This window comes from Fibrobacter sp. UBA7003, assembly GCA_002449765.1.
In the GTDB taxonomy this organism is placed as follows: domain Bacteria; phylum Fibrobacterota; class Fibrobacteria; order Fibrobacterales; family Fibrobacteraceae; genus Fibrobacter.
Genome location: DJXN01000012.1, coordinates 171644 through 286986 on the forward strand (window position 1 = coordinate 171644; position 115343 = coordinate 286986).

106 protein-coding genes and 1 tRNA gene (2 of these 107 running past the window's edge) are annotated in these 115343 nt (G+C 53.6%); 30 read left to right on the forward strand and 77 right to left on the reverse strand.

Annotated features, from left to right (window positions below):
- Nucleotides 1–11 carry the 3' end of a hypothetical protein gene (locus B2952_RS08950; protein WP_290728980.1) on the forward strand. 202 nt of this gene lie to the left of the window's left edge, so the window shows 11 of its 213 coding nt (coding positions 203–213); the start codon falls outside the window, past its left edge; its stop codon occupies nt 9–11.
- 12 nt (nt 12–23) lie between these two features.
- On the opposite strand, the gene B2952_RS08955 is transcribed toward B2952_RS08950, so the two are convergent.
- The 5 genes from B2952_RS08955 to B2952_RS08975 all read right to left on the reverse strand — a co-directional run bounded on the left by B2952_RS08955 (nt 24) and on the right by B2952_RS08975 (nt 4761).
- Entirely contained in the window at nt 24–743 is a 720-nt protein-coding gene (locus B2952_RS08955) for an NUDIX domain-containing protein (RefSeq protein ID WP_290728982.1), read from the reverse strand.
- A gap of 1 nt (nt 744) precedes the next feature.
- Nucleotides 745–1842 carry a hypothetical protein gene (locus B2952_RS08960; RefSeq protein WP_290728984.1) on the reverse strand — a complete coding sequence of 366 codons (1098 nt, stop codon included), beginning with the start codon at nt 1840–1842 and terminating at the stop codon, nt 745–747.
- Nucleotides 1842–2759 (reverse strand): M23 family metallopeptidase, encoded by a 918-nt coding sequence (locus tag B2952_RS08965; protein ID WP_173365155.1) that lies wholly within the window; start codon nt 2757–2759, stop codon nt 1842–1844. The genes B2952_RS08960 and B2952_RS08965 overlap by 1 nt, the downstream gene beginning before the upstream one ends.
- An 8-nt stretch (nt 2760–2767) precedes the next feature.
- Nucleotides 2768–3421, reverse strand: coding sequence for an STAS domain-containing protein (locus B2952_RS08970; RefSeq protein WP_173381309.1), 654 nt, complete (start codon nt 3419–3421; stop codon nt 2768–2770).
- Nucleotides 3422–3498: 77 nt separating this feature from the next.
- Nucleotides 3499–4761 (reverse strand): hypothetical protein, encoded by a 1263-nt coding sequence (locus B2952_RS08975; RefSeq protein ID WP_290728987.1) that lies wholly within the window; start codon nt 4759–4761, stop codon nt 3499–3501.
- Between the two features lie 88 nt (nt 4762–4849).
- Here B2952_RS08975 and B2952_RS08980 point away from each other — a divergent pair, with 88 nt between their 5' ends.
- Nucleotides 4850–5782, forward strand: a complete 933-nt coding sequence (locus tag B2952_RS08980) for a tyrosine-type recombinase/integrase (RefSeq protein ID WP_290734371.1) — start codon at nt 4850–4852, stop codon at nt 5780–5782.
- 62 nt (nt 5783–5844) lie between these two features.
- Here B2952_RS08980 and B2952_RS08985 read toward each other — a convergent pair whose 3' ends face one another.
- The 19 genes from B2952_RS08985 to B2952_RS09075 form a co-directional block, all read right to left on the reverse strand.
- The gene (locus B2952_RS08985; protein WP_290734369.1) at nt 5845–6984 is read right to left on the reverse strand and encodes a hypothetical protein; all 1140 of its coding nucleotides are present in this window, start codon (nt 6982–6984) and stop codon (nt 5845–5847) included.
- An 8-nt stretch (nt 6985–6992) separates the two neighbouring features.
- Nucleotides 6993–8162, reverse strand: a complete 1170-nt coding sequence (locus tag B2952_RS08990; protein WP_290734367.1) for a hypothetical protein — start codon at nt 8160–8162, stop codon at nt 6993–6995.
- Nucleotides 8163–8189: 27 nt separating this feature from the next.
- The gene (gene purT / locus B2952_RS08995; protein ID WP_290734365.1) at nt 8190–9374 is read right to left on the reverse strand and encodes a formate-dependent phosphoribosylglycinamide formyltransferase; all 1185 of its coding nucleotides are present in this window, start codon (nt 9372–9374) and stop codon (nt 8190–8192) included.
- Between the two features lie 36 nt (nt 9375–9410).
- Nucleotides 9411–10451, reverse strand: coding sequence for a fibrobacter succinogenes major paralogous domain-containing protein (locus B2952_RS09000; RefSeq protein ID WP_290734363.1), 1041 nt, complete (start codon nt 10449–10451; stop codon nt 9411–9413).
- Between the two features lie 29 nt (nt 10452–10480).
- Entirely contained in the window at nt 10481–12040 is a 1560-nt protein-coding gene (locus B2952_RS09005) for a hypothetical protein (RefSeq protein WP_290734361.1), read from the reverse strand.
- A 167-nt stretch (nt 12041–12207) separates the two neighbouring features.
- Nucleotides 12208–13818: a cell division protein FtsZ gene (gene ftsZ / locus B2952_RS09010; RefSeq protein ID WP_173365141.1), complete on the reverse strand. Its 1611-nt coding sequence runs from the start codon at nt 13816–13818 to the stop codon at nt 12208–12210.
- Nucleotides 13819–13857: 39 nt separating this feature from the next.
- A complete protein-coding gene (gene ftsA / locus B2952_RS09015) occupies nt 13858–15099 on the reverse strand; it encodes a cell division protein FtsA (protein WP_173365140.1) in 1242 nt (413 codons plus the stop codon).
- Nucleotides 15092–15940, reverse strand: coding sequence for a cell division protein FtsQ/DivIB (locus B2952_RS09020; RefSeq protein WP_290734359.1), 849 nt, complete (start codon nt 15938–15940; stop codon nt 15092–15094). The genes ftsA and B2952_RS09020 overlap by 8 nt, the downstream gene beginning before the upstream one ends.
- Nucleotides 15931–17313 carry a UDP-N-acetylmuramate--L-alanine ligase gene (gene murC, locus B2952_RS09025; protein ID WP_290734357.1) on the reverse strand — a complete coding sequence of 461 codons (1383 nt, stop codon included), beginning with the start codon at nt 17311–17313 and terminating at the stop codon, nt 15931–15933. The genes B2952_RS09020 and murC overlap by 10 nt, the downstream gene beginning before the upstream one ends.
- Nucleotides 17313–18383 (reverse strand): undecaprenyldiphospho-muramoylpentapeptide beta-N-acetylglucosaminyltransferase, encoded by a 1071-nt coding sequence (murG, locus tag B2952_RS09030; RefSeq protein ID WP_173365137.1) that lies wholly within the window; start codon nt 18381–18383, stop codon nt 17313–17315. Before murG ends, murC begins: the two co-directional genes overlap by 1 nt.
- Nucleotides 18380–19555: a putative lipid II flippase FtsW gene (gene ftsW, locus B2952_RS09035; RefSeq protein ID WP_173365136.1), complete on the reverse strand. Its 1176-nt coding sequence runs from the start codon at nt 19553–19555 to the stop codon at nt 18380–18382. Before ftsW ends, murG begins: the two co-directional genes overlap by 4 nt.
- A gap of 17 nt (nt 19556–19572) precedes the next feature.
- Nucleotides 19573–20961: a UDP-N-acetylmuramoyl-tripeptide--D-alanyl-D-alanine ligase gene (locus tag B2952_RS09040; RefSeq protein ID WP_173365135.1), complete on the reverse strand. Its 1389-nt coding sequence runs from the start codon at nt 20959–20961 to the stop codon at nt 19573–19575.
- Nucleotides 20955–22379, reverse strand: coding sequence for a UDP-N-acetylmuramoyl-L-alanyl-D-glutamate--2,6-diaminopimelate ligase (locus B2952_RS09045; protein ID WP_290734355.1), 1425 nt, complete (start codon nt 22377–22379; stop codon nt 20955–20957). The genes B2952_RS09040 and B2952_RS09045 overlap by 7 nt, the downstream gene beginning before the upstream one ends.
- Nucleotides 22379–24310 (reverse strand): penicillin-binding transpeptidase domain-containing protein, encoded by a 1932-nt coding sequence (locus tag B2952_RS09050; RefSeq protein ID WP_290723229.1) that lies wholly within the window; start codon nt 24308–24310, stop codon nt 22379–22381. The genes B2952_RS09045 and B2952_RS09050 overlap by 1 nt, the downstream gene beginning before the upstream one ends.
- Nucleotides 24300–24617: a hypothetical protein gene (locus B2952_RS09055; RefSeq protein WP_290734353.1), complete on the reverse strand. Its 318-nt coding sequence runs from the start codon at nt 24615–24617 to the stop codon at nt 24300–24302. The genes B2952_RS09050 and B2952_RS09055 overlap by 11 nt, the downstream gene beginning before the upstream one ends.
- On the reverse strand, nt 24614–25627 hold the full coding sequence (gene rsmH, locus B2952_RS09060) for a 16S rRNA (cytosine(1402)-N(4))-methyltransferase RsmH (protein WP_290734350.1): 1014 nt from the start codon (nt 25625–25627) through the stop codon (nt 24614–24616). The genes B2952_RS09055 and rsmH overlap by 4 nt, the downstream gene beginning before the upstream one ends.
- Nucleotides 25614–26090, reverse strand: coding sequence for a division/cell wall cluster transcriptional repressor MraZ (locus B2952_RS09065; protein WP_173365130.1), 477 nt, complete (start codon nt 26088–26090; stop codon nt 25614–25616). The genes rsmH and B2952_RS09065 overlap by 14 nt, the downstream gene beginning before the upstream one ends.
- Nucleotides 26091–26329: 239 nt before the next feature.
- Nucleotides 26330–27124, reverse strand: a complete 795-nt coding sequence (locus tag B2952_RS09070; RefSeq protein WP_173365129.1) for a fibrobacter succinogenes major paralogous domain-containing protein — start codon at nt 27122–27124, stop codon at nt 26330–26332.
- A 37-nt stretch (nt 27125–27161) separates the two neighbouring features.
- Nucleotides 27162–28025: an NAD(P)/FAD-dependent oxidoreductase gene (locus tag B2952_RS09075; RefSeq protein ID WP_290729009.1), complete on the reverse strand. Its 864-nt coding sequence runs from the start codon at nt 28023–28025 to the stop codon at nt 27162–27164.
- Between the two features lie 120 nt (nt 28026–28145).
- Here B2952_RS09075 and B2952_RS09080 point away from each other — a divergent pair, with 120 nt between their 5' ends.
- Together B2952_RS09080 and B2952_RS09085 are read left to right on the forward strand one after the other, a co-directional pair.
- Nucleotides 28146–29258 (forward strand): glycosyl hydrolase family 8, encoded by a 1113-nt coding sequence (locus B2952_RS09080; protein WP_290734347.1) that lies wholly within the window; start codon nt 28146–28148, stop codon nt 29256–29258.
- Nucleotides 29259–29273: 15 nt separating this feature from the next.
- The gene (locus B2952_RS09085; RefSeq protein WP_290723242.1) at nt 29274–30200 is read left to right on the forward strand and encodes an FISUMP domain-containing protein; all 927 of its coding nucleotides are present in this window, start codon (nt 29274–29276) and stop codon (nt 30198–30200) included.
- A 104-nt stretch (nt 30201–30304) separates the two neighbouring features.
- Here the strand turns inward: B2952_RS09085 and argJ are convergent, their stop codons facing one another.
- Entirely contained in the window at nt 30305–31522 is a 1218-nt protein-coding gene (argJ, locus tag B2952_RS09090; protein WP_072808701.1) for a bifunctional glutamate N-acetyltransferase/amino-acid acetyltransferase ArgJ, read from the reverse strand.
- Between the two features lie 74 nt (nt 31523–31596).
- On the opposite strand from argJ, the gene greA reads away from it, so the two are divergent.
- On the forward strand, nt 31597–32064 hold the full coding sequence (gene greA / locus B2952_RS09095) for a transcription elongation factor GreA (RefSeq protein ID WP_173365124.1): 468 nt from the start codon (nt 31597–31599) through the stop codon (nt 32062–32064).
- Between the two features lie 16 nt (nt 32065–32080).
- Nucleotides 32081–33049, forward strand: a complete 969-nt coding sequence (gene holA / locus B2952_RS09100; protein WP_290729015.1) for a DNA polymerase III subunit delta — start codon at nt 32081–32083, stop codon at nt 33047–33049.
- Nucleotides 33050–33203: 154 nt separating this feature from the next.
- Here holA and pilQ read toward each other — a convergent pair whose 3' ends face one another.
- The 9 genes from pilQ to pyrR form a co-directional block, all read right to left on the reverse strand.
- Nucleotides 33204–34760, reverse strand: a complete 1557-nt coding sequence (pilQ, locus tag B2952_RS09105; RefSeq protein WP_290729017.1) for a type IV pilus secretin PilQ — start codon at nt 34758–34760, stop codon at nt 33204–33206.
- On the reverse strand, nt 34757–36787 hold the full coding sequence (locus B2952_RS09110; RefSeq protein WP_290729019.1) for a hypothetical protein: 2031 nt from the start codon (nt 36785–36787) through the stop codon (nt 34757–34759). Before B2952_RS09110 ends, pilQ begins: the two co-directional genes overlap by 4 nt.
- Nucleotides 36784–37383, reverse strand: a complete 600-nt coding sequence (locus tag B2952_RS09115) for a type 4a pilus biogenesis protein PilO (protein WP_173365121.1) — start codon at nt 37381–37383, stop codon at nt 36784–36786. The genes B2952_RS09110 and B2952_RS09115 overlap by 4 nt, the downstream gene beginning before the upstream one ends.
- A 1-nt stretch (nt 37384) precedes the next feature.
- A complete protein-coding gene (locus tag B2952_RS09120) occupies nt 37385–37996 on the reverse strand; it encodes a PilN domain-containing protein (RefSeq protein WP_173382519.1) in 612 nt (203 codons plus the stop codon).
- On the reverse strand, nt 37996–39144 hold the full coding sequence (pilM, locus tag B2952_RS09125) for a pilus assembly protein PilM (protein ID WP_173365119.1): 1149 nt from the start codon (nt 39142–39144) through the stop codon (nt 37996–37998). Before pilM ends, B2952_RS09120 begins: the two co-directional genes overlap by 1 nt.
- Nucleotides 39145–39265: 121 nt before the next feature.
- Nucleotides 39266–40258 (reverse strand): PilZ domain-containing protein, encoded by a 993-nt coding sequence (locus B2952_RS09130; protein ID WP_290734834.1) that lies wholly within the window; start codon nt 40256–40258, stop codon nt 39266–39268.
- Between the two features lie 3 nt (nt 40259–40261).
- Nucleotides 40262–41509, reverse strand: coding sequence for a dihydroorotase (locus tag B2952_RS09135; protein WP_290729023.1), 1248 nt, complete (start codon nt 41507–41509; stop codon nt 40262–40264).
- The gene (locus B2952_RS09140; RefSeq protein ID WP_173365116.1) at nt 41502–42437 is read right to left on the reverse strand and encodes an aspartate carbamoyltransferase catalytic subunit; all 936 of its coding nucleotides are present in this window, start codon (nt 42435–42437) and stop codon (nt 41502–41504) included. The genes B2952_RS09135 and B2952_RS09140 overlap by 8 nt, the downstream gene beginning before the upstream one ends.
- 1 nt (nt 42438) lies before the next feature.
- Nucleotides 42439–42999 (reverse strand): bifunctional pyr operon transcriptional regulator/uracil phosphoribosyltransferase PyrR, encoded by a 561-nt coding sequence (gene pyrR / locus B2952_RS09145; protein ID WP_290723254.1) that lies wholly within the window; start codon nt 42997–42999, stop codon nt 42439–42441.
- A gap of 106 nt (nt 43000–43105) precedes the next feature.
- Here pyrR and B2952_RS09150 point away from each other — a divergent pair, with 106 nt between their 5' ends.
- The 3 genes from B2952_RS09150 (at nt 43106) to B2952_RS09160 (ending at nt 45898) form a co-directional block, all read left to right on the forward strand.
- The gene (locus B2952_RS09150) at nt 43106–43651 is read left to right on the forward strand and encodes a peptidylprolyl isomerase (protein ID WP_173382523.1); all 546 of its coding nucleotides are present in this window, start codon (nt 43106–43108) and stop codon (nt 43649–43651) included.
- Between the two features lie 88 nt (nt 43652–43739).
- Nucleotides 43740–43812 (forward strand) — tRNA-Ala (locus B2952_RS09155).
- A 91-nt stretch (nt 43813–43903) separates the two neighbouring features.
- Complete coding sequence (locus B2952_RS09160) at nt 43904–45898, forward strand: M23 family metallopeptidase (protein WP_290729024.1); 1995 nt, start codon at nt 43904–43906, stop codon at nt 45896–45898.
- Between the two features lie 19 nt (nt 45899–45917).
- Here B2952_RS09160 and B2952_RS09165 read toward each other — a convergent pair whose 3' ends face one another.
- Nucleotides 45918–46631: a DUF2334 domain-containing protein gene (locus tag B2952_RS09165; RefSeq protein WP_290729027.1), complete on the reverse strand. Its 714-nt coding sequence runs from the start codon at nt 46629–46631 to the stop codon at nt 45918–45920.
- A gap of 35 nt (nt 46632–46666) precedes the next feature.
- Here B2952_RS09165 and B2952_RS09170 point away from each other — a divergent pair, with 35 nt between their 5' ends.
- The 3 genes from B2952_RS09170 to htpG all read left to right on the forward strand — a co-directional run bounded on the left by B2952_RS09170 (nt 46667) and on the right by htpG (nt 50387).
- Nucleotides 46667–47515 (forward strand): undecaprenyl-diphosphate phosphatase, encoded by an 849-nt coding sequence (locus B2952_RS09170; protein ID WP_290734837.1) that lies wholly within the window; start codon nt 46667–46669, stop codon nt 47513–47515.
- Between the two features lie 6 nt (nt 47516–47521).
- Complete coding sequence (locus B2952_RS09175) at nt 47522–48334, forward strand: hypothetical protein (RefSeq protein WP_290734839.1); 813 nt, start codon at nt 47522–47524, stop codon at nt 48332–48334.
- 166 nt (nt 48335–48500) lie between these two features.
- The gene (gene htpG / locus B2952_RS09180) at nt 48501–50387 is read left to right on the forward strand and encodes a molecular chaperone HtpG (protein ID WP_290723265.1); all 1887 of its coding nucleotides are present in this window, start codon (nt 48501–48503) and stop codon (nt 50385–50387) included.
- An 81-nt stretch (nt 50388–50468) separates the two neighbouring features.
- Here the strand turns inward: htpG and B2952_RS09185 are convergent, their stop codons facing one another.
- Entirely contained in the window at nt 50469–50936 is a 468-nt protein-coding gene (locus B2952_RS09185) for a hypothetical protein (protein WP_173366388.1), read from the reverse strand.
- A 109-nt stretch (nt 50937–51045) separates the two neighbouring features.
- Here B2952_RS09185 and B2952_RS09190 point away from each other — a divergent pair, with 109 nt between their 5' ends.
- The 6 genes from B2952_RS09190 to B2952_RS09215 all read left to right on the forward strand — a co-directional run bounded on the left by B2952_RS09190 (nt 51046) and on the right by B2952_RS09215 (nt 54638).
- Nucleotides 51046–51483, forward strand: coding sequence for a Fur family transcriptional regulator (locus tag B2952_RS09190; RefSeq protein ID WP_097035177.1), 438 nt, complete (start codon nt 51046–51048; stop codon nt 51481–51483).
- Nucleotides 51476–51742: a hypothetical protein gene (locus B2952_RS09195; RefSeq protein WP_290734841.1), complete on the forward strand. Its 267-nt coding sequence runs from the start codon at nt 51476–51478 to the stop codon at nt 51740–51742. The genes B2952_RS09190 and B2952_RS09195 overlap by 8 nt, the downstream gene beginning before the upstream one ends.
- An 84-nt stretch (nt 51743–51826) precedes the next feature.
- The gene (locus tag B2952_RS09200; protein ID WP_290734843.1) at nt 51827–52882 is read left to right on the forward strand and encodes a metal ABC transporter substrate-binding protein; all 1056 of its coding nucleotides are present in this window, start codon (nt 51827–51829) and stop codon (nt 52880–52882) included.
- Nucleotide 52883: 1 nt separating this feature from the next.
- Nucleotides 52884–53540: a metal ABC transporter ATP-binding protein gene (locus B2952_RS09205; RefSeq protein ID WP_290723274.1), complete on the forward strand. Its 657-nt coding sequence runs from the start codon at nt 52884–52886 to the stop codon at nt 53538–53540.
- Between the two features lie 50 nt (nt 53541–53590).
- Nucleotides 53591–54436 (forward strand): metal ABC transporter permease, encoded by an 846-nt coding sequence (locus B2952_RS09210; protein ID WP_290734845.1) that lies wholly within the window; start codon nt 53591–53593, stop codon nt 54434–54436.
- A 1-nt stretch (nt 54437) separates the two neighbouring features.
- Entirely contained in the window at nt 54438–54638 is a 201-nt protein-coding gene (locus tag B2952_RS09215; RefSeq protein ID WP_290723278.1) for a hypothetical protein, read from the forward strand.
- Nucleotides 54639–54870: 232 nt separating this feature from the next.
- Here B2952_RS09215 and B2952_RS09220 read toward each other — a convergent pair whose 3' ends face one another.
- The 16 genes from B2952_RS09220 to cysT form a co-directional block, all read right to left on the reverse strand.
- Entirely contained in the window at nt 54871–56355 is a 1485-nt protein-coding gene (locus B2952_RS09220; protein WP_290723281.1) for a DUF1846 domain-containing protein, read from the reverse strand.
- 227 nt (nt 56356–56582) lie between these two features.
- A complete protein-coding gene (locus B2952_RS09225; RefSeq protein WP_290734847.1) occupies nt 56583–58196 on the reverse strand; it encodes a glycosyl hydrolase family 8 in 1614 nt (537 codons plus the stop codon).
- A gap of 205 nt (nt 58197–58401) precedes the next feature.
- Entirely contained in the window at nt 58402–58812 is a 411-nt protein-coding gene (locus tag B2952_RS09230; RefSeq protein WP_290734849.1) for a M67 family metallopeptidase, read from the reverse strand.
- Nucleotides 58813–58821: 9 nt separating this feature from the next.
- Nucleotides 58822–59631, reverse strand: a complete 810-nt coding sequence (locus B2952_RS09235) for a HesA/MoeB/ThiF family protein (RefSeq protein WP_173448892.1) — start codon at nt 59629–59631, stop codon at nt 58822–58824.
- On the reverse strand, nt 59631–59837 hold the full coding sequence (gene thiS, locus B2952_RS09240) for a sulfur carrier protein ThiS (RefSeq protein ID WP_290723286.1): 207 nt from the start codon (nt 59835–59837) through the stop codon (nt 59631–59633). The genes B2952_RS09235 and thiS overlap by 1 nt, the downstream gene beginning before the upstream one ends.
- A 14-nt stretch (nt 59838–59851) precedes the next feature.
- Entirely contained in the window at nt 59852–60097 is a 246-nt protein-coding gene (locus B2952_RS09245) for a sulfurtransferase TusA family protein (RefSeq protein WP_072810168.1), read from the reverse strand.
- 126 nt (nt 60098–60223) lie between these two features.
- Nucleotides 60224–61183 carry a serine O-acetyltransferase gene (locus tag B2952_RS09250; protein WP_072810166.1) on the reverse strand — a complete coding sequence of 320 codons (960 nt, stop codon included), beginning with the start codon at nt 61181–61183 and terminating at the stop codon, nt 60224–60226.
- Between the two features lie 104 nt (nt 61184–61287).
- Nucleotides 61288–63033, reverse strand: coding sequence for a SufS family cysteine desulfurase (locus B2952_RS09255; protein WP_290734851.1), 1746 nt, complete (start codon nt 63031–63033; stop codon nt 61288–61290).
- Nucleotides 63020–63985 carry a family 2A encapsulin nanocompartment shell protein gene (locus tag B2952_RS09260; protein ID WP_073115771.1) on the reverse strand — a complete coding sequence of 322 codons (966 nt, stop codon included), beginning with the start codon at nt 63983–63985 and terminating at the stop codon, nt 63020–63022. Before B2952_RS09260 ends, B2952_RS09255 begins: the two co-directional genes overlap by 14 nt.
- A 90-nt stretch (nt 63986–64075) precedes the next feature.
- On the reverse strand, nt 64076–65554 hold the full coding sequence (gene moeB / locus B2952_RS09265; protein WP_290734854.1) for a molybdopterin-synthase adenylyltransferase MoeB: 1479 nt from the start codon (nt 65552–65554) through the stop codon (nt 64076–64078).
- Nucleotides 65555–65712: 158 nt separating this feature from the next.
- Nucleotides 65713–66090 (reverse strand): M67 family metallopeptidase, encoded by a 378-nt coding sequence (locus tag B2952_RS09270; RefSeq protein ID WP_290734856.1) that lies wholly within the window; start codon nt 66088–66090, stop codon nt 65713–65715.
- Nucleotides 66091–66099: 9 nt separating this feature from the next.
- A complete protein-coding gene (locus B2952_RS09275; RefSeq protein ID WP_290734859.1) occupies nt 66100–66957 on the reverse strand; it encodes a 4Fe-4S binding protein in 858 nt (285 codons plus the stop codon).
- A gap of 49 nt (nt 66958–67006) precedes the next feature.
- A complete protein-coding gene (locus B2952_RS09280; RefSeq protein WP_290734860.1) occupies nt 67007–68233 on the reverse strand; it encodes an O-acetylhomoserine aminocarboxypropyltransferase/cysteine synthase family protein in 1227 nt (408 codons plus the stop codon).
- Nucleotides 68234–68356: 123 nt separating this feature from the next.
- Nucleotides 68357–69415: an ABC transporter ATP-binding protein gene (locus tag B2952_RS09285; RefSeq protein ID WP_290734862.1), complete on the reverse strand. Its 1059-nt coding sequence runs from the start codon at nt 69413–69415 to the stop codon at nt 68357–68359.
- A gap of 87 nt (nt 69416–69502) precedes the next feature.
- Nucleotides 69503–70345: a sulfate ABC transporter permease subunit CysW gene (gene cysW / locus B2952_RS09290; protein WP_097035163.1), complete on the reverse strand. Its 843-nt coding sequence runs from the start codon at nt 70343–70345 to the stop codon at nt 69503–69505.
- Complete coding sequence (cysT, locus tag B2952_RS09295; protein ID WP_290734863.1) at nt 70345–71175, reverse strand: sulfate ABC transporter permease subunit CysT; 831 nt, start codon at nt 71173–71175, stop codon at nt 70345–70347. Before cysT ends, cysW begins: the two co-directional genes overlap by 1 nt.
- Before the next feature lie 143 nt (nt 71176–71318).
- On the opposite strand from cysT, the gene B2952_RS09300 reads away from it, so the two are divergent.
- Nucleotides 71319–71891, forward strand: coding sequence for an HD domain-containing protein (locus B2952_RS09300; protein WP_173382325.1), 573 nt, complete (start codon nt 71319–71321; stop codon nt 71889–71891).
- 235 nt (nt 71892–72126) lie between these two features.
- Here the strand turns inward: B2952_RS09300 and B2952_RS09305 are convergent, their stop codons facing one another.
- The 8 genes from B2952_RS09305 to B2952_RS09340 all read right to left on the reverse strand — a co-directional run bounded on the left by B2952_RS09305 (nt 72127) and on the right by B2952_RS09340 (nt 83958).
- A complete protein-coding gene (locus tag B2952_RS09305; RefSeq protein ID WP_173382324.1) occupies nt 72127–72888 on the reverse strand; it encodes a hypothetical protein in 762 nt (253 codons plus the stop codon).
- 12 nt (nt 72889–72900) lie between these two features.
- The gene (locus B2952_RS09310) at nt 72901–76035 is read right to left on the reverse strand and encodes a type I restriction endonuclease subunit R (RefSeq protein WP_290734866.1); all 3135 of its coding nucleotides are present in this window, start codon (nt 76033–76035) and stop codon (nt 72901–72903) included.
- Nucleotides 76032–77468 carry an AAA family ATPase gene (locus tag B2952_RS09315; RefSeq protein WP_290734868.1) on the reverse strand — a complete coding sequence of 479 codons (1437 nt, stop codon included), beginning with the start codon at nt 77466–77468 and terminating at the stop codon, nt 76032–76034. Before B2952_RS09315 ends, B2952_RS09310 begins: the two co-directional genes overlap by 4 nt.
- A gap of 159 nt (nt 77469–77627) precedes the next feature.
- Entirely contained in the window at nt 77628–78866 is a 1239-nt protein-coding gene (locus B2952_RS09320; protein ID WP_290734870.1) for a restriction endonuclease subunit S, read from the reverse strand.
- The gene (locus B2952_RS09325) at nt 78859–79761 is read right to left on the reverse strand and encodes an AbiJ-NTD4 domain-containing protein (RefSeq protein ID WP_290734871.1); all 903 of its coding nucleotides are present in this window, start codon (nt 79759–79761) and stop codon (nt 78859–78861) included. Before B2952_RS09325 ends, B2952_RS09320 begins: the two co-directional genes overlap by 8 nt.
- A 3-nt stretch (nt 79762–79764) precedes the next feature.
- A complete protein-coding gene (locus B2952_RS09330; protein WP_290734873.1) occupies nt 79765–81864 on the reverse strand; it encodes a type I restriction-modification system subunit M in 2100 nt (699 codons plus the stop codon).
- Nucleotides 81865–81910: 46 nt separating this feature from the next.
- A complete protein-coding gene (locus B2952_RS09335) occupies nt 81911–82675 on the reverse strand; it encodes a DUF2971 domain-containing protein (RefSeq protein ID WP_290734875.1) in 765 nt (254 codons plus the stop codon).
- A gap of 233 nt (nt 82676–82908) precedes the next feature.
- Complete coding sequence (locus B2952_RS09340) at nt 82909–83958, reverse strand: sulfate ABC transporter substrate-binding protein (RefSeq protein WP_290734877.1); 1050 nt, start codon at nt 83956–83958, stop codon at nt 82909–82911.
- A gap of 245 nt (nt 83959–84203) precedes the next feature.
- Here B2952_RS09340 and B2952_RS09345 point away from each other — a divergent pair, with 245 nt between their 5' ends.
- Genes B2952_RS09345 through bioB form a run of 4 tightly spaced genes read left to right on the forward strand, consistent with a single transcriptional unit; the run spans nt 84204 to nt 87916 of the window.
- Nucleotides 84204–84743, forward strand: a complete 540-nt coding sequence (locus B2952_RS09345) for a DUF6803 family protein (RefSeq protein ID WP_290734879.1) — start codon at nt 84204–84206, stop codon at nt 84741–84743.
- Nucleotides 84744–84767: 24 nt separating this feature from the next.
- Nucleotides 84768–85775, forward strand: coding sequence for a DsrE/DsrF/DrsH-like family protein (locus tag B2952_RS09350; protein ID WP_290734881.1), 1008 nt, complete (start codon nt 84768–84770; stop codon nt 85773–85775).
- Nucleotides 85776–85789: 14 nt separating this feature from the next.
- Nucleotides 85790–86962 carry a MalY/PatB family protein gene (locus B2952_RS09355; protein WP_290734883.1) on the forward strand — a complete coding sequence of 391 codons (1173 nt, stop codon included), beginning with the start codon at nt 85790–85792 and terminating at the stop codon, nt 86960–86962.
- 3 nt (nt 86963–86965) lie between these two features.
- Nucleotides 86966–87916 (forward strand): biotin synthase BioB, encoded by a 951-nt coding sequence (gene bioB / locus B2952_RS09360; protein ID WP_290734885.1) that lies wholly within the window; start codon nt 86966–86968, stop codon nt 87914–87916.
- Here bioB and pdxT read toward each other — a convergent pair.
- Nucleotides 87905–88507: a pyridoxal 5'-phosphate synthase glutaminase subunit PdxT gene (gene pdxT, locus B2952_RS09365; protein ID WP_290734887.1), complete on the reverse strand. Its 603-nt coding sequence runs from the start codon at nt 88505–88507 to the stop codon at nt 87905–87907. The two genes, bioB and pdxT, sit on opposite strands and share 12 nt — an antisense overlap.
- Complete coding sequence (gene pdxS, locus B2952_RS09370) at nt 88507–89385, reverse strand: pyridoxal 5'-phosphate synthase lyase subunit PdxS (RefSeq protein WP_072810136.1); 879 nt, start codon at nt 89383–89385, stop codon at nt 88507–88509. The genes pdxT and pdxS overlap by 1 nt, the downstream gene beginning before the upstream one ends.
- Before the next feature lie 139 nt (nt 89386–89524).
- Between pdxS and B2952_RS09375 the strand changes: the two genes are divergently transcribed.
- A complete protein-coding gene (locus tag B2952_RS09375) occupies nt 89525–90949 on the forward strand; it encodes a PLP-dependent aminotransferase family protein (RefSeq protein WP_290734890.1) in 1425 nt (474 codons plus the stop codon).
- 63 nt (nt 90950–91012) lie between these two features.
- Here the strand turns inward: B2952_RS09375 and metE are convergent, their stop codons facing one another.
- Entirely contained in the window at nt 91013–93280 is a 2268-nt protein-coding gene (gene metE, locus B2952_RS09380) for a 5-methyltetrahydropteroyltriglutamate--homocysteine S-methyltransferase (protein ID WP_290734892.1), read from the reverse strand.
- A gap of 157 nt (nt 93281–93437) precedes the next feature.
- Here metE and B2952_RS09385 point away from each other — a divergent pair, with 157 nt between their 5' ends.
- Nucleotides 93438–94343, forward strand: coding sequence for a LysR family transcriptional regulator (locus B2952_RS09385; protein WP_072977627.1), 906 nt, complete (start codon nt 93438–93440; stop codon nt 94341–94343).
- Between the two features lie 51 nt (nt 94344–94394).
- On the opposite strand, the gene B2952_RS09390 is transcribed toward B2952_RS09385, so the two are convergent.
- From B2952_RS09390 to B2952_RS09455, 14 genes are all read right to left on the reverse strand, one after another.
- Nucleotides 94395–95474: a hypothetical protein gene (locus B2952_RS09390; protein ID WP_290734896.1), complete on the reverse strand. Its 1080-nt coding sequence runs from the start codon at nt 95472–95474 to the stop codon at nt 94395–94397.
- A gap of 147 nt (nt 95475–95621) precedes the next feature.
- Complete coding sequence (locus B2952_RS09395) at nt 95622–97307, reverse strand: sulfate adenylyltransferase subunit 1 (RefSeq protein ID WP_290734898.1); 1686 nt, start codon at nt 97305–97307, stop codon at nt 95622–95624.
- A complete protein-coding gene (cysD, locus tag B2952_RS09400; protein ID WP_290734900.1) occupies nt 97307–98206 on the reverse strand; it encodes a sulfate adenylyltransferase subunit CysD in 900 nt (299 codons plus the stop codon). The genes B2952_RS09395 and cysD overlap by 1 nt, the downstream gene beginning before the upstream one ends.
- Before the next feature lie 58 nt (nt 98207–98264).
- The gene (locus tag B2952_RS09405; RefSeq protein WP_290734902.1) at nt 98265–98591 is read right to left on the reverse strand and encodes a 4Fe-4S dicluster domain-containing protein; all 327 of its coding nucleotides are present in this window, start codon (nt 98589–98591) and stop codon (nt 98265–98267) included.
- On the reverse strand, nt 98575–100332 hold the full coding sequence (locus B2952_RS09410; RefSeq protein ID WP_290734904.1) for an adenylyl-sulfate reductase subunit alpha: 1758 nt from the start codon (nt 100330–100332) through the stop codon (nt 98575–98577). Before B2952_RS09410 ends, B2952_RS09405 begins: the two co-directional genes overlap by 17 nt.
- 157 nt (nt 100333–100489) lie before the next feature.
- Nucleotides 100490–101968, reverse strand: coding sequence for a ketol-acid reductoisomerase (gene ilvC / locus B2952_RS09415; RefSeq protein ID WP_072800835.1), 1479 nt, complete (start codon nt 101966–101968; stop codon nt 100490–100492).
- Nucleotides 101969–102421: 453 nt separating this feature from the next.
- Entirely contained in the window at nt 102422–103456 is a 1035-nt protein-coding gene (locus B2952_RS09420; RefSeq protein WP_290781593.1) for a fibrobacter succinogenes major paralogous domain-containing protein, read from the reverse strand.
- 232 nt (nt 103457–103688) lie between these two features.
- A complete protein-coding gene (locus B2952_RS09425; RefSeq protein WP_290734911.1) occupies nt 103689–104780 on the reverse strand; it encodes a fibrobacter succinogenes major paralogous domain-containing protein in 1092 nt (363 codons plus the stop codon).
- A 100-nt stretch (nt 104781–104880) separates the two neighbouring features.
- Nucleotides 104881–105123: a DUF2442 domain-containing protein gene (locus tag B2952_RS09430; RefSeq protein WP_290734913.1), complete on the reverse strand. Its 243-nt coding sequence runs from the start codon at nt 105121–105123 to the stop codon at nt 104881–104883.
- Nucleotides 105120–105437, reverse strand: coding sequence for a type II toxin-antitoxin system RelB/DinJ family antitoxin (locus B2952_RS09435; protein WP_290731886.1), 318 nt, complete (start codon nt 105435–105437; stop codon nt 105120–105122). Before B2952_RS09435 ends, B2952_RS09430 begins: the two co-directional genes overlap by 4 nt.
- 286 nt (nt 105438–105723) lie before the next feature.
- The gene (locus B2952_RS09440) at nt 105724–106320 is read right to left on the reverse strand and encodes an alpha/beta hydrolase (protein ID WP_290734915.1); all 597 of its coding nucleotides are present in this window, start codon (nt 106318–106320) and stop codon (nt 105724–105726) included.
- Between the two features lie 6 nt (nt 106321–106326).
- On the reverse strand, nt 106327–107502 hold the full coding sequence (locus tag B2952_RS09445) for a fibrobacter succinogenes major paralogous domain-containing protein (RefSeq protein WP_290734918.1): 1176 nt from the start codon (nt 107500–107502) through the stop codon (nt 106327–106329).
- Nucleotides 107503–107962: 460 nt separating this feature from the next.
- A complete protein-coding gene (locus B2952_RS09450) occupies nt 107963–108673 on the reverse strand; it encodes an SDR family oxidoreductase (protein ID WP_290734919.1) in 711 nt (236 codons plus the stop codon).
- A gap of 365 nt (nt 108674–109038) precedes the next feature.
- Nucleotides 109039–110028: a guanosine polyphosphate pyrophosphohydrolase gene (locus tag B2952_RS09455; protein WP_290734921.1), complete on the reverse strand. Its 990-nt coding sequence runs from the start codon at nt 110026–110028 to the stop codon at nt 109039–109041.
- Nucleotides 110029–110280: 252 nt separating this feature from the next.
- On the opposite strand from B2952_RS09455, the gene B2952_RS09460 reads away from it, so the two are divergent.
- From B2952_RS09460 to B2952_RS09480, 5 genes are all read left to right on the forward strand, one after another.
- Nucleotides 110281–110568: a hypothetical protein gene (locus B2952_RS09460; protein ID WP_173824164.1), complete on the forward strand. Its 288-nt coding sequence runs from the start codon at nt 110281–110283 to the stop codon at nt 110566–110568.
- A gap of 98 nt (nt 110569–110666) precedes the next feature.
- The gene (locus tag B2952_RS09465; RefSeq protein ID WP_290734925.1) at nt 110667–111593 is read left to right on the forward strand and encodes a DUF4421 family protein; all 927 of its coding nucleotides are present in this window, start codon (nt 110667–110669) and stop codon (nt 111591–111593) included.
- Between the two features lie 67 nt (nt 111594–111660).
- Nucleotides 111661–112767, forward strand: a complete 1107-nt coding sequence (locus B2952_RS09470) for an iron-containing alcohol dehydrogenase family protein (protein ID WP_290734927.1) — start codon at nt 111661–111663, stop codon at nt 112765–112767.
- A 140-nt stretch (nt 112768–112907) separates the two neighbouring features.
- Nucleotides 112908–114821, forward strand: coding sequence for a glycoside hydrolase family 44 protein (locus B2952_RS09475; protein WP_290734929.1), 1914 nt, complete (start codon nt 112908–112910; stop codon nt 114819–114821).
- Nucleotides 114822–114859: 38 nt separating this feature from the next.
- Nucleotides 114860–115343: the 5' portion of a prohibitin family protein gene (locus B2952_RS09480; protein WP_290734931.1), read on the forward strand. 284 nt of this gene lie beyond the right edge of the window; the window shows 484 of its 768 coding nt (coding positions 1–484); its start codon is at nt 114860–114862; the stop codon falls past the right edge of the window.

Genomic DNA, 115343 nt, shown 5'->3' on the forward strand with positions numbered 1-115343 from the left:
GGAACTGGTAGAGGCCCACAACCTCATTTGTGGCTCTGCAGCCAGCGTTCGTACAGGAACAGCGCAATGAGGTTCTTCCCGTCCACGAACTGGCGGGCAGCCTCCTCGTAAGGCAGCACTTCTGTCCGGATCCACTCGATTTCCTCGGTATACTGCTGGTCTTTCCCGTCCATCGCCCTCAGCTGTTCGGGTGTCACGTCACGCTCTATCGCATACAAGCGAATACGTTCGTCCAGGAGTCCACAACTGGCAGCAAAGCCGTCGCTTTTTCCCTGGTACCAGAAATCCATGAGGTCAATGAGTTCCGATTCCTCGGCATCTATCTGCGCTTCTTCCTTGAGTTCGGAGAGGGCCACCTTGCGGTAGTCCCCTGTCCAGTCGAGGATCCCCGCCGGAATTTCGAGCGATGCCTGCTCGCTAATGGCAAAACGCGGTTGCCGCACCAGAAGCAGGTATTTCTTGCCTTCGCAGCGGAGCACCACCAAGATTCCAACCGCGTTGCCGCGGACCAGCACAATCCCGTGCACCGGGCGCCCATCCGGAAGCGTCGCAGTCGCAGTCAGCTTTATAAAGAGCGGCTGGCGTCCTTTCCGCAAGAAATCGACCGAAGAAAAGTGGACCTTGGTCACGACAAATTTCTTTTGTGACGCTTCCAGCCATTCCCTGTAGATGCGGGATTCCAGGACCACCGGGCGGTCCGCTTCGGCAATTTCAGGAGAGAACGAATATTCTATTTCTTGCATGTTACTTTATCTTGCGGGCCTCGGATTTCCACAGGCCATAAAGTGAATCGGCATCGAGAGAATCGGGAAACACGCGGTTGCGTCCGATATCATAAATGAAGACATCGCGAAGCGCAGACGGGCCGCACGCCGTTTCGGATTCATCGGGAACCATGATTTCGCGGGCAAAGTTCACTTTTCGCCCCACGGAGAATGCGTCAAACGCAAAAGAGTTCATCGATGCGCAATCGGGAATTTCTTCGACATAATAGAGGCTCGTATGCCATAGGGTGTCGGTCCGTTCCTGCACATCGCCTATCGAACTGGAATCGTCCACCCAGCGGTTATTCGAGCAATAGGTCGAATCTCCCAGCGCACACGACTTGCGGATGGGAACCAGGGCCGTATCGGACATGTTCCACACCGTCGGGAAAATCGTATCCGCCACGACCGAGCCGCACTTGTCGACAATCAGGCCACATTCGGATTTTATCGGCCGCCAGTAAAAGACACGCGGAGTGAGGCTATCGACAACCTTCAGAATCGAAGGCGAGCCCTTGGTACGCAGCGGCAAGGCCGACACAGAATCAAAAAGGGAATCCACATAGATGGCGAAGGTGTCCCGTTCGAAGCGTCCACGACGCAGGAGGATTGTATCGAGTTCGCGCCCTTCATCGTTGCGGATGCGGAGTACGGATGCGCCGGAGACGTCGTCGGCATCCAGCAGAAGCTTGACGGTCGTATCGGGATGAAGGAACGGGGACGGGCAATCCTCCCCATCGGATTTGATAATTATCTTCGGAGAAATCACCAAGGAGCCGCCGTCGTTCGAAGCATCGAGCTCAATGCGCTTGAGAGCGCAGTTGGAATAACTCCAGAGGCTATCGAGATTGATAAAAAGCGTATCAGAGACGAGGTGGATGAACGCCCCAGAATCCAAGGTGGCCTTGCGGAAAAAACCCGTCCCTACAAAGCTATCGTCTTCCGCAGAAACGGGAATCGGTCCATCGTCGCCCTGCGTGCAGGCAGCCCAAAAAAATGGAGCAGCGGCAAAGGCGACAGAAGCCGCCGCAATCTTAAAAAGCCGATCGAAAAAACGCCTGCACATTCCCGGACCCATCAAAAATCTATATCTTTTACGAATCTAGCAATTTCGGTCTTCTCCAAGGGATGCGCTTCGGAATAGAAATCCTTCCAGCGCACGAAAAGGCCGTTGCGACGGACCGAAAGGAAAAACGTCGAGCTGTCCCTAGGCGCAAGCCTCCCGACCGTAGTTGCGACATCGACGGAATCTCCGACCTTGAGCGAATCAGAAACTTTCGACGGATACAGCCCGGACATCTTTGAGACAACGTTGTTCCCATGGTCAAGTTCGATGAAGTTGCCCATGGAATCCTTCCCCGCGGCAAGCACAATGCCAGGCAAAATTGGATGCACCGGCGCTTCGCCAATCCCGAGGAGAGCATCCATCGCCAGAAGCGATTCCTGGCCCTCGAAGTCAAAGTCTTCCGTAATCGGAAGCGCAGACCAATCCAGCGGCTGCTTGGGGCAAAGCCCCGGGAACCGGCATCCGTCATCCATGTTCACCCAATAAAACGAGGAATCCGCCCCGAGAACATGGAGGTAGGTAGACACCACAGAATCTTCCACCTGGACAAGAGTCGCCTCCGAGAAATTATCACGGGGAGCCACCCAGTGCAAGCGCGGACGCGAAGACCTGGTCGTCTGCGAAAGGTAGCGCAAAAAACTGTTGGGCAGGTAGAATATGGAATCGGAGAGCACCCAGGAGCACTGGCCAAGACCGTTCTTGAGTTCGAAAGCCCTGCCATGCAATTCCTTGCACCGCGAATCCCAGGTCACCTCTGCCGTTTCGGAATTCCCGGGTAGCGGGAGGAGGTTCACCACCTTCTCGGCAATTCCCAGCTTGATGAAGAGGAACAGGAGGATGCCAAACAAGAGCAGCCGTACAACGGGGATGTTACGGCGGCGTGACTTGTACTTTTTCTTGCAGTGATGCTCCGAGAAGCCTTCCGACATCGGTCAAATCACATCAGGAAGTAGGCGACGGCGCCACCGAGCACCAGGAGTATCAGAATGATGAAGAAGACCGTCTTGCCCGACGAAGATTCTTCCTCGAACGGCATGTTCATGCCCTTGGCGGCTAGTTTCTTCTCGTCCTTGACGACCGCGTTGAAACTCTTGGTAAAGCGACGGTTGTGACCAGTGCGGCGTTCTGCACGGGGCTGTTCGGCATCCAAGGCCGAATGGACATTCTGGGACGCGACCGGCGCGACTTCCGGTTCCGGAACCGGCGATGCAGGAGGAAGCGGTTCTGCCGGGCCATGGCTATGCAGCGAGAAAGACATCATCTCCGCTTCGGCCGCGAACACCTTGAGCGAGCGGTCGAGGCCAGCCTTCTTGAGGCCGTCCGCTATCGTCGCGCTGTTGCTCAGGAGAGCGAGCATGCCCCCCTTTCCCGAAAGTTCACCCTGGAACTGGACAAACGCATTATAGGCATCGCTATAGACAAAATCGAGACCCGTCAGGTCAACGGCGACAAACTTGTCGTCGGGGTTGTCATCGATCAGCTTCCGGGCATCCTTCTTGAACTGCTCCGCATCGAACGCCCCGATAGGGTTCAGGGGTGCAGACAACAAGTCAAAAATGCCGACTTCGCGATAGTTCTTTAATTCCGTCATACGATTGAAATATAGACTAATTTTTTCGTAATGTGACGGATATCGCCAATAAAATGCAAAAAAAGTTAATTTTCGCCCTATTCTTCCCAGTAGGTTCCGCCGGCGGGACGCTCTTCGAGCACCTCTTCCGACGCATCCTCGACCACCGGAGCCGCCGGGGCGGCCTCAGACTGGGCCTGTTCTGCAGCAGGAGCCTCCGGGGCCGATTCCTCGGGATGGGGTTCCTCTTCTAGCAGGGAGCCCTTGTATTTGGACGGGCCGCGATCGCGTTTCGGTTCCGGACGGGGAGCGCGGGCGAACAGGTAAGGGCTCACGCTGATGCTCACGCGGTGAACAGGCGAAAACACCGGGTGCGATTCGAAGGCGTAGTCAACCTTCAGGAACTTCGCAATGACAAGTCCGGCACCCGCAGTAAAGCTTTTGAAGGTGGTGAAGCTCGAAAGCCCCGCACGGACGCTGAGCCCGAAATCGAAGGCGAACTCGATGCCGCCCCGGCCGCCCGAAAGCCAGTCGAGCGGGCTTTCCCAGATGGGGCCCCCCACTTCCTCGTCGGTTTCAAAATCTAGCGCTCGGGCTTCGTGATGGAAGAGCCCGGCCCCCTGCCAGTAGAAATTCAACTTGCCGTAAAGGTAGGCCACCGGCAAGCTGTAGCTTACCGCCAGATAGACTTCGGGAGCAGAATACTCGAACTCCCCCGATTCCCATGTTGTCGCAGAAGAAGTCCAGCCCTTCAACATCGCCGACACGAAAAGGCTGTCGACAGCCCGGAAGCGGAGTCCGGCATCGCCCCGGAAGCCAAAGCCCGTCTGGTCCATATCGCGATACAGTAGGTGGAAGCCCACGCCCAAGTCCAGCCGATCGGTGAGGCGTCGGCCCCACGAAACAGAAAACACCCAGTCGGCAATCGAAAGCGTCTTGTAGTCGCTACCTTCGGGGAGCGGTTCGCCCTCGCGGATATAGGGAATGTCATCTGCAGCGAATCGCGAAAAGGACACGCCAATGCCCTGGCCCTCGGACAGCGGAATCGCCGCTGATGCAAAATCGAACTTGGTATCTTCGTAGTATTCCGTATGCGAGAAAGACGCCCAGGCGTAGTTCACGTTTGCGAGCTGGTACGGGTTGGCCGTGAGCCCCAGGTAATCCCCGTCAACAGCCATCGTCGCAGAACCAAGGGCTGCAGAACGGGCTCCCGGTTCCATGTCAAGCGTCGCATTCGCCCCCACCACGCGGTCGGCAGCAGAGGACACACCCGCAAGCAGCAGGGTCGCAGCCAAAGCGACCACCGCCCATCGGCGGCAGTCCACAAGCGTCGGTGTGTCAAGTTTGCACGCGAAATTCATACCTTACCCTCTAAAATAGATTTTTCGCAAGGGCGTGACCAACAAGGAGCCCCTTTATTATGGTCTTTTGTTTGTTAAATTATGCGGCATGAACCTTCCGGAACACATCGAGCAATTCTTGCAGTATATTGCGGAGCGGCGACGTTTTTCACCCCGCACGGTAGACACCTACAAGAAGTCGCTCACGAAGTTCCTCGAGCACCTGGGCTGCACGCCCATACCCGCGGGCAAAGCGGGCGTCGAGAATGTGCCCGCGCTTTCGGCATTTTCCGAGATGAACGTGAAGGGTTTCGTGTGGGATCTGAAGATGAAGCAGAAACTGGCGCCCACGAGCATCTGCGAGCACCTTGCCGCATTAAAAAGCTTCGGCAAGTACCTAGTGCGTTCGAAGATACTGGAGACAAATCCCGCCGAAGCAGTCCCTATGCCCAAGCGGCCCAAGCGGCTCGTGAACGTGCTCGGGCAAAAAGACCTCGCGCCCGAAAAATTCCCAGAACTGCCGGACCCTCCGACGCTACAGCAGGTACGGGCACGCATATTGCTCGAACTCATCTACGGTTCGGGGCTCCGCATCTCCGAATGCCAGAGCCTCACGTGGGACCGCATCGACGTGAATGCGAAACTCGTACGCGTTCTTGGCAAGGGAAACAAGGAGCGCATCGTGCCCTTGACCGAAAGCTTCATCGAGCGCATCGCGAACTTCAAGCAGATGGAGGCGGAAGCGGGTCACCTACCTACAGCAACAGGCTACGTATTCTTGAGCGAAGACGGCAAGCCGTTCGGACTGCGCACGCTCAGGAACGACATCCACGACCTGCTGCGCGACATCGGCTGGGAGGGGAAAGCGAGTCCGCACGTATTGCGTCACAGTTTCGCCACGCACCTGCTCGAAAACGGCGCCGAAATCATGAGCGTGAAGGAGATGCTCGGACATTCGAACATCTCTACTACTCAAGTCTATACTCACGTGAATGCAGAACGCCTGCGCACCGCCTTCAAAAAAACACACCCGCGCGCATAGTACCCGCGAGCATAACGCTCATAAAAAAAATCCCGCAGGCAAATTCCCGCGGGCTTATTTTTTTAGAAGAAACTTCCCTTTATGCCGACAGCGATGGTCCACTGCTGCAGAATGTCGCCCCAGTCGGGCGCATTCCATTCGCGCATCGGGGATTCATCGTATTCATCGCTCGGGTCAGCCGCATTCGCCTTGTCGTGTATGGGCACGGAGAGTGCGAGGAACACCGGGAAGTCCGCATTCGAGAACTCGATACCATAGGCAAGCGCCACAGACCACGCCTGATGATCGGGGTCGGGACGCGGGTCATACGTGCCCGCCTTCTCGGAACTAATCCATGCAACGCCCAGCGGTACAGACAAGTTAACACCCAGGCTCTGCACGATTCCTGCACGCCCGCGGTAACCGTAAGCCACCGATGCGCCCACAGAAGGCGGAGTGAAGGCACCGAGGTCGTTTTCGCCATAGGGCTTGAAGCGGTACTCGAAGCGGTCGCCATCGTGCTCGATGTTTTTCCAGTAGCTGTCGTTGAACTCGTTCTCGCCCGAAATCAGATGCATCGCGAACGGGTACGTGAACGTAAGCCCGTAAAGCCAGATTCCCTTGTCGGTATCGCGGCTGTAGTCCCAGCCGAGCGTGAGCGAATACAGGCCCGAGCCCTTCTGGAAACTTGCAGGCAAGATTTCTTCGGAAGCATCCGTACCGCGCTTGATATCGTACTGGCCGGTAGGAATCGTGAGCGATGCAGAAAGCGATGCCGCTCCCCCGCTACCAATCGTCTTGCTAAAGTCAAACGAGATATCGCCAAGCCCGCCGGTACTGCGGTCGGTCGGAGCCTGGTTACTGCGGTACTGGACTTCGCCCTGGTGCGAGACGAGCGGGACAGAAACGCCGAGTTTTGTAGACCACGTGGGCTTTATCGAAAAATGCGGGGTGAGCGTAAGGCCCGAGAAATTCTGGCCGACGCTGTACTTGGTAAACACTTCCGTTTCGAGGTAGCCGCCCGAAACGCCCTGACCGATCCACTTGATGCCATCGCTCGCACCTCCACCGGAACCGCCGGCACCGCACCCGCCAATGGATTCCCAGGGGGTAGCGGGTTCGACCGGAGCGTTGTATGCCGCAAGGAACGCGCAGATAGCGACAGCCGCGAGAGATGCGACCGCACCGAATTTTTTGCCAGACTTGAGTAAGGATTTCTTCATTGCGTACCTCACGGAAGTTCCAGCAAATAGCCGTAGTTTGTACCGGTGGCAAGGAACCTGCCATCGGGAGAGCGCCCGCCAATCATGGGAATGGAGGCGATTTCACGAACATCTCCGACCCACTCTACCGCAAGGTCGCTCGGGGCACCCGCATTCAGGCGAACTTCGCGCATCACCGTGCGACCCACGGAACCGTCCTGCACGGATTCCTGCGTGAGGTCGTTCTTGTTGAGCATCTGCGAGCCCTGCGGGAATTCCGTCCACATCACAAAAAGTCTGCCGTTATAGGCAAACCAGTGCGGTTGTGCGGGTTCCGAAAGCGAGTTCTGCCCGCGTTCGATTTTCACCGGCGAAGAGTTTGCGGAAAGTTCCTGGATGTAGGCTTCCCACGTCGTCGGATTCTCGAGCACGTTATAGACAATGAAGTTTCCGTCCGGCGAAATCATCGGAGCGTCAATGCTCCAGCCGGACTTGCCGGAAGGCCTTGCAAGCGTCTTCGCCTTATCAAGCCCGCCGTTCGCAAAATCGACAAACACAATCTTGTCATCGCCGTCCACGTAGGTCAGGCGCACCTTGTCGGTGCCAAAGAAGCCTTCCACCGTAGAATCCGCGGCATCCTCATCAACGGAGGCATCCGGCGAAACCCACAGGTGCGGAGACGCCGTCTCGATAATATTCTTGTCGTAGAACCAGAACCGCTTGCTATCCGACATGCGCACGGCAAAAATACCGTAGTCCAGATTCTCGCAGGCCTTCTTCCCGTCCAGATCGTAGGCGCGGAGCGCAACGGCATAGTCGGCGTGCGTACTCCATTCCGGATCCTGGAACTGGCATTCGCCCGCAGCCGTATCGCGCATCATGTACCAGAGCACCTTGCCCGATGTATCGGAAATAGTCAGACGGTCGTGCTGGATTACCCCGCTTGTCGTAAAGTCCGAATCCGGCGGAGTCACCTTGAGCGTACCGCCAAAGTTCAGCCAGAGCATCGCAGCCGGATAGTTTACCGTATCCTGGGATACGGAGGGGTTACAAATCTGCTTCTGCGTGTTCACCGGGAAGACCGTCCCGATATCGGACTTGCCACTGGACGCGGACTCGACCGATTCGGCCTCGAAAGGTTCCGGCGAGTAGCACGCGACAAGCAGCGCGGGCAGGAGTAATCCAAATAACTTTTTCATCAAAACTCTTTCCCCACCCCAAAAAATTTACAGCGAGACCTTCACCTTTTCGCGCATGGCCATGACCTGCGCCTTGGCTTCTTCTACGGAATCGCGGCGAGCAAGCAACACGCCCAGGCGGCGGTGGCCCTTGAGTTCGGGCTTGCCGAACAGGCGAAGCGCAGTGTCAGGTTCTGCAAGCACATCTTCCAGGCCGCCGAACTTCACGTGGTCGGAATTGCCGTCCACCACAATAGCCTTCGAAGCGCTCGGGCCGTGGAAAGCGATGTTCGGGATAGGCAGGCCCAAGATAGCGCGGGCGTGCAGCGCAAATTCAGACAAATCCTGCGAAATCAATGTCACCATGCCGGTATCGTGCGGGCGCGGGGAAACTTCGCTGAAGAGCACCTGGTCCTTGCATACGAACAGTTCCACACCAAAAATGCCGCGGCCACCGAGAGCGTCGGTAATCTTCTTCGCGATGTCCTTCGCCTGTTCCAGGAGTTCGGGCTTCATCGGCTGGGGCTGCCAGGATTCCTGGTAGTCGCCGCCCACCTGATGGTGACCCACCGGTTCAAGGAAGCTGGTTCCGCCCACATGGCGAACCGTAAGCAATGTAATCTCGTAATCGAACGGCACGAAACCTTCGACAATCACGCGGCTGGCATGGCCGGTGCGGCCCTCGTGCTGGGAAATGTCCCACGACTTCTGCACGTCGGCCTCGGTCTTGATGACGCTCTGGCCATGGCCCGAGGAACTCATCACCGGCTTCACCACGCACGGGATGCCGATCTCGGCGACGGCCTTCTGGAAATCCTCGAAATTGTCGGCAAAGCGGTACGGGCTCGTCTTGAGGCCCAGTTCCTCAGCGGCAAGGCGGCGGATGCCCTCGCGGTTCATCGTGAGCTTGGTGGCCTTCGCGGTCGGGATGACGTTGAAGCCTTCCTTCTCGAGTTCCACGAGCGTGTCGGTCGCAATCGCCTCGACCTCGGGAACGATGTAGTCGGGCTTCTCCAGTTCGATCACGCGGCGGAGTTCGGCTCCGTCGAGCATGTTGATGACGTGGCTACGGTGGGCCACCTGCATGCCCGGGGCGTTGGCATAACGGTCCACGGCGATGACCTCGACGCCGAGACGCATCATCTCGATGATGACTTCCTTGCCGAGTTCGCCCGCTCCGCAAAACAGCACCTTCGTGGCGCTAGAACTTAGAGGTGTACCGATTTCTGCCATAAAAAACTCCTTGGTTTAGGAATAATATAGATATAGTTAGTCCTTGATGCAACGGACTGATAAACTGAAGTTCTCGTCAGTGAAGCTGAGGGTCGCACCGATCGCATTCAAGTACCAGTAGTCAGCGGAATAGTTATCATACTCAGTAAACTCAGCGGCACTCCAGAAGCGGGCGTACCCGCCGACATCGTAGAAAGCGCTACGCATGTAGCCGCCGGCAGGAAGCGCGGAAAACCCGTACGCATCGGTTGCATCAGGCCAATTGTCAAAGCCCTTCGCCTGCATGGCATTCGACGATTTGCCCATCACGCTATACAGCGTTCTCCATTCCGTAGAATCCGGGATATGCCAACCTTCCGGGCAAATACCACGCGCAGGAGTCTTTATGGTACATTCTACATCATAGCCACAACCCTTGGCATTATCCGAAAATACAGCTGCACTGTCCATGGCATCGGCCCAGGTGTAATAACGGCCGTACTTGGCACAGGAATCCATGTAGCAAAGGCTATTCGCCGTTTCGTAATTGAGGTTTTCCGCCATCCATGTCTTGGTCCCGATGGTCACCTTCTTGTATATCTGCTTGTCACGAGCATCTATGAAAAAGTTCTCGGCCCCTTCGATGCTCTTGCCGTCTTGACCATCTTTACCATCGTTGCCGTCTTCGCCCTTGTCGCCTTGTTCTCCTTTTTCGCCGTTCAGCACAACGCCGACGGAATCTCCGCCACAGATGACCTTGAAACCGCTGCTATCGGGCAAGGACTCCATTGTGCAAGAAGTACCAGCTTCACCAGAATCACCTGGAGCGCCCTTATCACCCTTGTCGCCTTTCTCGCCGTCCTTGCCATTGAACGTAACCCATTCGTTGTCGACACAGGCGTAGGCTGCGGCAGAATCCAGCGCATAAACCATCGTGCCTTCGTTTTCCGTGGTGCACTCGGGCAACTTCTCGCCCTCTTCGACAATCTTCATGCCGGTCTCGTGGACTTCGGTCACTTCGGTGACTTCATCGCCGCAGGCTACAAGGAGCGTGGCTGTTAACGCCACAATTCGGGTTAAAGAGTGTTTCAGGGACATGGGTGCTCCTTTGAAGGGGTTAGCTTCTTTTAGAACTTCGTATCGACCGGGTTGAAGGTGAACTTCACGCCGGAACGCAGCCAGCCATCGTAACCATCATCGCCCTTCACGTGCGCGAGGTTTTCGTACTTGCGGAACCCGCCTCCCACATAAAAGCCGAACCAGCCGTTCACCTTCATCTTGTAGAGCGCATCTACCAGGTACTGGGCCTCTTCCACGCCGGAGGGGGAATTCTCTCCGCCGGCGAGGGCCACGTTGTAGTCGGTGAACATTTCCTTGTCGCCCTGGCGCAGCCATGCAAGAGTGAGCGCGAGCGAGTGCTTGCCGTACTGCCAGCCGAAATCGAACCACAGGTCGAGAGCGTCGGCGCCACGGCGGTAGCCTATCGGGTAATCCACAAAGTAGGCGTCGGCGTAATCGGGGTCGTCCTGTTCGCGGTAGTTGCTGCGGTAGTTGCGGCGGCTCGTGTACTTGAGGAGCGGGAGCCTGCTGTTGCCAGCCACGGGGTCGGTGCGCACCACGTCGAGCCTCCAGCTGAACTTGCCGTAGAGCGCGGTCGAAAGTTCGTGATAGTAGCCCACGAGGTAGTTGATTACAGAGCGGCTCGTGCCCTTGTCATCGTCCTCGCCCACCGGGCTGTTGATGTCTTCCATGTTTATCTGGCTATAGAACTTCGCGCCATTGCTCGTCTTGTAGCCGAGTTCCACGGAAGTCGCTGCCGACGTGTAGCCGGTCGCGTAGTTGTCGTGCCAGTATATGAACGGGCTCATGGAGCGGAACTCGGGAGCCTTGCCGCCAATCATGCTCTGCTCGGCGATGTAAATCCAGAACTTTTCGGTCTCGATGCCGAACTTGTGGAACATGAAGGTCTTGATGTTGTCGTCGTAGGTGCGGTTGCGCTGGTTCGCCACCTGGTTGTCGCGCTCGGTGCATTTTTGCGCGTAGGCCTCGGTACCCACGGGCGGGCAGCCGGTCGAATGGTCTATCACGTCGCCGTAAAGCCAGGCGTTGAGCGAGCTGAACAGGAAATCGTAGCGGAACATGCCGGCAGCGAATTTCCAGCGCAGGCCGTCGTGGTAGGGTGCACCGCCCACCAGGATGTCGTTCCTGGAAACTTTCAGGTCGTCGAGCGCGAACCGCCCGAACTGCACGTAGCCCACGGGGTTTTCCCACACGGCGTAGGCGTTGTTCGGCACGTTTATATCGAGTTCGCTCGGGTCGTACGTGAAATTCTTGTGAAGGTCGTCCTGGTACCAGGCCTCGAGATCGCGCCGGAGCGGGGCTTCCAGAAGCACGTGGAAACTCTTGTAGCCCGCGCGGAAACTGAGGGTGAAGAACGGGTCGAGGTATTCCTCGTAACTGCGGGCGGTTTCGAGCGGAATCTGCAGGCCGCGCCAGTTGCCCCCGAACCAGTCGGCGGTATCTACCGCGAAGGTGGGGTCGGTGGGGCCGCCGTTGAACCCGAAGTCGAAATCGGTGCCTATCTGGAAATAGCCGCGTTCGCCCGACTGCGGGGGCGCCGGGTATGCATGGCCCGAAACGGCAAACGCGAGCGCACAGAGAGCGAAGATGTGGGCACCGGACCTCATGAACGCTAAAATAGCAAAGATTCCCGAACAGGGACATTCAAAACACGAAAAAGGACTACCCAGGCAGGGAGACCCAGGTAGTCCCTTGTGTGTTGTGGGGATGTGCGTGGAATACGCACACCCTGTGTGTGTGTTATTCTTCTTTCTAGAAGTTCTTCAGAGGCATCTTAGAAGATGTCGCTCAGGGCGTTTCCGCGGAGGAAGGCGGGCACGTCGTAGTCAACACCGTTGCTCTTGAGGGAACCGGCTTCGTACTGCGTGGACTTTGCCGCGGGGGCAGCCGCGAGGGCCTGCTGGCGGATAAAAGTCGGAGTGCCGAGGTTGGCCGGTTCTTCGCGCATGGCGCTCACAGAAGCAGTCTCATGGACTCCGTTCATGTCGTCCACATCCGCGACGGCAGAGAATTCCTGCGTTTCGGGAAGGGAGGCGTTGGGAGTCCCGAGAATGGATTCTTCGGCAGCGGGAGCCGTAGCCGAGAATTCAGGAGCAGCATAGCCCTGAGCGGGCTGCTGCACGGCACCCTGCTGTGTGAACGTCGCCTGCGGAGCGGCAGGAGCGACGGCCGGCATGGCAACCGTGTTGTGCGCAAGGGCAACGAAATTCAGGCTGGTCGGACGCGGAGTCGGCTGCACCGGCTGCGGCGCGACGGGAGCCTGCTGGACCGGGGCCTGCGAGAAGCCTGCAGGGCTACCGATGGTGTTCACCAGGTCGCTCGGGCGGGGTGTCGGAGCCACGTAGGGCTGCTGAGCCACCTGGGCAGAAGCGGACTGCTGAATGCCGGTGTTGCCGCAGCCTGTCGCGATAATCGTGATGCAAACCTTGTCGCCGAGTTCCGGGAGGAGGATATCGCCGATGATGATATTCGGGTCTCCCATGTCGCCTACGGCCTCGTAGATATGTTCCATGGCCTCGCTGTATTCGATCATGGAGAAACTTTCGCCGTGGGAAACATTCACCAGCACGCCGGTAGCGCCTTCCACGTTCACGTCTTCGAGAAGCGGAGAAGAGAGGGCCATGTCAACAGCCTTGATGCCGCGGTTTTCGCCTTCGGCAATGCCCGTGCCCATGAGGGCGGAGCCGCCGTTGGTCATCACGGTCTTCACGTCGGCAAAGTCAACGTGGATAAGGCCATGGCGGAACATGATGTCGCAAATGCTGCGGACGGCGTTACCGAGAATGTCGTCAGTCAGCTTGAACGCGCCTTCGAGGGTCATGTTCTTGTCGGTATTCTCGACCACGTTCATGAGCTTCTTGTTGTCAACCACAATCATGGTGTCAACCGTGTCCCTCAGGTTCTTGATGCCCTTTTCTGCATTCCTGGAGCGGACAGGGCCTTCGTGCCTGAAAGGCTTGGTGACTACGGCTATGGTAAGGATACCGAGTTCACGAGCAGCAGCGCCAATCACCGGGGCTGCACCCGTTCCGGTTCCACCGCCCATGCCGGCAGTGACGAAGATGAGGTCGGCCCCCTTCATGGCCTCCTTCAGTTCCTCGACGCTTTCTTCGGCAGCCTTGCGGCCCACGTCCGGCTTTGCGCCGGCGCCGAGAGTCTTGGTGGTCTTCTGGCCAATGGCAATCTTGTGATCGGCAAGGCTCAGTTCCAAGGCCATGGCATCGGTATTCACGGCGTAGTATTCCACGCCCTGAATGTTCATGCCGACCATGCGGTTCACGGTGTTGCCGCCGGCACCGCCGACACCGAACACCTTCACCTTCGCGTTGTTGAGGGTGGATTCATCCATTTCGATATGGGATGTCCCGTTCATGTATTCACTCATAGTTTTTCTCCCTGGGATTGAGTGGTTGGTTTTTGTTGTTTAAAAGTATGTCTGGACCAAATCCTTGATCCACTGAAGACCTTTCTTGACGGATACCGTAATCTGCTTACCCGTCTCGTTCCTTCTGTTCTCGCGCTGCTTGCGGGCGGCGTAATGCAGGAGCCCGATGCCTGTCGCGTAGGATGGCTTGCGGAACGCTTCCTGGATTCCGCTGAAGAACTTGGGAAGCCCGATGCGCACCGGCTTGTGGAACACCTTCTCTGCAATCTCGTCGATTCCTTCGAGAGCGCAGCAGCCGCCCGTCAGCACGATTCCGCCGTTGATGAGGCCGTCGATTTTGTGCTTCTGGAGGTCATCGCTCAGCATCTTGAAAATCTCGGCGACACGGGCCGTGATCACGCGCGCAAGGAGCTTGCGGGAGCACTGCACGTCGCCACGGTCACCCACGCCGGGCACCGGGAACGTCTCGTCCTCGATAAGGTTGTTGATCTTGCAGGTGCCGTACTTCTTCTTGATTTCTTCGGCCTTCGAAAGCGAAATGGGAACCTGGAGGCACTTGCTGATATCGCTCGTGATACTGTTCCCAGCAAGGTCAAGGGAAACCGTATAGCGAACGGACTCGCCCACGAACACGGCCACGTCGGCAGAACCGGCGCCAATGTCAATCAGGGCGACTCCCAGTTCCTTTTCATCCTCGGTGAGCACGGCATAGGCGGCAGCAAGGGGTTCCAGCACAAATTCCATCGTGTGGAGACCGGCGCTCTTTACGCACTTGTCCAGGTTCTGGATGGCATTCGGGCGCGAGGTAACCACCTGGACTTCGACGCCGAGGCGGCGGCCGTTGAGGCCCTTCGGGTTGCGGATGCCCGGCTGGTCGTCGAGCGTGTATTCGCCCGGGAACACGTGGATAATCTGCCCGGCCGATTCGGGAATCGTGCTCGCCTGGTCCTTGACCGTTTCGATATCCTGGCTGCGGACTTCTCCGGTCGGAAGCGTAATGAGTCCCCTGTAGTTGAACGAGGAGACATGCTTTCCGGCGATACCCACGTACACGTCGTGGACATCCACGCCGACCGTCGACTCGATGGACTGGGCCGCATTCTTGAGCGTCTCGACCACGTGATCGAACTCGTCCGCATTGGTAAGCGGGAAGTCCCCGCATTCCAACACGCGCACGGAGGCTCCGTCCACCATGCCGACGAACAGGTTAATTTTCGAGGCTCCGATATCCAGACCGAATATCAGGTCCTCTTTCCTCATTTCATTCCTTGCTTCATCCATTGACACACCTCTTGTCAAAATTCCTTACATAAGCAAAACCGGCATAACGCATGTCCAATTCACCGGCACAACGCAAATCCTTCGGAAATCCCGCCTTGACCATCTCGTACAGGGCGAAGAGATCGCTGTTCCAACCCGACTGCGGAAACAGCACATGAAACTCGACATCGCGGAAGAACACCTCGAAGGCCTTGTCTTCCGAATCCCAGCCCACCTGGGAAATCTGGCCGAAAAGCTTGGAATCGATCTTGCGCATTTCGGAGAGAAACTTGCATATGCGCTTGATTTCGTCCATGGAACCGGGTTCCACTATCGGAAGCCTGAGCGCAGTCGACATCGATAGCGGCATGGGCACTCCGCGTTCGGAATAGACAGTCGCCTTGCCCCCTTCGAAGAACGAAGCCACGGGATCCGCCTCCTGCAAACGGATTGTCACGGAGGAGGGGAACTTCTTCTCCACTTCCGCCGAACGGATGAGCGGCATCTGCATCAGCATTTTTTCTACCGAATCAGGTTCGAGTTCCGACATGAGCATTCCCGGTTCCACCTGCGCATTCTGGATAACGTCTTCCCACGAGAGCATGCGATTCCCCTCGATATCGATATACTGCAAATGGCGCAGTTCGAGCGGGTTGAATCGCTGCACGTAGAATCGGTTCGTCCAGAGAGCGACACCGGCGACAACTAGCAGGATTGCAACAATCCAGCCACGGCGCACGAACCAACGAACGGCGCCCTTGAAGCCGCGTTTCAGCTTTTGAACGCGGGCCTCCTTGCGCTTGCTCTCGTTGTAGCCGATGCGACGGCCGAGGAATGTCGTCCTGGATTCGGTCAAATGCATTCCTCCAAAATACGGTCTCCCAACTTGTAGATGCTTCCGGCGCCCATCAGCACCACCACGTCGCCCGCCTTGAGTTCCTCCTTCAGAATCGGAAGCAGGTTCATCTGGTCGCCCACGAAACGGGCATTGCGGTGGCCGCGGTCGCTCGCGCTGTTTGCGACAAGCGCGCCTGTCACGCCTTCGATGGGGCGTTCACGCGCCGGATAGATATCCGTCACCAAAAGCACATCGCAGTTCGCGAAAGCCATACCGAAAGCTTCGTGCTGGTCGCGGGTGCGACTGAAAAGGTGCGGCTGGAACGCAACGACAATCCTCTTGTCCGGGAAAGCCTCGCGGAAGCCAAGCAGCGTCGCGGTCGCTTCAGTCGGGTGGTGCGCGTAGTCGTTGAACACCATCACGCCGTTCTTCTCGCCCATGAATTCGAAGCGACGCGTCACGCCCTGGAACGCGGCACACGCCTTGCGGGCCACATCGGCAGAAATGCCTTCCTCGATAGCAAGCGCCACGGCGGCGGTCGCATTGAGCACGTTGTGGCGGCCCGGAATCTGGAGGCGGAATTCGCCCAGGTTTTCGCCGTCGTTCAAGATTTCAAATACGGGATATCCCTTCTCGAAGCGAAGGTTGTCCACGCGATACTTGGCCTGTCGAGTAAAGCCATATGTTATCACCGGTTTCCTGACGCGCGAGAGAATCGCCTGCACGTTCGGGTCGTCGAGGCAGAGGATTGCCTGGCCGTAGAACGGAATCTTGTTCACGAACTGCACGAACGCATCCTTGATATCCTCAATATTCTCGTAAGTATCCAGATGGTCGGCATCGATGTTTGTCACGATGGCCGAAGACGGCATCATCGAAAGGAAACTGCGGTCGAACTCGTCGCTTTCGGCAATCAGGTAGTCGCCCTTGCCCACCTTGGCACCCGAGCCCTTGCCCTTCACCACGCCACCCACGATAATCGTCGGGTCGAGACCGGCTTCTTCCCAGATTTCACCGACGATGGAGGTTGTCGTCGTCTTCCCGTGCGTCCCGCAAATCGAGAGCGTATACTTCATGCGCATGAGTTCGCCGAGCATTTCGGCGCGGCGAATGACGGGGATGCGGCGGTTGCGCGCTTCCACGAGTTCGGGATTATCGTGCGGAACGGCGGACGAATACACGACCAGGTCGGCATTTTCCACGTTCTTCGCTTCGTGCTTCGGCGCAATCTTGATGCCAAGACCCTTGAGGTAGTCGATGACGGGACTTTCACCCGTATCGGAACCCGACACTTCAAATCCATTCGCATGCAGCACCTCGGCAATGCCGGACATCCCGGCGCCACCGATGCCCACAAAGTGGAGACGACGAACACGTTTACAATCATTGATCTGCATTACGCTTCTTCCTTTTCCAAGATGGCCTTCGCGATCTGGTCGGCGGCATCGGGCATTCCCAGCCCCTTCGCGGCAGCGGCCATAGCATTCAAACGGGTTTCATTCGCCAGAAGCTGCTCCACCTTTTCCCACAGGTGGTTCTCTTCGGCATCGAGCTCGACGAGGCATGCCCCCGCCTTTTCGACCACGCGGGCGTTGTGTTCCTGGTGGTTCGCTGTCGCATGCGGGAACGGGAGCAGAATCGACGGCTTTCCGAACGCGAGGATCTCGGCCAGGGCGGAAGCCCCGGCACGGCTGATTATCAGGTCGGCATGCTTCATGTAGGCGTAGATTCCGTCGAGGAACCCGCGGATGGCGACATTCGGCACATTGCCGACACGTTCCGAGATGGCTTCGACATTCTTCACGCCCACCTGCCACACGACAGACACGTCGTCGCGGGCGGCAATCGTCTTGATGCTTTCTTCAATCTTGTTGTTGATACCGGCTGCGCCCTGCGAACCGCCCACAATAAACACGGCCTTCTTGCCTGGGGCAAACTCGGCCGGACGAGCAAGCGAATCGCCATCGGGCAGCTTGCGCACGGGGTTTCCAAAGACCATGCACTTTTCTGCGGGGAAGAACTTCGCCGCATCATCGGAGGTCACAAACACAGTCTTCGCATAGCGAGACCCGACCTTGTTCGCGACACCGGCAACGGCATTCTGTTCCTGCAGGTAGACGGGAATTCCGAGACGGCCTGCCGCCATCACAATCGGGAGCGACACGTAGCCGCCCGTCGCCACGACCACATCGGGATTCACTTTCTTCACGACGCTCTTCGCACGCACCAGCGACTTCGAAAGCTTGAACGGAAGAGCCAAATTCTTGAGGAACGGACCGCGGTGGAGCGGTTCCGCCGTGATATATTCATAAGGCCAGTTAGCAGCCACAAGGCGTTCTTCCATAGAATCCTTGCGACCGGCGAACGTGATGTCCGTATAGCCCTTTTTCTTTAGGCTTTCGGCAATCGCAACTGCCGGGAAAATGTGGCCACCGGTGCCACCGCACACAAACAGGAACTTTTTCATGATTCAGCCCTCGTTATATCAAAACCGCCGAACGTATAGACGTTCGTTTTCTCGCCGCCCACATAGGGCTCGTCTATTCTCTTTCCCGTCCCGGACTTGGAAATATTCAACAGGACTCCTATGAACAGGCCGGAAACAATCAGGTTCGTCCCGCCAAAGCTGAGGAAGGGAAGCGGCTGGCCCGTTGTCGGGATGAGCCCCGTACTCACGCACACATGGACGATAAAGTTCAGGAACAGGGATGTCGTCAGCGCCACCGCCATATACTTTCCGAAGCGAGTCGAAGAATTCCTCGCAATCTCGAATCCCTGGTAGAAGAGCACTCCAAAAACGAACAGCACGCAGAACGTCCCGATAAATCCAAATTCCTCGCCTATGACCGAATACACCACGTCCTTGTGTGCCTCCGGAAGGTATCCGAGTTTCTGGATGCCCATGCCAACTCCTGTTCCAAAAAAACCGCCATTGCCGAGGGCTTCCAGAGAACGTTCCGCCTGGTAAGCACTGTCCTGGTGCATCGACGGATCCAGGAAAGCGGCAATGCGCTTCGAAGAATGGCTTTTCACCAGAAGCATGATTACACCCATCAGGAGCCCGCCCCCCAACGCCGGCAGCAAGTGCTTGAAGTTCACGCCGGCAACAAGAAGCATGGCCACGACAATGCTTGCGAACATGATCAGCATCGAGAAATTGGGCTGCAAAATCAGGAGGATTGCCGCAATCGCAAAAGGAATTCCAGGCTGGATTAAGCTGCACTTCAAGCTCTTTATTTCGGAGCCCGCCTCCGAAAGCTTGACCGCCACCATCACGATTAGCCCGAACTTCAGCACCTCGGAAGGCTGCAGCTGGAAGAATCCAAAATCCACCCAGCGTTTGGCACCAAGATGCGCCTTCCCGAAAATGAGGCAGTATACCGTCAGGGCGCAGCCCCCCGCAAAGATGACGCGCGAGAATTTTTTCCAGACCGAATAATCGATTTTTGCAGCAAAGAGCATGACAAGCAGCGTTACCAGCACCATCATGCAATGCTTCTTCAGGTAGTATTCCGGGGCAAGTCCCATCCTGAGCGCATGCTGGGTACAGGCCGTATAAACGACAACGATGCCAAAGCTCATCAACAAGAGTGTTGACAGCAGAAGCAGCTTGTTTACGCCTGTAGTCTGGTTGCTCATCTTAACTTCTCGATACCTTACGCCTTAGAAACCGGAGCCTGCTTGAGCAGGGCATCCACCACCTGTTCCATATGCATTCCGCGGCTGCCCTTCACGAGGAGCACGTCGCCTTCGCAGACCACTTCGCCCAAAAACTCAATCACGTCCTGCACAGAATCGAAATGGAAAGCCTGCTCCAGGCCGCCTTCCTTGGCGCCTTTCACATATTCCTTCGCATCCTCGCCCACAGCGAGCAGCAGGTCGAAATTCATCTCGGGAACGAGCTTTCCGATTTCGCGGTGCATTTCGCGACTCGCCTTTCCGAGTTCCAGCATGTCGCCGAGGACTGCGATACGGCAGCCGCGCACGTTCATGTTGCCGATGGTCTGAAGCGCCATGCGGGTAGAAGAGGGGTTCGCGTTGTAGCAGTCCGAAACAATCTTAAATCCGTTGCCCTTGCGGAATTCCATGCGCATGTTTGTCGCATGGAAAGCCTTGAGCGCCTTCGCGATATCGGCCTTCGGCACGCGGAAAGCCTCGCCCACGGCAATCGCCGCAAGCGCATTGTAGAGGTTGTGCGTCCCCGGCACGCTCAGTTCGAAATGCGTGCGGCCGACATAGAAATCGGCACAGGCGTTCTCGTTCCAGGTGAGCCTTTCGGGCTTCACGATTCCGCGATGCACGCCGAACGTGACGACCTTCATGTTCTTTGTCGAACGCACCTTGCAGAGGCGCGGGTCATCGGCATTCACGATCAAGGTGCCGTTCGTCTTGAGGCCATCCTTGATGGTAATTTTTTCGCGGAACACGCCGTCCAAATCGCCAAGGCGTTCCAGATGCGAAGCGCCGATGTTCGTAATCACGGCGACATCGGGTTCTGCGGCCAGCGAAAGCGGGCGGATTTCATCGGGACCGCTCGTTCCCATCTCGACGACAGCAGCCTCATGGCTGTGCTTCAGCTGGAACAGCGTCATCGGCACGCCAATATGGTTGTTGAAGTTGCCCTGCGTCGCATGGGTCTTGTATTTCATGGAGAGCACGGCCTTCGTCATCTCCTTGGTGGTCGTCTTGCCGTTGCTTCCGGTAATGGCGACCTTCTTCACCTTGAAGAGCCTCTGGTAGCCCTTGGCGAGCTTGAGCAGCGCCTTGGTGGTATCTTCCACCGGGGCATACATCTTGATGGAATTGCTTTCTACGGATTCCTGGTTCACAACGCTCATCAGCGCACCATCCTTTTCCATTTGAGAGACAAACTTGTGCGCATCGAAACGCGCTCCCTTTATAGGCCAGAACACTACGCCCTTGGCCTTCTCGCGTGAATCCATGCAGAGATTCACTTTCCGCTTCAAGACGCTGGCCGGAACACCCACGGCGGATGTTTCCAGGATTTCCAGCATTTCGCGGACTGTCAAATCAAGCTTTAACATTCTTCCATCGCCTTCACCGCTTCTTCGCGGTCGTCAAAATGATGCTTCGTCTTGCCGACGATCTGGTAATCTTCGTGGCCCTTGCCCGCAATTACGAGCCAATCGCCATCCTTCAGCGCGGCACATGCCTTGCGGATGGCTTCCGCACGGTCCGCCACGACCTCAAACTTGTCCGTACTCATTCCCGCGCGCACATCCTCGATAATCGCGAGCGGGTCTTCCGTGCGCGGGTTGTCGGAAGTGAGCCAAGCCTTGTCGGCAATCGTTTCCGCGATGTGGCCCATGATGGGGCGCTTGGTGCGGTCGCGGTCACCTCCGCAGCCGAATACCGTAGAGAGCGTCCCGCGGCAGAGCTTGCGCGCCGTCGTAAGCACGCGTTCCAGGGCGTCGGGCGTATGCGCATAGTCGACCACGACATGCTTTCCGTCCTTGTTCCAAACCTTCTCGAAACGTCCCGGCACGCGGACGCTCGCAAGCGCAGCACGCATCGAGAGTTCCGGGATTCCGACCGCATTCGCCCAGGCGAGCACAAGCAACACGTTATCCACGTTAAAGTCGCCACAGAGGGGCGTCTCGAATTTTTCCTTCGCAACGGCAGGCAGGCTGAACACGAGGCCGTTCTCGGTATTCTGCACGTCGCCTTCCGGCTTCACGGAGGCCTTCGCATTCCCGAGTCTCGAAACCGCGACGGCATTTTTCCCGAGCGTCTTCAGTTCATCAAAAAGTCTCTCACCGTGCGCATCGTCGATGTTCACCACGGCAACGCCATCATCGGCAAGGTATTTCGTAAAGAGGAGTTTCTTGGCCTCGAAATAGGCATCCATCGTCTTGTGGTAATCGAGATGGTCTTGCGTGAGGTTGCTGAAGAGCCCGCTCCTGAAGCGAATTCCGGCCACGCGCCCCTGGTGCAGCGAATGGCTCGACGTTTCCATGACGAGGTCGGTGCATCCGGCCGCAACAGCCTTCGAGGCAAACGCGAACAAATCCAAAAGGCCCGGAGTCGTGAGCGTCGCGGGAACGGACGATTCGCCAATCTTGTTCTTGATGGTGCCGAGGAGAGCCGTTTTCCGGCCTGCCGATTCAAGCATCGCATTCATGAGGAAGGCGCTGGTCGTCTTGCCGTTCGTACCTGTCACCGCATGGCAGCGGAGCTTCGCGAACGGATCCTTGTAAAATACACGGGCTGCTTCCAGGCGAGCTTCCTTCACGTCCGAGACCTGGATCCACTTGGAGGCAAGCCCTGCAGGGGCAGCCTGTTCGCTCACCACGGCAACGGCACCCGAAGCAAGGGCGCTGCGCGCAAATTCTTCATAGCCATCCGCGGGCATGGAGAAGAACAGGTCCTGCGCCTTCACGCGGCGGGAATCGTCGCAAAGTCCCTTGACAGACAAATTCTGCATCAAAGCTTCCGAAATCATCAACCTCTCTCCTTAAGCTTCAGCTTGCAAATTGTACCCTTGCGTAGTTCTTCCTCCGGCATCGGGGACTGCGCCACGACATGGCCCTTGCCCTCGTATTCCACGTTCACGCGGATGTTGCCCATAATTTCCATGGCGTCGCGCAGCGAAAGCCCCTTCAAGTCAGGCATCTTCGATGCGGCCATCTCGCCAAGGACAAGCGTCACGCCCGCCGTATCGGATGTGTTCTGGCGCTGGGAAATAACGCGGGAACCCACGCCGTCAAAAGCCACCTTGCAGTTCCTGTCGCTTGCAACCTTTTTCGCGCCATCGAGCGGCATTCCCATAAAATCGACATCGCAGGGAGTATCGCGTTTCACCTGCGCCAGGTTATACGAAATCGGCGAAAGTTGCGGATGGAAGTAGATCCCTTCCATAATCCGACGGAAAATAGGGCCCGCCGTGACGCCACCCGTATGTCCGCGGTCCTTGTCCATATTCGGGTCATCGACCAAGACCATGCACACGTAGCGAACATCCTCGATCGGAGCAAGGCCAATAAGCGAAGCAACCTGGCGATTCTTGTCGTACTTGCGCGTCACGTGGTTATACTTTTCGGCCGTACCCGTCTTGCCACCAAAAATCACATTCGGAATCTTCTTGCTCATCGCCTGCTTTGCCGTTCCCTTCTTGTCATACACCACGCGCTGGAGCATCTTGCGGATAGAGGCCGCAGTCTTCTCCGAAATCACGCGGCGAACGGCCGTCGGCTTTTTCTTGTCGACCACGTTGCCCTGCCAATCGCGCCATTCCTTCACAATCATCGGCTCCATGAGCACACCGCCGTTCGCGATTGCCGCATACGCCATCGCCATCTGTATCGGGGTCACCATCACGGCATGCCCGTAGCCCATCGTCATGAGCGTACGCGCATCGCGTTCCAGTTCGAAGGGCTTCAACAGGCGTCCGCTTTCCTCGCCCTGGAAATATTCCGAAGTCTGGATGCCAATACCGAAGCTGCGCGCCATGCGATAGAACCTGTCGGCGCCAACCGCATCCGCGACCCTCGCAAAGTACACGTTCGAGGACTGTGCCATGGCCTCGGGCATATCCACCTCCCCGATGACATGGGAATCGCAAATCGGCTTCTCGTTCTTGAACTTCGGATTGCCTTCCCACCATTCCCAGCAGCGCCCGCCATTGCTCGGGTAAACCTTGTCCGGCGAAACAATGCCGTCTTCGAGGGCGGCGGCAGCCGTAATCACCTTGAAGGTAGAGCCCGGCTCGTAGGGAAGCGAAACGATGTCATTCTTGGCCATGCGCCCCACGCCCTGCGTTCTAGAATTCGGGTCAAACGTCGGATAACTCGCCATCGCGAGGATTTCTCCCGTAACGGGCTCGATGACCACAGCGCTTGCACTTGCCGCCTGGAACTCCTCGACGCCATCCTTCAAGGCCTTCTCGACAATTTCCTGCATGTTGCGGTCGATGGTGAGGACTAGGTTCAGTCCCGGTTCCGCCTTCGCCACTTCCTCGGAACGGCTGTAAATTTCGCGCTTCTGGACATCGCGCACGCCCACGCGTATCCCTTCGATTCCGCTCAACGTGGTGTCGAACACCTTCTCCATGCCCATGTTGCCGCGGCCGTTGAAATCGAGTTTCCCGACAATCTGGCTCGCCAGATGCCCCTGCAAGAATATGCGGCTATAGTCATCGACGCCCTTCGTGGTATCGCGATAGTTGTCGGCAAACACAATACCGTTCCTGTCCATGATGCGCCCGCGACCCGCATACACGTTGCGCGTACTCGTCACGCGATCCTTCGTCTTGGTCTGGTAGACTTCGCTGTTGAGCACCTGGATGTTGAAAGTCTGCCACATCAGCACGCCGACGAGGCTCATCACGACCCACTTGAGGAAGGCCAGCGGTTCCAATTTTACCCTATTGTACACCGGGACCTCCCGCATCCATCACCTTCACGGGGACACCATTGAGCCCGAGCCCCACCGAGTCGGCAAAGCCGCACAGGTATTCGAGCGACGAATACTGATTTATTTTTAGGTCCAGCATCAAAATGTCGCGCTTCAAAAAAACGATCTCGTTCGAAAGCGCATAGGACTTCGAATAGAGCGCATTCACCCTGTTCTGAAGGTACAAGGGAGTCACGAGGCCGATGACAATCAGCACGAACACAACCGCAACGATCAGGAAGGTCGCCCTGTTCGTCTTCGGTACCGGCAATTTATCCGTAGCGCTCATACCCGTTCGTACACCCTCAGTTTCGCAGAGCGAGCCCTGCTGTTCCTTGCAATCTCTTCACTTGTCGGCAAAATCGGCTTGCGGTTCACCTTGCGCAGGCGCTGGTGATTGCCGCCGCACGTGCACACCGGCTGGCGTTCGGGGCAAATGCAGGCCCTCTCGAACTTCGCGGCGGTTTCCTTCACGCAGCGGTCCTCCACCGAATGGTAGCTCATCACCACCAGGCGACCACCCACCTTGAGGCAGTCCACCGCGGCGCTCAGGCTATCTTCAATCTCCTTGAGTTCGCCATTCACTTCCATGCGTATAGCCTGGAAAACGCGTGCCAAAAGGCCGTTCACTTCGCGCTTCTTGTCGGGGAATACCGATTCCACCACGGCCTTCACGTCGGAAGGGAGAATATCGCGGTTCCCGGCCTTCACCGTGCCCGCCATTTCTACAAGGCGGGTTGCAAGCTTGAACGCACGGTCCATATCCGCATTCTTGCGGAGGGCCGCGGCAAGCGTTTCTGCATCGACATTCTTGAGCCATTCCTGCGCAGATACACCTTCACGGCGGTCCATGCGGAGATCGAGCGGATTATCGCCCACAAAGGTGAACCCGCGCTTGGAATCGTCAACCTGGTGGCTGCTGATTCCCAAATCGTAAAGAATGCCGTCGAGAGTATTCGGTGCAATCTCGTTCTTCAGTTCACCGAAGCGCACCGGATGCACAACGAACTTGCACTTTACACCCGCAAGGCGCTTGGTCGCAAACGCAACGGCTTCCTCGTCACGGTCAAACGCGTGGAGCGTTCCGCCTTCGTTTAATTTGTTCGCAATCGCGTAGGAATGTCCGCCACCGCCGAGCGTGCAGTCGCCATAGGTACCATCAGGCCTGATGTTCAGCCCATCAAGGCATTCGGCAAGCATCACGGGGTCGTGATAGAACACGCCATCGGTAGCGCCGGCAAGAGCCGCAGAATATTCGTTTGTCTGTAAATTAGTTTGTCTGAGGTCAGCGTTTGCCATCAAGACCTCCCGACGAACCGATTAGGCGGAACATTTCGTCGAACGACTTCTGAGCAGCATCGGTATCGATCTTGCTCTTGTTTTCGAATCGTTCGGGGTTCCACAATTCCAGAGAGCGTCCACGACCGGGAGTGTAAACCACTTCTGTCGTGAGACCCGCATATTCCAACAATTTCTTGGGAATAAGAATGCGGTTCTGGCCATCCATTTCTACTAGGCTGGCATCGAGCTGTTTCCGGAATTCATCGGCTCGAGGGCGATCTATGAACGCATCGAGTTCGGCCATGAATTTGGCGTACTCAGGCAGCATGTACAACCGGAGGGTGTGGTCCGGGTCGCGAGCGACTACGAACTCAGTCCCTTCGGTAGCCCACAGCTGGCGACGGAGTTCCCTGGGGAAGGAAGACCTTCCCTTTCCGTCTATCGCCGTCTTGGCGCTGCCTATGAAATAGCCTAAATCCATTTGATTCCTTGACACACTTTGCCACAACACTTATAACACATGGTAAAATTAAACATTTTCTACCACTACGGCAATAAAATTTTGGAATATCGCCCCCAGAAACCGGAAAACTTACAGAAAGCATACCTCGTACCGAGGTCCGATTTCATTTTGGTGTTCAGATGAGCATTGTTAATTTTTAGTACACAAAAAAACCGGCATCATTGCCGGTCTATTTTTGGGAAGGCAAGGTTTACGCCCTAGTCCTTAAGGCAACGAACAGAAAGCCCTTCGTACTTGCCGTTGTGAGTCAGTCCCGCATTGTCGAGGTCGTAGTACAAGTCCATGAAGAACGCGCTGTAGCCATCGTATTCAGTAGAACTCCAGAACCTCACTACGTCACCCTCTCTGTAGTAATCAAAGATGTCCCTGAAGCCGGCGGGCAACGCGGAAAAGCCGAAAGCATCGGTGCCGTTGCCACTGCTGTTCCAGCCGCTAGTGGACTTGAGTACCTTACCCGCTGTACTGGAACCACCAACTGTCGTAATCAACGTATTCCATTCCGTGGAGTCCGGCAGGTGCCAACCCTCGGGACAAACACCACGTACCAGATAGTCCGGCGAGCAGGTCATACCGATTACACTGTAACCGCAGCCCTTGCCGTTTGTGCTCCACGTACCAACGCTATCCATGGCTGCAGCCCAGGTGTATAGGCGACCGTACTTGGTGCTGTAGGATGCGTCGTTGTCGTAGTACCAACTAGTAGAATCGAGGGTGTTGCCACTATGGTTATAAGGGACACCGGTGTATGCGTAGTTAAGGTTTTCGGCCATCCAAGTTTGGGTGCCGATTTTCACGGTCCTATACGTCTGGCCGTCGCGGGAGTCGGTCATAGTTCCAGTGGGCACACTTGTCTTGCTATCGCTCGACTTCGGTGTGACGCTGGGCGAAGAATCCTTCCCGTCCGGACGCGAGATAAAGCCGCTATCGTCATCGCTACAGGCGACAAACATCACGGGCAAAAGCAATACAAACAAAACTTTCAAGACACGCATTCGTCCTCCTTAAAAAATGCGTCCAAAAATATAGCGCTTATCGAGTCTCGCGCAAATACTTGATGGCGGCAAGGCTAGCAATGGCGCCCTCGCCCACGGCGACAGCAACCTGCAACGTACCGCCGGTGCAGTCCCCCGCGGCAAACAGGCCGGGAACCGTCGTCATGTAATCCTTGTCCAGCACGACGCTGCCGCCGTCGAAGGCGGCTCCCGCCTTCCGCGCAAGATCCATGGCACTTGCGCTGCCGAGGGCGACAAACAGCCCGTCGAGTTTCAGTTCCTCGCCATCATCGAACTTTACGCCGCCAAACGTTCCCTCGCCCACAAGGCCCGCGAGCTTTCGCTTGTCAATTCTTACTTTGTCTGTGAATTCAGCCGTCGGTTCCGCACCATTCGTAAGGAGCGTCACACTTCCGACCACATTCAGGAGTTCATTGCATTCATGCAGGGCATACTCGCCCGACCCAAGAACCGCGACATCCTTCCCGCGGTAAAAGAACGCATCGCACACCGCGCAGTAGCTCACGCCGTGGCCTTCCATCTCGGCCATACCCGGGAGAGGAGTCTTCTTGCGGGCAGAACCCGTCGCCATGATGCACGCGCGACCACGGTACTCGCCCTTGAGCCCCGTCGCCACGAATTCCTTCCCGTCGAAAAACAGGTCGGTCACCTCGTCCTCTACAAGGTTCGCCCCGAGCCGCTCGGCCTGGTTCTTGCCCACCTCATAGAGTTCTGCGCCCGTCAGCGGTTTCTCCAGGCCGTAATAATTCTCTATCATGTGCGCCTTTTCGAGCGCACCGGCGCCCTTCCCGACCAAGATAACGTCCAAGCCGGCACGCAACGCATAAAGCGATGCCGAAACGCCCGCTGGGCCCTGACCAATAATCAACATATCTGCCATAAATACCTCTCGTTGTAAAAATACGAAATTTCCACACATTTTTTTACACTTGTTTTCAAAAAGCGGTTTTGCATACGGGGCAAATTAAGTTATTTTAGATAATAGAATAGAGGATTTTATATGGAACGTAAAAAGCCCCGCGACATGTTCGTCGAAGCAGGCTACGGCCCGAACTTCGCCGACCAGCTAATCCAGAACGCATTCAGCAAACTCTTCGAGGGCGACCCCATCGACGAGCGCGTGTGCTTCGAGGCCGCCGACGACATGGCATACATCATCGACATCGGCCACGACGACATCCGCTCCGAAGGCATGAGCTACGGCATGTTCATTGCCGCCCTCACCGGCCACGACAAGCTTTTCCAGAAACTCTGGAACTTCGCGAAGAAATACCTGCGCAACGACGACGGCCCGCACAAGGGCTACTACTCCTGGCAAGTCTCCACCACCGACTTCTCGATGATGGACCCGGGTGCAGCCCCCGACGGCGAGGAATACATCGCGGCAGCCCTCCTCATCGCCGCAAAGAAGTTTGGCCGCGACGACTACAAGCAGGAGGCCATCGAGCTCATCAACTGCATCAAGAACAAACCGTTCAACGAACTCGTCGGCCCGATGATCGACCCCGAACGTAAACTCATCAAGTTCTCGCCCGTGCTCGGCAACGACTTTACCGACCCGAGCTACCACACCATCGCATTCTACCGTGCCTACGCCGATGCGACCGGCGACAACGAATGGCTCGAGATTGCCAAAAACAGCATCGAATACCTGAAGAAGGCCGCCCACCCCGAAACGGGCCTCTGCGGCGACTACTCCGAATACGACGGCACGCCCAAAGCCATGCCCTGGTTTCCCGAGAGCAACTGCTTCAGCGGCGACGCCTGGCGCGTTGCGCTCAACCTGAGCCTCGACTACGCACTCTTTGGCGGCGACGAGAGCGAGAAGGAAATCTGCACGCGCCTGCTGAACTTCTTCGAGAACAGGAGGCCCTACCTCTCTGACTACGCGACCGACGGCGGGCCCTACCCGCGCCAGGGCCGCAACGCTACGCCGGGCATCATCGCGATGAACGCGGCCGCGACACAAGTCCTCGATTCCGAAGACCCGCTGGTAAAGCCTTTCGTCAAAGACCTCGCGGCACTTTCCGTCCCGTTCCGCTTCTGGCGCTACTACGACGGCATGCTCTACATCATCGGGCTCTTGGCAACTGCCGGAAAAATTGAATTCTAAAACAAGGAGATCCAAATGAAACAGAGAACATTGCTCATCGGCCTGTCGCTTACGGCAGCTCTCGCTTTCACCGCCTGCGACGACATCCGCACGCAGGAATTTCCCGATGGCAAGGTGCGCATGGAATCCACCTATGTCAACGACAAGAAGCAGGGTATCGAAAAGGAATACTACAATAGCGGAACCCTCAGGCGCGAAACGAACTTCAACGCAGACCGCAAGGAAGGCGTGCAGAAGGAATACTACGAAGACGGCACCCTCCAGGCCGAAACTCCGTATGCCGACGGCTACATCGAAGGCGAAGTCGTCAAGTACCACAAGAACGGCAAGCTCGCTTCCAAGGCCAAATACCAGAAGAACAAGCAGATTGAATTCGGCGAAATGTACGATCCGGACGGTTCTCCCGCGACAGACGGCAGCTACAAGGACCCGCGCGACGGCTACGCCTACCAGTGGATCCGCATCGGCACCCAGGTGTGGACCGCCGAGAACATGAACTTCGGCACCTTCGAAGGTTCCGTGTGCAACCAGTGCAACCACTGGGGCCGCCTCTACAACTTCGAGAATGCGAAGAAGGCCTGCCTCGACGGCTTCCACATGCCCACCAAGGAAGAATGGAAGACGCTCCTCACCTTCGCCGAGACAAGCGGCAAGGTCGGCACCGTGCTCAAGGCCGGTTTCGGCTGGGACCCCATCAAGGAAGGCGGCAATGACTACGGCAACGGCAAGGACGAGCTCGGGTTCGGCGTGAAGGCCGGTGGCGCCCACTTCGCAAAGAGTGACGTCCCGCTGAAGGAACGCAAGTTCGAAGACGCCGGCAAGAAGGCCTACCTCTGGACCGCCGAAGGCGAAGTGCTCGTGTTCTACCACGACAAGGACATCGCGAAGTTCGAGAAGTTCAATCCCGAATTCGGAGCGAGCCTCCGCTGCCTGAAGGACTAGCGAGCGTTCTCACTTCAGTCTTTTCACTTTATAAGTAAAGCCCTCGGTCGCTGCCGAGGGCTTTGCCATTACAATCCTAATGACCAATAACTAATGACTAACAACTACGTCGTATATTCCGCGTTGATCTTCACGTAGCCGTAGCTCAGGTCGCAGGTGAACGCGCTTGCGGATGCCTGACCGATGTTGAGCACGAGCGTTACTTTGTATTCACGCTGGCGAACCACAGCATGGAGTGCCGCCGTCTGAGCTTCGTCGAGCTGGAGCGGGCGCCCGCCTTCAAGCACCTTCACGTCGCCAAAGTACAGGTCGGTGTGTTCGGCCACCATGTTGCAACCGCTGGAACCCGCACTGCTGAGGATGCGGCCCCAGTTCGGGTCTTCACCGAACATTGCGCACTTCGCGAGGTTGGATGTCCCGATGAAGCGCGCCATGCGGAGCGCTTCTTCGTGGCTTTCTGCCTTCTCGATACGCAGTTCGATAAGCTTGGTGGCACCTTCGCCATCACGCACGATGTCTTTTGCGAGGCTCTGCATAATAAGCATGAGGGCTGCACGGAACTCGCCCTGTTCGCTCAAGCTCAGGTCTTCGTAACGGAGTCCGCTCATGCCGTTCGCAAGCAAGATGCACGTGTCGTTCGTGCTCGTGTCGCCGTCCACGGTAATCGCATTGAAGGAATCGGCGATGTCGGCACGGAATTCGGCGAAGAAGTCTATGGGGAGCGAGATGTCGGTCGTGATGAAGGCAAGCATCGTCGCCATGTTCGGGTGAATCATGCCCGAGCCCTTGCAGGCGCCGCCAATCGTAATCACGCCCTTTTCCGTCTGGATTTCCACGGCGTGGCTCTTGAGGGCAAGGTCGGTCGTAAGGATGGCGCGGCCGAATTCTTCGGAAGCGTCGGCGTGCAGTTTTTCCACGAGCTTCGGGATTCCCGCCTCGATCTTGTCCATCGGCATCAGGTGGCCAATCACGCCCGTGCTGCAAACGAGCACGCTCTTCGGGGTAAGGCCAAGGGCCTCCTCGGTCATCACGGCCATGCGTTCGGCATCCTTGTAGCCCTGTTCGCCGGTGCAGGCGTTCGCATTGCCGCTGTTCACTACGACCGCAGTCGCGAAATGGGCATGTTCAAGCGCAGCCTTGTCGTACAGTACCGGAGCGGCCTTCACCTTGTTGGTGGTAAAGACGGCGAAGCAACGGGCCGCCTTCTCGCTTTTCAAAAGCGCCATGTCGGCGTTACCGCTGGCCTTGATGCCAGCGCAAATTCCAGATGCGGTAAAGCCCTTGGGGGAGCAAACGCCGCCTTTTTCCAGCACAGTGTACATAGTATCTCCTAAAAAGAAGCTTTCTTTGCGATTCGGGGCTCGCAACGCCCGTTAAAATTTTTACCTTGTAGAGCATGGAAAAGATCCCGTTTACACAAGAAGCTTACGACCAGCTCGTCAAAGCACTCGAAAATTTAAAAAATGTAGAACGCCCGCGCGTCCTGCAAGAATTAGTTGATGCCCGTGCACAGGGCGATTTGAGCGAGAACGCCGAATACCATGCCGCGAAGGAACGTCTCGCCTCCATCGACAATATCGAAATGCCCAAGCTCCAGGACCAGCTGGCCAGGGCCGAAGTCGTCGCGTTCGACCCGAACTCCGACACCATCCGCTTCGGCGCGAAGGTCACGCTCATCAACGCCAAGACCAAGAAAAACGTCGTCTACCAGCTGGTGAGCCCCGAAGAAGCCGACGCCCTCAACGGCAAAATCAGCTTCAAGAGCCCCATCGGCGCCGCCCTCATGGGCAAGAAGAAGGGAGAAACCGTCGAGGTGACAACCCCGAGAGGCGTCAACAAGTTCGAAATCGTCGACTTCAGCTAAGGTACCCCCAACCCGCATGATTGTCACGCTCATCGGCAAGGACGAATTCAGCAAGGAAGCTCGAATCGGGAAATTCCTCGAGGAAGCCCTCGGCGACCGCAAGGACGACCCGATGTCCAGGCAAATCCTCTTTGCCACGGATACCAACATCCCTTCCATCGCCGATGCCGTCATCACTGCCTGCGATTCCGTCTCCATGTTCGCCCCCGAACAGGTTGTCGTCGTCCGCAAGGGCGAAGCGCTCAAGGCAGACGACAGCAAGGCCCTAGCCAAGTGGCTGAGCCACAATCCCCAGTGCAAGCTCCTCTTCGAATTCGAGAAGCTCGATGCCCGCGGCGAACTGTTCAAGGCGCTCAAGGGCGCAGGCGAAATCGAGAAATTCGAGGAACCCAAGCAGTACAAGATGGCCGAATGGATCGACGCCGCCATCCCCTCGCACTTCAACAAGGCGATTGACCGCGACGCAAGCCGCTACCTCGCCGAGGCTCTCGGCACCGACACCAAGCTCGTCTGCGAAGAAGTCGAGAAGGTGCTGCTTTTCGCTCCGGACTGCAAGAAGATTACGCTCGACCTCGTCCGCACCATGATCGTGCCGCAACGCGAGATGGTATCGTACGAAATCAACGATTCGTTCGGGCTGCGCGACGCAAAACAATACGCCCGCATGCTCAACGAGCTCTTGAACAACGGAGTGAACGCCATCCAGATCGCGGGTTCGCTCTACCGTTACTCCGTCGACCTGCTGAACTTCTCCTCCCTCCTAGACAAGGGGATGACGCCGAAGGATGCAGCCGCCGAACTCGGCAAGAACGACTACATCTTCAACGTGAAAGGCCGCGCCCCCGAATGTGCGCGACGCTGGAGCAAGCCGCTCCTCTGCCGCGTCATCCGCCGACTCGCCGATCTCGATTACGAATTCAAAAGCGGACTCTGCAGCACCCGCATTGCGCAGGAACTCGCGCTCGCGGCCCTCGTTATCCGGTAATGAAACCTGGGAGCGCGAAGCCCTCTCTAAAGCCCTCCCAAACAACGAGAAAAAACTTCGGCAAGCAAACTTGCCTCACGCTTACGCAAGCATAAGCGTTGAATAAACAGAAAAGCCCGCTGGAAGCGGGCTTCTTAAGTTCTTGCGGGACAGCCTAGTTCCAGTCGTCCTGGACTTCTTCGGTAGCAGGAACAGCCGGAGCAGCGGCAGCAGGTTCCTCGGCCGGAGCAGGCTCTTCGGCAGCCGGGGCCGGTTCTGCGGCAGGAGCCGGAGCGGGTTCAGCGGCCGGCTGAGCCGCGGGAGCCGCTTCCTGCGCGGGCTGTTCAACCTTCTTCGCCTGCGGGGCTTCCTGCTGGTCCTTCACTTCGGCAGCGGGTTCAGAGATATCCACGTTGCCGATGTAGTTGCGGATGATACGCGGCGTCACGAAAATCACGAGGTCCTTCTTGGTGACGGACTTGCGAGAATACTTGAAGAGGTTGCCGAAGAACGGGATATCCTTGAGGAACGGGATGCCGCTTTCGGATTCCTGGGTTTCGTTGCGGGTCAGGCCACCGATAATCACGGTTTCGCCGTCGGCCACCACGACCTTCGTCTTCGCTTCCTGAGTGCTGATCACGATTTCGCCCTTGGAGTCGTAATCGTAGGAGTTGTTCTCGGGATGCAGGTCGAGCAAGATGCGGTTGTCGCCCGAAACGTGCGGGGTCACCGTCAGCTTGATACCCGTTTCCACGAGCTGCGTCGAAGATTCACCGCTGTCGTCAATCACGCGGATAGAGACCTTGTCACCCATGAACACCTGGGCTTCGGTATTGTCGAGGGTGGAGACCTGCGGAGACGCCAGCACTTCGGTCGAAGCGTCGCCCATCAAGTTCGAAATCGCAAGCTGGAGATGGTTGTCGAGGAGGCTCGTGGTAATAGCGGTGGAAGCGCCGCTCACAGCAGGCGAGACACCGTTGTTCGGGAAAGACTGAACCACGGCTCCGGCACGGGTAGCATTCGCGGCGGTTCCGTTCGCAGCACTCGCAGTTCCCGGCGTAAGCACGGTTCCATTGCCCATGGTCGCCGTCCAGTCCACACCGAGTTCGCGGGCGCGCTGGCTGTTCACCACCACGAGTTTCGCGGTAATCATGATCTGGAGCGTTTCCACATCGAGTTCGGTAAGGGCATTTTCCATCTGCTCGATTTTCGAATCGGTATCGTAGACGATGATGGAGTTCGTGCGTTCCACGACCGTAATGCGGCCACGGCCACTCTTCATGCTTTCAAGCACCTTCACGAGTTCATCGGCCTTCGCGTGGTGAATCTGGAAGTTCTTGCGGACGAGCGGAGCCGTATCTTCCTGCTGCTTTTCTTCGTCGGCAATCTTCTTCTGCTTCGCCTGGTAAGTGCTCAAGCGCTGCACCACGATGTACTTGTCCTGGATAACCCAGGTCAGGTCGTTGATTTCGCAGATAATGTCAAGTGTTTCCTGCCAAGTCTTCTTCGTGACCTTGAGGCTCATCTTGCCCTTCACATCGGGAGCAAGCAAGATATCGACACCCGCAACCACGGACACCGAGCGGAACACGGCACTGAAGTCCGTATCCACGAACGAGAAGTCGTACAGCTTCTTGTTGGGTTCCACGGAACCCGACGCGGGGGCAGCACAGACCGAGGAGAGTCCCAAAACCAGGGACAGGACCATGAGTATTTTAATCAGCTTTTTCACTTTTGACCCCCAAATTTATCGGGAAGACCCATAGAGTAGCGACGGCTCACGCCAAATTCTTGAATAAGGAAGAGCACGTCTGTTTGTGTGATTTTAAGAACTTTTCCGTTGAGAATCTTGTCGCCTTCCTTGAGCGTGTAGGAGATGGAAGGATTCTTGGATTCCACGAGGAGCGCCATCGGGACATCGGATTCCCAGATGATACCGACAAGTTCGACCTGGTCGATGTTGATGCCTTCTTCGACGAGGCCCTTGATTTCGACGAACGGGTCGCGACGGCCGAAAGAACTGTAAGTAACGCGGTCATCATAGAGGCCATCAAGCTGGCTTCCGGCAACCTCGCCACCCTCGGAAACAATTTCGCCCCTTTCCTTGTCGACCTGTTTCAGGCGTTCAATCTGCACGGCGGAAAGTTCGTCCATGTAGCTCACGGCGCGCTTGTTCACGAAACCGATGTGGCTACCGTGCTGCACCTTGCAGTAGAGACCCGAAACGTCGAGGCTCACCAGGCGTTCGCCGAAGGTAAGGCGCTTCAGCACCTGGGAATTGTCGTTGGGCGCGGCAAAGAGTTCGATTTCGTCGGCGACGACGATGAGTTCGCGGACGACCGGACGCAGGTGGAATGTCTGCGAGCCAGAGACTAGCTTCTTGCTTTCCTTGTCGTGCTTGTTCACGAAAGACTCAAACGACGGCTTCTCTTCGGAAGACTTCATCCAGTCGCGAACGAAAATTCCATCCGGATGGGCGCTCCAGAAAAGGAACCCGTCCTTCTTGATGGTCGTTTCGCGGACCTGCAAAATCAGGGCGCCTTCCTGCACCACGATTACCGGAGCAACACCGGCCTTGAGCTGGACCTTGAGACCGTTTGCGCCCCAGGTGACATGCTTTACGAGAGTGCCTGCGCCAATCTTGAATATCGGGGACTTCTGCGGACCCGCAAGGCCAATCGTGATGACGGCCGCCTTGTCCGGGCCAGAAACGTTCTGGATTTCAATCGGAGTCGTCGCCACCAGGCGGAACTGTTCCATGCCCGAGCCGACAAGCACCGTCATTTCCTTAAGGTTCGGAAGCAGCGCCGAAATCTTGCCACCTTCCCTGATGGCCTTGTCAAGGTTCTTCTGTTCCTCGGCGAGACGCTTTTCTTCTTCCTTCGCAGCCTTTTCCGCAGCCTTCTTCTCTTCGAGGGCGCGCTTCTCGGCTTCCTTCCTTTCGGCAGCTTCGCGCTTGCGTTCTTCGAGAGCAGCCTTTTCTGCAGCCTTCTTTTCTTCGAGGGCACGCTTTTCAGCGGCCTTCTTATCGAGCGCAGCCTGCTTCGCAGCGGCCTTCTTCTCTTCGGCGAGACGCTTCTTTTCTTCGAGGGCGGCCTTTTCCGCTGCCTTCTTGTCGAGCGCAGCCTGTTTCTCGGCAGCCTTCTTCTCTTCGGCGAGGCGCTTCTTTTCTTCGAGGGCGGCTTTTTCCGCTGCCTTCTTGTCAAGCGCAGCCTGCTTCTCGGCAGCCTTCTTCTCTTCGGCGAGGCGCTTCTTTTCTTCGAGGGCGGCCTTTTCCGCTGCCTTCTTGTCGAGCGCGGCCTGCTTCTCGGCAGCCTTCTTGCGGTCGGCAAACAACTTGGAGAGCGTCCAGGACTTTCCGTTCTTGCCGTTGAAAGTCAGCTTGAAGTCAGACTTTTCAAGAGCAATGGCATTCTTGTCCGTATTGATGGCCGAACCGACAGCCATTTCCACCTTCAAGAAATCCGTCCCGTGGAACGGTTCCTTGAAAACGCGGATAGCCTTCACCCAATCGCTGGAGGCGTCCACATCGAACACACCCTCGCCAAGGGCGAAAGTCGTCGCGGAGAATCCGAGCGTGAGCCTGTGGGTCTTGGCGTCATATTTCTGGAAGAACGTCGGCAAATCGGAATCCGACGCAAACTGGAACGTCATCGCGCATTTCTTGGAATCGCAGTTAAAACGCACATCCTTGATCTGGGCTGCATTGGCGGCCACCGCGACGAACAGGAACAAAGCAATTAATTTGTTCTTTATCATTGGGCAACCTTCTTGGATGTATAGGTGGTCAGGTTGAACGAGACCGACACCGTAATAGGCGTCCAGCCGTGCGTTTCAGCCTTCTGGAGTTCTGCAGCAATTCCCGAGTAGCGGTTCAAGCGGAGGTTCGTAATCGCAGTCGGATAGTTGAAGTTTGCGATTTCGGCGAACAGGTAGCCAAGCATGTGGTAACCGGAATTGACCGCGATGGAGTAGCGGTTTTCCACGTAGTGTTCCTTCGGCGAAGAACCTTCGGGGTTGAACCTCTGAATTTGCACGCCGGAGCTGCGGAGCACGGCGTAGAGGTCCTGCAAACGCAGCGGGACCTTTTCCTCTTCGGGGAACATCTCCTTCAGTTTTTCGAAGTCCTTCTCGGCCTGCACCAGTTGCAGTTCGAGTTCGGCAATGCGGTGCTTCTTTGCATTAATTTTGTCGAGTTCCGACTGTGCGGCATCGCGTTCGCGTTCGAGTCGATCACGGTCCTGCACGAACGGATCCCACACATAAGAATACAGGCAATAGCCCGCAGCCAAAAGCAAAAGGACTACGACTATCGCGTATATGTTCTTCTTATCCTTGAAATCTATATTTCCCATACTAGCCCTCCCCCAGATCCTGTTTCAGGACAACCTTGATGGTGAAGCTGTAGGCTTCCTCGCCATCGACCTTCGTCGTGGCGATTGTAAGTAAAGTAACCTTGTCGATACTCACCTGTTTTTCGAGCTTGACCATATACTCGGCCACCTCGGAGAAGTCGAACGTCGTCCCCTTCATTTCGAGGTTGTCCTCGGAAACCTGGTTCAAGCTCGTGAGCCACATGTTGGGAGGCAACACCGAGGATACATTCTCGAACAGCACCACCCAGCGCTTCTTGCTCACCTGGATGCTCTTGAGCGCGTTGATCTTGGTATTGACAATCGCCTGCTTCTGTTCGAGTTCGCCAATCTTGGTGAGCAGCGGACGTTCGCGTTCCACCTCCGACTTGATGCGTTCGACATCGCTTTGCAGACCCGATATCGTTTCGGTCGTGAAAGAGTAGAGCATCATCGCCGCAACGATTGCGACAATCATTGCCACCGTAGGCCATACCACACGGCGGTCCGTGATCCACGAGAAATCCTTCTGCGCCTTGCGGTATTCACCGGGCAAAAGGTTAATAGATATGCAAAGGGATTTCTTCGCTACATTCTTTGTCTTTTTAGCAGCCATTAGAATTTCCTCATTGCAAGGCCCAGAGCGGGCGCCAGGATGTTAGAAAGCGCAAGCGACACGCCCGACTCCCCGACGACGCTCGCGTCACATTCCACATAGCGGAAGGGGTTGACCGTATCGGTTTCGACACCGGAATGCTCGGCAATAAAAGCCCTGAGCCCGGGGATGGAAGCTCCGCCTCCACCCAAGAGAATCTTGTTCAAAGGTTCGGAGTCTTCGGACGAGGAGAAGTAGCGGATACCGAACTCGACCTGCGCCATGATGTCTTCGAAAGAAAGCTTCAGGGCTTCTTCCACTTCGGCTTCGGAATACCCGTCCACGATGCCCAGATCGCCCGTTTCGAACAACTGATGGCACTTCGCGGCATCGATGCCCAGCGTGACGCCGAGCTTTGCGATAATCATATCGATGGAACCGCCGGTCATGGCACGCATGGAGTGGAACTTGCCCCCCTGGATGAACCCGATGCTCATCTTCTTCTCGCCAATATTGATAACGGCGGTCGTCTGCTTCAGGTCGTCCTCGGACGCGGTCACCACGAACGCATTCAGGAGACCGAAAATATCTACATCCATCGCGGTAAGCTTGAGTCCCTTGATGGTAAAGAACTGTGCCCAGGAATCGAGAAGTGCGTTCTTCGCGGCGACTACGTTCGCCTTCACCTCGTCGCCTTCCCTGGACTCGACCTCGTAGTCGATGACGTTGTCCTGGTCGTCGAAGGGCGGACGGGACTGCGCAGTCTGAAGAATAATGGCGGCCTCGTTTCCGTTTTTCGGGACCTTGACGCTCAGGCGGTCCACCAGCACGCCACCGGCGCCAGCACCGCAGTTCACGCAGGCAACAAGGTCCGTATTCGGGTCGCGCGGATGGCGAAGCATCAGCTTGGAGAGGGCTTCGCTCAGAAGTTCGTAGCCATCCTTCTCCTTCTTGCCGTCAGGGCCCGTCGGGGCCTCGTCGCCTTCACGGCGCTGGATTTCTCCGTTGACAATGGCGCCCTCAGGAACGGGCTCCGTATCGATTTCGACGACAACTCGGCCTCCGCGACTGTTATGGTAAACCTTCACGTACTTGATGCTGTAGTGGCCAACATCGATGCCGATTGTCTCGCGTTCACCGCGAATTCGAGCAATTAATCCTAAAGCCAAAGTAAAACTCCGATCGGAAACAGTACTATCCTAATTCTACCTTTATAAAATCGAAATGTCAAGCAAAAAAACGTCTAAGTCATTGAAAATTATATAGTTAGCGCATTTTTCGGGGTGTTTTTCAGCCCTTTTTCGACTTATGGAGCTCAAATATGTACTGAAGCACCCTTTCCTGGGTCCAACCGAAGGCTCCGGAGAAGGATGCTGTCATGGAATAGAGCTCAGGATGTTCAGCGTTTTTTTGCCCCAAACTGCGCAAAATCTCAATTTCCACATCTTCCGGGCCGAAGCTCGGGAGCTCAAAATGAATCCGTATATGCTGTCCGCTTGCACACTCGACCGGCAGCCCGATAAGGATACCGCCCGCCGAAAGGTCGTAGAGCAGGCCGGTGCACTTTTTCCCGTCCGGCAGTTCCGCCTCGACATCGAAATTCACGATTTCACGGCGCCAGCGACGCAGCTGCTGTTTTTCAAGCTGGCAGGAATGCCGGAGCACCAGGATTCCCGGTTCGCACCTCGCAACCCTGATGGTCGTAGAATAGACGGCATCCTCAGGACGGGTCCAGCGGACCTTCACCTCGCGCCCCACAAAGGAGGACGCCGGGCCGAAACTTCCGTCGTACGAGACCCCCCATTCCTTCTCCGCACGCCATACAATTTCGGAATGTTTGAGTTTGGCCCCGCCACCATCCAGGAGCAGGTCCACGCGGTTCCCCACGTTGAACTGGCGCGTGCTGGCAATGACCGAGAACGGGTTTGCCGCATCGAACTTGAGCTTGTCGCGCAGCCGCGCCACGGCTTCGAGCGTCTCGTCGCGAACATTGTCCACGTTACGGAACTCGTAGAAATCCGAAACCGCAGCCTCGAACAGATGCGAGGAGTTGAGCACCGCATCCTTGTTCTCGAACTTGGAGGCTCGGACCAGTTTTTCGAGCGTGCGAATTTCCTTCGGGCTCAGGTTGTATTCCGCCACCTTGAGGTCGAAATCCTTCGTGCCGAACATCTCCTCGTTCTCGCGACGGTCGTTGGAACGCTGTATTTCCACCAACACGAGGAGCAATAGCCCCAAAATCAGGAGCACTACTATCAATAGGAGATGAGACGGCAGAATCATAGGCTACACCTCGGTCCACACCCCGCCGATGTAGGAGGCGACTATGGAAGACGGAATTTCCTTGCCCAGAAGCGGCGTGTTGCGCGTCTGGCCGGCGAACAAGGTCGGGACGACCTTCGTCGGGCGGTCCGGGTCCAGGAGGACCAGGTTCGCCCGTCCGCCCTTCGCGATAGCGGAAGGGCAGGCGCCGGCCAACTGTGCCGGAGCGGTGGAAAGCAGTTCCACCGCGCGCGCGGCGGACAGCCGCGTGCAGAGCGGTTTCCAGATAGCGCCGAGCGCTATCTCCAGCGAAACCGCTCCCGGCACCGCATCTTCGAAATTCACTTCCTTGTCCTGACGCAACACCGGGTCGTGATTCATGCTGATTGCATTCACGATTCCCGATTCGAGCCCTTGCCACAAGGCTTCGCGGTCTTCGGCAGAACGGAACGGCATCGGCACGTTGCAGTGCGAGTCGAGGTCGAACAGGCAGGAGTCGTCCAGGAGCAGATGGTAGACATCCACGTCGCAGGTCACGTCCACGCCCTGCGCGCGCGCCGTCTCGATAAGTTTGAGCGTATCGCCACAGCTAACTTGTTTGAAATGCACCGGCACCTTGAGGAAGCGGGCCATTTCTAGAATCCTGAAGGCGGCAATCGTCTCGGCGATACGGGGAATTCCCTTCATGCCGAGCGTGTCGGCGTAGCAGCCCTCGTGCACAAGCCCGTGATGGCGGAGCGAATCGTCGAGCGGCATAAAGAAGAATCGCTTGCCCGTCATGGAACCATATTCCATCGCGAGGCGCAAAAAGCGAGAGCGGGAGCAGTCCTTGTTGCCGTCCCCGAAACCGACGGCGCCGCCCTGGGCAAGTTCCACCATTTCGGCCAGGTCCTTGCACTGGTAGCCCATGCTGAAGGCTCCCAAGAAGGCGAACTCCATGCCGGACTTCGCACTCAGCTGCTGCATCGCGGTGAGTTTCTGAGAATCGTCAATCGGGTTTGCAGAACTTTCGTACAGCCCGCCGAAGAAGCCGCCACGGCGCATAGCAGAGACTCCGTCCCTGAACGTGTAGATATCGTCGCGGAGCGGTTCCTTGAAGTCGAGGCCGAGGCCGAAGAGCGCAGGAATTGCAAGAGCGCCCTTCGCATCGAATTCGTCGGTCTCTGCGGGAGCGGAATCTGCCCACGCGCCATCCACAAGGCACATCTTCGTCGGCTCGCCGAACTTCCCGTCCACGAACGGGCGAACGTTGTTCAAAACCACATTACGCATTTGCACGACCTCCAGCCAAAAGGAAGAGAACAGCCATTCGCACAGCCACTCCGTTGGTCACCTGATTGAGGATAACTGAATTTTCCCCGTCGGCAATTTCGCTGTCGAGTTCCACGCCACGGTTGATCGGGCCCGGGTGCATGATGAGCACCTTGTCCTTCGCGCATTCCAGGAGTTCGTGCGTGATACCGAAGGTGTTGCGGTATTCGCGCATGCTCGGGAGAAGCGCATCGTCCATGCGTTCTTTTTGCAGGCGGAGCGCGATGATGGCATCCGCATCCTTCACTGCCTTCTTCACGTCGCTCTCCCAGGTCACCTTGTCCATGAGTTCGGTATTGCGCGGGACCAGGGTGGACGGTCCGCAGAGCGTCACGTGCGCACCCATCGTCGTCATGCCCCAGAGGTTGCTGCGGGCCACGCGGCTGTGGCGGATATCGCCCACAATCGTCACGTTCTTGCCTTCGAGAGTTCCGAGTTTTTCTTCGATGGTGAGCATGTCGAGCAAAGCCTGTGTGGGATGCTCGTGCGCACCGTCGCCCGCGTTCACGATAATCGCATTGCTGTTGTCAGCGAGGAACTTCGGGACGCCCGTCCCCTTGTGGCGGACGACAACGATGTCGATCTTCATGGCCTCGATGTTACGGAGCGTATCGACAAGCGTTTCACCCTTCTTCACGCTGGAGTTCGAACTCGTGAAGTTCACCGTATCTGCAGAGAGTCGTTTTTCTGCAAGTTCAAAACTCGTGCGGGTGCGGGTGCTGTTCTCGAAGAACAGGTTCACAACCGTCATGCCGCGCAGGCTCGGAACCTTCTTTACCGGGCGTTCCAGAATTTCGCGGAACTGCTTCGCGTTATCGAGAATCATGCGGATATCGTGTTTCGATACCCCGCGCAGTCCAAAAAGGTGTTTAATCTCAAGCGCGCTCACGCTATGCCTCCACTTCTACGAGATAAACGGAATTTTCACTGTCAATGGGTTCAATCATCACGCGCACCTCCTGGTTCTGCGCCGTCTCGACCGTAAGACCCACACAATCCGGTGCAATCGGGAGTTCGCGGTGACCGCGGTCCACCAGCACACAAAGACGGATGGCGGCGGGACGGCCGAGGTCCAAAATCGCCTGCATGGCGGCACGGACGGAGCGGCCTGTGTAGAGCACGTCGTCCACAAGGATAACCGTCTTGCCTTCGACGGTCGCGGGCATTTCGGTAAAGCGCATCTCGGTGGAAGCGCTGGGCTTGCGGTAGTGGAAGTCGTCGCGGTAGAATGTCGCGTCAAGGCAGCCCATCTCAATGGGCTTGCCGAATTTTTGCGAGAGCCTGTCGCTCAGTTTCTTTGCCAGCGGGATTCCGCGGCTTGCCATGCCGAGAACAATCAGGTTTTCGGCAGACGGGTGCATTTTTGCGATTTTCGCGGCCATTTCGTCGAGGGCGAATTCCATGGCCTGCGCGGAAAGCAATTCCTGGATACGTTTGCAGTTGTCTTTCATACAGTGTTTTAATCTAGCATTTTTTTTAGAAAAAGAGGAAAACTGCACCTTATTTTTGTATATATACAATGCAAAGAGAAACAACCTATCAACCACTGGAGTTTACATGTTCAATCAGCTGGATAAACCGCAGCCGGGCGAAACCATCGCCATCATGACCACCAACCACGGGGTAATGAAGCTCCGCCTCTTCGAAGACCGCGTCGGCGAATGCGCAACGAACTTCATCGAACTTGCAAAGCAGGGCAAGTACGACGGCGCCCCGTTCCACCGCATCATCAAGGACTTCATGATCCAGGGCGGCGACTTCACCCGCAGGAACGGCACAGGCGGACACTCCGCCAAGGGCCCCGGCACCACTATCGGCGACAAGTACGACCCGTGCCTCACCCACATGCGCGGCGCCCTCAGCTGGGCAAAGACCGCCATGCCGAACAGCATCGGTAGCCAGTTCTTCATCGTCCACGGCGACAACGTACACTTCTTGGACCACGACCAGGTGGGCCCTGGCCCGGCTGACGGCTACTCCGTGTTCGGCCAGCTCTACGAAGGATTCGAGGTTCTGGACGAAATCGCAGGCGTCAAGACCGACCGTAGCGACCGCCCCTTCGATGACGTGATTATCGAGTCCGTGACCATCGAGAAGGCATAATTTTCACGGCGGCGGAGATTTTTTGAAAAAAAAGTCTTCTGCCCCCTTGACAAGGGCCAAATATTTTTCTCTATTTGGCTCACCTTTCGGGGTTATAGCTCAGTTGGTAGAGCGCCTGCATGGCATGCAGGAGGTCAGGAGTTCGACTCTCCTTAGCTCCACTAAAAAGACTCGCTTAAAAGCGGGTCTTTTTTTATGCCCTTCGCACAGACAAACTCCGGCATGCCGTAAGATTTTTGTATCTTTCAGCACATGAGGAACATTTCATACAAACTTATCGGTACCGCACGCAAGGCCTTCGCGCTCTGCCTTTGCGCAGGGTTTACGGCCACATTCGCGGAAGAATGCGACGAAAAGATGATGGACGCCTTCGCCTACGAGGACTGCCTCGCCGAACACAACCTGCCCATCCCGGGAACAGGCGACAAGAAGGATGACGGAGTCCCAAGACTCAAGGTAATCAACCCCAACGAGAAATACAGTCCCTTCAAGCGCGATGCCTACCTCACGTCCAGCTTCGGCGAGAACCGCGGGACGCGCTACCACATGGGCATAGACTATTCGACGCAGATGGAAGAAGGCTGGGTCATCTACGCCCCCGAGGACGGCATCGCAAGCGAAATCAAGACATCCCCCTACGGCTACGGCAAAGCGCTCTACTTCAAGGGCAACAGCGGCAAGACATGGGTGTTCGCGCACCAGAGCAGCTTCAGCGCCCAGCTCGACGAACTCGTATACAAGAAGATGTACAGTACCAAGAAGAACGACATCGTGATTTCGCCCAAGGTCGCGTTCAAGAAGGGCGACACGCTCTCCTTCGCGGGCAGCACCGGCATCGGGAACCCGCACCTGCACCTGGAAGTCCGGACCGCCGACAACAAGGGACTCTCGCCCTGCAAGGAGGGCGCGCTCTGCCTCGACACCATCGCTCCGCAGATTTTCGCGGCAGCGGTCACCTACAAGGACGACGTGGCATTCACGTCGACCGAGGCGCTCGACAAAGGATGCATAGCGACTCCCATCAAGAACACCTTCGAGAACGACGCTCCCGTTCACATCTCCTTCAAGATTGCGGACTACAGCCGCGAGCCCAAGGAAAATCCGATGTCCATCCGCAGGATCGAAGTTTTCCGCTACGACGAAAAAATCTACAGCAAAATCCAGGATACCATTCCCTTCAGCAAGCAGCTCCGCATCCGCGACGAGCTCCTGTGGGCGGAGGAAGCCGACACCGCCGGCGACTGGCACTACGTCAACGTCCCCTTCCCGCCGCAGTCCGAATACCGCATCGAGGTGGAAGACTACGCCGGCAACGTGACCACGAAGAAGTTCTCCATCCGCTCCCACTGCAAAGACAACTCCGAATTCCAGAAACAGAACTTCCAGAAGACACCCCTCATCACCTACCTTTCGAGGCCGGCGCTCGACCTCGGCCGCTGCGATTCGAGTTTCACCTTCGCGGCTCTCGACAAGAACGGCAACACGCTCAGCGAGAATCTCTGCAAGGTGTTCCCCCACAAGTTGACGTTCCTCGGAAAGATTGCGGCAACCTTCCCTGCCGCCACGAAGATCGCCTACTCCAACGGCAATAGCGAGAACACCATCTACATGACCACGCTAAACAAGGGCGCATCTTCCGCCAGCTGGACCGTCAAGGATGAAGATTTCGAAATCTCGCAGAAGGTGACCGGAATGGCCGTAAAGACGAACGACGGGACTCCTGTCCTCGCCTTCACGAAAAACATCACCGACAGCCTGAACTTCTACGAGTTCCACCCCAAGGGACTGCAGTTTACCGGCAAGTGGGAAGTCTGCATCGATGCGCATACGGCCCAGGCCCCGCTCTACTGGCTTGGAGAGACGAGCCGCAACTGGTTCATCTTCAGCAAGCAGACCTCCGGCAAGAAGCGTTGCGCCAGCATGAACGAGCTCCGCGACATCGCAACAATCGACAACCAGGATCCCCCCACGCTCGGGTTCCCCTACTGGGACAACATGATTATCGGGGGACTGCACCAGCCCGCCCTCAAGATTCCAGTCAACTTCAAATACGACGGAATCCCCGACGGGAACTCCATCACCGTAAAATCCGGCAAGAACTGGATTGCCGCCGAATACGACTCCGAACCGCGCGAAATTATCCTGGAAGGAGCGAGACTCCCGGACGAGGGTGAAAAGATCACCATCCAGATAGTCGACGAAGGCAAGCACAAGGCCACCTACACCGTGACCATTCCGGGCATGTAGCGGCTAGGGTTCGCCGCGGCTAGAGTTCGCTGTAAAGCGCAAGCTTGCGGTCGCTGCCGAGCGCCGCACGCACCAGGTCATAGACCTTGGCCTTACGGTCCGGGAAGTCGACCGGATGAAGCGCGATCCGCGGAAGCCCCACCGGCAGGTCCAGAATAAACTTGCCGAACCCGAAGGCCGTGTTCATCAAGGCATCGGGAATGCCCGCAAAACTCGTCACCGGCGAAAAATAGCGTTTGCCGTTGGCCTTCACCACCATGAACCTGTTCTCGTACAGCATACCCATGTTCCGGACCTGATGGGGCAGGAACCTGTTGCTGTACCAGGTGGGCGGGATAAAGGCGGCAGGCCTCTCGCCCCCCGCAAACAGTTGCTTCCATGCGGATTCCGCCTCGCGCAGGAGCCTCCCGGATTCGAACTCGCTAAGGCCGGCAAATTCCGCCTCGCCTCCCGTGAGGTTCATGCTCATGAGACCAAAATAGCTGCGGCCCTGGCTGAATTCGGCCTTGTGCTTGTAACCGTGGAGCGAAAGTTCAAAGCCGTCAGCGACAAGGAGATGCAGCGCCTCCCGGAATTCAGCGACAGTCCGTTCGTCTGCTCCGTCCGTGCAGGGAATCACGAGGACGCTGAACGCACGTCCGCAAAGGTCTTTCAACGTTCCCAAGACCGGAACCACCGTCCGGAAATTCCAGACGCTCAAATCGTGAAAGCACAGGAGAAAACGTTTGCACATGTCGCTGAAGATAGCAAAATACTATATTTCCATCCATGATTGAATCCATCATCCTCGGCCTTTTGCAGGGCCTCGCCGAATTCCTCCCCATTTCCAGCTCCGGCCACCTCGTGCTGGGCCACGAACTCCTTGGCATGAACGAGGCGGGCATGTTCTTCGACATCATGCTCCACGCCGGGACGCTGCTTTCCATCTTCGTGGTGTTCCACAAGAAGATTACCGACATCATCGTGGGCTGCATCCGCCGTAATCCGGACCAGTTGCGCGAAGCAGGCTACATCATTCTAGCAAGCATCCCGACAGCAATGATCGGCCTCGGCTTCAAGGACTTGCTCGAAGGCCTTTTCGAGAACCCGCGGGCCGTGTGCGTGGCCGAACTCTTTACCGGCTTGCTCCTGTTTACCTCCCAGTGGGGCCCGACCGGCGCCAAGCATCCGGATAACGTTGGCGTCAAGATGAACTGGTGGCGAGCACTCGTGACTGGCGTGGTTCAGGGCATTGCCTGCATTCCGGGCATCAGCCGCAGCGGCTCCACCATCAGCGCCATGATGTTCATGGGCGTGAACCGCAAGTACGCCGGCGAATTCAGCTTCCTCATGAGCATCCCCGCCGTGGGTGGCGCAGCCCTCCTCGACGTCATCAAGTGGGCCAAGTGCCAGAGCGCCGAGAAGGTCGCGCAGATGGCCCTCGAGAACCCGGAAAAGGCAGCCCAGTGCGCCGACGCCGGCAGCTTCACTCCCGAACTTTTGGTGGGCATGCTCGTGTCCTTCATCTTCGGCATCATCGCCCTCAAGTGGCTCATGACCTTCTTGCAGAAGGGCAAGTTCCAGCACTTCGCCTGGTACGTCTGGGCCGTGGGTATCCTCGGACTGATTTTTATCTAAGTCTATATGATTGTCTGTAAAAAATGCGGCGAGAAATACGAAGACGATATGCCGCACTGCCTTTGGTGCAACGCTCCGAATCCGGAGCACCCGCTGAATAAAGCCAAAGTGGTCGCACCTTCCGTAGTCGTCACCACACAAGCAACGCCCCCTATGCCTGCTGTAACTTGCCCGGGCGTCACCACACAAGCAACGCCCCCTATGCCTGCTGTAACTTGCCCGGGCGTCACCGAACAATCTGCTGACGAGCCTGCCTCGCCTGTGGCAACCGATACCGGCGAAGCAGATTCTAAGGCCAACAAGACTTTACCAGAATCGGGCGAAACCGTTGCCGTCATAGGGCCCGGGCAAGAACAGGACATCGCCATAGAGCAACAGTTCCGTCAAAAAGGCGTCCTGTGGAGTGTCATTCTGGCCGGAGTTTTCGTCTCGTGGCTATGCCACTACAAGTACCTTAAGAAAACCGACAAGTTCAGCACAAAGTTCTTTTTGCCCCTATTCGGCATTGAGTGCGTGTCCAAATCTTTATTCTACATGCTTTCAAAGGCTAATTATTCTGGATTAGCCTTCGGTCCCTTTTTATATGCCATCATTGTCATTATCGTCTGCCTGTTCTATTGGTTTTTCATCGGAAAACTCGGCCTCGTTCTACTCAAGAAAGCCGTTCCAAACTATGACCAAAAGGCTTTCAAAAAACGGGAACGCATCGGGATAGCTATCGGCATCCCCATCTTCGCTTTAGAATTTATCGCCGGATACCTTCAATACGGCACTGCCGCTAGAATGTTGGGAGTTTGGCTAGGCAACGCCCTCCGGTAGTTTTCCCACCATTTTTGGCACGGTTATTGCATCTTCTATAGCGAAAACAAGGCAGGACCGTTGTTTTGTTTCATTTTGAAACATCTTGGCAGTCTAAGCCGCTCGAAAATTAAACATAACGGAGATTCCCGCCTGCGCGGGAATGACAAAAAGGAAAGGACGTAAAATGGCAACAGAGAAGATGGAATTCCAGACCGAAGTTCGCGACATGCTGAACTTGATGATCAACTCCCTTTACAGCAACAAGGAAATCTTCCTCCGCGAACTTGTTTCTAACGCGGCGGACGCACTCGACAAGCGCCGTTTCCTCTCGCTCTCGAACGCAGACTTACTTCCGCAGGGCACGCAGCTCCGCATCGATATCTCGGTGAACAAGGAAGGCAAGCGCATCGTTGTCGAAGACAACGGTATCGGCATGAACAAGGAAGACTTGATCAACTGCCTCGGCACCATCGCTCGTAGCGGTACCAAGAACTTTATCAAGAATTTGAAGGAAGGCGACAAGGGCAGCGTCGATCTCATCGGCCAGTTCGGTGTGGGTTTCTACTCCGTGTTCATGGTCGCAAAGAAGGTCGAAGTGTTGACCCTCAAGGCCGGCGAAACTCAGGGTTACCTGTGGTCTTCCGAAGGCACGGGCGAATTTGAAATTTCTGAAGCCCCGCGCGACAAGGTGGGCACCAAGATTACCTTGTACCTGAAGGACGACGAAGACGCGGGCGACTTCGCCAGCGAATGGAAAATCAAGGACATCGTCCAGAAGTACAGCGGCTTCGTGAGCTACGGCATCTACTTCCACCCCGAAGCAACGAAGAACGACAAGGGCGAACTGGAAGAAAAGCCCGAAGAACGTTTGAACGAAAAGCAGGCCCTGTGGCGCCAGAGTGAAAAGGAAGTCACCGAGGAACAGTACAAGGACTTCTACAACGTCATCAGCCACGAAGCCGACGAACCGGCCGCATGGAGCCACAGCCACGCCGAAGGTTCCCAGGAATTCTGGAGCCTCGTGTACATTCCGTCGAAGGCTCCGTTCAACATTTGGCACAACGACGCGTTGCACGGCCTCAAGCTCTACGTGAAGAAAGTCTTTATCATGGACGACTGCAAGGATTTGCTGCCGCCTTGGCTCCGCTTTGTGCGCGGCGTGGTCGATAGCGAAGACTTGCCGCTGAACGTGTCCCGTGAAATCTTGCAGAACAACAAGATCATCACCAACATTCGTAAGCACGTGATCAAGAAGGTGCTCGACTCCCTGCAGAACATGGCCGATAAGGATGCCGCGAAGTACAACGCCTGGTGGCGCGAACTTGGCATGGTCTTGAAGGAAGGCTTCTACATGAACTGGGAACATCTTGACGAACTCAAGAAGTTGCTCCGTTTCGAAAGCACCAAGACCGAAGGCGACGCTCTCGTGGGCCTCGACGAATACGTAAAGCGCATGCCGGAAGGCCAGAAGGAAATCTACTACCTCATCGGCGACAAGAATGCCGTGAAGTCCAACCCGATGCTCGAAGCCTTCAAGGCGAAGGGCTACGAAGTGCTGCTCATGAGCGACGGCATCGACGAGTTCATGATGTCGAGCCTCACCGAATTCGGCGACAAGAAGTTCCACGACATCGCCCGCGGTGACGTGGACTTCGAAAAGACCGAAGACGAAAAGAAGGCCGAAGAAGCCAACAAGGGCATTTTCAAGGGCCTCTGCGAAAACTTGCAGAAGGTCTTGGACGAAGACATCAAGGAAGTCCGCGTGTCTAGCCGCTTGAAGGATAGCCCCTGCTGCCTCGTCACCAGCGAAGACGCCATGAGCGCCCAGATGGAACGCATGATGAAGGCAATGGGCCAGAAGAACTTGCCGAAGAGCAAGCGCATTCTGGAAATCAACCCGACGCACCCGATTTGCGAAATGCTCAAGAAGAAGGTCGAAGCGAAGGAAGATTTGGGTGACTGGCCGAAGGCCCTCTACGGTCAGGCTCTGCTTGCCGAAGGCTCTCCGCTCCCGAACCCCGCTGAATACGTCAGTGCGATTACTAAACTGCTGACCGCCAGCGTGAAGTGACACAAGGCGCGAAGGATCTAACCCTGAACATTAAAAAGACCGCGATTCACTCGCGGCTTTTTTTTCATTCTAAATTCATTTTCAGCCTAAGTCAAAAAAGATGGGAGCAAAGAACGCAATAACAAAAACAACAACTAGGATTACTACACCCAAAATAATTCCCTTGCGTTCACGGGGCTTATAGACTTCTGGCGCATATTCCGGGAGACATTCCTTTATTTTAGAAGCGCCTAATCTTCCCAAAATGAAAATAGAAACAAAAAACCAGACCATTCCCAAGATATCGTAGACATTCAAGGTTTCCGGAGATGTCATTTTAGAGCCAGCGGTTAGTGCCTTATCTACCATATTCGTCAGGATATTCCACCCAAGCATCGGCAAGAAAAAACTCTTTGCGCTCTTTTCCAGCTCCTTGCGATGGAAAAACCACGAAATAATCGGCCCGCCAAGAGCCATGCTCCACATAAATTTTCCCGCCGGATGCGCAACGGCTGCGGTTTCCGGCACAGGTTCCGCGACAACAGTTTCCGGGACTTTGTCTTCGTTCATGTTTTACCTCTGTAAGTTTTTTTCGAAATATACAAAAAAAAACCAGGGTCGGAATGACGACTCTTTTCGTTGACAACGCACCCATTTTTTGTTAAATTTGAATTTGCGAATGATTTGCAAATTAGAATACAAGACGAAAACGCGACAAGTCATCATGGACTTCATGGTCAAGAATCCTGACCGGATTTTCAAGGCCTCCGATATAGCCCAGGACCTGCGCTCCGTTTCCCTGAGCACCATCTACAGGAACCTCGCCCGTCTCGAAAAAGCGGGCATCGTCCAGATTGTCGGGGCCGAAGAGAACAAGGAACTCCAGTACCGCTACACTGGCCCGAGCAAGTGCCAGGAGAAAATGCACCTCGTGTGCAAGGAATGCGGCAAGTTTTTCCACCTGGAAGGCCCCGCACTCAAGATGCTGCAACTTTCGGTACAGCGCGTAAGCGGCTTTGAACTGGACCAGCAGCAGTCGGTTTTGCTCGGGCGCTGCGCCGGATGCTCCATAGCCGCGAAGAAACCCCTCCCGCGGAGGCGTATGCACCATGTTTAAGGCCCTGTTCGACAGGCTTCTGGTTGTCCTGGCGTCGCTCTACGTGTCACGCCACCTGGAACACCGTTGCCACGGCGAACATTGCCACGTCTGCCACCATATCCATCGCTGTCTGGAACTGATTACGGTCTGCATGGAAATGGTCGTCGCACCTTTTGAAATCGCGCTCTGCTGCGTGTTTTTCAGGCTCCCCCGCATCAAGGTTCTCGATACGTGCCGAGCCACCCTTGTTTCGCAAAAGGTCCTGTTGTTGAATTGAAGTGCGTCGCACCCAAGATGACGAGCGGTACAAAGCCGCATAACAACATCAACAACATTTGTCCATACGGACAAGGACCTTTAAATGAAAAAAGTTGCATCCATTGCAATATTGTTTTTTGCGTTAGCGATCTTGCTGACCGCCTGCAACACGGAATCCGGGAAAAAAGATTCCGCACCAAAAAAAATTTCCGTCGTCGCGACCATCTACCCGCAGTACGACTGGCTGAAGAACGTGATCGGCGAGCGTGCCGATGCAGTTGACCTGAAACTGCTCATCAAGAACGGCACCGACCTTCACAGCTACAAGCCCTCGGCACAGGACATCGCGACCATCGCCAAGGCCGACCTCGTCGTTTACGTGGGCGGCGAGTCTGACGGATGGATTGAGAAGGCTCTTGAGGTTACCCCGAAGGAAGGGCGCATCGCGTTGAACCTGATGAAGGCTCTCGGCGACCGCGTCAAGGAAGAAGAAGTCGCGGAGGGTATGCAGGTAGAGGAACATCACCATGAGCACGGCGAAGAAGCCGAAGAACATGAGCATGAACATCATGAGCATGCCGAAAAGCACGAAGACGAGCATCATCACCACGAAGAAGTCGAGAACGACGAGCACATCTGGCTTTCGCTGAAGAACGCTTGGATTTTGGTGAACGCGCTCGCCCAATCGCTTTCGAAGGTGGATTCCGCAAATTCGTCAATTTACACAGCGAACGCTATCCTCTACAACGCAAAACTCTGGGAAATGGACAAGGAATTTGCCACGGCTACTTCGGACGCTTCGCAAAAGACAGTCCTGTTCGGTGACCGATTCCCGTTTCGTTATCTGGTGGACGATTATGGCATTAAGTACTATGCCGCATTTGCCGGCTGTTCCGCCGAGAGCGAAGCGAGCTTTGAAACGGTTACGTTCCTTGCGGGGAAGATGGATTCTCTACAACTGCCCGCCATCTTCACGATTGACGGGAGCAACGGGAAAATCGCCCGAGCCATTCTCGAAGCAAGCAAGAACTCCAAGAACGCGCAGGTCTTGACGCTCAATTCGATGCAGTCGGTGACGGACGAACAGATAAAGGCCGGCGTCGATTACCTCTCCATCATGCGCGACAATCTGGAAGTATTGAAAAAGGCTTTAAAATAATATGAACGAAATAATCCCTCTGATCAAATGCCGCCAGCTGACGCTCGGCTACGGAAGCAAGGACCTGGTCCGCGACCTGGATTACGACGTGAATGTCGGGGACTACCTCTGCATCATCGGACGCAACGGTTCCGGCAAGACAACGTTCCTCCGTGGAATCGCAGGCTTGCTCAAGCCCAAGTCCGGAGATATCGAACTCTGCGAAGGGCTCAAGCGCAGTGAAATCGGTTACCTGCCGCAGATGACGCTAGTCCAGAGGGATTTTCCCGCATCGGTGGAAGAAATCGTTCTTTCCGCATTCCAGGGCAAGTTCCGCCTGCTGCCGTTTTATGGACGGGCCCAGCGGGAACGCGCCATGGAATGCATGGCGCTCACCCGCACCGAAAGCTTGCGCAAATCGTGCTTCCGCGAACTTTCGGGTGGCCAAAAGCAGCGCGTGCTTTTGGCCCGGGCCCTCTGCGCTGCCGATCGTTTATTGCTTCTCGACGAGCCCGTAACCGGCCTCGATCCCGAATCTACGGAAACAATGTACCGCGTCATCAATGACCTGCACAAGAAGGGCATGACCATCGTGATGGTCACGCACGACGTGGACTCCGCCCTGGACGATGCTACCCGCGTGATGAACTTCGACCAAATATCAGTTAAAGGAAGATAAAACCTCAAGTCAAGGAGATCCCCGCATTCGCGGGGATGACAATGTACGGTATGCCAATTGATACGCTTCTTTTCTACCTAGACTTTCCCTTCGTGCGCTACGCGATTGTCGTAGGCGTACTCGTATCGCTCTGTTCGTCACTGCTGGGCGTAACCCTCGTACTCAAGCGCTACTCCTATATCGGTGACGGCCTCTCACACGTTGCATTCGGCGCACTTGCCATTGCAGCAGTACTCAAGGTGACAAACAACATGCTCATCATCTTGCCGGCAACCATAGCCGTGGCTGTACTCCTGCTCTGCACCGGGAAAAACGCTCGCATCAAGGGTGATGCCGCCGTCGCCATGGTATCGGTCGGCGCGCTCGCCATCGGCTACCTGCTGATGAACATCTTTTCCACCTCGGCAAACATCTCGGGCGACGTGTGCACCACACTTTTCGGTTCCACGTCCATCCTCACGCTGAAACTGGAAGAAGTCATTCTGTGCATTGCGCTCTCGTGCGTGGTGCTTTTCTGTTTCGTCCTCTTCTACAACAAGATTTTCTCCATCACGTTCGACGAGAATTTCGCACGAGCCACGGGCGTCAACACAGCGCTTTTCAACCTGCTGATTGCCGTCATCGTGGCAACGATTATCGTACTCGCCATGAACCTTGTGGGTGCGCTTTTGGTATCGGCCCTCGTGGTTTTCCCGGCACTTTCGGCCATGCGCGTATTCAAGAGCTTTTTCTCGGTGACGGTCGCTGCGGCAACCATATCCGTGATTTGCTCGCTTATCGGCATCGTAGTCGCAATCCTCGCCGGGACTCCCGTGGGTTCGACCATCGTGGCGGCGGATATCGTCGCCTTCGGGCTATTCTACCTGATAGGTATTGCACGAAACGGCAGTAACTAATTTGTCCAAATATTTCAAGAAAACAGCAATCGCATTCATTGCTGTGCTCCTGTTCGCACTGAACGCCTCCGCGAAGGAAGACCTGGGCGATTGGCCGAAGGCCCTCTACGGTCAGGCTCTGCTTGCCGAAGGTTCTCCGCTCCCGAACCCGGCTGAGTATGTGGCAGCAATTACGAAACTGCTGACGGCTAGTGTGAAGTAATTACGCGCAAAACGTCATTAAAGAAGGCCGCGAAATCGCGGCCTTCTTAATTTTTCGTATCGGATTTCAACAACATTTGTCAAAAAAAACTGGATAAGCGAGCAGAGCAAGGTCGCAACTCTTTTTAGCCAGAACGTTGGATAATCAAGCAAGACAAGGCGCGAGCCTCCGTAGCGTACTAAAGTACGCAAGGAGGCGAGCAACGCAGTATTGCGCCGATTAGCGAACGTTCTTACCCGTGGTACAGATTACCGGACTGGTAATTCGGTTCCGTCGTGAGGTTCACGCCCAGGCGGCGGAACACGCCCACATCGACCTGCGAGAGGATAACGCTGGAATGCACTTCGCAGTGGCGGAGTTCCGGCAGTTTCTCTAGGGCGATTTTCGCGTTGTAGTCCGTGAGGGCACAGACGGAAAGCGCCACGAGGGCCTCGTCCATGTGCAAGCGCGGGTTCTTGTGTCCGAGCTGTTTCGTCTTCAGATTCTGAATCGGCTCAATGACCATCGGCGAAAGCAGGCGCACTTCGTCGGGAATCTTCGCGAGGTGCTTGAGCGCATCGAGCAACATGGCAGAAGAAGCGCCCAACAGCGAAGAAGTCTTCGCCGAGATGATTGCACCGTCATTCAGCTGGATGGCAACCGCCGGGCCGCCAGTTATTTCAGCCTTTTCAACAGCAGCCGCAATCACGGGGCGGTCAACAGTGCTGATCTGCGCCTGCTCCATGATGAGTTCCTGCTTGTAAATCTGGTCCTTTTCCGCATTGCCCTTGCGCACATCGCAAAGCGTGTTGTAGTAACGGCGGATAATTTCCTGCTTGGCCGCCTCGCAAACGGCATCATCGTCGATAATGCAGTTGCCCGCCATGTTCACGCCCATGTCCGTGGGGCTCTTGTACGGAGATTCACCCAGAATGCGCGTAAACAGCGCGTTCAGCACCGGAAAAATTTCCACATCGCGGTTGTAGTTGATGGTAGTTTGTCCGTAAGCTTCCAAATGGAACGGGTCAATCATGTTCACGTCGTTCAGGTCAGCGGTCGCCGCCTCGTACGCGAGGTTCACCGGATGCTTGAGCGGGATGTTCCAGATGGGGAACGTCTCGAACTTCGCATAACCGGCCTTGATGCCACGCTTGTTCTCGTGATAAATCTGCGAGAGGCAGACGGCCATCTTTCCACTCCCGGGGCCGGGAGCCGTCACCACGACGAGTTCGCGAGTCGTTTCGACAAACTCGTTCTTGCCGTAGCCGTCATCGCTTACAACCAAAGGAATATTGCTCGGGTAACCCGCAATCGGGTAGTGGCGGTAAACCTTGAGTCCCAGTCCTTCAAGCTTCTTCTGGTAAGCAACGGCACTCGGCTGTTCCTGCCAGCGGGTCAGCACCACAGAGCTCACGTAGAGGCCATAACCGCGGAACGCGTCAATCAGGCGGAGCACGTCCTGGTCGTAGGTAATGCCGAGGTCGCCGCGGACCTTGTTCTTTTCGATGTCACCCGCATTGATGGCGATAATGACTTCGGCCTTGTCCTTGATTTTTTCGAGCATGCGGATCTTACTGTCGGGCGCGAAGCCAGGCAACACGCGGGATGCGTGATGGTCATCGAACAGTTTTCCGCCAAATTCCAGGTAAAGTTTTCCGCCGAATTTCGCGATGCGCTCGGCAATTTTTTCGGACTGCGTCTTGAGGTACGCTTCGTTATCAAAACCTACTTTAAACATCTTTTTCTACCGATTCAAAATTAAAATTCAACGTTCCAAAAATAAAAAATTTTCAGCACAGCCGCAGTCTGATTTACGAAGTAAAAAACGCCTTTCCTAAAAATGTTTTCGGGAAATTTTTCTTTTTTCTAATTCGTTAAGTATCAAGAAATTAAGCGCACCACCAAAAGAAAAATCGAGGCAAGCGGCAAGCTCACCCCGATAAACAAGCAACAAACAACAGATTTTTATTTCGCGATCTTGTGGACCTTGCCGCCGACGTTCACGAACAGCACGCCCCGAGCGCTGATGCGGATTTCTTGATTCACAGAAGTGATTTCCGAAGCCTTCAGCACACGGCCATTGAGGTCAGCAACAAAGAATTTCGTTCCGACCGCTGCGCCATCGATAAAGAGCGAGTTGCCGGACGCATGGACCTTCACGTTGCCGAGAGAAGCCGTGGCAATCACCTTTTCCGGTTTCTTCACCGTCACCTCGTAGAGCTTGCACGATTCAAACGCATGGAACGTGGTGTCGTTTTCATAACTTACGCCATTGTATTCACCTTCTGCCGTCTTTTTCTCGACCTCGGGCTTCTTCTTCCAAATCTTGAAGTTGCCGGTGAGGTGGAGCATGGCGAGGTAATGCACCAGGCCGTCGTAGTAACGCTGGCTGCCCACGATGGGCTTGGAATCCCAGGCCTTCTGCAACACCTTCTTCACCAGATCCTTGTAGCCCTCTTCTTCAAGCAGGGCGTAGGTAGCAACCGCATTCGCGCCCGCCTGGCCGATGGTGAAATCGCCGTATCCGTTGGTGCCGTCCCAGTTGAAGTGGCCGTGCCTGTAGCCGTCCTTCTCGAAGAAGTCGGTAATCACCTTCGCGATTTTCGTTTGGCGTTCCATATCCACGCCGAACAGGTAGCTGTCCATGCCGTAGTTCATGGGGCAACGGATGGCATCGAACGCATACTTCGTAGAATTGTCGCTAAAGGCGTAGTGCGGAGTCCCGTCGAAGTTGCTGTAGTCGCTACACAGGCCCGACTGCGGGTTTGCGGAATTGTAGATGTGGTCGCGGGTGGCCTTCGTCGCCTTTTTCCACTTGTCGGTGTTGGTGTCGGACCAGCGGCTGAACAGGTCCACGAATGCGGGCAAACTGTAAGAGGCGTCGCCCCAAGTGTTGTTGCCGTCGCTCGGCTGGAACGTAGCAATGAAGGACTGTTCGCTGTACAGGGATTGGCCGTTGCCTTTCCAGCAGGCCCTCAAGATGCTCTGTGCGTCCTTCATGTAGTTCGCGTCGTCCCAGCGGTTGGCCGCAAACAAAAGCGCCATCATGAAGTAGATTTCGCCGTCGGGAGCGTTGCCCCAGTCGCGCACGGAACCGTCGCGGTTCGCCTGCCACGCAAAATAGCCGGAACCACCCGTGGCAGGATTGCTCCACATGTGTTTCTTGGCCCAGTTCCAGAGTTTGCCGAACTGTTCCTTGTGGTTGGTCTGCACGGCAATCATCATGCCGTAGCTCATGCCCTCGGAGCGAATATCGTTGTTGTTTATATCGACAATATAGCCGCCGTCGTTGTCTTCGTAATACACGGTCTTGTCGTTCTGGCCGCCAAAGTAATGGTTCCAGAGTTCATCCAGCTTGTCCTGGATGTCCTTGTCCGTCTTGCCGAGGAAAGTCTTGAACGGGCTCGTGTAATCGCCCGTGTAGTAGGCACCCGTAGACTGAGAACCGTCCTTTTCGCAGTCGGGGCCAAAGTAGGCTCCGCTATCGTCGAAGAAGGTGCCAGTGTATATTGAATTCTCCGCCGCAGTGGCAAAGGACGCGCACAGCAGGGCGACCGATAATACGGATAGGTTTTTCATTTTGTTCTCCCAAGAGTTGATTTAACCTATCCATAACAAACCCAGCTATAATATAAATAAGGGCGGTTCGATTTCACTTATCGCGCAGAAAAAGCCGTTGTTAGGCAAAACAACGCGGAAATGCCATTTTTTCACTAAAAACGCAAAAGTGCCTCCAGGGCAGGAATCTCACTGAAGCCCCGGAGGCACCGTTGTACGGAGATCTTTAGGCGATTACAAGCCCTTCGTTCGTGGCGGTATCGCCCTCGATGTGGAAAGAATTGAGCACCGGATGTTCGCGGTCCATGAGCGAAAGGATCAAGTAGCTCGCCCTAGAATCGTAGGCAAGACGCTTGTCTTCTTCCGACGGGCGCGACGGGGATTCCGGATGGGAATGCCAGTTGCCCAGCGGCGAGAGGCCGTTTGCACGCATGTCCTTGATGGCGGCAAGCTGTTCCTTGGGGTCCAGCGAAAAATGCTCGTTCGAATGGTCGATATTCGTGAGCAGGTAGACCTTCTCGATATGCTTGTCGCTACCTTCGATGCGCCCCGCAATCAGCCCGCAGGCCTCTTCGGGGAGGTTCTTTTGGGCATGCGCGAGGATTTTTTCGTAGTTGTCTTTTGAGATTGTGATCATTCGCACCGCCTAGTGTTTCAAATCGCAGACCGCCTGCTCGTAGTCGATAAGCTGCGTGATGGTCGGGTGCGTGCCGCACACGGCGCAGTCTTCGGTATGCGTCGGCAGTTTCACCTTGCGGAATTCCATCGTAAGCGCATTGTAGGTGAGCAGGTAACCCGTGAGCAGATTGCCCACGCCTAGAATGTACTTGACGGCTTCCATCGCCTGCAAGCTACCGATAACGCCGCCCATAGCGCCAATCACGCCCGCCTGCTTGCATGTCGGCACGGCATCTTTCGGAGGCGGCTCCTTGAACACGCAGCGGTAGCAGGGGCCCTGGCCTGGAACATACGTCATGAGCTGGCCCTGGAAGCGGATGATGCCCGCATGGGAGAAAGGTTTCTTCGCCATCACGCAAGCGTCGTTGATGAGGAACTTCGCCGGGAAATTGTCGGTACCGTCGATGATGAAATCGTAATCCTTGATGAGGTCAAGAATGTTTTCGCTCGTCACAAAGGTGTGGTACGTAATCACCTTCACGTCGGGATTCATCGCTTCCATCGTCTCTTTCGCGGATTGCACCTTGGGCTTGCCCACATCCTGCGTAGCGTGGATAATCTGGCGCTGCAAATTAGAAAGATCGACCACGTCGGCATCGGCAATGCCGATGGTGCCCACGCCTGCTGCAGCAAGGTACATCGCCACGGGGGCCCCGAGGCCGCCAGCGCCAATCACGAGCACCTTTGCATTCAAAAGTTTCTTCTGGCCCTTCGCGCCCACCTCTTTCAAGATGATGTGGCGCGAATAGCGCTCCAGCTGTTCGTTAGTAAAAGCCATTAGCAGCCGCCTCCCATGAAGTAGAGAAACTCAACATTGTCACCATCCTTGAGCACAGCCTTGTCAAACGTTCCGCCCTCGACAAACGCCTCATTTACCGAAACCGTCACGTAAAGCGGGTTGTCAATTTTCTCGGCTTCAATCAGTTCTGCGACGGTGAGGCCATCCTTGTATTCTTTCTTGTTTCCTGCAACTGTAATAATCATTTTATACTCCTTGGTTAGTCGCCGACCTTCTTCACGATGAGCGTGTAGGTTCCGTCCTGGTTGTCGTCAAGTTTCAAGATTTCGTGTCCCTCTTCCTTGATGCTGCGCGGCACGTTCTGCACCGGTTCGCCGTCGTTCAGGCGGATAGAAAGGATTTGGCCTTCTTCCAGTTCCTCGAGGGCGACCTTCGCTTTCACGAAAGTAGTCGGGCACACGACATCGGTAATGTCGATGGTATCGTCGATTTTTATTTCTGCCATTGTTGTTTCTCCGTACATTGATGTTTTAAATCTGGCCCAAATATAGAACGCGTTTTCGCACGCGTCCAATACATTGTTTTTATGCTGAATTATCAGTTTTTTCTATAGCAAGTTGCCATCTTATGATTATATAATGTAGTACCACTCCTCGCTTTGGGTAATTTCTTCCGTCTTGTGTTGCTTATCGGTAGAAACGTAGTCCATTTCGAGGCTCTTCATGCTCACGCGGGTATTGGGCGCGACAGAACTCGTGATGAAGGCACTGCCACCGATAATGGCATTTTCGCCTACAACCGTATCGCCGCCTAGAATGGATGCGTTCGCGTAAATGGTTACGTTGTCCTGAATTGTCGGATGACGTTTTTTGCCGGAGAGGCGCTGGCCCCCGCGCGTCGAGAGCGCACCGAGAGTCACGCCCTGATAAATTTTCACGTTATTGCCAATAACCGCAGTTTCACCAATCACAATGCCCGTACCATGATCAATAAAGAAGTACTTGCCGATGGATGCACCCGGATGGATGTCAATTCCCGTCTTGGAATGCGCATACTCAGTCATGAGCCGCGGGAGAACCGGAACGTGCAAAAGGTAAAGTTCATGGGCAATGCGGAAAATCGTTGTCGCCATAAGGCCCGGATACGCAAGGATAATTTCGTCGAGGCACCCAGCGGCAGGATCGCCATCAAAAGCGGCATGCAAATCGGTTTCAAGACATTCGCGAATCCAAGGAATCTTCGCAAAAAATTCCTTGCAGATGCGGTAGCTTTCAATCTTGCGCTCGTCCGAAGTCATGGTACCACGGAGCTTGCAATAATCAAGAGCGATGGCCACCTGCTTGTGGAGATGGTAAAAAGTATCTTCGATAATGACCGCGAAGCTATTCTTCGGGTTGTAAATTTTGTGCGAGCGGTCCCTGAAATGTCCGGGATAAACCACACGGATCAGGTTCTGCAAAATCGTCTGAATCTCGGCCTGGTCGGGTCGATTATAGATGTCAATGTTGTCGATATGCTTGCCGCGATTGTAATCGGCAAAAATCGTCTGGACAGCTTTTTCGACTTCTGATTCCTGGATAAGTTCGTGCATGAGTGCTCCAATAAAGACGATAGAACGGCTCTACGAGCCTATAGACGAAAGACGAAAGGATTTTTTTACATCTTTCGTCTATCGTCTTTAGTCTTTCGTCTAACCTATGCGAACGTCTTCAGCGCCCTCACGAGTGCGTCGATGTCGTCCGGAGAGTTGTACAGCGCAAGCGTCGGGCGAACGGTACTTTCGTAACCGAAATGCCTGAGCACCGGCTGTGCGCAGTGGTGACCTGTACGTACAGCGACACCGTAGGCATCGAGCCTCTTGCCCACTTCTTCGTCGGAATAACCGTCGAGCTTGAAGGCGAGAGCAGAAGCCTTGTTGAGTGCCGTACCTACAAGGTGCAGACCCTTGACGGCCTTCAGTTCCTTGAGGCCATACTGCAGCAGTTCATGTTCCCAGCGGAACACGCAGGGCATCCCGATTTCGGAGAGATACTGGAGCGCAGCACCGAGGCCAACAGCGTCGGCGATGCTTCCGGTTCCCGCTTCGAACTTGTTCGGGATTCCGTTGTAAATCGTGCGTTCGAACGTCACATCGGCAATCATGTTGCCGCCACCGTGATACGGGCGAGCCGCTTCCAGCAATTCCTTCTTGCCGTAAACGACGCCGATACCGGTCGGGGCAAACACCTTGTGTCCAGAGAACACGAAGAAGTCTGCGTCGAGGGCGGAAACATTCACCGGAATGTGCGCGATGGACTGTGCACCATCAATGAGGATTCTCACGCCGTGCCTGTGGGCAATGGCGATGAGTTCCTCGATCGGGGTGACCGTACCGAGCACGTTCGAGACATGCGTCACGGAAACGAACTTGGTGCGTTTGGTGAACAGTGCCTCGTAATCGTGCAATTTGAGCTGGCCGGTAGAATCACACGGAATCACCTTGATAATCGCACCCGTTTCTTCGGCAATGAGCTGCCACGGCACGATGTTCGCGTGGTGTTCCAGGATGGAGACAATGATTTCGTCACCCGGCTGGAGCGTCGGCTTCACGTAAGCGTTAGCCACTAGGTTGATTGCCTCGGTGGTACCGCGCACGAACACGATTTCCTGCGAAGACGGGGCCCCGATAAAGTCGCGCACGATGTTACGGGCGTTTTCGTAGGCATCCGTCGATGCAGCCGCGAGCGTGTGGGCACCACGGTGCACGTTGGAGTTCTCGTTTTCGTAGTAGTACTTGAGACGGTCAATCACCACCTGCGGGCGCTGCGTCGTAGCACCGTTATCGAGCCAAACGAGAGGATGCCCGTTGACCTGCTTCGAAAGAATCGGGAAGTCGCTACGGATTTGCGCAAGATTCTTGGAACCGATGCGGATGGATTCGTTGCGGGAATTGGAGCCGCTGTTAGCGTTGCCGGCCTTGTTCACGGAATCGCCTCCGAGAGAAGTCGGAGCGTCTATCGGACGAGCGTTCTGTGCAGCCTGCGTTTTGGACACGACCTTCGGGGAGTAACCCTGTGCCGGTGCGGGAGCCGCCGGAACATCGCCGAACTGCGACACAAATTCCGCTTCGGGAACCGCAGGGGCTTCCACGGAGTTGAGCCATGTATCGCTAGAATTGCCGCCATAAGCGAACGGAGCCGAAGAAGTCGGCTGGTCGCCATAAGTCGCAAACGGATGTTCCCAGTCGAATGCGGGAGTCTGGTTGATGGCAGCAGCCCCCTGGGCGGCGCTCACTCCCTGAGCCGCCGAAGCGTTCTGCACTTCGGGTGCCGCGGGAGTTGCAGCATAAGCACTGTCCGTCAGGTCGGGAAAGTACTCATTTGCCAACTGCTCCAGTTCAGCCGCATTGGGAACTCCGGCGAGCTCTTCCAGCGATCTGGTATCTGGATTATTCGTAATCATAGTATTCGCCAACCTCTACGTCTTCGAGAACTGCAATGGCATCGTCGGCAAGGATAGCCGCAGAGCAGTACAGGGAAAGCAGGTAAGAAGCAACGCCCTTGTTGTCGATGCCGCGGAAACGCACGGAAAGGCCACGAGAGTGTTCGTTCTTGAGACCGGCCTGGAAGAGGCCAATCACGCCGCGCTTGGCTTCGCCAGTGCGCACGAGCAAGATATTGGTCTTGCCACCCTGGGACTTCGGGTTCTTCACGCCATCCACGAGGAGCTTGTCGGTCGGAACGAGAGGAATGCCACGCCAGGTGAGGAACTTGCCACCGGCGATATCGACAACAACAGGCGGCACGCCACGGCGGGTGCATTCGCGTTCGAATGCGGCAATGGCACGCGGGTGAGCGAGGAAGAAGGACGGTTCCTTCCAGACCTTCGAAATGAGTTCGTCGAGATCGTCCGGTGTGGGGCGGCCATCGGCGCGGAGCGGCTGGATGCGCTGGGAATCAGCCACATTCTTCAGCAGACCGTAATCGTCGTTGTTGATAAGCAGGCTTTCCTGACGTTCGCGGAGCGATTCGATAGCGAGGCCAAGCTGTTCCTGAACCTGGTCGTACGGAGAGCTGTAAACATCTTCGATAGCCGTGTTCACGTTGATAATCGTAGAGATGGAATTGAGCTTGTATTCGCGCGGTTCGGTTTCGTATTCGACGTAGCCTTCCGGAATAATGTCGGTCTTCTTGGTCTGGCTGCAAAGAACATCGAGCGGGGTTTCGCCTTCCACGACCTTGTTCACACGGAACAGGCCCGTTTCGAGACCCTTGAATTCAAGGAACTTGGTGAGCCACTTGGGAGTCAGCGCACCAAATTGCGGCTTGGTCTTGGTGACGTTCGCCAGGTTGTAGGCAGCCTTTGCGCCAAGCGCATTGATGCCGGTTTTCTTTTCTGTAGCTTCATTTGCCATAGTGGTTTACCTCTTGGGTTTGTGTTAAGTGTTGCAGTTCTATAAAGTTTTGTTTCCTATCTGTTTTGTAGGATTTTGCAAGAAAAAATTTTACAGCCATGCCCCTTCGTGCGAGAACATGATGTCCTTCATGGCATCGACGCCGCCCTTCAGGTTGTAGAGCGGCCCCGTGTAGCCCGCTTCGCGCAAGGTGTTGATGGCGAGAATGCTGCGCTTGCCCTGCTTGCAGATGAATACCGTATCCTTGTTCGGGTCCAGTTCTTTTTGCCTGCGGGCCAGCTGCCCGATGGGAATCACAATGGCGTTCGGGAAGCGCAAAATCGCGCGCTCATGCGGCTCACGCACATCCACGATAGTCATCGGGTCGCCATTGTCAATCTTCTTCGCGAGTTCTTCGGGAGTAAAGCCCTCCACCGGAATTTCGTTTTCGGTCTTGAGCCCGCAAAGTTCATCGTAATCGATTTCCTCGACATCGGTAATCGTCGGGTTGCTCCCGCAAATAGGGCAGTTCCTGTTGCGTTCCACCTTCAAAATTCGCGAGGTCAGGTACAGGCTATCAATATGCAGGAGTTTTCCGTTCAGGTGCTCGCCGATACCGAGAAGCAATTTGAGCGCCTCGTTGGCCTGGATGCTCCCCACAATGCCCGGAAGCGGACTGATCGCACCACCTTCGGAACAGGAAGGAATGAGCCCCGACGGAGGAGGCGACGGGAATTGGCAACGGTAGCACGGTCCGCCGTCCAGATTGAAAATGCCCACCTGGCCCTCGAACTGGTAAATCGCGCCGAACACGACGGGAATGCCGTGCAGCGCGCAGGCATCATTAATGAGGTAGCGAGCCTTGTAGTTGTCGGAGCAGTCGACCACCAAATCGTAACCGTCAATCTGTTCCAGGATATTCGAAGAATCGAGCTGCACCTTCTCAGCGATAAGTTCGATATTCTTGTTGATATTCTTTACTTTGTCCTTAACGGAGGCGACTTTCGGACGCTTGATATCGCGGGTTCCGTGAAGCACCTGGCTCTGCAGGTTTTCGAGCGAAACCTCGTTGAAATCGATGACCTTGATGGTCCCGACACCCGCCGCGGCTAGGTACTGGATTACAGGCGAACCGAGCGCGCCCGCACCCGCGACAACGACCTTGGCCGCCTTGATGCGCTTCTGGCCTTTCACGCCGATTTCCTTAAGCATTAGGTGCTTGCCGAAGCGTTCCACCTCGTTGTCATCGAAGGCGACTTCCTTGCGCCTCTCGTCCGAAATGAGACTTTCGACCGCAGCGTTCTGCGATTGATCAACAGGCGCTCCGCCCGCAATCGCAGGCAACAACAGGATTTCAGTCTCTTCGGGAAGCGGCGTTTCCCAGAGGGTTTCCACCGTCAGGTTCTTGCCGTTGACATAAATCTGGATAAAATTCCGTAATTTTCCACCATCATCGTAAAGGACGTTCTTGGCATCCGGATACATGTCCAAAAGGATGGCGAGAGCCTTCCTGACCGTACTCGCGGGAATTTCAATCCGCGCATTCCTACCAAAAAAATTTCTAAGGGTAGCCGAGATGTATATTTTCACTTTTTCCTCCGTACAAAAAAAAGTGGCTTTTTGAACAAAATAACCAACAGGATTATTTTCAACGCGAAATATAGAACCGGATTTTGCCTATGTCCAATACTTAATTTTTATGCGGAATTATCGGTTTTATTTATAACGCCTATAACGGCAAAGCCTTGTCAGCATTTGATATCATTTTTATAACTTCTGATGTCGGCAATCCCCTCCCTTGTCACGGAAACTATCACGTAAACAAGCCCAGGGACCATGTTTTTGGCATCTTCCCTGGACGGGATTGCCTCATAATCGGGATGCGAGTGGTAAAAACCGACTATTTCAAGCCCGCTTCCCTCGATTTCCCGCTCCACCTGGTAAAGAAAGAGAGGGTCCGCCTCGAAATGCGTCCCTCTCCCCTCTCCCTGAATCCGGTTAGGCAAAGCACGTATTTCCGTCACCTCGAACTTGCCATCCGGGGCGTTTTTCCCGAGCAAAATCCCGCAACATTCATGTGGATAACTTTGCCGGGCCTCTTCTGCAATACGTTGCCGCCAGCTCATTTCTTAACGCTAGACACTCGCTTCCAGGATTTTCTTCGCAAACACGTCGCGACCGATGCGGTCGATGGTGTACTTGAAGCGTTCACCGGGTTTCGCGTTCTCGGCAAAGAACGTGATGGCCGCATCGCAGATGTCCAGTAGTTTTTGCTTGTCCTCGACAAAGGGGATAATCGTTTCGCCCTTGTTGATATTGTTGCCGAAAAGCCCGCCGAAGGAGACGATGTAGCCGTGGGTATCTTCCCAGGCATCCGTCGGGCAAGACTTGTAGCAGCGACCGCAGAAGTTGCACTGCGATTCGTCGAAGATGACCTTCTTGTTTTCGACCTTGATGGCTCCCTTGCGGCAAGTCTTTGCGCAGAGCCCGCAGCCGATGCACTTGTCTTCGAGCCACTTGACCTTGATGGCACCCTTGATGCCCACGTCGTTTTCTTCGGCCTTGAGGCAGTTATTCTGGCAACCGGTCACGCCGAACTTGAACTTGTGCGGGAGTTCGCGGGCAAAATAGCGGTCATCGAGTTCCTTAGCGAGCGCGTAGGTGTCGATACATCCGCTAGGGCAAACGGCTTCACCCTGGCACGCCGTGATGGTACGCACGCGCGGTCCGCAAACGCCCGGTTCCACGCCGCCTTCGGCCAGGGCCGCCTTCACGTCTTCTACGTTTTCGAGCTTGATGAACGGAATTTCGACGCTCTGCCTGGAGGTCAAATGAGCGTAACCTTCGCCGTACTTGTCGGCGACTTCCGCGATTTTAGCGAGCTGGGTAGCGGTCAGGTTTCCGCCCACGACGCGCACCCGCAGCGAGAAGTTGTTCTTCTGCTTCTGGCGCATCCAACCGCCCTTTTTAAGAGTTGCATAATCCGTTGCCATATTTTTGTGTCTCCGTTTTTTTCATGCCCGAGAAGGCGGGCATCTCCGTTTAAATCTTCTTAATCGCTTGTTCGAAATCTTCCTTCAGATCCTCGATATTCTCGATACCGATGCTCACGCGGATAGTCCCTTCGAAAATTCCCGCATGTTCCTTCTGTTCCTTGGAACTGTGCGTAAAGATGGTGCTTTCCGGGTGTATCACCAGCGTGCGGATATCCCCGATGTTGGTGGCGATGGTGGCGTACTTGAGCCCGTTAATCAGCTTGAACGCCCTTTCCTTCGTGCCCGCATCAATCGTGAGGATTGCGCCTCCCCTGCCGCCAAGTTGCTTCTGCACCAGGTCGTAATAGGGGCTGCTTTTCAGGGCCGGATAGTTGACAGAAATGCCATCAAAGCCCTGCAAAAATTCCGAGAGTTGCAGCGCATTGCTGCACAGGCGATCCATGCGCAGGCCGAGAGTCTCGAGCCCGAGCGAATTCAGGAAAGATGTCTGGGGAGCAACGCAGCAACCCACATTGCGCCAGATTCCGTTGCGCAGTTTCGCAATGTAGGCGAACTTGCCAAAACGTTTGTATTCCTCGAGGCCCTTGTAGCGGGCGTAATCCCAAGGAAAGTTCCCGCTATCAACAATGAGACCGCTAATCGCAGAACCGCTGCCGTTAATATACTTCGAAGACGAATGCACCACGATATCCGCGCCGAAATCGAAGGGATGCACAAGGTACGGGGTTGCAGTCGTGCTATCGACGATAAACGGGACACCGCCCTCGTGGGCAGCATCCGCAACGGCCTTCAGGTCAACGACATTCAGTTTCGGGTTCCCGATAAGTTCGGTAAACACCGCCTTAGTCTTTTCGTTCAGTTGCTCGCGGACGCTTTCGGCGGTCACTTCGGTAACGAACCGCGTCGTGATGCCGAACGCCTCCAGGTCGTGGAACAGGTCGATAGTGCCGCCAAAAAGCCCGGCACTCGCAATCACCTCGTCACCCGCGTGCAAAATGTTCAAAAGCGAGATCGTCACCGCGGCCATGCCCGAAGAGCAGGCCACCGCGCCAATGCCCTTCTCGAGCGACGCGATTCGGCGTTCAAAGGAATCGTTCGTGGGGTTCGCGATGCGCGTATACGCAAAACCTGGAGCCTTGTTGTTGAACACGGCTTCGAGTTTTTCGGCAGAATCCTGTGAAAAGGCGCTCACCTGATAAATCGGCGCAAGCGTAGAACCGCTACATCGGTCACTACCAAAATTCTGGTGCAATAAAGCAGTATTGAATTCCATTCAGCATGTCTCCGTACATTTTTTTATCCGCAGCCAAATATAGAACGGGATTTCAACCCCGTCCAATACTTAATTTTTATGCGGAATTATCAGTTTTTTCTATAACAAAGCCGCATCCGTTCGTTAAATCACCACCACCGGCTCACGCAGCGACTTGTTTTCGAGCAGGGTCGCGGTATCGCCCTGAGTCACGAACATGCGATAGATGAACACATCCACCTTCTCGCCCACCTTGATTCTCGGCTGATCGAAGGAGCGCCGCGCCGTAAGCAAGACCCCGTTCACGCGGACGCGCAGTTCGATACCGTAACCACGGAAATCCACTTCTTCCACGACGCCTTCTTCTGCAGAATTCTTGTACTTCTGCACTTCAGTTTTCTTGGTGACCTTCACGAATTCCGGGCGCACAATCGCGTTCTCTGCATTTTCGAGAACGTCAAAACGGCGGAAATTACTATAGTCCTTGAAAATGCTAGGTTGCCCGAAGAACGATGCCGTAAAGGCGGTTTTCGGGTTGCTGTAGACCTCGTAAGGCGTGCCTACCTGCTCGATGCGGCCCCTGTTCGTGATGATGATTTCGTCGGCGACTTCGATGGCCTCGTCCTGGTCGTGGGTCACAAAAATGCTCGTGACGCCGAGTTTCTGGATCATGCCCTTGAGCCAACTGCGCAGTTCCTGACGCACCTTCGCGTCGATAGCGGCAAAGGGTTCGTCGAGCAGGAGCAACTGCGGATTGGGAGCGAGCGCACGCGCGAAGGCAACACGCTGGCGCTGCCCGCCCGAAAGTTCGCTCGGGTAACGTTTCTCGAGCCCGGAAAGGCCCACCAGTTCCAAGAGTTCGTGGACACGTTCCTTGATTTCATTTGCGGGCTTCTTCGCAATCTTCAAACCGAAGGCCACATTGTCAAAGACGGTCATGTAGCGGAACAGGGCGTAGCTCTGGAACACGAAACCGATACCGCGCTTGCTCGCGGGCACATCGTTGATGACCTTCCCGTCGATGATGATTTCGCCACTGTCCGGGTTCTCGAGCCCCGCAATCATGCGGAGAATCGTCGTCTTGCCCGAACCGCTCGGGCCCAGAAGGCCAATGAGTTTCCCCTTCTCGATGCCGACAGTCACATCGTCCGAGGCCTTGAAATTTCCGAAATGCTTGTTGATATGTTTGAGTTCGACGTACATAAAATCTCCTATTTCACAATCGTCATCCCCGCTGTCATTCTGGAGGGGCAAAGCCCCGATAGAATCACGGGGATCTAATTTTCAAGGCTATTTCTTTCTTCCCTTATGTTCAATGACGCTTCTTGCAACCAGAATGAGAATGGCAAGCATCACCAGTATCGACGCCACCGCAAACGCAGGCACGTACTGGAACTCGTTAAAAAGGATTTCCACATGGAGCGGGAGCGTGTTCGTCTTTCCGCGCAGGTGGCCCGAAATGACAGACACCGCACCGAATTCGCCCATGGCGCGCGCCGCACAAAGCACGACGCCGTAAAGGAACGCCCACTTGATATGCGGGAAGGTGATGCGCCTGAAAATCGTGAAGCCCTTCGCGCCCATCAGCGCCGCGGCCTCTTCCTCGTCGGTTCCCTGCGATTCCAGCACCGGAATCAGTTCGCGCGAAATGAACGGGAAAGTCACGAAAATCGTTGCAAGCACGATTCCCGGCACCGCAAAGACAATCTTGATATCGGCATCCTGCAACAGCGGGAAAATCGGGCTCTGACGGCCAAACGTAAGCAAGAAAATGAGACCCGCGATAATCGGCGAAACCGTCACCGGCAAGTCGATGAGCGTCGCGAGAATCTTTTTGCCCTTGAACTTGAACTTCGTGAGGCTCCAGGCGGCACACAAGCCAAAAACCGTGTTGATGGCGACCGCAAAGAACGAAGCCTCTAGCGTAAGGAGTATCGCCTTGATGGTGTAATCGTCGGCAACCGCCTTGCTGTACACTGCAAAACCTTGCTTGAACGCTTCGGTAATCACCGTAATCAGCGGGAGAATAAGCATCAGGAATACGAAAAGAAGGCTTATGCCAATCAGCGAATACCTGACCAGCTTAGAACCCTTCGTATCGCGATGAAGTCCACCCTGTATAGCAGTACTCATTAGCTACCTCCCTTGAGAATCTTGGCGTTCCTGTTCTGCACCACGTTCACCAGGAACAACGTAATGAACGAAGCCACCAACATCACGAGGGCAATCGTCGTCGCGCTGGAATAGTCGTATTCCTGGAGTTCCGACATGATGATGAGCGGTGCGATTTCGGTTTCGAAGGGCATGTTGCCAGCGATAAACACGACGCTACCGTATTCGCCGAGGCAGCGCCCGAAAGCAAGCCCGAAACCCGTGAAGATGGCGGGAATCAGTTCCGGCAAGATGACCTTCCAGAAAATCCGCATGCGGCTTGCGCCCAGCACCCCCGCAGCCTCTTCGTAGGCGGGGTCCAGCTTCTCGAGCACCGGCTGCACCGCACGCACCACGAACGGAATGCCGATAAACACGAGCGCCACCGTGATGCCGATGCGCGTAAACGCAATCTTGATGCCGAAATTCGCAAAAAAGCCGCCTACAAGTCCAGTATCCGCAGTGAGCGCCGTAAGCGCGATGCCTGCCACCGCAGTAGGCAACGCAAACGGGAGCTCAATCGTTCCATCTACGATGCGCTTGAGCGGGAACGTGTAACGCACCAGCACCCAGGCGAGAATCACGCCCATCACCGCATTGATAAGCGAGGCGACAAAAGCCGTCAAGAAACTCACTTTAAAACTAGACAGTACGCGCGGCCGCGTAATGACGTCGATAATCTCGCTCGCACTCATCTGGGCCGAAAACACGACTAGCGAGGCAAGCGGAATCAACACCACCACGCTCAAAATCGCCAGGGTCACCCCTGTTGTAAGGCCGAAGCCCGGTATGACAACACTCTTTCTTTTCATAAGCGTCGCCAAATATAGAACGGGATTTCACGCGTGTCCAATACTTAATAATTATGCTGAATTATCAATTTTTTCTATAACAAACGGGGATGCAATTGAAATTTGAAATATTTATATTACCACTGAAAATTTGGAGGCATTAGATGAGTTTGACACTTGAACGCGCAAAAGAAATCAACAAGGGCCACGTGACCGAAGAATCGCTGGTCATCCATTCGCTCAACGTGTGCTACGCCATGGGAGCCATGGCCAAGCACTTTGGCGAAGACGTGGAACATTGGCAGGCAGTGGGCTACCTGCACGATTACGACTACCAGGAATTCCCCGAAGAACACCTGCAGCACACCGAAAAGGAACTGCTCGCGCAGGGCGTTTCCGAAGAAGACGTGCGCGCCATTTTGGCACACGGTTTTGAAATCGTGAACCAGGTGGAACCCAGGACGAACATGGAAAAGAGCCTGTTCACCGTGGACGAACTCACCGGAATCATCCAGGCCTGCGCGAGAATGCGCCCCAACGGCATTCTGGACCTCGAAGTGAAAAGCTTCGTGAAGAAGTTCAAGGACAAGAAATTCGCCGCCAAATGCAATCGCGACTACATTTTGAAAGGCTGCACCCTGCTCGGCATGGACGTGAAAGACGTCGCCGCCATCTGCATCGAGGGCATGCGTGAACACGCCGCAGAAATCGGCCTGGCAGGGAACGCCGGGGCATAATGTCGGATTAATGTCGGAATGAAAAACACATTTGTCGGGGTATTTGTCGGTGTAAATGTCGGGGTAAAAAACGACAAAAAATGGGCGTTCCCCGGCTCGTTTACCCTCGCCGGGTCGGGCTATACTCGCTTCGCTCCCGGAGCCTTGCTTTGCGTCATGGCGGACTCGATCCGCCATCTAGAACCAAATAGCGCAAGTCTCCGCCCTTACGGGTCACTATCCCTAACGCAAAAAGCTACGAAACTGTCGTTTTTGCGGCATCTTTTTTTATTTGCTCTAAAACAGATCCTATCAACGTATTTATCTCTCGTTTTTCGTCTTCAGTAAGCATTGTAGAAACAATATCGTCAATGGTTTTCTTGCCTATTTTACGATTGTAGCGATCAGTTTTACTCAACAACACTATTAATTCTTTTTTTATACCATCGGCATATTCATCTATGGCTTTTGTGGTCAAAGAAGATTGCATGTTGCTTATAAGATTGCGCAAGACGTCTTCCTTTTCGATACCGGTAAATTCAACTTCTTTTAAATAATCCGAAAGTAAATTTAAAAGACTTTTAACATCATTTTTTCCCCTTAAGTAATATGCGTCAACAGGCAAAACTATTGACAGTTTATCAAGCATAGACTTGTAGTCGTTCTCTAACTCTTTTAATTTCTCAAAAGAATATTTCTGAGAAAGAGGTACAATTGTATTTTTCAATTGAGGATAGAATTGTTTTTTTATGCTTTCGATTGAATCGTCATCCATCTTAGGGAAGATTTTCCTTATTTCTTGAAGGTAATAATCTACATAAGCATCTATCATCTTTTCGAAATTTAGACGATTAACTAGAAAGAAAACCTCTAGAAGGTAGTGTATCGATTCGTTTATTATTTTGGTTTCTTCGGATTTGCGATTCTTATAGTGAAGCAGATGCGTGGAAATGCCGCCTATTAGTGTGCCCAATATTGTCCCACAAATACCAATCAACGCAACAATAATTCCTGACATGCGACGCCTCCTTTACCCCTTTGTAGTATAATCTTTTTTTCCTTTGTTCTTTTCCGCGGCCATCGGCATATCGCCAAACTCATCTTTCTGCTTCGGCATTTTATAAATGCGCCCTGCGACATCCTCATTAGCCGTAGCATTCACCGCTTCATCCGCTTCTTTGGCTTTCTTCTTTAGGCTCTTGTAAATCTCGCCCATGAATATGCCGAGAACTTCTTTCTTGATTTCATTATTGTTCAAGAGCAGCGAGAAGAAACTTTCGTTCTGATCGAGACCTTCAATCAACGCATCATCGATGTTGTCGTAGAACGGGAAAGCGAAATCCTTTTCCGTGTTGGATGCCGCACTCTTCTTGAGGTTCTCGTTTTTCATCATGATGTCGCGAATCTGCAAAGCGGCCTTCACGGCAACGTCGGTATCAAACGCAGTTCCGTTCTTGCTGTTGATTTCTGCGATAATCTCGGACAGTTTCTGCTTCTTGTCTTCGGTGAGGCCGAATTTTTCGGCAATAGGCAATTTCAGGAACGGTTTAGAAACTAAATTCGGGGCCTTATGTTCTTCATCCTTTTTCTGGACAAAGTTCCCTATCTTGATTTTCCCCTTCAGCGAGAAACCGTTACCCGCTTGGCGGATATCTAGGTATGCAAGCAAAGCGACAATGAAATTGTATTTCTTGTGCAAGTCAACATCGCTGAAATTCGTCACCTGAATCATGAATTCATAGAAACGCACGAAACTGCGCAACAGCGCGACAAATTCCAGCTGTTCTTCGAGTTCATACTTGTCAACGAATTTCTGCGCACGCACAAGCAGGCTGTTGATTTCAGCCTTCTTCTTGTCCATCAACCCCTTGTACATCCACTCGTTAAATTTCATTACGTCATCGTAATCGATAATGCCATAGGCATCAATCTTCTTTTCGAGTTCGTAGATATTTCTTGGGTTTACCGAGTTGGCAAGGAATGTCGAGGTGTAATACGGAGCAAACGCCGCCTTCATATCTTCGTAATCGTTCTTAAAGTCGAGAATAAAGGTCTGCTTTTTATACGGGGCGCAAATGCGGTTGAGTCTCGAAAGTGTCTGCACGGCGTTGACTCCGCGCAATTTCTTGAGGATGTACATTGCGCAAAGTTTCTTCTGGTCAAAACCCGTTTGGTACTTGTTCGCCACAAGCAGCACCTGATATCCGTCCTTGTCGAATTTTTCAGGCAACTTGTCTTCGGAAAAACCGTTCATCTTGGCTTCGGTGTATTCCACATCGTCCAACTTCACCTTGCCCGAGAATGCGACAAGCGCCTTGATATCGCTATAGCCCCTCTTGCTCAGGTATTCGTCAAAAGCCAATCGGTACTTGACCGCTTCCGGGCGCGAACCCGTAATGACCATCGCCTTGGCATTGCCGTCCAGTTCGGCCATCACGATAGATCGGAAATGTTCCACAATCACTTCAATACGCTGGGCGATATTGGTATCGTGCAGTTCCGCCGCACGGGCAATCTGGCGTTTCGCCTTTTTGGTTTCCAGGGTCGGGTCATCCTGAATAGCCTTGTTGACCTGGTAGAACGTCTTATAGGTGATGTAGTTCTGCAATACGTCCAGAATAAAGCCTTCTTCAATCGCCTGCTTCATTGAGTATGTATGGAACGCTTCGCTGTGGCCATCTTTGTTGATGCGCCCGAACAGCTGCAACGTCGTGGGCTTGGGAGTCGCCGTAAACGCGAAAAACGACACGTTATCCTGTTTGCCGTTCCTGTTGATTTCATCGACAATGGAATCTTCTACGTCGATTTCATCTTCGCCGTCGGCCGCAGAACCCGCCGAAGCCCCCTTGCCGAGAGCCTTGGTAATGGCAGCCATATTTTTGCCCGCAGTAGAGGAATGTGCCTCGTCGATAATGACGGCGAAAGTCTTCCCCTTGAGCGAGGCGACCGAATCTACAATGTAGGGGAATTTCTGGATTGTCGTCGCAATAATCTTCGTGTTTCCTTCGAGCGCCTTGCGCAAATCGTCCGAAGTACAGTCGTCCTTCATGGGCTTGAAAAGCCCGGACTTGTGCTCGATTCCGCTGATAGCCGCCTGCAACTGTCTATCGACCACCACGCGGTCAGTCACCACCACCACGTTGTCAAAAATCTGCTTGTCGTCACTGTCGTGCAGCGAAGAGAACCTGTGCGAAAGCCACGCGATGGTATTTGTCTTGCCACTACCCGCGCTATGCTGAATCAGGTAATTGAACGCAGACCTGTTTTCGCCCACATCGGCAAGGATCTTTCTCAGGCAATCCAACTGATGGTATCGCGGGAATATGACTGTTTCCTTCTTCGTCTTTTTTCCGGTCTCGCTATCCACCTTATCTTCGACCTGGATAAAGATGTAGCGCGAAATCAAGTCGAGAATCGTATCCTTGGTCAGGATATCTTCCCACATGTAGTGCACGGGGTATTCGTCTTCGCAAACGGGGTTCCCCTTGCCAGCGTCCACTCCGTTGCCATCGCCCATATTGAACGGCAAGAAGGTTGTCGTTTCGCCTTCGAGCCGTGTCGTCATATAGACTTCGTTCAGGTCCATCGCGAAGTTCACCAGAACGCCCGACTTGAACAAGAAAAGCCGCGTCTTGGGGTTGCGTTCCGTGCGATATTGTTCAATGGCATGCGAATAATTTTGCCCCTGCGGATTGGACTTGAGTTCAAGCGACATGATGGCAATCCCGTTCAGGAATATCACCAGGTCAATGCGTTCCTTGTCGCTCGCCTCGACTTCTTCGGCCACCGAGAAAATATTTTCCTGGAACTTCTTCAAAAGTTCCGGATTGAAACCCGTAGCGGGTTTGCTATACATCAAGTCCAGGTGCTGGTTCGCAATGTCGAAACCGTGCTTGAGGGTCGCAATCAGGCTGCCGTCCTTTTGGGTCACCTCGCGGTTGAAGCAGTTGAACAGCGTCTCCTCGAAATCGCCCTTGAACATCTTGCGGAGCATTTCGACTTTCTTGGGCTGCGTCTTGGTCAAAAACTCCACGAGCAGTTCGCCATCTATCGCAAAGCGGCGATCGAAGTTCTCATTCGTGCGCACACGGTAGCCGTTATGCTCTTTCAGGTAATTGAGGATTCCGCGCTGATAATCGTAACGTTCATTGATAGAGAACTTCATAGCGTATTCCCCCTGAACAAATCTTCCATTGTGATTTCTTGTTGTGCAACGCTGCTGTTTGCGCCTTCGGCAACACCGTAGGTAGTCACCATTGTTGGTACGACGGCATACTTAGTTTTCGTCTTGGTTCGGAACAATTCAGCCCTGTCGCGAATGAAGTCGGCGTAATCTGCAGATACCTGATATTTGCCCAAAGCGAACTTCATTTCGCACAGGTTTATCGCCCTGTCCGCCCTCGAAATGACCATGTCAATCTGGGCTCCCTTTTCAGAATCGTTTTTGGGAACGTATCTCCAAGCGGAAACTTCCGTCGCTATGCCGGCAATGCCCAGTTTCTGCTTTATGGCATCGACATGAGTCATGCAGACTAGTTCAAAAGTCTGCCCCTGCCAACTTTCTACGCTATGCGAGTTGAAGTGCTTGCTCCACCATTGTTCATCAAGGGAGTTATTCGCCTGCACATACTTGAAATAAAAGAGCGTATAAAAATCAGACAACCGGTAGATGGCGTCCTTGACCTTGTTGCCGAGCTGACTATAACGCAAAACGAAATCGCATCGTTCAAGGTTTTTCAGCACAACTGTCAACATTTTTCCATCGAAATGGACCTGTTTCCCTATTTCAGAACGAGTCATGCCCTCTTTGTGATTGGCAAGCAATTGCACCACTTGTATATAGTATTCCGCATGGGAGAATAACGCATTGTAGAGTTCGTCAAATTCTATTTTCAGCAAAGCGTTCTTGCGGAAAAAAAGACGGTCGATGTTCTGGACAAGGCTCAAGCGGGTGTCCAGCAGACTCCAGTAAAACGGGACTCCGCCCAAAATCATGTATGCCTGGAGAATCTGGTATCTATCCCATGCACACCTTCTGGCTCGGAGATATTGTTCCGACTCGTAAAGCGTAAAGGGGCTCAGATAGATGCTGTTCGTAATGCGGCAATGCAACCCGCCCTGGTTCTCGACGAGCTTATCGATCATCCAGCTGGTCGCACTGCCCGTTGCAACAAACAAAATGTCTTTGCGGCGGGCGGCCCAACCATTCCAAAAGTTTTCGAACTCTTCGACAAAATCCGATTTTGGGGTGTCAATCCACGGCATTTCATCAAAAAAGATGACTTTCTTATGGTCGCTGGATTGCGACTCGATCCATCCGGTTAACGAATCGAATGCTTCGGACCAATCGGCAAACTCTGGCAATTTTGGCAAACGCGCGTAATGCTTGATGGCCTTTGCAAAGTTTCGCAACTGCTTTTTTACGGGCAGGTTATGACCACCGACAAAAGAAAAGTCGTATTGACGGTTAAAGAACTCTTCTACAAGGAAGGTTTTGCCTACGCGGCGACGGCCATAAACAACAACGAACTCCGACTGGTCACTTTTTAAGCAACGGTCGAGTTCCCCTATTTCGCGGTTTCTTCCAATCAGGTTCATCGGCATCCCCATGCTGTTTCCCTAAATATACTCAAAAATCGGACCAATAGTTTCCCAAAAGTGATATTTTTTACGAGATTTGGGAAAATATATGCTAAAAACTACGGATAATTTCCCAAATCTGCAAATTTTTATGAGATTTTGGAAATCTTGCTATTTCTAGGAAACTTCCTTTTTGCCGGTGACGTATTCGAAGATGAGGGATTTCTTGTATTCGTCCAGGGTTTCGAGCTGACGCTGCTTATCGGCGATGGTCGCATCGATCTCGGAACATTTTTCGTCAAGATAGTCGGCGATAGCCTTCTGTTCTTCGTCATCTGTACAAAAAGGAACGGCCATATTTCCAAAATCAAAACCCGTCAACTGATTTATTGTTGAAGTAAAAAAAGATCCAAGATAATACGAAAAGATTCCTGAATTTAATATGTAATAAATGTATTTCGGATATTTAGTTCTAAAAATCATCATAAAAGCACCATAGGTAATACGCCCATTACCAATGTCTTCAATAATTGCGTTTTTACCAATAAGTTTTCGGCTTCCATTCCTTGAACAAATGAGGATGTCACCCTTTTGAACAATCAATTCATGCGGGATTCGACAAGAAACAAAAACATTGTCTTCGAAAGATAACTTACCATCTTTTATATTAGAAGACCGTAATACTAAATATCCCTCATCAGAATCGCAGATATCCGTAGGGGAATAAGTCAAGCCATTTCTTACTTTCCCAAGTTCTTTTAAACGTCGGGTAACCCACCCTTCGGGAATTTTGCCGATCCATTCGATGCCGCTGTCTTTTAATTTGGCTTTAGGATTGAGACCTTTGGTAACGGCTTCGGTAATGACCGATTTCTTGTAGTCGTTCAAAATGTCAATCTGCTTCTGAATATCCGAACAAATCGAATCAATCTCGCCACACTTCTCATCCAAAAAATCCGCAATCCTCTGCTGCTCTGCAAGAGGAGGGAAACAAACTTCAAAATTCAAGAGCATTGGCAAACGAACGGACGGAACTGTAGACTGGGCACTTCCCTTATCCATCACAGAAGGAAACAAGTTACTAATGTAATAGAAAAGGAAATTTGAATTCACTTTAAAATTATATAAGCGGTAAACTCTTTGATGAACGGCATATTTTCCAAGCGCATGGTGAAAGACTCTGCCCGCGCCCGCGCCATCACCAGCCATTAAAATTCCCTCTCCGTTAAATGTAAACTTTGTACTTCTTTCTACTATTGGAGAACGGACATAAAAAGGATATTCGCCATCAGGATCGGCATCTTGAGTATCACTATCGCCAGTCGTTATATCACACAAATAACGCAACCGAATAAAATCCCATTCGGTTGGCATTTGGCCAACAATATCAAGACCACTATCCTTCATCTTACGCATGCTTGCCCCCAACCTTACCATAGTTAGCAGTCAAATAGTTCACAAACGCAGAGCAACTCACCAGCATAAACTCGGCTTCTTCAAAAGTGACATCATTCTCGAATAGTCCTTCGGCATGTCTAATACCATTTTCATCACTTGTATAAGCGTATAGTTTAATTAAGGCTACCTCAAGAACGGGATGAATTTTCAAATTATTTTTCTTAAGAATTTTAAGTGCATCAGGGAGAGTCGCCTTATCGTTGCCAACAATAATCGAGCAAATTGATTCTACCGCAGAAATACTTTCTTTGATGCAATTTTTATAATCCTTATGTTCTCTATCTGCAATAAATCCTACAGCCTTTTTTATATGTGTTCTCGGTCCTTCAAATTCGCCGCTACACGCATCTTCAATAGACTTAATTTCGTTTTCATCTGTAATAGGAACAATCCGACCATCAACAAAGCGATATCCTACATATTCCTGTTCAAAAACGCTATTTATTATTTGATCAATAGGCTCTTTTTGCTGTATATCATGATAGTGATAAGTATAAAGTTTTTCCAACAAATCAAAAACTTCATTATAAGGAGCGTTAGAAATGATTTTTTCTATATAGGGAATTAAATTGTGCATATCGTAATGAAGAGATGCATTGAATCTAATTCCTAATACATATGTGAAAATTAGTTGACACAATTGATTTTCTTGATTATATAAGGGGCTCCCATATCGATCATAAAATTTATCACGATTAAAATATCTGTAGAGACTCACGGAAATAATGTTGAACAAAATATTCCTTGTTCTATCATCCAAATCATCAATCTGCATCTGCGTATTGCAAGAGCCCATTCCATGAGCCTCGCTAAATCCGTTACGGACATGAATCATACTTACACGTTCAGCCATATACTACCCAAACAGTTTTGCAATGCGCTTGTTCACAGACTTATCGAGTTCTACAAATTCCTTCGCCAAGTCCTTGCTCGCCTTGGGCTGCTGATATTTGTAGAAATACCGAGTGAACGGGATTTCGGCACCTGTTTTCACGATAGGCTTCTTGGCACTTACGTCTTCTTCAAAGAAAGCCTTTGCGTCGGGAATATGCGGCAGCACTTCGCGAGCCATGTAATCGTCGATGCTTTCGGTGTACTTGACAATTTCGGTATCCTTCGAATCGTTATCCCAAAGCACGTTGCCTTTCTTGTCTTTCTGGATTTCGGCGTCCTTGTCCATTGCAGAAAGGCCTTCCGCAATCCTGTCGAGCAACTTCTTGTCCACATCGGGGAGCAGCTCCGACAAACGCGCCATAAACGAAACCGGCTCCATAAACTTCTTCTTGCCAGTATTCGCCTTCAGCGTTTCCATGATGGAATCGTAAAGGGGCTTGCCCGCCTTCAGTTTTTTAAGGAGATTTTCTTCCTTGGCGGAAAGTTCCTCTTCGGAATTTTCAAGCTCGTTCACCTTCGCTTCGTCATAGACCGTGTTCAACGCACCCGACACAACCAGGTTCTCGATGCGTTCATCGTCGATGGCGTAACTGCGCTGCAGCGGCTGCTTGACCACGTATTCGCGGTACATAAACTCTTCATTATCGTAAATCTGACAAAGTTCATTTTCCTCGAAGTTTGCATACAGTTCCGTAATCTTCTTGCGATCTTCGGGTGTAATCTCGTTTCGCTTGTTTCCAAGGCTCTTGCGCAACTTGTGGTATATCCCGCTTGCGTCGATGAGCTGCACCTTGCCACGGCGTTTTTTGCTCTTGTTCTTGGAGAGTACCCAAATGTAGGTCGCGATACCCGTGTTGTAGAAAAGGTCTGTGGGGAGCGCGATAATCGCTTCGAGCAGGTCGTTTTCCAGAAGCCAGCGACGGATCTGTGATTCGCCCGAGGCCGTGCCGCCCGTAAACAGCGGGGAACCGTTCTCGATAATGGCCGCGCGCCCACAAAGGTCGTCCATTTTGTCAACCGCCGACTGGATAAACAATAGCTGCATATCGCCAGTAGCAGGCAGGTAACCCGCACCCCAGCGGCTGTTCGCCTTGCTCTTTTCCTTGTAAACGGCTTCCTCGACACCTTCGGCGGCGTCCTTGCCGCCCCACGGCTGGCCAAACGGCGGGTTTTCCACCATAAAGCGCATCTTGGTATTTGTAAAACTGTCCGCTTTCATGGTATCTTGCAGGCGGATGTTCTCGGCGTTCTGCCCCTTGATAAGCATTTCGGCAAGGCAAATCGCGTAAGATTCCGGGTTCACCTCCTGCCCGAAGAGTCGGATGTCTGCTGTCGGGTTGAAGCGCTTCACGAAGTTTTCCGTCGTCGAGAGCATACCGCCCGTACCGCAGGCCTGGTCGCACACCGTAATCACCTTGCCATCTTCGAAAATGTCGTCGCAGCCCTCGGCAAGCAAAATGTTCACCATCGTCTTGATGATGTCACGGCCCGTGTAGTGGTCGCCCGCCTCGGCGTTTTCAGAGAATCTGCGAATAAGGTCCTCGAAAATGTAGCCCATCTTTACGTTGTCTATCGTTTTCGGGTCAAGATCCAACTCCGAGAACTTCTTAATGACACCATAAAGGCGGTTGTGCTTGTCCATCTTGTCGATTTGCTTTTCGAAATCGAGGCCCGACGAATTGCTCATGATGATTTCTTGCACGTTCGGCGAGAACGCGTTCAGGTAGCTCTTGAAATTGGCCGCGATATTTTCGGAATCGTTCAAAAGTTCGGAGAGTGTGTATTCGCTCGTGTTGTAGAACTGGAATTCCGAAATCTTGCACATCGCCTTGTAGGGGTAGTTCGGATTTTTCTTGAACTGCGCCACAACCTTCGCCTTGGTCTTTGCAAGCGCACATTCGAACCTGCGGACAATCACCATCGGGATAATGACATCCTTGTACTTGTCGCTCTGGTAAGGGCCGCGGAGCGTGTTCGCGATGGACCAAATAAAGTTGACTTCAGTCGAAACATCTACCGGGGAATCGTCAAAAACGATGTCGATGACCTTGTTCTTGGGCATGAAAAATCCTTTGCTGTATCAAGGGTAAAAGTAAATAAAAATGAGACTATTCTACGAGAACGGGCTTGAGCTTGAGCGCTTTGGGGTCAAGAATTATTTGATAAATACCGATATTCGGGTTCAATTTCTTTGCAATTTCAATGATTTGTTCCTTTTTGCGCGGCAACATATTTACGCCGAGATAAACCGATTCAAAGCAATCCGGGGTGATTCTGGGATAATGGCGTATTTCTTTTCCGTCAATGGATTCTTCTTCATAAAATTCTTTTGGGACGTCATACGCAGAGCCAACCCAATGTGGATCCTCCGCAATCAACCTCATCTCTTGTTCGTGTTCCCAAACCTTGGCTTTGGTCAACAACATATCTGATGGCGAAGGTCTATCTCTAAAGTAATCAGGTTTATCATTTATATCTCTATATTTGACTTCGTAAGCCTTTTGAGGTGCCGATAGACCAATAAACCTATCCTGGCAACTCCGTAAAACAGCTTCTAGATTTAGACCAACGCAAATGCCTTTGTGGTTGTTGTAGTAAGCCCACATCAGTAACGAATCGCACACCTTTGACAAGCAACAAATCCAAGTTTGTTCCCTGTAGTTTTTCATGTGTGTATATTCCATCTGCGAAACAAACTCTGCTGGAGGCCAATTTCGCGCGTTCTTTGGGGCGTTCGAAAAGTCGAATAAGTCCGGGTGACAATCAAACGGATCGTTGAATTTTGTAGCATTGGTAAACTGAAGCGTACGGTATTTCAGCATCAGCCGACCGCCTTCAAAATCAAGATATTTGTACAGCGTACTTACGGGCATATTTTCAAGATAGTTTTAACAGACCCTTATAAATGTATAAAAAACTACTACAAATGTGAAAATTTTGCGGACGAAAATTTCGTCCACAAACTGTTCGGCTAAAAGCAGGTCTTTACCTTGAGAAACAAAAGAATCCGCAAAAAAATCCCCGCTCCGAAGAGCGAGGATTTTTGCTATGACAATTTGGCTCTAGATTCTATCGCCTCTTCGAGGCTCCAGAATGACAACCTGGCTTACTTCTTTTCGTAAATCTGGTCAAAGATGCCGCCGTTGGAGAAGTGCGTTCCCTGCGCCTTGTCCCAACCGCCGAAGTGCTCGATAGAAATCAAGTTCACGTTCTGGTCGAATTCCTTGTACTGGTCGAGAATGGCCTTGTTGGAGGGGCGGTAATGGTTCTTCGCGGCAATGTGCTGGCCGTCGTCGCTGTAGAGGTAGTTTAGATACTCGGTGGCAAGTTCGCGGGTGCCGCGCTTGTCGACCACCTTGTCCACGATGGCAACGGAAGGTTCAGCCAGAATGCTGATGCTCGGGATTACGATTTCATAGTCGTTCGGGTAGTCCTTGAGCGCGAGGAAGGCTTCGTTTTCCCATGCGAGAAGCACGTCGCCCTGGCCGTTTTCGATAAAGGTGGTGGTAGAGCCGCGTGCACCGGAAGCGAGCACGAGCACGTTCTGGAACAGTTTCTTGATGAAGTCCTTGACCTTGGCTTCGTCGTTATTGTACTGCTTTTCGGCCCATGCCCAGGCGGCAAGGTAGTTCCAGCGTGCGCCACCGGAAGTTTTCGGGTTCGGCGTGATGATGCCAATGCCCGGCTTCACGAGGTCACCCCAGTCCTTCAGGTTCTTCGGGTTGCCCTTGCGGACCAGGAACACGATGGTGGATGTGTACGGGGAGCTGTTCAGCGGGAATTCCTTGACCCAGCCGTCTTCGATGAGGCCCGCGTCGCGCACGGCGTTCACGTCGAATTCAAGGGCGAGCGTCACCACGTCGGCTTCGAGACCGTTGGCCACTTCCAGGGCCTGCTTGCCGGAACCGCCGTGAGACTGCGTGATTTCCACTTCGCCACCGGTCTTTTCTTTCCAGTGCTTCTTGAAGACTTCGTTGTAGTTGGCATAGAGTTCGCGGGTCGGGTCGTAAGACACGTTGGTGAGCGTCTGCTTTTCGACCTTCTTGGCGGATGCTTCGCTCTTCTGTTCGTCAGAAGAAGAACATGCGCTAAAACCGATAGTTCCCGCAATCAGGAGACTTGCCGCAATGGCGGACTTGACAAAATTCTGATTCATTCTTGTACCTCGCTTGTTTATTGTTTTTTGTTTGTTGTTTTTTTGTGCGCCGAAATATAGAACCCGTTTTTGCCATTGTCCAATACTTAATTCTTATGCGGTATTATCGGATTTTTTTATAAGTATCGCACCACAAATAGTCCCACACTATCATTAGGTATAAGAAAATAGTATAGCACCAAATATTGAGCCACGAAACCGCAATTTGTATTTTATAGCATCACCCAAAAATCCAAGAGGTCAATATGTATTCTACCCACTACATGGATTTGCTCATGCAAAATTCCCCGTGGAACCTGATCTACTTTATGGCAATCCCGGTAGTGCTTGCCGAAACGGTCGCCATTACGGAACTGCTCTTGCCTTTTGCGGATAAACGAAGTAACCTAGTAAAAAAGACAAACCGTGTCTGCGGAATTTTGGGCGGCATCGCCTTTGCTATCATCGCTATTTACTTTATTCCAAATATCGTCGTGCCGCTTGCATCTAACGGCGAATTCCGCACCTGGGTCGACGCCATTGCCATCGGTTCCTACGTGATTGCCGCCGTCCCCATGATTTTGCTTGCTTTGCTCAACGTGCGCGCATTGTGGCGAAAGGCTAGTGAAGCGCGACGTTCACTTGTCCGCATTCTGCTGTTGGCGGCGTTCCTCGTATTCTCTCATATCGCCATGATTTTCGGCATGGTGGATCCGGGTATTGCCGGCTACTCTCCCGACAAGGCCGTTCCTGCGGTATCAGCCCCTGCGGTAGAGATGGACCACCATCATCACCACCATCACTAAACACTTTTATACACGACAAAGAAAATGTCCGAAGTCAAAAAATTCCTTGCAAAAGATTTCTACACGGTCGATGCTCAAAATTCGACACTGCTCGATGTCCGCGAACCCAGCGAATCCATAGTACGCCCTATAAATGGTGCGCTGCAGGTTCCGTTCTTTGAACTATCCAAGAAGATAGACAGCATTCCGAAGGACAAGCCCGTTTACGTGTTCTGTTCTACGGGAGACCGTTCCGAAGAGGTCGCCGAAATCCTCGCCGACCGCGATTACGACGTGTACAATGTAGAAGGCGGGCTTGACGCCGTCCCGAAAATTCACTATGTGGATGCTAAGGGCCTCAAGTGCCCAGGCCCAATCGTGAAGGTGGACGAAGCGGTTAAAAGTGTATCCGTCGGTGAAGAAGTCCAGGTGGAAGCGACCGAGAAAGCATTCTTCTCGGATGTGGATGTCTGGTGCCAGCGTACCGGCAACGAGTTGAAATCGCTTACCGAAAAAGATGGCGTCATTTGCGCGACCATCGTAAAGCGCGACGCGCCCCAATCTCTCGAAAAAAGAGATTTTGAGCACGGCAAGACATTTGTCGTTTTCAGCGGCGATTTGGACAAGGCGATAGCCTCTTTCATTATGGCGAACGGAGCTGCCGCCATGGGACGCCCAGTCACCATGTTCTTCACCTTCTGGGGAGTAAGCATTTTGCGCAGGCCCGAAAAGGTGCGCGTCAAGAAATCGCTCATCGGAAAAATGTTTGGATTCATGATGCCCCGCGGTTCCAAGAAACTCGGACTTTCGCGCATGAACTTTGGCGGAATCGGCGCCAAGATGATTCGCGCGGTCATGAAGCAGAACGGCGTTTCTTCGCTAGAAGAACTGATTGAAAGCGCAAGGCAGAAGGGCGTGAAGTTTGTCGCCTGCCAGATGTCGATGGAACTCATGGGAATCACAGCCGAAGAGTTGATTGACGGCGTGGAACTTGGCGGTGTTGCGACCATGCTCGGTTCCACTGAAAAATCCGACTTGACCTATTTTATTTAGGCGAAGCATGCATTATGTATGATTTCGACACCGTCATAGACCGTCGAAATGACGATTCTATAAAATGGAAAGTCGCCGAAAACGAGTTGCCCATGTGGGTGGCGGATATGGATTTCCGGACTGCGCCCGAAATTCTGGAGGCTCTCCGAAATCGCATGGAACTTGGCATCTTTGGTTATACGGACATTCCCGATTCGTGGTATAAAGCCTACATTGACTGGTGGGAAAGACGGCACGGCCTTAAAATGGAACAGGAAGGCCTGTTCTTTTCAACGGGTGTCGTCTATTCCATCTCGGCAATTCTCAAGCATCTGGCGGCCGCAAACGAAAAGGTCGTCGTACAGTCGCCTGTTTACAACAACTTCTATAACTGCATAGAGGATGCTGGCCTTCGCGTGGCGGAAAATCTTCTCCTGTACAAGGGCGAAACCTACTCCATTGATTTTGTAGACCTAGAAGAAAAGTTCTCAGACCCGCAAACAAGCCTGATGATTCTTTGCAATCCCCATAATCCTATTAGTAAAATTTGGAACGCTGAGGACCTGGCAAGAATTGGGGAACTTGCAAAAAAATATAGCGTGACAGTCATCGCAGACGAAATCCACTGCGATATCACAAAACCGGGAACACGCTATACGCCTTTTGCCGCCGTGTCGGAGGCTTGCCGTGAGGTGAGCATAACCTGCATCGCCCCGACAAAGACTTTCAACTTGGCCGGGCTCCATACATCGGCAGTGTATGTACCGAATCCTGCTTTGCGGAGAAAGGTTCGACATGCGCTGCACGCAGACAAGTTCAGCGCGCCCAATTCTTTTGCGACAGTGGCTACCGTCGCCGCCTTTGAGCAAGGCGAAAAATGGCTTGATAGCCTGCGTGAGTACGTTTTTGAAAACCGTAAACTCGTCGAAAACTTTTTAGCAAAAGAACTTCCGGAGATTTCTGCCGTGAAGGGCGACGCCACCTATCTCGTGTGGCTAGATATTTCTTCACTAAAAGAAACGGGAAGGAATTTCGCTGCCTATTTAAGGCGAAAAACAGGCCTGTTCCTTATCGGAGGCGATGCCTATGGTTCTGGCGGAGAACATTTTTTGAGAATGAACATCGCCTGCCCCAGAAGCATTTGCCTTGACGGGTTAAATCGCCTTAAGCAGGGCGTAAAATCCTTTGAAACTGAAAATTTAGGATAAATTATGTCTTTGAATCGACAAACCGCTCTTGAAATTCTGAATGCGAACGCGGATTCCTTACCGAACTTGATTGAACAGGCGTACCAATTGCGTACAAAATACAAGGGAAATCGCGTAAGCATCCAGTTGCTCACCAATGTCCGCAGCGGAAATTGCACGCAGAACTGCGCCTATTGCGCCCAGTCGCGGGATTCCGAAGCCCCGATTGAAAAGTACCGCTATGTAGAGGATAAAAAACTCTATGGCGACAACGACCTCGTCGACGAAATGCATTTGGCGAGGCACTGCATCGGGCTCAGCGGCATCCGTTTTGCGGACGATGACATCGAAAAACTTGCCGAACGCATCCGCAAGATGAAAAAGAACGACACGCAAATCTGTTGCTCCATCGGGTTCCTGACCGAAAAACAGGCGCTGATTCTTAAGGAAGCGGGCCTCAACCGCATCAACCACAACCTGAACAGCAGCCGTCGTTTTTACCCGAGCATCTGCACGACGCACACTTACCAGGAACGCATCGACAACCTGAAAATGCTGAAGGGTCTCGGTTTCGAAATTTGTTCCGGTGGCATCATCGGCATGGGCGAAACGCCCGAAGATGTCGTCGATATGCTTTTCGAACTGTTTGAAATCAATCCGGATTCGGTGCCCATCAATTTCTTGCTGCCGGTAGAAGGCACGCGCCTTGCTACCCGCGACATTTCGGCACTCACTCCCGAATACTGCATCAAGGTGCTTTGCCTTGCGCGCCTGATGCTCCCGAAGTCGGACATCCGCTGCGCCGCTGGCCGCGAGGTGTATTTCAAGGGGCACGAAAAGACACTCTTCAAAATCGCTGATTCTATTTTTGCCTCGGGCTACCTCACCGAAGGCGGCCAAAGCCTCGAAGAAACATTCCGCACCATCGAGGCGGCAGGCTTCACCTGGCAAGTAGAAAGCGAATCATCCCACTAGCTTCAAAAAATACCGGTGAATGCTCGTGTCGCTATTGAGTTCCGGGTGAAACGAAAGTGCAATCTGGTTCTTGTAGCGAACGGCAACGATTTGCTCGGGAGCATCTGCAGTATTCGAACTTGCTGTACGCGAAAGGACTTCGACGCCTTCGCCGACCGATTCAAAGAAGGGCGCACGAATAAAGGTCTGCGGGACCTTTCCGACGTGCGCGACTTCGTTTTCCGTAAAGAAACTGCCAAGCTGCCTTCCGTAAGCATTCCTGCGAATAATGGCGGGGAGTGTCGCGAAATGCGCCTTGTTTTCGCCTGCAATTTTTTCGGCAAGGAGGATTACGCCGGCACATGTTGCAAGCACAGGCAGGCCTTCGACAATCTTTTTTCGAAGAGGCTCGAAAAGCCCTAAGTCGTGGAGCAGCTTTCCTTGCACGGTGCTTTCTCCACCGGGAAGTACGAGGCCATCCAAATGGCGGTCAAGGTCGCGCAACTGCCTGATTTCAAATGCTTCGGCGCCGAGCGATTTGAGGATGCGTTCATGTTCAATGAACGCCCCCTGCACCGCGAGTACGCCAATTTGCGGTTTGTTAATTCCCATTACTTTCCCCTTTCGGCCATCAGCAGTGCGATTTCCTGTTCGTTGATACCGACCATGGCTTCACCCAAGTCTTCAGAGAGCTTGGCGATAAGCTTTGCATCGGTGTAATTGGTAACTGCCTGCACAATGGCGGCGGCACGCTTGGCGGGGTTACCCGACTTGAAAATTCCGGAGCCTACGAAAACGCCTTCGGCACCGAGTTGCATCATGAGGGCGGCATCGGCGGGGGTGGCGACACCACCGGCAGCGAAGTTCACCACGGGGAGTTTCTTGTGGTCGTGAACGAAGCGCACCAGGTCGTACGACACCTGGAGTTCCTTGGCACGGTTAAAGAGTTCGTCTTCGCGCATACTCGAAATGCGTGCGATTTCCTGGTTCATCAGGCGCATGTGTCGTACGGCCTGGACGATGTCGCCCGTACCCGGCTCGCCCTTGGTACGGATCATTGACGCGCCTTCTTCGATACGGCGCAGCGCTTCGCCCAAGTCCTTCGCGCCGCAGACGAACGGAACGTCAAATTCGCGCTTGTTGATGTGAAAAATGTCATCGGCAGGAGAAAGCACTTCGCTTTCGTCAATGTAGTCAATCTCGATAGCCTGCAAAATCTGCGCTTCGGCAAAGTGGCCAATACGGCATTTGGCCATGACCGGGATAGAGACTGCATCCTGAATGCCCTTGATCATCTTGGGGTCGCTCATGCGCGATACACCGCCCGCGGCACGGATGTCGGCAGGAATGCGTTCCAGGGCCATCACGGCGGCGGCACCTGCGGCTTCGGCGATTTTGGCCTGTTCGGGGGTTGTCACATCCATAATGACACCGCCTTTGAGCATCTGGGCAAGATTCTTATTGAGTTCGTAACGGTTCTGGTCAGCCATATAAATCTCCTTGAAAGTGATTGTTTTGTTTACGGCGCTTAATTTAAAACATTCGCTTGACCTGCACAATATTCAGTTTTTTACTATTTTTATAAGGTCAGTTAAATATCAGATTTACAAATTCAATAAGGTCAGTTTCATGTTCACTTACGATATGTCCAAGGCGGGAGCTAACAGCCTCTACCATTACCTTTACCAATGCATCAAAAAAGATATCGTAAGCGGAAACGTCCTTGCCGGAGAACAGCTCCCTTCCAAACGCAACCTCGCGCAGAATCTCGGCATTAGCGTCGTGACCGTTGAAAACGCTTACGCCCTGCTCCTCGCCGAAGGCTACATTTACTCGCTCCCTAAAAAAGGCTTCTTTGTTGCAGACATCAACGCAACAGCGGAACCTCGTGCTCAACGCAAACGCAAGATGCCGCGTACCCGCAGGCTCCGCGCAGAACTCACCGACGAGTCAGAACATATCAACCCGAAATACATTGCCGACTTTGCAAGTAACGGTTCCGATATCGAGGCGTTCCCCTTTACCACTTGGGCAAAAATCACTCGCGAGGTCCTTTGCGAAAGGCAAAATGATTTGCTGCAAGTTTCTCCGGGAATGGGTTCGCTGGAACTTCGCCGAGCCATAGCCCGCATGCTCCGCGAATTCAGAAATATCCAGGTATCGCCCGAACAGATTGTCATTGGCGCCGGAACTGATTACCTTTATGGCTTGCTAGTACAATTGCTCGGATTTGACAAGTGCTATGGCGTAGAAGACCCTGGTTGGAGCAAAATATCGAAGCTGTATAGCCAATACGGTGTCAAAGTTCGTCACGTCCCTATTCTGAACGATAACTTTGTGGACTCGGTCGCAGATTTCGGCGTTGACGTGATGCATATTTCCCCTGCCCATCATTTTCCGACAGGAAAGGTGATGCCCATTGGCGAGCGTTACCGCCTGCTCAGCTGGGCTACTGAATCGCCGAGACGCTACATTGTAGAAGATGATTATGACAGCGAATTTCGCATGACAGGAAAGCCTATTCCTGCGTTGCAAAACATCGATGTTTCTGAGAAGGTGATTTACCTGAATACATTCTCCAAAACGATGACATCTGCGATTAGGCTTAGTTATATGGTGCTCCCGCCGCATCTTGTCGAAAAATTTCATCAGAAACTTTCGTTCTACTCTTGTTCCGTATCGAATCTGGACCAGTACGTCATGGCTAAATTCATCGACTTGGGGTATTACGAGACTCACATCAACCGCATGCGTAACCTTTACCGCGCCAAGCGCGACGCACTGCTGTCGGCAATAAGAAAAAGCAGGCTTTCAAGCGTTGTTCGCATTTATGAAGAAGATGCCGGTCTGCACTTTATTTTGGAAGCGTCGATAAAATGTTCTGATTCCGATTTTTGCAGGCAGCTGCGCCAAAAAGGCGTTAACATCAAGGCCCTTTCGGAATACTATTTCGAAGCGCAGCCCTCTGTGCACAAGTTCGTCATTAACTATTCCTCGGTGGATAAGAGGAATGTGCAAAAGGCGGTGCAGGCTTTCGCATTGCTCTGTAAGTAAAGAACGCCCTCGGCGTTTAATAACGTCGAGGACGTGTTTTGCGAGTCAAGATGCAAAAGCGACTTACTTTTCGTTGCGCAATTTCTTTGCTGCCGCCACGAGATTCTTGAGGCTTGCCGTTGTTTCGGTTTCGCCGCGGGTCTTGAGGCCGCAATCAGGGTTCACCCACACGTTCTGCTGCGGGACCTTCGCTATGATCTTGTGGAGCGCATCCACAATTTCCTGTTCCGAGGGCACGCGCGGAGAGTGAATGTCATACACGCCCGGCCCCACCTGCGTTTCGAACTTGGCTTCGTTCAGGGCGTCAAGCAACTTGAGGTCGGAACGGCTCGCTTCGAAGGTGATCACGTCGGCATCCATGTTGTCGATGTCGCGCACGATGTCGTTGAATTCGCTATAACACATGTGCGTGTGAATCTGCGTTTCGGGCTTGACCTTCGCATGCACCAGGCGGAATGCCGGAATGGCCCAGTCGAGGTATTCCTTGTGCCAGTCGCTCTTGCGGAGCGGCAGCTTTTCGCGGAGGGCGGCTTCGTCAATCTGGATAATGCGAATGCCATTCTTTTCGAGGTCCAGGACTTCGTCGCGGATAGCAAAACCGATTTCTTGCGCTTGCACCTTCAGCGAAACATCTTCGCGCGGGAACGACCAGTTGAGAATCGTCACCGGGCCCGTGAGCATGCCCTTCACCGGTTTCTTGGTGCAGCTCTGGGCGTATACGGACCATTCGACCGTAATCGGGGCGCTGCGGCTCACGTCGCCCCAGACTACAGGCGGCTTCACGCAACGGGTGCCGTAGCTCTGCACCCAGGCATTCTGCGTAAACACGAATCCGTCAATTTTGGAACCGAAATATTCCACCATGTCGTTGCGTTCGAATTCGCCGTGCACAATCACATCGAGGCCGATTTCTTCTTGCAGCTTGATGCATTCGGCAATTTTCTTGCGGTTGAATGCAACGTACTGTTCCTTGGAGATTTCGCCCTTGCGGAATGCGGCGCGGTTTGCGCGGACTTCGGCCGTCTGCGGGAAAGACCCGATGGTAGTCGTGGGGAATGCGGGCAGCTTGAATTCAGCCTTCTGCACTTCGCGGCGTTCGAGGCGGCTCGGCTTGCGTTCAAAGTCTGCGGCGGTGAGGGCGGCAAGTTCTGCCTGCACCTTGGCGTTCGCCTGCACACGCGGGGTTGCAAACAAGGCCTTATTCTTTTCGAGAGCGGCAGCATCACCGCTTGCGATCTCGGCAAGTTCCACAAGCTTTTCCTCGGCGAAGGCAAAGTGACGGAGCGTTTCGGCGGGGAGTTTCTGTTCGGCAGCAACCGTATACGGCACATGCAACAGCGAGCAAGAAGTTCCGACTACCACGTTTTCGGCACCGACAGCACTCACGATTTCGGCGAGCAGAGTATTCTTCTGCGAGTAATCGGCACGCCAGATGTTCTTGCCGTTCACGATACCGGCGAGCAAGAGCGTGTTCTTCGGGAAACCGGACTTGACAAGTTCCAGCGACTTGAGGCCTTCCACAAAATCAAGACCGATGGCATCGAAACCGAGGGCAACCACATCCTGATACACATCGCGGATATCGCCAAAGTAAGTTTGCAAGGCAACCTTGAGGCCTGCGGCACGCACCTTCTTGATAAGTTCCACATAAATAGACTTGAAAAGTTCCTTTTCTTCGGCGGTCACGTCGAACACCAAAGCGGGTTCGGCGAAGCTGATCCATTCGGCACCGGCAGCGGCGAGCAATTCGGCGACCTTCGCGTAAGCAGCGACTGCAGAGGCTACAAAATCCTTGGCCTTCTTTTGACCATTGTAGCGGGCCAAGCGGAGGAACGTGTAGGAGCCAATCAAAGTCGGCACGGTCTGAATTCCAGCAGCCTTCGCTTCGTTATATTCCTGCACCGGCTTGGAATCATTCACCTTGAATTCAGAAGCGTCATCGATTTCCGGAACAATGTAGTGGTAGTTCGTGTTGAACCACTTCTTCATGGGGAGCGCCTTCACATCGCCCTTTTCACCCTGATAGCCGTGAGCTGCGGCGAAATACTTTTCGAGATCGCTAAGCTCGAGTTTCTTGTAACGTTCCGGAACAATGCCGAACAAGAACGCGGTATCGAGAACGTTGTCATAGAACGAAAAGTCGTTCGAAGGAATAAAGTCGATACCAGAGGTTTTCTGCTTCGCCCAACCGTACTGACGGATTTCGGCGGCGACGTTCTGGAGCTCCGCTTCGGAGATTTCGCCCTTGAAGAATTTTTCGCTTGCAAACTTGAGTTCGCGGGCCTTACCAATACGCGGAAAACCGATTACAGATGTTTTTTTATTGCTCATAGTGTTTTACCTACCTTTTTTGTTTGTTTTTCGATTACGCCGCCAAATATATCTCCTTTTTCACCATCGGTAAAATACTATTTTTTACGCATTCACCATAGCTTAAAACTATGGTACAAACAAAAGCAAACCCGATAACTGGCTATAAGAAAGGTCTATGACTTTACAACAACTTAAATACGCCATCGCCATCGCCGACACGCGCAACATTACCGAAGCATCGAAGCGGGTATTCATATCGCAGCCGAGCCTTACGGCAGCTATCCACGAGCTCGAAGAAGAAATGGGCGTTACCATCTTTAACCGCTCCAATAAAGGCGTCACGATTACTAACGAGGGCGACGAGTTCCTCTCTTACGCAAGGCAAGTCTTGGAACAGGCAACCCTCATGGAAGACCGCTACAAGGGTGGCAAAGGCGGCAACACCATCTTCTCCGTGAGCTGCCAGCATTACTCTTTTGCCGTCAACGCATTCGTCGATGTCATCCGAAAATTCGGTGGTCCGAGCTACGATTTCACGCTCCGAGAGACACAAACTAACGAAATTATCGACGATATTGCCAAGCTAAAAAGCGAAATTGGCGTACTTTATTTGAGCGACAAGAACGAAAAAGTCATCAAAAAACTCATTCAAAAGAACAATTTGGTCTTTGAGCCACTCTTTGCGACCCCTTTGCACGTGTTTATGTCGTCCAGGAACCCTCTCGCTCGAAAAGAAAAAATCACGCTGGAGGACTTGAAACCGTACCCGTACCTGACCTACGAACAAGGCGATTTCAATTCGTTCTACTTCGCCGAAGAACCTCTAACCGCCATTGATTTCGACTGTCCACGCAATATCAAGGTTCGCGACCGCGCGACGCTTTTCAACCTGCTCATCGGTTTGAATGGCTACACCATTTGCTCGGGCGTCATCAGCCACAAGCTCAACGGTCGAAACATTATCGCGAGACACCTCGATGTTCACGACAAAATGACCATCGGTTACGTGATGCGAAAAGGCGTAACGCCATCGCGCTACGCCAAAGCCTACATTGCAGCCCTTTTAAGGCATTGCAAATAAAAAAAGGCCCCCGGCGCGGGTTACGCCAGGGGCAGGTTTTTGGAGATGTAATTACTGGATGCTTGCGGTAAAGCGAGCAGCAATGGCAACATCAGAGAGTTCCTTTTCGCTGTAGGCGCTCAACTGAATTTTGCTGTGCTTGCCGAATTTCTTGATGAGGCTCACCGTCCACGCGAGTTCATCGGCACCGTCCTGAATTTCATCGCGGTCACCAACGTATTCAAGTTCCGCATAGAGGCTATTCAAGATGCCCGCAGTCGGGATTTCCACACCCACGAAGAACGGAACGTAGTCGGTACCCTGGGCGTATTCAGACTTGATTCCGTTCGGAGCCGAGAGGTTTTCGCCGTCACCCGTGGTGATGTAGGCAACTTCGCCGTAGAGGCCTAGATTCTTCGCGAAATAGTAGCTTGCTCGGCCAGCAATGCGGTGCGAGACTTCTGCCGTATGCTGGATCGGGTCGAGAAGGTTTCCACGGTAGGCGGCGCTGATTTTCGCATCGCCGAGTTTCACCGTTTCTTCGGCGCGGAGGTAACCGGTATCGAACTTGTTGTCGTATGTACCGAGCAACAGGCTGAAGCTAGAAATTCCCTTGTCGAAGCCGAAGCCGAGAGCGTCGTGCTGGTAATCGCGGGCAAGGAAGCCGCGCTTGTTCAGGTGCACATCCACGTAGGTACCGAAGTTACCGGCAACAGTCCAGTCCGTACGGAAGCGACCGAATTGCGCACTGAAATCGCCGAAATCAGTATTCCACTTGTACTTGGCGTAGTAGGTATCGGCGCTGATCTTGTCGAAGCTGAAGTTCTTGCCGTCACCGTCCTTGACCTTGTTGCCAAAGGTCGGAGAGAAGATGCGAATGTTGATTACCGCCTCGAAATCGCCGGAAGTGTACTTTCCGCCGATGTTTGCACGCAAGAAGGAATTGTCGAGCGTGTTGTCGGCATCGTTATCGTAAACAGCCTTAATGGCCTGCGCCTGCACGTTTCCGGTGAGTTTGAAAGCGGGTTCCTCTTTCGCTTTTTCGGGCGCGGCAGCTTCTGCCTTCGGGGCTTCCTGGGCGAAAACGTTGGAGGCAAAAAGGGAAGTCGTAATGACCGCAGCGGCGGCGAACTTTGCAAAATTCTGGTTCATTCTTAAACTCCTTGGTTATGGTTATTGTTTTGTTTTTTTGTGCGCACAAATATAGAAGGGGTTTTTCGCATTGTCCAATACTTTAATTTTATGCGGAGTTATCGGTTTTTGCTATAAAAAAAGGTCCCCGCTAGGGGACCTTATATTTTACTTTATCACAACCTTCCTGTACGTGTCAAAAACTGTCCACTTCTTGAAGAATTCCTCACGGTCAATTTCACCCGCTTCGGCGTATTCGCGAAGCAAACGAGACACATCCTCGTCGGAGTGGACCTTGATTTCAAAGCCACGTCCGTTAATGACCGGGAAACCGTCGTAAAGGTACGCATCTGCTTCCGTGATTTCGGAAATGCGCCTATCGCGCACCTTCACGGCAACGCTGTCACGCAAAATGATAATGTCGAAATCATCGGGATAGCGGTAGCTCTCCCCCACTGTCGGAATTTCGTCACCTACGGTGTAGTGCTGCCTTACGGGCTGTTGCTTCACCACAGAGAGTGTCGCCGTATCGTAGAAGAACTCTTCGAAGATTTCTCCGCGACCATGGCGTTCGCCTTGCACGAATTCGGCCTTTTCGCCTGCAGCAATCTGCCTTTCGTAAAGGCCTTCCACAACACCACATGCCGATGTCGCATGGGTCACGCGATCAATCAAAATCAGTTCGCCCAAAGTCTTGTGCTTTTCGAAAAGGTCCACGACAATGGCTTCAGCAAACACAATCTCGACTACGGCAATGCCGTTCTTTTCAAGCGCATCGGAATTGATATGTTTTCCGTTATTAATATCGACGGAATAATCAATTTTATTTATGATTCCAGGAATCGTCTTCGTTCCGAGTTTCACAAGGAAGTCCTTGCCGAGCGAAAGCGGTTCATCGTCCATCCACAAAAGCGACGCCTTGATTTTCTTGTAACTGCCGATGTCCACGTCTTTCGCCAGCACGCAACCTCTGGAAACGTCCACTTCGCGGTCAAGCGAGATGGTGACAGGTTCACCGGCGTGAGCCTCTTCCACATTCTTGTCGCCGCGCAGGATTCCCTTGACAGTCGCCTTCTCGTTGCTCGGAAGGCTCGTAAGCGTATCGCCCACATGGATTGCGCCCGCTTCGATTTGCCCCTGGAACCCGCGGAAAGTGCGATCCGGGCGGCATACGCGCTGCACGGGCAGGTAGAAACCTGCTTCAGTTTGTGCGTCGTCTATATCAATGGTTTCGAGATAATCCAAGAGAGCCTTGCCCGAGTACCAGGCGATATTCTTGGATTTCACAGTCACGTTGTCGCCTTCGGTAGCCGAAAGCGGAATCACGTAGACGCTGTGGAGCGAAAGTTCAGCCGCAAGTTCGTTGATTTGCGCGAGAATTTCTCCGAAGCGTTCCTGGCTGTAGCCCACAAGATCCATCTTGTTGACCGCAAAGACAAAGTAACGGATGCCCATGAGCTTGCAGATGCGGGCATGTCTGCGGGTCTGTACCAGCACGCCCTGCGAAGCATCCACGAGAATCACGGAGAGGTCCGCAAACGAGGCGCCCACCGCCATGTTGCGGGTGTATTCCTCGTGCCCCGGGGTGTCAGCCACAATAAAGCTGCGGCGATCCGTCGTGAAATAGCGATACGCCACATCGATGGTAATGCCCTGTTCGCGTTCGGCCATCAAGCCGTCCAGCAAAAGGGAATAGTCGATTTTTCCGCTGCGGCTACCCACCTTGCTGTCGAGTTCCAGAGCCTTTTCCTGGTCGGCGTAAAGCAGCTTAGAATCATAAAGGATGTGGCCGATGAGCGTGGATTTTCCGTCGTCCACGCTGCCGCATGTAATAAATTTCAACAAGCCTTTCATTAGAAATAACCCTCCCTCTTGCGGCGTTCCATGCTGCCCGCGGCTTCGTTATCAATCACGCGGGAAGTGCGTTCCGAAGATACCGCGCTCAAGGTTTCGTCAATGATTTCGTCAAGCGTCGTGGCGGTCGATTCAATGCCACCTGTGAGCGGGTAGCAGCCCAGCGTGCGGAAACGCACCGACTTGATTTCGGGCGTTTCGCCTTCTCGCAGCGGAAAACGGTCATCGTCCACCATGATGATGTTGCCATCGCGCACCACGACCGGGCGCGGGGCCGCAAAGTACAGCGGGACAATGTCAATCTTTTCGCGCTTGATATATTGCCAGATGTCCTTTTCGGTCCAGTTCGAAATCGGAAACACGCGGATGCTTTCGCCCTTGTTTATTTTCGTGTTGTAAAGCTTCCACATTTCCGGGCGCTGGTTTTTCGGGTCCCAGGCGTGCGCGGAATTGCGGAACGAAAAGATGCGTTCCTTCGCGCGAGACTTTTCTTCGTCGCGCCTGCCGCCACCAAATGCCGCAGTGAAGCCGTACTTGTTCAAAGCCTGTTTCAAGGCCTGCGTCTTCATGATGTCGGTATAAGCAGAGCCGTGATCAAAGGGGTTAATGCCGCGACTGACGCCGTCCTGGTTGATGTACTCGATCATCTCGATGCCGAGCTTTTGCGCCGTGCGGTCGCGAAACTCAATCATCTCGCGGAACTTCCACGTGGTGTTCACGTGCAAGAACGGAAAAGGCGGCTTTTCGGGGTAGAAGGCCTTCATGGCCAAATGCAACATGACGGAACTGTCCTTGCCTATTGAATACAACATCACCGGCTTTTCGCATTCTGCAGCGACTTCGCGGATGATGTAGATGGCTTCGGCTTCCAGCTCGTCGAGGTGTGATAATTCGCTCAAATTAAATCTCCATTAAGATTCCGAGCCAAGCCCGGAATGACGATTGTTGTGAATTCTTTTAATACTTATTTGATTTCTTGGGGTCGATATCGATAGTCTTGACGCTTCCGTCGTTCAGTTCAAAAAACCACCGCACGATATCGTTCTTTTCGCCCTTGACTTTTTCGGTATGCACCTTGCAGCCCTTGCCACCGATGTCTTCGCCGAGAAAGAAACTGATGGCGTGAACAGGGCATTCCTTGATGCACGATGTGCAACCCCAGCAGTCCTTGGGGTACTTGATAAACGCTTTCTTTTTCTCGTTTATCTTGATTAACGTGCCGGGGCAAACGTCGTGGCAGCGCCTGCATCCGATGCACTTGCCTTGATCAATGATGATGCTCATAGTTCCTTTGCCCTTCTGCGGTGAGTTCGCGCAAGATGATTTTAATTTGTCCATTTTCGAAACGGGAATTCACGTACTTGCGGAAACGTTCGTTGTCTTTTTCGGGATAGTCGGTGTTTTCGGCGAAGCTGTGCCAACGCGTTTCGTGGCGGGCAGCCAGGTGCGCAATCACGCTCTTGCAGACCGTCAAGCGCTCCTTGAGTTCGTAGATGTACATGACTTCTTGCAAGTCGTCTGCATGCAGGCCACTCACACGAGACTCGATATTTTCTATTTCCCTGAGGGCAACCGCTAGTTGATTTTCGCTATAACGATAGCCTGTCTTGATGCCGCCTGCATAAGCGTCCATAGCCGCCTGCATTGCTTCTTCAAGACTTTCAGCGGTGTCCGCGCCGTTCTTGTTATTGAGGAACTTCTCGATTTCTGCGACATGTTCTGCAACCTCCTCTTCCAAAATTTTCCCCAGCGGGTTCACGCCCGGCGCGTCAGTTCCCTGAGCTTGCCGAAGGGCCGACAAACTCTCTATATATTCCGCCGCGCTTTTCGCCGCAATCTCGCCTTCGGCAAGCGCGCCCGTCACGTACTTTTGCGGAGCGCCACCGGCAACATCGCCCGCGGCATAGAGACCTTCAATAGTCGTCGCGCGCTTGGTATCCACCCAGTAACCGCTTGCGGTGTGGCCGCCCACGATGTAGGGTTCCGTACCTTCGATTTCCACATTCGCCTTCGACGGCGTGTCGTTTTCAATCCAGCGAATCGTCTGCGATGGAGCCATGTTCAGGTAAGCCTTCAAAAGCGATTCTTCCTGCTCGGGCGTAATCCCGACGGTGCGCAGGTAGCACGGCCCGCGGCCTTCCAGATTTTCGGCCACCGTCCCGTAAACGCGTTCGGAGGTAGAAATCCCGTACTTGGTCTCGTAAACTTCTCCAAGCGCATTCACCTGCTTCGCACCCACTCCCTGTGCGAGCGTGCCCGTCGGGGCAATCGTGTCCTTGCAACGGAGCGCTATGAACCGCATTTCGAACGTGGTCATCTCGGCGCCATGACGGATGCCCATCGCATAGCCCGCACCCGTATTGAACGGCGGGTACCACATCTTGTGCCGCGAAAATCCCGGATTGTTCGGGCGGTAAAGTCCGGCGGCACCGCCCGTCGCGATAATCACCGCACCCGCCTCGATGGCGTAAAAAGTATCGTTCTCTATCCCGAAACCGAACGCGCCGTCAATTCTGTTATCGTGAACAGAAAAATCGAAAATGTTCACGTGGTTCAGCACCTGAACGTTCGGAGCCTTCGCGACTGCCGCAGCCAAAATCGGCTTAATGTTCTCGCCGTTGATTTTGATGTTGCGGTTCCCGCGGGTCACATACTTGCCGTCCTTGTCCTTCAAGATGACAAGCCCGAGTTTTTCCAAGTGCGCCGTGACCTCGTTGAACTTCTCGGAGATGGAATAGAGCAAATCCTCGCGCACGATTCCGTCGGCATCCTTCTTCGCGTATTCCACATAATCCCTAGGCGTGCGACCCTCGGTAATGTAGGCATTCAGCGCGTTCACGCCCGCCGCGAGGCAGCCGCTCCGCTTGATATTCGCCTTCTCGACAACTAGAATTTTGAGGCCAGCGTCTCTATTTTCCGCGGCATTTTTTCCCGCGGCATTTGACGCGGCAGTAATAGCCGCATAACAGCCGGCCGTCCCGCCGCCTATAATCAACAAATCCGTTTTAAGCCGTTCTATCTTCACAGCATCTCCGTACAACTTTTGGTGCTGCCAAATATAGAACGCGATTTTCACCCCGTCCAATACAATGTTTTTATGCGGAGTTATCGAATTTTTCTATAAGAAAAGCCCATCGGGCGTTCCCGACAGGCTTGAAAATGTTCAATATGAGAGGGCGCGATTACACGACCTTGGTCATGCCACTCATTCTCTCTCTGAGCCAAGCGCCAACTTCCTCGACAGGATGCTGACGGATGTTCTTGTTCACCTTGATCAGTTCTTCGTTATCCACAGCGGTGGTCTTGCCTTCGCCGTAGATAGCGCCGATGTCGTCCTTCTTCACTTCGTTCTTCATGAAGTCGGCGAGCAGAGGCACGCACTTGTTGGCGAACAGGTAGCAACCGTATTCGGCGGTGTCGCTGATCACGCGGTTCATTTCGTACAACTTCTTACGAGCGATGAGGTTGGCGATAAGCGGAGTCTCGTGGAGAGATTCGTAGTAGGCACTCATCGGCTTGATGCCCACGGAGCACATGGTTTCGAAAGCGAGTTCCACGCCGGCCTTGATCATGGCAGTCATGAGAACGCCGCGGTCGAAGTATTCCTGTTCGGTGATGACCTTGTCGGTAGCTTCGACCTTTTCGAATTCGAGCTCGCCCGTTTCGCCACGCCACTTGAGCAAATCCTTGTCGCCGGCTTCCCAGTCCACCATCATGGTGCTGGAGAACTTGCCGGAGATGATGTTGTCCTGGTGTTCGCAGTAGAGCGGCTTCATGATCTTCTTCATCTTTTCGGCGAGTTCCGTGGCGCGGATCTTGGCCGGGTTGGAGAGACGGTCCATCATGTTGGTGATGCCGCCGTGCTTCAGGGCTTCGGAAATGGTTTCCCAGCCGTACTGGAGCAGCTTGACCGCGTAAGCCGGTTCAACGCCGAAATCCTTCACCATCTTGTCGTAGCAGAGGATGGTGCCGGTCTGGAGCATACCGCAAAGGATGGTCTGTTCGCCCATGAGGTCGGACTTCACTTCGGCAACGAAAGAGCTTTCGAGAACGCCCGGACGGTCGGCATGGAGGCCAGCGGCGTAAGCCTTGGCGTAGTCCCAACCCTTACCTTCGGGGTCGTTTTCCGGGTGCACGGCGATAAGGCAGGGCATACCGAAACCGCGAACGTATTCGCTACGGACTTCGGAACCCGGGCCCTTCGGGGCGACCATGATCACGGTGATGTCCTTGCGGATTTCCTGGCCTTCTTCGACGATGTTGAAGCCGTGGCTGTAAGAGAGGGCGGCGCCCTTCTTCATGAGCTTCATGATTGCCGGGATCACGTTGTGGTGCTGCTTGTCCGGTGTGAGGTTGCAAACGAGGTCTGCATCCGGAATCATTTCTTCGTAGGTACCGACCTTGAAGCCGTTTTCAGTAGCGTTCTTCCAGGACTGGCGCTTCTGTTCGATGGCTTCCTTGCGGAGCGTGTAAGAGACGTCGAGGCCGCTATCGCGCAGGTCAAGACCCTGATGGAGACCCTGGGCACCGCAACCGACGAACACGATCTTCTTGCCCTTGAGGGCTTCAACACCACGGCTGAATTCAGAATGTTCCATGAAACGGCAGTGGCCAATTTCTTCGAGTTGGCGACGCATAGGGATAGAATTGAAATAATTCATTTTTTGAACCTCTGTTAATTAGAATGTTTCCGGGGGGAAAGATAGTAAATTAGACGAAAGACCGCTTCGCTGGTAGACGAAAGACGAAAGATTATAAGTTTTTTCCACGCAAAACGCCTTTTTTCCTCTTTCGCCTATAGTCTATAGGGCCAATGGCCCGTTCTTTCGTCTATAAAAGGGGGAAGTCTCCCCCTGTTTTCGGCCTCGTCTCAGCCTGCTCCGCACGCGAACAGGTCCTCGCCTTCGGCTGCGAATTGTTCGCTTAGCGGCCAGGCTATCGCCGAGTCCTACACCACCCCTTCTGCGGGCTTCAGTCGCCAGCCCGCAACGCCCCGGCATTTCTCGCCTACAGTCATGCTGACGAAGGTCAGCATCAGCTTTTCAAGTCTTTCCGACCAAACAAAAAAAAAACCGTTCACAACAAATGAACGAATTCAAAATCCAGGACAAAAATCAGTCCTTGAGACAACGAACAGAAAACCCGTAGTTCTTATTGCCGTCGTACAGGGCCGCGTAGTCGTAGTTGTAGTACAAGAGCATGTAGTACGCGTAGTTGCTATTGTACTCCGTAGAACTCCAGAAGTACGCGTCGTAGCCCTCGTTGTCGTAATCCCCACCGTTGTACCTGTAGCCGGCAGGCAACGCCGAGAACCCGAAAGAATCCGTACCGTTGCCGCTTTCGCCTTCATCTTCATTCCAGCCGCTAGTGGACTTGAGAGCCGTACCGGCTGTGAAACTGCCGCCCACGGCCGTGAACAGCGTGTTCCATTCCGTGGTGTCCGGCAGGTGCCAGCCCTCGGGGCAAATGCCGCGTATAGTACCGGTTGGTGAGCATTCCGAACCATAGCCACAGCCCTTGCCGTTTGTACTCCACGTACCAGAACTGTCCATCGCCGCGGCCCAGGTGTACAGGCGGCCGTACTTGGCGCAATTGGCCGGATCATTTTCATAGCACCAACTGGTGGAATCGGAGGTGTAACCACTATAGTTATAGGGAACGCCGGTGTAGGCATAGTTCAGGTTCTCCGCCATCCACACTTGGTCGCCGATGGTCACCGTCTTGTAGGTCTGGCCGTCGCGGGTATCGGTCAGGGTACCGTAATTGCAATCACCCCCCGGCAATTCGCTACAGGGAGACGCCTCGCCTGTAGCACCGCTCGACTTCGGCGTGACGCTGGAGGAAGACTTCGCTGAACTGCTCGACTTCGGCGTGACGCTGGAGGAAGACTTCGCTGAACTGCTCGACTTCGGCTGGTCGTAGGACTGGAACCACTCATCTCCGTCACATTCATAGTTCTCCCCGAGGTCGACCACATAGACCTTCTCGCCGATGACGTCCATGCTGCACTCGTAGGTTTCCAGCTCTGCCTTGTCGGCCACCTCGGCAGGCAAGCCACCGGACGGGCGCTGGATAAAAGAGTCGTCGTCGCTGCAGGCCACGAGCAGGGCCCCGGAAAAAAGGAACGCCAAGGACAATCTGTTTCGCATACGGGTTTCCTCCTGTTTTTTTACAAAATAGCAATTAAGTTGACATTTCTCGGCACGGGACGCACTAGTTTATCCCGCATCGTCATGCCAGTGGACACACTTGCCACTACGTGGCTGCGGTGTGACGAGGGTTCTCGACTGCGGGAAGTCGCCATGCGGGTGAATTGCCATGGACCCTATCGCCTTCGGCTCCAGGGTGACAGCGGGTGTGTGACGGTCGGCAACCTAGGGGCTATTCAGCCCCGTCCTTGAGACAACGAACAGAAAACCCGCCGTACTTATATTTGTAGCCCAGGTACGCGTAGTCGCCGTAGGTGTGCAAGTTCATGCCGTACGCGTTGTGGCTACTGCCCTCCGTAGAACTCCAGAAGTACGCGTCGTAGCCCTCGTAGTTGCAACTCCCATTGTTGAGCCTGTAGCCGGCAGGCAACGCCGAGAACCCGAAAGCATCCGTGCCGTTGCGGTCATTATACCAGCCACCGGTGGATTTAAGGGCCGTACCAGCTCCATGCCACCTATAAGCGTAATCTTCATCCTGCACTCCGCCCACCGCCGAGAACAGCGTATTCCATTCCGTGGTGTCCGGCAGGTGCCAGCCCTCGGGGCAAATGCCGCGTATAGTACCGGTTGGTGAGCATTCCGAACCATAGCCACAGCCCTTGCCGTTTGTACTCCACGTACCAGAACTGTCCATCGCCGCGGCCCAGGTGTACAGCCGGCCGTACTTGGAGCAGTAGCTAGCATCATCGCCGTAGCAGTAGCTATTCCCCGTCTCGTAGTTCAGGTTCTCCGCCATCCAGGTCTGGGTGCCAATGGTCACAGTCTTGTAGGTTTTGTCGTCGCGCAAATCTTTCAGCGTTTTTGCGGTTGCATCGTAAATGCTACCTGCGCTTATGTTTTCAGAAGAACTGCTTATTGCTCTGACTTCACTACTACTAGATTGCAGGGCTTCGCTTGAAGAGGATTGCTTCGTTTCGTCCGCTGTGACGCTGGATGAAGATGTAGCATCGTCATTCAAGGTCCAGTCGCCGTCTACGCACATGTAGGCGTTCTTTTCGTCCTTTATGTAGGCTGTCGCACCCTCGCGCTTGCTGCTGCAAACCGGCAAATCGTCAAAAGATTCCGCAACGATGTCGGAATCGGACACAGTATTGTCGCGTGGGGCAAAACTGCTGTCGTCATCCCCGCAGGCGGCAAACAACATCGCCATAATAAGCATAAATCCTATCGCCGCAATGCGGCTCCCACCTTGGTGGCCATGCGCACTAGGCAACAAGTTGCCAAGTGCTGTCCGCCAGGATGACAGCACAAGAAACTTCTTCATAAACGCCTCCAAACAATATTTATCTAAAGAAAATGTAATTTATTTTCACCCCAAAAAAGCAAAACAAGCCCAAAGCATCAACACAAAAGCCGCCCGCACATCACGAACGACTAAATTTTTCACCCGAAAAGAATCCCGAAAGTTCCAGGCCTTCGTCCAGATCGTCAAACCACACGCCATCGCAATCAACGCGGCAATTCTCCAACTGCTTTCGCGTAGCCTTCCTCAGCGGTTCGTAATCGCGGATAAGTTCCCGCCCGATTCGTCCGTCTTTCAGTTCGACACAAACAGCGTCTTTCTCAACCCAAAGCCTTTTTACGTCTTTTTCCGTAATTTCGTTCATCCGTTCGTTCCAAGCCGTTTCTTTCTCTCCGCACGGGCAGCCTTGATTTCGGCCTCGATTTCTTCTTCGCTCAAGTTGTCAACGCCATGTTCATGGGCCTGTTTCTGCGCCTCATTAAGGTAGTAAAGCAAATCATGACCCTTATATGTCGGAGGAGTTCCCTTCACCTCAAACGGAATTCCGTTTTCGACAAGAGCACGCTTGAAAAAGATACGCACAGCCGTGGGTATATCCATCCCAAGGCTTTCAAACAGGTCGGAAACCTGCTTTTTCAAATCTTCTTCAATCCTTATTTGCAAAACCGACATCGGCATAGAGACCTCCTGCACTATCATATCAAAATATAGTCAAAATAACTGCAAAAAGCAATACTTTTGCATAGAATCACTATTTTTCGCCCCCCCCTCACCAAAAAAATTATACCATTTGATATAATACCAAATGGTATAATTTATAAATCTAGGCCGAACTAATTGTAATTTAATATATCCAACACCCATCATTATTCATATCAATTTTGCAATAGTTTCTGCATTTTTCATACGAATAACGCAACAAAACTCACAATTTTTGCACCAATAAGGCCAAAATCGTGTTTTTTTAGCAATTTAGCATCCACCTATCCAAAAATGCCATCTGCTCGGCGGTGTGGAACCAGTGTTCGCCGCCGTTCATTATGGTCAAGGATGCGCCGATTTTCTGGGCGAATTCGCGCATCGTATCTAGCGAGGTCAAGTTGTCATTCGAGCCGTACAGAATTTTTGTCGGGATGCGCCATTCAATCGGATTTTCTCGCACGTAGCACAGGTATTCCCACGAAAGCGCTTCGCCGAAATTCGTCGGCACGGTTTTCTTTTCACGAAGTTCCTCTTCGGAGACCCCCGCCCACTTCATCATGTTGCAAATCAGCTTCTCCAAGTTGACCATCGGCGAAATAAAGTACGCCTGTTTGACGGGCTTATTGGCCAGCGCATTCATCGAGAAGAACGCCCCGATGCTATTTGCCACAAGGGTCACTTCGCCGTAGCCCGCCGAGACGGAATCAAAATAAGCAGGAAATTCCTTCTTGGCGTCCCACGGGGTTTCAGCCTTGTAATCAAACCCGAGAACATCGGCATCAGGGAATAAACCTTTATAATGCAGCGCCTCGTCGGCGTTCCCGCCCTTCCCGTGCACGTAAATGACAAGGCTTTTCATACCCGGCTAGTCCTTGAGGCAACGGACAGAGTAGGCGTTGACCTTACTGCGGAAGGACAGGTACGCAAGGCCTCCGTCGTAGTCCAAGAACAAGTTGTACGCGTCGTCTTCATCGTCCTCGGTAGAACTCCAGAAGAACGCGCTGATGCCAGCCACGCCGATGTTGCCTTCGTAGACCCTGCCGGCAGGCAGCGCGGAAAAGCCCACGCCGTCCGTACCGTTGCCATTATGATACCAACCCGTCTGCGACTTGAGAACCTTGCCCGCATTGCTCTGACCACCCACCGCATCAAACAGAATTGCCCACTCGTCACTCGTGGGCAGGTGCCAGCCTTCGGGGCAAACGCCCTGCACCTTTGCCGGAATCGTACAGGTCTTGCCGTAACCGCAGTCCTGCGGATTGTCGGCATCGGTCGCCAGTTTCACCGAGTCAATCGCTGCCGCCCAAGTGTAAAGGCGTCCGGCCACGGCGCAGTTTTTAGGTTCTTCATTGCACCAGGACCAATCGTATTTAGCATCGTCAGAACCACCCTGCCCTGGATCAAAGTTCAAGTTCTCGGCCATCCAGGTCTGGTCTCCTATCTTTACGGTCTTGTAGGTTTGTCCGTCGCGGGAGTCAGTCATGATGCCATAGGCAATATCCGGATTGAAGCGACATTCTTTGGGAATATCCCAATTCCACCTATCTTTTTCCCTTTCTTCTTCCAGAAGTTCCGAACAATTCACCTTGTCCTCGCTACTACTGAAACTTGACTCCGCTTCGCTAGAGCTAGACTGCACATCAGCAGAACTGCTGGACACGCTTGTCGAGCTGGAGCTCGACTGCGGTGTGACGACTGAAGAAGACGACTCCGCGACGCTAGACGAGGACTCTGCCAAGCTACTACTGGATTCTTCGCTTGCGCTCAGAATGACGGATGAAGAACTACTCGACTTCACCGAACTCGACGAAGCATTGTCCATACTGCTGCTTGACGAACTTTCCGGTTCGCATAAAACCCAGTCACCTTGCTCACACCGTGCATAATAAGTAGGCGTGTAACCCATCGGCGAATGGGGAACCGAAAACACCATAAACCTCCACGATTGCACCTGACCTTCGTTTTCCGCATCGCATTCCCAATCGTCAGGAGCAACATAAAACTCATCACCTTCCCAACCGTCAGGAGCAGCACGAATCACATCACCTTCCGTTAGATTTTCCGGAGAAGTTGCAGAAGGTCCAGACCACTTACCATTTTTACATTTGTAAAATACGGTATTGACTCTATACGTTCCATACAAAGCATCTAACGTTTCTCGGTACTGATACAATAAAAATTTGCCCTCGTACTTTTTATCACAAGTACGATATTCACTTGGAACAAAGAATTGTTCCGAAGAAGAACTTGAAAAGACCGCCTCAGAAGAAGACGATTCAACTCCCGGATCATCATTCGGCCCTGCCGATGCAGACGAGCTATCGTCGTCGCCACACGCCGCGAGCGTTAGCGTCAAGGGCAATAAAAAAGCAGCTAGAGATTGCCACGTCGCCTTACGGCTCCTCGCAATGACGTTTCGCATAAGAACTCCTTCGCCTCAACGGCCTGTTATTTAATAGAAATATAACCTTTCTTACCCCACTTGTCCAGAAGGAGCGGTTTTACCCTTCGAATTTCCAGCCGCAATCGTTGTGGTAAATCATCTGGCGGGTCATGCCGCCGTCGATGCAGATGTTTTCACCGGTGATGAAGCCGGCCTTGTCGCTCGCGAGATAAAGCACCATGTTCGCGATGTCGAGCGGGTTACCGACGCGGCCTGCGGGCTGCTGTGTGGCATCGGGGCCTTCGTAGGTCTTGAAATCTGTATCGATCCAGCCCGGCGAAATGGAATTCACGCGCACGCGGCCCGCAAAGCTCACGGCCAGCGCATGGGTGAGCGCTGCAATCCCGCCCTTCGCCGCCGTATAGCTTTCCGTTTGCGGTTGGCTCATGCGGTCGCGACTCGAGGAAATGTTTATAATACTTGCACCCGGTGCAAAATGCGGAGCGAAAAGTTTCGCGAGGTAGAACGGGGCCGTCACGCCGACAGCCAGCGCATAGCTGAATTCTTCGTAACTGCATTCGTCAATGCCCTTCATCAGCGGGAGCGCGTTGTTTACCAGCACATCCACGTGCCCGTACTTTTCGATGACAAAGTTTGCAAATTTTTCGAGGACATCCTTTTTCGACAAGTCCCCAACAAAGCAGGGATTCTCGCGGATGTCGATGTAGGCGACCTTCGCACCCTCTTTCTCGAATTCACTCACGACGGTAGCGCCAATCCCGTGCGCCCCGCCCGTCACCACGACCACTTTATTTTCAAACGATTTCATGAGAGAAAATATACACTAAAACACACCGAAGCGCGCGCCCCTGCTTGACGCACGCGCCTTTTTATCCTATTCTTTCCGCAAATGCTCCAGTTTTTCGATGTCTAAAGGCATAACATGAATATCACAAAAATAGTTTTAGGCCTTTCTGTTTCCGCAGTTCTTTGCCTTATGGCTTGCGGTGACGACAACGGGGTCTCCTGTCAGAAGCCCGTTTATTGCTACAACACAACACTGGGCACTACGGTTTGCGACGAGCGCAAAGAACACCTCATCGAGTTGAGGAACGAATTGCTGAAAATGAGCCCATACGAACCCGCGGTAATATTCGAAGACTGCGCGGATAAGTAGCGTCGCACCTTCAAGACTTAATCAATCAGATCGTTCTGGAATCTTGACAGGTGTTCGAACGGCAAGATTTGCCGACCTCTGAACAGCCCGCAGCCATCGTTAATCAATTGGTTGTTGATGGCCTTGAACATGTTCACGTCGATTTTCGCAAGGTCAATTCCCTGCAATTTCACCAGGCGTTCATACGCCTCGTCAAAGTAGACGCACTCGCCGCTCGGAATCTGGTCGTGCTTGGAGCGGCGTTCCTCTTGCGACTTTTCGTAGCCAAAGTGGTTCGCCTCGCCTATCTCGGCATAATCGTCCATGTCCTTCGTACGCAATTGCACTTCCGTGTAGCAGCGCGCAAGGTTGTCGTAGAACGTGATATGCAATGACTGGTAGCCCGAGCTCCTGGGTGTCGCCACCGAATCATGGTAATACGGCCTCACGGAATCCTTTAGCAAGTCGGAATGCCCGCTGTCATCCAGGTGCTTGAAAATCTCTGCCGAAAAGCCACGCTCTTCGAGGAACTCGGGCAACGCATTCGCAATCTCGTACAGGTATTTCCGTTCCACCTCGCTCCGGTCATCGCCCTTCTTGATATGGCAAACGGGCATCGAGATGACGATGCGGTAGGCAATCAGGTCGCGGAAATTCAACTTGCTCTTGATCTCGGCTTCGGACGGGAATGCGCCATTCTGCTTGTGATAATTGTAGATAAATTCAAGGATATAGCCGTTGTACTTTTCTTCGGCGCGAATCAGGGACTTGATGCGACCCTTGAACGTGAACGCAAGGAAGGGATATTCCCTTGTCATGAACTTGTAGAATTCCTTTATGCGCTGGGACTGCGAGGTCAAGAAGTCGTTGTGTTCCAGCAGTTCGATAATCTGAATCAGGAAATTCGAGTGTGCAAGGTCAATGCTGTTGCGCGTTCCTTTCGCGCTGTTCCTGAGGTCGTTCGAATACTGGTGAAGAATCTTCAGCACCGTGTTTCCAGAGAACAGATAGTCGTTCAAGCAAATCATCTTTTACCTCGTGAAGCAGAGCTTCATATAGGGGTTCACAAGGCGAAATATAAAAACGTTTCCTGTCCGCCACAGCAGATAAAACATCTTCAAAAAATTTATTACAAAACGCTTTACACGGGATGAAAAGCACAACAAACGCTTTTACATTTTATTCATAAAAATGCATGCAGGTCTGCGAAATAATGTATATTCAAGACAGGACTTATCGTAGTTCTTTATGCGCGGAAAAAAAATATTTCGTATATACTTATGAAGAAATTGAAATACACATTGATTGTTCTCTTGCTAGTCGTATCATATATTGGCTCGTTCCTATTCTTTTATATTCCAAATCAAAGACTTGGAATTCTCACCCCTCTTTTCTTCGCAACCACTGCATGGGCGTTTTCTGTTGCTTTTTTGAGTATAATGATTTACGCTGCGGTTACAGGACGATTAAGAAAAAAGAAATCATTTTGCCAATCGCTTCAGGATTATATCGCGGCACCACCAGAAACAGATGAATTTGACAATTCGTTGAAAACCATGAAGAAATAAGGATCTTTCTATGCGTTTCTACGTGCCCACGGATATCTACGTTGAAAAAGACTGATGCGCTAGGGGCTCTTTATGTTATTATCTTTTCAAGGCCCCTGATGAAGAGCGTCCTGAAAATATTCCTGTTTGCCCTGGTGTTCGCAGGGTTTGCCTTTGCCGAAGCACAAGACAGCGACGAGCCTTCGGTTTCCAAGTTCCGTGAACGATTCTCGCTGCGTTTCTTGTGCGATTACAATTTCGTGGCTATCTGGAATTCCGCCTACAACAACTCGATGCTCAATTCGAACCGCCCGGTCGATGTGGGCATCGGTGTCGGTTACGACAGCCTGTTTACCACATTCGGAATTTCGTGGGACGTGTCCGCCGATTTCAAGTACAGCCTCCCTTTTACCACCTCGAATGGAAAATCAGACACCCAGGCTTTCGAGACAGGACTCGACTTTTTCCCGGGAAACTGGTGGCTTGCGGCAAAGCTCCGCTTTTACAGCGGCTTCACCACAGAAGTCGAACGCGGCGGCGAAAAGGAACGTGAATTCATAGATCTCTGGTTTGCGGACATGTATTTCTCGATGCTCTGGATGGCGACAGCGAAAGAAATTTTTGCACCCAGAAGCGCCTACTTTTTGGATCGCCGTCAAAAGAAATCTGCCGGGAGTTTGATTATTGGCGGGCGACTGCAGCGAAACATTGCCGAAGACAACGTCGGGGTTCTCGGCTACGAAAACGACAAGCGCGACATCACCTCCATCTGGGGTGACGTCGGGTACACCTACACCTTCGTTTTCAGCAACGGATATTTCTGGAACCTCTGGGGCGTTGTCGGTATCGCATACGGCCGCGAATACGCAGATGACGGCAACCTGCTATTGCCCGAATCGGACATAAAAACCGCCTTGGGCTACATCGGGGAAAAATGGGCTTGGAACATCGTTCTTAAATGCGGATACTCCGCCATTGCGTTTGGCGAACATCTGGAGCAAAAATACGTATCTGCCTTCGAAATCCTTGTAGTGCGCAGGTTCTAGTTGGCAAAATATTCCAACCTCGATTTACTATTTTTTTCGCATACTCTCATAACTTCAGGACCATTCTATGCGTTTCTATGTACCCACGGATATCTACGTCGAAAAGGACTGCGTGAAGAACCACGCGCATAACTTGCTTACGGTTGGAAAGCGCGCATTCATCATGACGGGCAGAACTTCTGCCAAGAAGAACGGTTCCTTGAACGATGTCACCGCCGTCCTGGACGCGGGCCATGTGCCGTACCAGGTTTTTGACCAAGTCGAGGAAAATCCTTCTACCGATACCGTGGGGAACGCCACTCAGCTGGCACGCGATTTCGGCGCCGATTACATCATCGGCATCGGGGGCGGTTCCGCCATCGACGCGGCGAAGGCAGTTGCATTGCTTCTTGCGAACCCGAGCCTCATCGCAGACAACTTGCACAAGGCTCCCGAAAAACCGCTCGGCCACGTGCCCGTCGTCGCCGTACCGACTACCTGCGGAACAGGTTCCGAAGCAACACCGGTCGCCATCATCACGAACCACAAGATTCAACTGAAGAAGAGCATCCCGCACAAGATTTTCCCGGCGCTCGCGCTTGTTGACGGCAAGCACCTCGCCTCGGCCAAGAAGACGCTGATTATCAACACCGCGGTCGATGCCCTCGCCCACATGGTCGAAAGCATCCTGAACGTCTATTCCAACGCGTTCAACCGCATGTGCCCGGAATACGGCCTCAGGCTCTGGGGCGAATTCAAGGACGCGCTCCTTTCCGACTCCCCCGTCGACGAAGGCCTTTACGAAAAACTCATGCTCACCTCGACTATCGCGGGCATGTCCATCGCGCACACGAGCACCGCTGTACCGCACGGCATGAGCTACGACCTCACGCTGCATCAGGGCGTGCCCCACGGCCCCGCCGTCGGCTATTTTCTTGCCGCCTACGTGGAAATCTGCGAAAAGAAAGTCCCCGAAGATGTCAAGCGCATCTTGGAACTTTTAGGCCTCAAAGGTACCGCCGATTTCGCCGCGATGCTCGAAAGGCTCATCGGCAAATGCAAGGTTACGCGCGAAATGCGCGACAAGTTCGCCGCCGCCATGAAGGCAAACCGCTCCAAGCTCGACCTCGTTCCCGGCGGAATCACGCCCGAGGAAGTTGACTACATATACGACAAGTCGCTGGTTATAGACTAAATCAAATTTGATCTTCAATCGACAAATGTAGTGACCGTTGTCATGTTTGTCCACAAACGAGTATTTTTCTTGAACTTTCCCGTTTTTTGAGTATATATTTATCAAAAGCCGCGGTCAAAACGCGGCTAGAGGTGTTGTATATGGGTAATTCAAGGTTTTTCGCGGGTGCGGTACTCGGTTCGTCGCTCGCAGTCTCTCCCGCACTCGCCATCGATGTAACCGTCGATGCAGATGCGGGCATCAAGAAGATTTCGCCATACATTTACGGGCGAAACATCGACAAAATCAGCGATACGGACGCCGCAAGCGACGCGGACGAAGAAGCGTTTATCGCCCAGATGCTCGATGCGGGCATCCACATGATGCGCGCGAACAACGGCAACAACTCCACGCGCTACAACTGGAGCCACAAAATGACGGTTCATCCGGACTGGTTCAACAACGTGTACGCGCACGACTGGGACATCACCGCGAAAAAGGTGCTTGACAAGATGCCGGGAGTCGACGCAATGTACGGCTTCCAGCTCACGGGCTACGCGGCAAGCAGCACCGACCACAACTTCCCCGACTGGAACTGGAAACAGGAACACGGCTCATATCCGTCGAGATCATTCGACCTCGCGGGTGGCGGCGAAGTATCGGAAGACGGCCAGACGCTCATCAAGGCTGGCGACGCCTCACTCTACAACATGGAATGGCCCGCCGATTCCACCGTGGGAATCATCCCGCACTGGAAGGATGAACTCAAGTACGACATGAGCCGTTTTAAATACTGGAGCATGGACAACGAAATTGAAATCTGGCGCGGAACCCACAACGATTTGGACTTGCCCGTAACCGGAGATTTCCTCGTTGAACGCTATATCGACGTGGCCAAGAAGGCGCGCGCCGCCTGGGGCGATATCAAGCTCACCGGCCCCGTAGTCGCCAACGAATGGCAATGGTGTCACATCAATGCCTACAACGACGAAAGCAGGCCCAAGATCGACGGCCAGGAATACTGTTGGCTCGAATTTTTCACCAAGAAAATCGCCGAAGCGCAAAAGGCGAGCGGCACGCGGCTCCTCGACGTGTTCGACATTCACTGGTACCCCACCGAAAAGGACTACGAAAGCCGTGTCAACTGGCACCGCGTTCTGTTCGATACCACCTACTACTACAAGGGCGGTAACGGCGTGCGCTGCGCCACGGGCAAATGCGACTGGAGCGACAAGGAGAAGGGCTACAGGTCATACATCTTCGTGCGCATCAACAACTGGCTCGAAAAGTACTTTGGCAAGGATCACGGCATTACGCTCGGCATTACCGAAACCGACCTGAACGATTCTGATCCTATGGTGACAGCGCTCATCTATGCGTCTTTCCTCGGAACCATGCAGGACAACGGTGTCGAGATTTTCACCCCGTGGACATGGGGCGACGGCATGTACGAAACGGTGCACCTGTTCAGCCGCTACGGCCACCCGAACCGCGTGCAGTCCACCTCCAGCAACGACTCGCTGGTGTCGGCCTACAGTTCCATCAGCAACAAGGGCGACTCGCTTACGGTTATCTTCGTGAACCGCGCCGAAAAGGACGCCCAGGACGTGAACCTCAGCCTCGCGAACTTCGCCTCCGATGGAACGGTAAAAACACTCACGCTGCAGAACCTCCAGGGCGAAACGTTCGTTTCTCATACAGAAAATGCGCTACAGGCAGGGACAGCCACTGCCGCCGGCAACAAGGTTTCGCTCAAGCTCCCTGCAAAGTCTATCACCGCAGTTCTGCTCACTACTGCCACGCCGAAACAGGTCGTCGACGGAATAATTCCCACGGGCAAGGCTCTCGCCGGCAACATGCTCCACCGCGATAACGGTGGCTGGGCTATAAACAACGGCTTGGGCAACGTGCATAGCCTCCACGTGTTCAACAGTCGTGGCCAAAACGTATTGCAAGTGGAACACCCCGCCCGCGGCAGCATTCGACTCGCCGGCGAAACTCTCGGCAAGGGCGTTTTCGTCGTGCGTGTCAAGAGCGCAGGCGGCATGCAAATTCAGAAAATCGATGTGAAATAAATTATATTTCTGTCAGGATTACAGCAAAGGATTCTGACATGAAAAAACTCATACTCACCATAGCCGCCACCCTCGCGCTTCTCGGCTGTGCACAGATTGACGAAACGGAACGCGGCGTTGTTCTCCAGTTCGGCAAGTACAGCGAGACGTTCGAACCCGGCCTCAACTTCTACAACATTCTCACCAAAGAGATTGTCCGCATCCCCGTCAGCACGCAACTCGAAGCCGTCAAGATTGAATCCGGTTCGAAGGACCTGCAGACCGTCTACGTGGGCACGAACGTAAACTACCACGTTGACCCGCTGAACGTCGACAAGATTTACTCCAAGTACGGCACCCGCTACGTTTCCACGGTTCTACAGCCCAAGATCAAGGAAACCATCACGGGCATCACCCCGCAGTACGTTCCCGAAGAGATGCTCCAGAAGCGCGAAGAAATTCGCAGCCGCATGGAATCGGCACTCAAGGCCAAGCTCGATTCCGCGGGCGCACATATCGTCATCGACGGCTTCACCATCACCG

What these genes read in the sequence shown, in the direction of transcription:
- B2952_RS09255 (WP_290734851.1), bottom strand. Translation starts at nt 63,033, where the DNA reads ATGATTACGAATAATCCAGATACCAGATCGCTGGAAGAGCTCGCCGGA.
- ftsA (WP_173365140.1), bottom strand. Translation starts at nt 15,099, where the DNA reads ATGGATGAAGCAAGGAATGAAATGAGGAAAGAGGACCTGATATTCGGT.
- holA (WP_290729015.1), top strand. Translation starts at nt 32,081, where the DNA reads ATGATTGTCACGCTCATCGGCAAGGACGAATTCAGCAAGGAAGCTCGA.
- B2952_RS09080 (WP_290734347.1), top strand. Translation starts at nt 28,146, where the DNA reads ATGGAACGTAAAAAGCCCCGCGACATGTTCGTCGAAGCAGGCTACGGC.
- B2952_RS09085 (WP_290723242.1), top strand. Translation starts at nt 29,274, where the DNA reads ATGAAACAGAGAACATTGCTCATCGGCCTGTCGCTTACGGCAGCTCTC.
- B2952_RS09065 (WP_173365130.1), bottom strand. Translation starts at nt 26,090, where the DNA reads ATGGATTTAGGCTATTTCATAGGCAGCGCCAAGACGGCGATAGACGGA.
- B2952_RS09275 (WP_290734859.1), bottom strand. Translation starts at nt 66,957, where the DNA reads ATGGCAACGGATTATGCAACTCTTAAAAAGGGCGGTTGGATGCGCCAG.
- murG (WP_173365137.1), bottom strand. Translation starts at nt 18,383, where the DNA reads ATGAAAAAGTTCCTGTTTGTGTGCGGTGGCACCGGTGGCCACATTTTC.
- B2952_RS09260 (WP_073115771.1), bottom strand. Translation starts at nt 63,985, where the DNA reads ATGGCAAATGAAGCTACAGAAAAGAAAACCGGCATCAATGCGCTTGGC.
- B2952_RS09040 (WP_173365135.1), bottom strand. Translation starts at nt 20,961, where the DNA reads ATGTTAAAGCTTGATTTGACAGTCCGCGAAATGCTGGAAATCCTGGAA.
- pdxS (WP_072810136.1), bottom strand. Translation starts at nt 89,385, where the DNA reads ATGGCTGACCAGAACCGTTACGAACTCAATAAGAATCTTGCCCAGATG.
- B2952_RS09200 (WP_290734843.1), top strand. Translation starts at nt 51,827, where the DNA reads ATGAAAAAAGTTGCATCCATTGCAATATTGTTTTTTGCGTTAGCGATC.
- B2952_RS09205 (WP_290723274.1), top strand. Translation starts at nt 52,884, where the DNA reads ATGAACGAAATAATCCCTCTGATCAAATGCCGCCAGCTGACGCTCGGC.
- B2952_RS09070 (WP_173365129.1), bottom strand. Translation starts at nt 27,124, where the DNA reads ATGCGTGTCTTGAAAGTTTTGTTTGTATTGCTTTTGCCCGTGATGTTT.
- cysW (WP_097035163.1), bottom strand. Translation starts at nt 70,345, where the DNA reads ATGAGTACTGCTATACAGGGTGGACTTCATCGCGATACGAAGGGTTCT.
- B2952_RS09055 (WP_290734353.1), bottom strand. Translation starts at nt 24,617, where the DNA reads ATGAGCGCTACGGATAAATTGCCGGTACCGAAGACGAACAGGGCGACC.
- B2952_RS09135 (WP_290729023.1), bottom strand. Translation starts at nt 41,509, where the DNA reads ATGCGTAATGTGGTTTTGAACAACGTTCGCCCGTTCGTGGACGGGAAG.
- B2952_RS09305 (WP_173382324.1), bottom strand. Translation starts at nt 72,888, where the DNA reads ATGTCAGGAATTATTGTTGCGTTGATTGGTATTTGTGGGACAATATTG.
- ftsZ (WP_173365141.1), bottom strand. Translation starts at nt 13,818, where the DNA reads ATGAGTGAATACATGAACGGGACATCCCATATCGAAATGGATGAATCC.
- pyrR (WP_290723254.1), bottom strand. Translation starts at nt 42,999, where the DNA reads ATGAAAGACAACTGCAAACGTATCCAGGAATTGCTTTCCGCGCAGGCC.
- htpG (WP_290723265.1), top strand. Translation starts at nt 48,501, where the DNA reads ATGGCAACAGAGAAGATGGAATTCCAGACCGAAGTTCGCGACATGCTG.
- B2952_RS09435 (WP_290731886.1), bottom strand. Translation starts at nt 105,437, where the DNA reads ATGCCGATGTCGGTTTTGCAAATAAGGATTGAAGAAGATTTGAAAAAG.
- B2952_RS09320 (WP_290734870.1), bottom strand. Translation starts at nt 78,866, where the DNA reads ATGCGTAAGATGAAGGATAGTGGTCTTGATATTGTTGGCCAAATGCCA.
- B2952_RS09440 (WP_290734915.1), bottom strand. Translation starts at nt 106,320, where the DNA reads ATGAAAAGCCTTGTCATTTACGTGCACGGGAAGGGCGGGAACGCCGAC.
- B2952_RS09195 (WP_290734841.1), top strand. Translation starts at nt 51,476, where the DNA reads ATGTTTAAGGCCCTGTTCGACAGGCTTCTGGTTGTCCTGGCGTCGCTC.
- B2952_RS09120 (WP_173382519.1), bottom strand. Translation starts at nt 37,996, where the DNA reads ATGGCTGCTAAAAAGACAAAGAATGTAGCGAAGAAATCCCTTTGCATA.
- B2952_RS09375 (WP_290734890.1), top strand. Translation starts at nt 89,525, where the DNA reads ATGTTCACTTACGATATGTCCAAGGCGGGAGCTAACAGCCTCTACCAT.
- bioB (WP_290734885.1), top strand. Translation starts at nt 86,966, where the DNA reads ATGTCTTTGAATCGACAAACCGCTCTTGAAATTCTGAATGCGAACGCG.
- B2952_RS09020 (WP_290734359.1), bottom strand. Translation starts at nt 15,940, where the DNA reads ATGCATTTGACCGAATCCAGGACGACATTCCTCGGCCGTCGCATCGGC.
- B2952_RS08985 (WP_290734369.1), bottom strand. Translation starts at nt 6,984, where the DNA reads ATGAAGAAATCCTTACTCAAGTCTGGCAAAAAATTCGGTGCGGTCGCA.
- purT (WP_290734365.1), bottom strand. Translation starts at nt 9,374, where the DNA reads ATGGCAGAAATCGGTACACCTCTAAGTTCTAGCGCCACGAAGGTGCTG.
- B2952_RS09230 (WP_290734849.1), bottom strand. Translation starts at nt 58,812, where the DNA reads ATGATCACAATCTCAAAAGACAACTACGAAAAAATCCTCGCGCATGCC.
- metE (WP_290734892.1), bottom strand. Translation starts at nt 93,280, where the DNA reads ATGAGCAATAAAAAAACATCTGTAATCGGTTTTCCGCGTATTGGTAAG.
- B2952_RS09235 (WP_173448892.1), bottom strand. Translation starts at nt 59,631, where the DNA reads ATGGCTTTTACTAACGAACAGCTGGAGCGCTATTCGCGCCACATCATC.
- B2952_RS09245 (WP_072810168.1), bottom strand. Translation starts at nt 60,097, where the DNA reads ATGGCAGAAATAAAAATCGACGATACCATCGACATTACCGATGTCGTG.
- B2952_RS09005 (WP_290734361.1), bottom strand. Translation starts at nt 12,040, where the DNA reads ATGAGGTCCGGTGCCCACATCTTCGCTCTCTGTGCGCTCGCGTTTGCC.
- B2952_RS09220 (WP_290723281.1), bottom strand. Translation starts at nt 56,355, where the DNA reads ATGTTTAAAGTAGGTTTTGATAACGAAGCGTACCTCAAGACGCAGTCC.
- B2952_RS09470 (WP_290734927.1), top strand. Translation starts at nt 111,661, where the DNA reads ATGCGTTTCTATGTACCCACGGATATCTACGTCGAAAAGGACTGCGTG.
- B2952_RS09465 (WP_290734925.1), top strand. Translation starts at nt 110,667, where the DNA reads ATGAAGAGCGTCCTGAAAATATTCCTGTTTGCCCTGGTGTTCGCAGGG.
- B2952_RS08975 (WP_290728987.1), bottom strand. Translation starts at nt 4,761, where the DNA reads ATGAATTTCGCGTGCAAACTTGACACACCGACGCTTGTGGACTGCCGC.
- B2952_RS09280 (WP_290734860.1), bottom strand. Translation starts at nt 68,233, where the DNA reads ATGGAATTCAATACTGCTTTATTGCACCAGAATTTTGGTAGTGACCGA.
- B2952_RS09325 (WP_290734871.1), bottom strand. Translation starts at nt 79,761, where the DNA reads ATGGCTGAACGTGTAAGTATGATTCATGTCCGTAACGGATTTAGCGAG.
- B2952_RS09165 (WP_290729027.1), bottom strand. Translation starts at nt 46,631, where the DNA reads ATGTGCAAACGTTTTCTCCTGTGCTTTCACGATTTGAGCGTCTGGAAT.
- B2952_RS09395 (WP_290734898.1), bottom strand. Translation starts at nt 97,307, where the DNA reads ATGAAAGGCTTGTTGAAATTTATTACATGCGGCAGCGTGGACGACGGA.
- B2952_RS09115 (WP_173365121.1), bottom strand. Translation starts at nt 37,383, where the DNA reads ATGGGAAATATAGATTTCAAGGATAAGAAGAACATATACGCGATAGTC.
- B2952_RS09175 (WP_290734839.1), top strand. Translation starts at nt 47,522, where the DNA reads ATGATTGTCTGTAAAAAATGCGGCGAGAAATACGAAGACGATATGCCG.
- rsmH (WP_290734350.1), bottom strand. Translation starts at nt 25,627, where the DNA reads ATGGCAAACGCTGACCTCAGACAAACTAATTTACAGACAAACGAATAT.
- ilvC (WP_072800835.1), bottom strand. Translation starts at nt 101,968, where the DNA reads ATGAATTATTTCAATTCTATCCCTATGCGTCGCCAACTCGAAGAAATT.
- B2952_RS09130 (WP_290734834.1), bottom strand. Translation starts at nt 40,258, where the DNA reads ATGATTCTGCCGTCTCATCTCCTATTGATAGTAGTGCTCCTGATTTTG.
- B2952_RS09170 (WP_290734837.1), top strand. Translation starts at nt 46,667, where the DNA reads ATGATTGAATCCATCATCCTCGGCCTTTTGCAGGGCCTCGCCGAATTC.
- B2952_RS09355 (WP_290734883.1), top strand. Translation starts at nt 85,790, where the DNA reads ATGTATGATTTCGACACCGTCATAGACCGTCGAAATGACGATTCTATA.
- B2952_RS09000 (WP_290734363.1), bottom strand. Translation starts at nt 10,451, where the DNA reads ATGTCCCTGAAACACTCTTTAACCCGAATTGTGGCGTTAACAGCCACG.
- B2952_RS09475 (WP_290734929.1), top strand. Translation starts at nt 112,908, where the DNA reads ATGGGTAATTCAAGGTTTTTCGCGGGTGCGGTACTCGGTTCGTCGCTC.
- B2952_RS09150 (WP_173382523.1), top strand. Translation starts at nt 43,106, where the DNA reads ATGTTCAATCAGCTGGATAAACCGCAGCCGGGCGAAACCATCGCCATC.
- B2952_RS09335 (WP_290734875.1), bottom strand. Translation starts at nt 82,675, where the DNA reads ATGCCCGTAAGTACGCTGTACAAATATCTTGATTTTGAAGGCGGTCGG.
- B2952_RS09075 (WP_290729009.1), bottom strand. Translation starts at nt 28,025, where the DNA reads ATGGCAGATATGTTGATTATTGGTCAGGGCCCAGCGGGCGTTTCGGCA.
- thiS (WP_290723286.1), bottom strand. Translation starts at nt 59,837, where the DNA reads ATGATTATTACAGTTGCAGGAAACAAGAAAGAATACAAGGATGGCCTC.
- B2952_RS09425 (WP_290734911.1), bottom strand. Translation starts at nt 104,780, where the DNA reads ATGAAGAAGTTTCTTGTGCTGTCATCCTGGCGGACAGCACTTGGCAAC.
- B2952_RS09350 (WP_290734881.1), top strand. Translation starts at nt 84,768, where the DNA reads ATGTCCGAAGTCAAAAAATTCCTTGCAAAAGATTTCTACACGGTCGAT.
- cysT (WP_290734863.1), bottom strand. Translation starts at nt 71,175, where the DNA reads ATGAAAAGAAAGAGTGTTGTCATACCGGGCTTCGGCCTTACAACAGGG.
- B2952_RS09430 (WP_290734913.1), bottom strand. Translation starts at nt 105,123, where the DNA reads ATGAACGAAATTACGGAAAAAGACGTAAAAAGGCTTTGGGTTGAGAAA.
- B2952_RS08955 (WP_290728982.1), bottom strand. Translation starts at nt 743, where the DNA reads ATGCAAGAAATAGAATATTCGTTCTCTCCTGAAATTGCCGAAGCGGAC.
- B2952_RS09045 (WP_290734355.1), bottom strand. Translation starts at nt 22,379, where the DNA reads ATGATTTCGGAAGCTTTGATGCAGAATTTGTCTGTCAAGGGACTTTGC.
- B2952_RS09420 (WP_290781593.1), bottom strand. Translation starts at nt 103,456, where the DNA reads ATGCGAAACAGATTGTCCTTGGCGTTCCTTTTTTCCGGGGCCCTGCTC.
- ftsW (WP_173365136.1), bottom strand. Translation starts at nt 19,555, where the DNA reads ATGAGCAACCAGACTACAGGCGTAAACAAGCTGCTTCTGCTGTCAACA.
- B2952_RS09110 (WP_290729019.1), bottom strand. Translation starts at nt 36,787, where the DNA reads ATGATAAAGAACAAATTAATTGCTTTGTTCCTGTTCGTCGCGGTGGCC.
- B2952_RS09455 (WP_290734921.1), bottom strand. Translation starts at nt 110,028, where the DNA reads ATGATTTGCTTGAACGACTATCTGTTCTCTGGAAACACGGTGCTGAAG.
- B2952_RS09460 (WP_173824164.1), top strand. Translation starts at nt 110,281, where the DNA reads ATGAAGAAATTGAAATACACATTGATTGTTCTCTTGCTAGTCGTATCA.
- B2952_RS08980 (WP_290734371.1), top strand. Translation starts at nt 4,850, where the DNA reads ATGAACCTTCCGGAACACATCGAGCAATTCTTGCAGTATATTGCGGAG.
- B2952_RS09390 (WP_290734896.1), bottom strand. Translation starts at nt 95,474, where the DNA reads ATGAACCAGAATTTTGCAAAGTTCGCCGCCGCTGCGGTCATTACGACT.
- B2952_RS09225 (WP_290734847.1), bottom strand. Translation starts at nt 58,196, where the DNA reads ATGAAAAACCTATCCGTATTATCGGTCGCCCTGCTGTGCGCGTCCTTT.
- B2952_RS09385 (WP_072977627.1), top strand. Translation starts at nt 93,438, where the DNA reads ATGACTTTACAACAACTTAAATACGCCATCGCCATCGCCGACACGCGC.
- B2952_RS09160 (WP_290729024.1), top strand. Translation starts at nt 43,904, where the DNA reads ATGAGGAACATTTCATACAAACTTATCGGTACCGCACGCAAGGCCTTC.
- B2952_RS08960 (WP_290728984.1), bottom strand. Translation starts at nt 1,842, where the DNA reads ATGGGTCCGGGAATGTGCAGGCGTTTTTTCGATCGGCTTTTTAAGATT.
- B2952_RS09405 (WP_290734902.1), bottom strand. Translation starts at nt 98,591, where the DNA reads ATGAGCATCATCATTGATCAAGGCAAGTGCATCGGATGCAGGCGCTGC.
- B2952_RS09330 (WP_290734873.1), bottom strand. Translation starts at nt 81,864, where the DNA reads ATGCCCAAGAACAAGGTCATCGACATCGTTTTTGACGATTCCCCGGTA.
- murC (WP_290734357.1), bottom strand. Translation starts at nt 17,313, where the DNA reads ATGCAGATCAATGATTGTAAACGTGTTCGTCGTCTCCACTTTGTGGGC.
- B2952_RS09310 (WP_290734866.1), bottom strand. Translation starts at nt 76,035, where the DNA reads ATGAAGTTCTCTATCAATGAACGTTACGATTATCAGCGCGGAATCCTC.
- argJ (WP_072808701.1), bottom strand. Translation starts at nt 31,522, where the DNA reads ATGTACACTGTGCTGGAAAAAGGCGGCGTTTGCTCCCCCAAGGGCTTT.
- B2952_RS09285 (WP_290734862.1), bottom strand. Translation starts at nt 69,415, where the DNA reads ATGTACGTCGAACTCAAACATATCAACAAGCATTTCGGAAATTTCAAG.
- B2952_RS09315 (WP_290734868.1), bottom strand. Translation starts at nt 77,468, where the DNA reads ATGAACCTGATTGGAAGAAACCGCGAAATAGGGGAACTCGACCGTTGC.
- B2952_RS09450 (WP_290734919.1), bottom strand. Translation starts at nt 108,673, where the DNA reads ATGAAATCGTTTGAAAATAAAGTGGTCGTGGTGACGGGCGGGGCGCAC.
- B2952_RS09270 (WP_290734856.1), bottom strand. Translation starts at nt 66,090, where the DNA reads ATGAGCTGGCGGCAACGTATTGCAGAAGAGGCCCGGCAAAGTTATCCA.
- B2952_RS09340 (WP_290734877.1), bottom strand. Translation starts at nt 83,958, where the DNA reads ATGAATCAGAATTTTGTCAAGTCCGCCATTGCGGCAAGTCTCCTGATT.
- greA (WP_173365124.1), top strand. Translation starts at nt 31,597, where the DNA reads ATGGAAAAGATCCCGTTTACACAAGAAGCTTACGACCAGCTCGTCAAA.
- B2952_RS09185 (WP_173366388.1), bottom strand. Translation starts at nt 50,936, where the DNA reads ATGAACGAAGACAAAGTCCCGGAAACTGTTGTCGCGGAACCTGTGCCG.
- pdxT (WP_290734887.1), bottom strand. Translation starts at nt 88,507, where the DNA reads ATGGGAATTAACAAACCGCAAATTGGCGTACTCGCGGTGCAGGGGGCG.
- B2952_RS09250 (WP_072810166.1), bottom strand. Translation starts at nt 61,183, where the DNA reads ATGCACGAACTTATCCAGGAATCAGAAGTCGAAAAAGCTGTCCAGACG.
- B2952_RS08970 (WP_173381309.1), bottom strand. Translation starts at nt 3,421, where the DNA reads ATGACGGAATTAAAGAACTATCGCGAAGTCGGCATTTTTGACTTGTTG.
- B2952_RS09210 (WP_290734845.1), top strand. Translation starts at nt 53,591, where the DNA reads ATGCCAATTGATACGCTTCTTTTCTACCTAGACTTTCCCTTCGTGCGC.
- B2952_RS09190 (WP_097035177.1), top strand. Translation starts at nt 51,046, where the DNA reads ATGATTTGCAAATTAGAATACAAGACGAAAACGCGACAAGTCATCATG.
- B2952_RS09300 (WP_173382325.1), top strand. Translation starts at nt 71,319, where the DNA reads ATGAGTTTGACACTTGAACGCGCAAAAGAAATCAACAAGGGCCACGTG.
- B2952_RS08965 (WP_173365155.1), bottom strand. Translation starts at nt 2,759, where the DNA reads ATGTCGGAAGGCTTCTCGGAGCATCACTGCAAGAAAAAGTACAAGTCA.
- B2952_RS09345 (WP_290734879.1), top strand. Translation starts at nt 84,204, where the DNA reads ATGTATTCTACCCACTACATGGATTTGCTCATGCAAAATTCCCCGTGG.
- B2952_RS08990 (WP_290734367.1), bottom strand. Translation starts at nt 8,162, where the DNA reads ATGAAAAAGTTATTTGGATTACTCCTGCCCGCGCTGCTTGTCGCGTGC.